This is a genomic window from Tepidimonas sediminis (genome assembly GCF_007556605.1).
GTDB classification, from domain to species: domain Bacteria; phylum Pseudomonadota; class Gammaproteobacteria; order Burkholderiales; family Burkholderiaceae_C; genus Tepidimonas; species Tepidimonas sediminis.
In genome coordinates, this window is the sequence record NZ_VJND01000011.1 from 1 (window position 1) to 88,899 (window position 88,899).

Genomic DNA, 88,899 nt, shown 5'->3' on the forward strand with positions numbered 1-88,899 from the left:
ATCCTTGACCAGGCCGATGATGATGTCGTCGCTGACCAGCCCGCCGGCGTCCATCACCTGCTTGGCGGCCAGCCCCAGCGGGGTGCCGGCCTTGACGGCGGCACGCAGCATGTCGCCGGTGGAGATCTGCGGAATGCCGTACTTCTGGCAGATGAACGTGGCCTGCGTGCCTTTGCCTGCGCCCGGAGCGCCCAGCAGGATCAGTCTCATGGGTTTCCTTCGTTGCTCGTCACGTGGTCATGGGCCGGCGACCGTGCGGTGCCCCGTCTCCTCGGGAGGGCGCTGGCCGCGCGCGCCCAAAAGAATAGCATGCACAGCCCGACACAGGCTTACAGCGCCACCGTACCCCGGGGAGGATGTCAGGCGCCCAGCAGCGCGCGCACGCGCTCCAGGTCTTCGGGTGTGTCGACTCCGGGGCCGGGGGGCTGGTCGGTGACGTGCACCGCGATGCGCTGGCCATGCCAGAGCACGCGCAGCTGCTCCAGGGCCTCGCAGCGCTCCAGCGGCGCCGGCTCCAGGGCCGGGAAACGCCGCAGGAAAGCGGCGCGGTAAGCATACAGCCCGATGTGGCGCAGCGGCGCCGCCCCGGACGGCCGCGCGGCCAGATCCTGCCCGGCGTCGTGCCGCGGGGCATCGCGCCACCACGGGATCGGCGCGCGGCTGAACAGCAGCGCGGTGCCGCGGGCATCCAGCACCACCTTGACGACGTTCGGGTTGAACAGCTCGGCGGCCTCGGTGATCGGGTGCGCGGCGGTGGCGGCGGCACAGTCGGTGCGCCGGTGCAGCAGCGCCGCCACCGCGCGCACGAGCTCGGGGTCGATCAGCGGCTCGTCGCCCTGCACGTTGACGACGATGGCCTGATCCGGCAGGCCGAGCCGCTCGACCGCCTCGGCCAGGCGATCGCTGCCGCTCGGATGGTCGGCGCGCGTCAGCAGGGCCGGCACGCCGGCGCGCGCGCACACGGCGGCGATCTCGGCGTCGTCGGTGGCCACCGTGCAGCTGGCCGCGCCGCTGGCGCGCGCGCGCTCGGCCACGCGCACCACCATCGGCAGCCCGCCGAGATCCAGCAGCGGCTTGTCCGGCAGGCGCGTGGAGGCCCGCCGCGCCGGGATCAGCACGTGAAAGGGCGGTGCGTCGGTCATCGCGCCTCCGGCGCGGTGGCGGGCCGCGGTGGCGCCAGCCGGTCCAGCTCCTCGTCGTCGAGCGGGCGCGCCTCGTTTTCCAGCAGCACCGGGATGCCGTCGCGCACCGGATAGGCCAGCCGCGCCCCGCGTGAGACCAGCTCGCCGGTTTCGCGCGCCAGCACCAGCGGGCCCTTGGTCACCGGGCAGACCAGCAGCTCCAGCAGCTTCGCGTCCATGGCGCGCATCATAGCGCGGTGCCGCGCTCGGGCGCCCGCGCGTCCAGCCAGGCATCCAGCGCCGCCGTGAAGGCGGGCGGCAGCGCCAGCGTCAGCGGCACCGCCCACACGCGCACGCCCTCCGGCAGCGGTGTGCCGCGCAGCTTGACCGCGTCCTTTTCGGTGCAGAGCCAGTCACGCGGGCCGCCAGCCCGGGCGGCGGCCTGCAGGACCTGCCGCAGCTCGGCGGCCGGGGCGTGGTCGCGCAGCGGGCGTGCGGCCGCCAGCGGCACGCCGGCGGCGCGCAGCGCATCGAAGAACGCCTGCGGCCGCGCGATGCCGGCCAGCGCCCCCGGCGCCGGATACCGCCCGCTGGCCCACTCGGTCAGGGGCCGGCGCTCGCGGCCGTCGTCGGCCCAGTCGGCCAGCTGGCGCCGGGCGCTGAACTCGGGATACGGGTGGGCCGCCGGCGGCCGGCCCGGCGGCTCGGTGCGCAGCACCCACACCGTCGGCGCCGGCGTACGCCGCAGCGGCCAAGGCTCGCGCAGCGGCCCGGCCGGCAGCAGCCAGCCGTTGCCGACGTCGCGCGCGTCGAACAGCACCAGCGCCAGGTCCGCTGCGAGCGCCCAGTGCTGCAGGCCATCGTCGCTGACGACGATGTCCACCCGCGGATGGCGCTGCAGCAGGGCGCGCACGGCGCAGGGGCGATTCGGCGCCACCGCCACGGGCGCGCCGGTGGCCTGGGCCACCAGCACCGGCTCGTCGCCGCAGCGCGCCGGATCCGGGTCGTCGGCCACCAGGTGTGGCGCCGCCGCGTCGCCGCCATGGCCGCGCGCCACCACGCCCGGCGTGCGGCCGCGCGCGCGCAGGTGGTGCACCAGCGCGATGGTGGTCGGGGTCTTGCCCGCGCCGCCGGCGACGACGTTGCCGACCACCACCACCGGCACCGGTGCCCGCCATGGCCGCCACAGCCCTGCCGCCCACAGCATGCGGCGCAGCCCCAGCGCCGCGCCCATCAGCGCGTGCGCCGGCCACAGCGTGCGCGCGGCCGCGCCGCGCCGCGCCCACACACGCTGCCAGTCGAGGTCCGGCATCACGGCGTGCCGCCGCTGCGCTGCGTGGCGAAGGTGATCTGCACCAGGCCGGCCTGGCGCGCCGCGTCCAGCACGTCGATGACCGACTGGTGCGTGGCGGCGGCGTCGGCCTGGATCACGAGCAGCGCATCGGGGCGGCCCTGCGCGGCCGCGCGCAGGGCCTGCGCCAGTGCCGCCACCCCGCGCTGCTCCAGCACCTGCGTCTCCACGGCCACCCGTCCGTCGGCCGCCACCGCGACGACGATCTCCGCCGGCCGCCGCGGCGGTGCCTCGGCCTCGGCGTGCGGCAGCGCCACCTGCAGCGCCGTGGCCTGGCTGAACGTCGTCGTCAGCATCAGGAAGATCAGGATCACCAGCAGCACGTCGATGAACGGGATCAGGTTGATCTCCGGTTCGTCGCGCTGGCCGTGGCGGAAGTCCATCGTCGCCTTCTTTCGCCGGGCCGTCAGCCGCGCAGCCGCAGCAGATGGTGCGCGAAGCGCTCCGCCGCCACTTCCATCTCCAGCAGCAGCGCATCGGCGCGGGCGCGGTAAACGCGCCAGAAGATCAGCGCCGGCACCGCGATGATGAGGCCGAACGCGGTGTTGTAGAGCGCCACCGAAATGCCGTGCGCCAGCTGCGCCGGGTTGCCGCCGCCGGGCAGCAGTCCGCCCGGGCCGGCCTGGGAGCCGAAGATCTCGATCATGCCGATGACCGTACCCAGCAGCCCCAGCAGGGGCGCGGCCGAGGCCACCGTGGCCAGTGCGCCAAGGTAGCGCTGCAGCCGCGCCGCGGCCAGCCGCCCGGCCGATTCCAGCGCCGCGCGCAGCTCGGCCTCGGTGGCGCGCGGGTTGGCCTGCAGCGTGGCCAGGCCCGCCGCCAGCACCGCACCCAGCAGCGAATGCTCGGCCAGCTGCTGCAGCACCGCCGGGGCGGGCACGCCGTGGCGCGACGCCTCGATGGCCTCGTCCACCAGCCCGTCCGGGGCGACGCGACCGCGCCGCAGGCTCCAGGCGCGCTCCAGGATCAGTGCCAGTCCGACCACGGAGCAGGCGATCAGGGTCCAGATCGGCCAGCCGGCGGCCTGTATGATCGACAGCAACCCAACCTCCACGGTGATGTCTCGTGGCGCGCATTATGGCCCAGCGGCCCGGTGCCACACGCGGCGTCGCCATCCCGCCAAGTGCCGTCGTTCATGACGCCGTCGCCGTCGTCCGCCGCCGTCAGCCCCGCCGAGCCCGCCGCATGGCGCGTGGGGGCGCTGGTGGCCGCCGTGGCCGATGCGTTGCGGGCACGCTTCAACCCGGTGCGCGTCGTCGGCGAGGTGGCCGGCTGCAGCCGCGCCGCCAGCGGCCACGTCTACTTCGCGCTCAAGGACGAGGACGGTCAGCTGCGCTGCGCGATGTTCCGCCGCGCCGTCGAGGCCGCTGGCGGCGCCCTGCTGCGCGACGGCGCGCGCGTGGAGCTGGAGGGGCGGTTGGACGTGTACGCGCCGCGCGGCGACCTGCAGCTGATCGTGGAGCGCGTGCGGCCGGCCGGGCAGGGCACCCTGTACGAGCAGTTCCTGCGCCTGAAGGAGGCGCTGGCGGCCGAAGGGCTGTTCGACGCCGCGCGCAAGCGGCCGCTGCCGCCCTTTCCGGCCAGCCTGGGCGTGGTCACCTCACCCGATGCGGCGGCGCTGCGCGACGTGGCCACGACGCTGAGGCGCCGCGTGCCACACCTGCCGGTGCGCCTGTATCCGTCGGCGGTGCAGGGCAGCGACGCGCCGGCCCAGCTGTGCGCGGCGCTGCGCCGGGCCTACCGCGACTTCGAGACGACCGGGGCGCCGCAGGTGCTGCTGCTGGTGCGCGGCGGCGGTTCGCTGGAGGACCTGTGGGCCTTCAACGACGCCACGCTGGTGCGGACCATCGCGCAGGCGCCGATGCCGGTGATCTGCGGGGTCGGACACGAGACCGACTTCACGCTGGCGGATTTCGTCGCCGACCTGCGCGCCCCCACGCCGACGGCCGCCGCCGAGCTGTGCGCGCCGGCGCGCGTCGACCTGCTGGCCGAGCTGGCGCTGTGCCAGCGCCGCCTGCGCGAGGCGGCCTGGCGCCGGCTGGACGAGCGCGCGCAGCGGCTGGACCGGATGGTCCAGCGGCTGGGCCGGCCGTCGCAGCGCGTGGCCCGGCAGCAGCAGGTCCTGCAGGCGCTGCAGCATCGCCTGCGCCATGCGCTGGCGCTGGCGCTGCAGCATCAGCGCCAGCGCACCGAGGCGTGCGCCCAGCGCGCCGGGCCGCTGCTGCTGGCGGCGCTGCGGCAGCGGCGGCTGGCGCTGCTGGGCCTGGCCGGACGGCTGCCGCGCGCCGTGGCGCTGGCGCTGCAGCGCGAGCAGGCGCGCCTGCAGCGGGCGCAGGCCCAGGTGGCGCTGCTGGATCCGCAGCGCGTGCTGGAGCGCGGCTACGCGCTCGTCACCGATGCCGCCGGCCACGTGGTGACCGAGGCCGCGGCGCTGCGCCCCGGGCAGGCGCTGCACGTGCGCGTGGCGCGCGGCGCGTTCGAGGCCGCGGTCACGCGTCCGGGGTCGCCCGGCGCCGGGCGACGCTGAGCCGCGTCAACCCCGCCGCCGCAAGGGAGGCGGGGCTTGCCTACAATGCGGCGCGTCGTCCTTGACATCATCCGTCACGACCCCCTGAACGAGGAACCCACCATGGAACACGTCCTGCCTCCGCTGCCCTTCGCGATCGACGCCCTGGAGCCGTACTACTCCAGGGAGACGCTCGAGTACCACCACGGCAAGCACCACCAGGCTTACGTGACCAACCTCAACAATCTGCAAAAGGGCACCGAGTACGAGTCGATGGCGCTGGAGGACATCGTCCGCAAGGCGCCCAACCCCGGCCCGATCTACAACAACGCCGCGCAGGTCTGGAATCACACCTTCTTCTGGAACTGCATGAAGCCGGGCGGCGGCGGTGAACCGACCGGCGCGCTGGCCGAGGCCATCAAGGCCAAGTGGGGCAGCTACGCCGCCTTCCGCGAGGCCTTCGTCAAGAGCGCGGTCGGCAACTTCGGCTCCGGCTGGACCTGGCTGGTCAAGAAGCCCGACGGCAGCGTCGACATCGTCAATACCGGCGCCGCCGGCACGCCGCTGACCACCGCCGACAAGGCGCTGCTGACGGTGGACGTGTGGGAGCACGCCTACTACATCGACTACCGCAACCTGCGCCAGAAGTTCGTCGAGACCTTCCTCGACAAGCTGGTCAACTGGGAATTCGCGCAGGCCAACTACGTCGCCTGACGGCGCGACACCCCGGCCCCGCGCGCACGCGGGGCGGGTCTCCGGGAGGTGGGCGCCTTGGCCGCCCGCCCCTTCGTCGGCGCCCGGGCGGCCGCCGGGCGTCAGCGCCCGCCGAACGGGCCGCCCGCCAGCCGGAAGCCCGGCCCGATGCCGCGCCGCGCGAACCAGCCGCGCGTCATCTCCAGCACGTAGCGCACCGGCTCGGCCGAGCAGTGACCGGTCTCGTCCAGCGGCCGCATGTCGGCCAGGTTGACGATGCGGCCGTCCTCGGCGATGAAGGCCGCCGTCAGCGGCACGAAAGTGTTGCGCATCCAGAAGCACTGCACCGCCGGCGCCTCGAACACGAACAGCATCCCCTCGTTGGGCGCCAGCTCGCGGCGCCACATCAGGCCCAGCGCGCGCTGCGCGTGGGTGGCGGCCACCTGGGCGTCGATCAGGTGCAGACCGGCGCGCAGCGTCACGCGCGGCAGGTCGAGCTGCGGCCGTCCCGGCGGCTCGGCGGCGGGCTGGGCGCGGCCGGCGCCGGCCAGCGCCAGCAGGGCCGCCAGCGCGGCCAGCCTGCGCCGGCGCGCCGCGCGCGCGGGGGAGGGATCGGTGCGATGCGCCATGGCTCGTGTCAGGTTCGTAACGGTTTTGTCGCTAGAATTTTGCCCGTCGGCCGCCTCCGCCACGAGCGCGGGGCCGTGCCGCTCACCACCCACGGAGACGTCCCCCATGTACCAGCACATCCGCGTGCCCGCCGACGGCGCCAAGATCACCGTCAACCCCGACATGTCGCTCAACGTGCCGGACAACCCGATCATCCCCTACATCGAGGGGGATGGCACGGGCGTGGACATCACGCCGGTGATGATCCGGGTGGTCGATGCCGCGGTGGCCAAGGCCTACGGCGGCAAGCGCAAGATTCACTGGATGGAAGTGTACGCGGGCGAGAAGTCCACCCGCGTCTACGGCCCCGACGTCTGGCTGCCGGACGAGACGCTGCACGCGCTCAAGGAGTACGTGGTCTCGATCAAGGGCCCGCTGACGACGCCGGTCGGCGGCGGCATCCGCTCGCTCAACGTCGCGCTGCGCCAGGAGCTCGACCTCTACGTCTGCCTGCGCCCGGTGCGCTACTTCAAGGGCGTGCCCAGCCCGCTGAAGGAGCCGGAGAAGACCGACATGGTCATCTTCCGCGAGAACTCCGAGGACATCTACGCCGGCATCGAATACCCGGCGCAGAGCGAAAAGGCCAGGAAACTCATCAAGTTCCTGCAGGAGGAGCTGGGCGTCACCAAGATCCGCTTCCCCGAGACCTCCGGCATCGGCATCAAGCCGGTGTCGCAGGAGGGCACCGAGCGGCTGGTGCGCAAGGCCATCCAGTACGCGATCGACAACGACAGGCCCAGCGTCACCCTCGTGCACAAGGGCAACATCATGAAGTACACCGAGGGGGCGTTCCGCGACTGGGGCTACGCGCTGGCCAAGCGCGAGTTCGGCGCGGTGGAGATCGACGGCGGGCCGTGGTGCAAGTTCACCAATCCGAAGACGGGCCGTGACATCGTCATCAAGGACTCGATCGCCGACGCCTTCCTGCAGCAGATCCTGCTGCGTCCGGCCGAGTACTCGGTCATCGCCACGCTCAACCTCAACGGCGACTACATCTCGGATGCGCTGGCGGCGCAGGTCGGCGGCATCGGCATCGCCCCGGGGGCCAACCTGTCCGACAGCGTGGCCTGCTTCGAGGCCACGCACGGCACGGCGCCGAAGTACGCCGGCAAGGATTACGTCAACCCGGGCTCGGAGATCCTGTCGGCGGAGATGATGCTGCGCCACATGGGCTGGCGCGAGGCCGCCGACCTCATCATCAGCAGCATGGAAAAGGCCATCCAGAGCAAGCACGTGACCTACGACTTCGCGCGCCTGATGGAGGGCGCCACGCAGGTGTCGTGCTCGGGCTTCGGCCAGGTGATGATCGACCACATGTGAGCGCCGTGCGGCGGGGCGCCGGCAGCGCCGGCCCCCGCGACGCCGCGTTGGTGCGGGCCGCCTCGCCAGCCGGGGCGGCCCGCGCCTTTTGCGCCGCCGCCACGGCCGACCCCGTCTGCTGAAGGGCGCGGCGATTTGTTGCAGAATGCGCGCATGGCCACGACTCCGAAGCAACCCGATCTCACCCCGCAGCTGCCGGGTGGCGATGCGGCGGTGGTGGTGGAACGGCGCCGCCAGCGCGTGCCGCCGCCGCGGCTGTACCAGGTGGTGCTGCTCAACGACGACTTCACCCCGATGGAGTTCGTCGTGCGCGTGCTGCAGGAGTTCTTCCACAAGGACCGCGAGACCGCCACGCAGATCATGCTGCGCGTGCACGTGCACGGGCGCGGGGTCTGCGGGGTCTACACCCGCGACGTGGCCACCACCAAGGTCGAGCAGGTGACGCAGGCGGCGCGCGCCGCCGGCCATCCGCTGCAGTGCATCGCGGAGCCGGTTGAATCATGAGCGCGCGGCCCCATGTTGTAAGCTCGAATCGCGGCGGCATCGCCCCGGCAGGCAGCGGCCGCGCCAGCATCGTCAGTGAAGGAAGTGCCCCATGATCGCCCAGGAACTTGAAGTCAGCCTCCACATGGCCTTCGTCGAGGCGCGGCAGCAGCGGCACGAGTTCATCACCGTCGAACACCTGCTGCTGGCGCTGCTGGACAACCCCAGCGCCGCCGAGGTGCTGCGCGCCTGCAACGCCAACATCGAGGAGCTGCGCAAGCAGCTGACCACCTTCATCAAGGACAACACGCCCACCGTGGCCGGCACCGACGAGGTCGACACGCAGCCGACGCTGGGCTTCCAGCGCGTCATCCAGCGCGCCATCATGCACGTGCAGTCCACCGGCAACGGCAAGAAGGAGGTCACCGGCGCCAACGTGCTGGTGGCCATCTTCGGCGAGAAGGACTCGCACGCGGTCTATTACCTGCACCAGCAGGGCATCACCCGGCTGGACGTGGTCAACTACATCGCGCACGGCATCCGCAAGGGCGACCAGCCCGAGCCGGCCAAGGCCAGCGACGGCGCGGCCGAGCAGGAGGAGGGCGGTGCGGGCGAGGCGCGCGGCAACGAGAAGGCCTCGGTGCTGGAACAGTTCACGCAGAACCTCAACCAGGCCGCGCGCGAGGGCCGCATCGACCCGCTGATCGGCCGCGAGGCCGAGGTCGAGCGCGTCATCCAGGTGCTGTGCCGCCGGCGCAAGAACAACCCGCTGCTGGTCGGCGAGGCCGGCGTCGGCAAGACCGCCATCGCCGAAGGGCTGGCCTGGCGCATCGTGCAGAAGGAGGTGCCCGAGGTGCTGGCGGAGGCCACCGTCTACGCGCTGGACATGGGCGCGCTGCTGGCCGGCACCAAGTACCGCGGCGACTTCGAGCAGCGCCTGAAGGGCGTGCTCAAGGCCCTGAAGGACAAGCCCAACGCGATCCTCTTCATCGATGAGATCCACACGCTGATCGGGGCGGGGGCGGCCTCGGGTGGCACGCTGGATGCGTCCAACCTGCTCAAGCCCGCGCTGTCCAGCGGCCAGCTCAAGTGCATTGGCGCCACCACGTTCACCGAGTACCGCGGCATCTTCGAGAAGGACGCGGCGCTGTCGCGGCGCTTCCAGAAGATCGACGTCGTCGAGCCCACCGTGGAGCAGACGGTGGAGATCCTCAAGGGCCTGAAGTCGCGCTTCGAGGCGCACCACGGCGTCAAGTACGCCACCGCCGCGCTGCAGGCCGCCGCCGAGCTGTCGGCCAAGTACATCAACGACCGCCACCTGCCCGACAAGGCCATCGACGTCATCGACGAGGCCGGCGCGGCGCAGCGCGTGGCGCCGCCGTCCAAGCGCAAGAAGACCATCGGCAAGGCCGAGATCGAGGAGATCGTGGCCAAGATCGCGCGCATTCCGCCGGCCAGCGTCTCCAGCGACGACCGCAGCAAGCTGCAGAACCTGGAGCGCGACCTCAAGGCCGTCGTGTTCGGTCAGGACAAGGCGCTGGAGGTGCTGGCCTCGGCGGTCAAGATGGCGCGCTCGGGCCTGGGCAAGCCGGACAAGCCGATCGGCGCGTTCCTCTTCAGCGGCCCCACCGGCGTGGGCAAGACCGAGGCGGCGCGCCAGCTCGCCTACATCCTCGGCATCGAGCTGGTGCGCTTCGACATGTCGGAGTACATGGAGCGCCACGCGGTCAGCCGCCTGATCGGCGCGCCGCCGGGCTACGTCGGCTTCGACCAGGGCGGTCTGCTGACGGAAGCCATCACCAAGAAGCCGCACTGCGTGCTGCTGCTCGACGAGATCGAGAAGGCGCACCCGGACATCTTCAACGTGCTGCTGCAGGTGATGGACCACGGCACGCTGACCGACAACAACGGGCGCAAGGCCGACTTCCGCAACGTCATCATCATCATGACGACCAACGCCGGCGCCGAGACGATGCAGAAGTCCACCATCGGCTTCACGACGCAGCGCCAGGCCGGCGACGAGATGGCCGACATCAAGCGCCTGTTCACGCCGGAGTTCCGCAACCGGCTCGATGCCATCGTCAGCTTCAAGCCGCTGGATGAGCAGGTCATCCTGCGCGTGGTCGACAAGTTCCTGCTGCAGCTGGAGCAGCAGCTGGCCGAGAAGAAGGTCGAGGTCACCTTCACCGACGCGCTGCGCCGTTACCTGGCCAAGAAGGGCTTCGATCCGCTGATGGGGGCGCGGCCGATGCAGCGCCTGATCCAGGACACGATCCGGCGCGCGCTCGCCGACGAGCTGCTGTTCGGCCGGCTGGTCGACGGCGGGCGCCTGACGGTGGACGTCGATACGCCGGAGGGCGGCGGCGAGCCGCAGGTCAAGCTCGACATCCAGCCGCTGCCGAAGAAGGACCGCAGGGCCGAACCGGCCGAGCCGGAGGAGGCTACCGCCGACTGAAGCGCGCCGCCGGCTGCGCCCCGGTGGCGCAAGGGTGCGGAGCCGGTGGCGAGTCAGGACGCGGCGGCGCGCGCGCCCTCACGCCGCAGCAGGGCGCGCTTGCGCTCCAGGCCCCAGCGGTAGCCCGTGAGGGCGCCATCCGCGCCGACCACGCGGTGGCACGGCACCAGCACGGCGATCGGGTTGGCCGCGCAGGCGGCCGCCACCGCGCGCGCGGCGCGCGGCTGCCCGAGCCGGGTCGCCAGCGCGCCGTACGTCGCGGTGGCACCGGGCGGGATCGCGCGCAGCTCTGCCCACACGCGCTGCTGAAACGGCGTGCCGCGTGGCGCCAGCGGAGGGGTGGGCGCGGCGTCCGGCGCACCGTCCAGCGCCGCCCGCACCGCCTCGATCCACGCGGCCGGCACGGCGCCCGGTCGAGGCGGCCCGGGATGGTGGCGCGCCCAAGCGGCGCGCATTGCCACGGCGTCGTCGCCGAGCGCCAGCCAGCGCACGCCGTCCGGCCCGGCGGCCAGCAGCGCCAGCCCGAGCGCGCACGGCAGCAGCAGCGGTTCCCAGGCGGGCTGCGGGGTGTCCATGACGGGCACTGTAGCACCGCGGTGCGCCCGGGCGGGTACGATGGGCGCCGATGAGCGCCGCTTCGACCTTCTTCTGGCACGACTACGAGACCTTCGGCCGCGACCCGCGGCAGCACTGGCCGGCGCAGTTCGCCGGCGTGCGCACCGACGCGGAGCTCAACGAGATCGAGCCGCCGCTGGTCCTGTACTGTCGGCCCAGCCCCGATGCCCTGCCGGATCCGCTCAGCTGCGTGCTGACCGGCATCACGCCGCAGCAGTGCCTGCGCGACGGCGTGCCGGAGCGCACCTTCGCCGAGCGCATCGAGGCCGAGCTGGCGCGGCCGGGCACGATCGGGCTCGGCTACAACTCGATCCGCTTCGACGATGAGTTCACGCGCCACCTGCTGTGGCGCAACCTGCTGGATCCGTACGCGCGCGAGTGGCGCCACGGCTGCGGCCGCTGGGATCTGCTGGACGTGGTGCGCGCCGCCTGGGCGCTGCGGCCCGACGGCCTCGAGTGGCCGCAGGTCGACGGTCGGGTCAGCCTGAAGCTGGAGCACTTGAGCGCCGCCAACGGGCTGACGCACGAGCACGCGCACGACGCGCTGTCGGACGTGCGCGCCACGATCGCGCTGGCGCGGCTGCTGCGCGCGCGCCAGCCGCGGCTGTACGCGTTCGCCTTCGCGCTGCGCGAGCGTGACCGCGTGCTGCGCGAGATGGGGCTGCCCTCGGCGCCGCGGCCGTTCGTGCACGTGTCGCCGCAGTTCGGCGCCGAGCGCGGCTTCCTGGCGGCGATGTGGCCGCTGGCGCCGCATCCGCGCAACCGCCACGAGGTGATCGCCTGGGACCTGGCGCATGACCCGCGCGAGCTGGCGGATCTGCGCCCCGAGCAGGTGCGTGCGCGCCTGTTCCTGCGCCGCGAGCATGAGCGCGACGACTGGCGGCGTCTGCCGATCAAGACCGTGCACGTCAACCGCGCCCCGATCGTGATCGGTGGCCTGGCGGTGCTGCGGCAGGGGGCGGCGCAGCGCTTCGGCCTGGACCTCGGCGCGGTGGAGCGCCACGCGGCCCATGCGGCGGGACTGCCGGATCTGAGCGCCCTGTGGGCCGAGGCGTACGCGCCGCCCGAGCGCGACGGGGCGCCCGACGTCGACGCCGCGCTGTACGCCGGCGGTTTCGTGGGGGACGAGGACCGCCGCCGCCTGCAGCGCCTGCGCCTGCTCGACCCGGCCGATCCGGCCTGGCGGCACGCCGGGTTCGAGGACCCGCGCCTGGCGGAGCTGGTGTTTCGCTTCCGCGCCCGCAACCATCCGGAGACGCTGGACGAGGCCGAACGCGCGCGCTGGCGTGCGCACTGCCGCGCACGTCTGCACGGGGGCGCGGGCGGCCGCCCGACGGTGGCGCAGTTCCTGGCCGAGCTGGACGGGCTGGCCGAGCAGGCGCAGGCGCTGCGCGGGGCGCGGGGGCTGGCGATCCTGCAGGCGCTGCGCGACTACGTGGCGACGCTCGAGCCGGCTGGCTGATCCGCCTGCAGCCAGCGGCGGTGCTCGCCGCGCGCCACCCCCTGCAGATAGGCCGGCACCTGGCGCGCCGGCATCGGCGCGGCAAAGCCGTAACCCTGCACCGCGTCGCAGCCCATCGCGCGCAGCGCGTGCAGCTGCGTCGGCCGCTCCACCCCCTCGGCCACCGCGGTGCGGCCGAGCCGGTGGGCCAGCTCGACGGCGGCCAGCACGATGGCGGCGTCGTCGGCGTCGCGGTCGAGGTCGCGCACGAAGCCGCGGTCGATCTTGAGGCGGTCGATCGGAAAGTGCTTCAGGTACGCGAGGCTGGAGTAGCCGGTGCCGAAGTCGTCGATCGCGATGGTGGCGCCGGCATCGCGCAGGCGCTGCAGCTCGGCTTGGGCGCGCTGCGGGTCGCGCATCATCGCCCCTTCGGTGATCTCGAACTCCAGACCGCGCAGCGGCTGCGGCTCGCCGGCCAGCGCGGGCACGGCGGCGGTGCACGCCTGCAGCACCCGATCGGCCACGCCGTCACGGTCGAACTGGCGCGCCGAGAGGTTGACGCTGATGACCAGTTCGGGGTGCTGGGCGCGCCAGGCGTGCGCGTGGCGCGCCGCGCAGCCGCACACCCAGCGGCCCAGCGCCTCGGCCAGGTCCGCCGAGGCCTCCGCCAGCGGGAGGAAGGCCGCCGGCGGCAGCAGCCCGCCGTCCGGTTGCGGCCAGCGCACCAGCGCCTCCAGGCCCAGCAGCGGCAAGCCGTCACGCAGGCCATGGATCGGCTGGAAGTGCAGCGCCAGCGCGTCGTCGCGGATCGCCTCGCGCAGGCGCGTCTCGCGCTCGATGCGCTGCAGCACCGCCTCGTTCATCGACGGCGTGAAGTAGCGCCACGCCGCGCCACCCTCGGCCTTGGCGCTGTACATCGCCAGGTCGGCGCAGCGCAGCAGCTCGGCCGGCTCGGTGGCGTCTCGCGGCGCCAGCGCGATGCCGATGGAGGGGGTCAGGTAGACGCGCTGCCGCTGGCCGGCGGCCGGCTCGACCTCGAACGGCGCCGCCAGCGCTTCCAGCAGCGACAGCGCCACGCGGGCGGCCTGGGTGTCGTCGCTCACGTCGGGCAGCGCGACGACGAACTCGTCGCCGCCCAGCCGGCCGACCACGTCGCCGGCACGCAGCCGCTGGCGCAACCGCGTGGCGGTCTGGCGCAGCACCGCGTCGCCGGCCTCGTGGCCGAGCGAGTCGTTGATGGCCTTGAAGCGGTCCAGGTCGATGAACAGCAGCGCCAGCGTCCCGCCGTGGCGCGCCCGCACCGCCAGCGCCTGCTGCAGCGCCTGCAGGAAGCCGGCGCGGTTGGCCAGCTCGGTCAGGCTGTCGGTGCGCGCCAGCCGTTCGATGGCCGCTTGCGCCTGGCGCCGCTCGGTCACGTCGGTGTAGAGCGTCACGAAGCCGCCGGTGCGCAGCGGCTCGCCATGGATTTCCAGCACGCGGCCGTTGGGCCTCGTGCGTTCGAAGCGGTGCGGCTCGAAGCGCAGCGCGCACTCGGTCAGCGTGCGCACCAGGGCCTCGGGATCCTCGGTGGGACCGTACTCGCCGCGCGCGACGTTGTAGCGGAAGATGTCGGTCAAGGTCACCCCATGGCTTCCCATCAGCGCCTCGGGCAGATCGAGCAGCTCCAGCAGCCGCTGGTTCCAGACCTGCACCCGCAGCTCGCGGTCCACCATCGAGACGCCCACCGGGATGTTGTCCACCAGGGTGCGCAGGATGTCCAGCGCCTGCTCCAGCCGCTCGCGCTCGCGCCGCTGCTCGGTGATGTCGGTGTAGGTCGTCACGAAGCCGATCAGCTCGCCGTCGCGGCGGATCGGCTCGCCGATCACCAGGTGCGTGCGGCCATTCGGGCGCGTGCGCTCCAGCCGGTGCGGCTCGAAGCGCAGCGCCAGTGCGCGCCGCTGCGCCACCGCCTCCTCGACGTCCACCGGGCCGTACTCGCCGCGGCTGGCCGGCACGCGGATCAGCTCGTCGAAATCCACGCCCTCGTGCAGCAGCTCGGCCGGCAGCTCCAGCACGCGGCCGAACTCGGCGTTCCAGACGCGCAGCTTGAGCTGGCGGTCGAAGACGCTGAGGCCCATCGGCAGGTGCTGCACGATCGCCTCGAGGTAGGCGCTGCGCTCGCGCAGCGCCTCCTGCAGCTGCACGCGCTCGGTGATGTCGATGTTGACGCCATAGGCGATGCGGTGGCCGCTGACGCCGTCACGCTCCACCACGATGCGCAGCAGGTGGTGCGTGATGCGCCCGTCCGGATGCGCCAGGCGGTAATGCGTGTCGCCGTGGCCGCGCGCGTAGGCCGCCTCCAGTTCCTCGTTGACGCGCTGGCGGTCCTGCGGCACCAGCAGCCGCAGCGCCGTGGCGCGGTCGGCGGGCTCGCCGGGGGCGATGCCGTGCATGCGCCGGAACATGTCCGACCACCACAGCTGCCCGCTGTCGAGATCGCGCGTCCAGTGTGCGATGCCGAGCCGGTCGAACAGCGCCGACACCCGCTGGCGCTCGTCCTCGACGCGCCGCCCCTTGGCGCGGCCGCGCCGCAGGGCATGCCACCAGCCGGCCATCGCCCCGATGGCCAGGGCCCAGCCGAGCGCGGCCAGGGCGGTCAGCATGCCAGCGGCTCCGTCGTCACGATGCGACCAGTATAGGGCCGGGCCGCACCGGGTGGCCGGCCGGGCGGCTTCGGACTTACCCGCAGCGGCGCCGGTTTCAGCGTCGCCGCCCGCCGCCGGCCAGTCCGCCCAGCAGGCCGCGCACCAGCTGGCGCCCGAGCTGGGCGCCGACCTGGCGCACGGCGGTCTTGACCACCGCCTGCACCAGGCCGTCGGTGTGGCCGCCGCGCGGGCCGCTGCGGCCGAACAGCACCTCGCCGACGAGCCCGCCGAGGCCGCCGCCACCGCCGGGCGCGGACGGCGCCGCCGCCGGCGCGGCGGCGTGCGCGGCGCGCAGCCGCTCGTAGGCGCTTTCGCGGTCCACCGCCTGCTCGTACACCCCGGCCACCAGCGAGGTGCGCAGCAGCCGCTGGCGCTCTTCGGGCGTGACGGGACCGAGCCGGCTGGCCGGCGGCAGCACCCAGGCGCGCTCGGTCTCGCTCGGCCGGCCCTTGGCGTCGAGCAGGCTGACCAGCGCCTCGCCGACGCCGAGCTCGGTGATCGCGCGCTCCAGATCCAGCCCGGCCTTGGGCCGCATCGTCTGCGCGGTGGCCTTGACCGCCTTCTGGTCGCGCGGGGTGAAGGCGCGCAGCGCGTGCTGCACGCGGTTGCCCAGCTGCGCCAGGATGCTGTCGGGGACGTCCAGCGGGTTTTGCGTGACGAAATAGACGCCCACGCCCTTGGAGCGGATCAGCCGCACCACGAGCTCGATGCGCTCCAGCAGCACCTTCGGCGCGTCCTCGAACAGCAGGTGCGCCTCGTCGAAGAAAAAGACGAGCTTGGGCCTGTCGAGGTCGCCCGCTTCCGGCAGCACCTCGAACAGCTCCGACAGCAGCCACAGCAGGAAGGTGCCGTAGAGCCGCGGGGCGTTGAGCAGCTTGTCGGCGGCCAGGATGTTGACCACGCCCTGGCCATCCACCGTCTGCATGAGGTCGGCGATGTCGAGCTGCGGTTCGCCGAAGAAGCGGTCGGCCCCCTGCTGCTCCAGTGCCAGCAGCGCGCGCTGGATGGCGCCGATGCTGGCGGCGCTGACGTTGCCGTACTCGGTGGTGAACTGCCGCGCGTGTTCGCCGACGTGCTGCAGCATCGCGCGCAGGTCCTTCAGGTCCAGCAGCAGCAGGCCCTGGTCGTCGGCGATCTTGAACACGAGGTTGAGCACGCCGGCCTGGGTGTCGTTGAGGCCGAGCATGCGCGCCAGCAGCAGCGGGCCCATGTCGCTGATGGTGGCGCGCACCGGGTGACCCTGCTCGCCGAAGACGTCCCACAGCGTGACCGGACAGGCCGCGGGCTGCGGCGCCGGCAGGCCGCGCTCGGCCAGCACCTGCGCCAGCTTGCCCTCGATGCGGCCGGGCTGGCTGATGCCGGTGAGATCGCCCTTGACGTCGGCCATGAACACCGGCACGCCGTGGCGCGAGAAGCCCTCGGCCAGCGTCTGCAGGGTGACGGTCTTGCCGGTGCCGGTGGCGCCGGTGATGAGGCCGTGGCGGTTGGCCTTGTCCAGCAGCAGGTGGCATTCGGTGGCGCCGTGGCGCGCGACGAGGATCGAGGGGCTCATCGGAGTGCGGAGGGTGGGCAGGGGACGGCAGGCAGGCGGCCGGGCCGCGCGGGCCGGCTCGTAGAATAGCGGATCGCCCCGCATGGCGGGGCCCCGACGGCACGAGCCACCCAGTTTACGACGAGGTTCGCATGGCAGGACATTCCAAGTGGGCCAACATCCAGCACCGCAAGGCGCGCCAGGACGAAAAGCGCCAGCGCATCTGGACGCGCGTGGTGCGCGAGATCATGATCGCGGCGCGCCAGGGCGGTGGTGATCCGGCCGCCAATCCGCGCCTGCGGCTGGCCATCGAGAAGGCCAAGGCCGCCAACATGCCGGCCGACACCATCAAGCGCAACATCGACAAGGCCACCGGCAACCTCGAGGGCGTCAACTACGAGGAAGTGCGCTACGAGGGCTATGGCATCGGCGGCGCGGCCGTCATCGTCGACTGCATGACCGACAACCGCGTGCGCACCGTGGCCGAGGTGCGCCACGTCTTCAGCAAGCACGGCGGCAACCTCGGCACCGAGGGGTCGGTGGCGTTCCAGTTCCAGCACTGCGGGCAGATCGTCTTCGAGCCCGGCACCAGCGAGGACAAGGTGATGGAAGTCGCGCTGGAGGCCGGCGCCGACGACGTGCTGACGCAGGAGGACGGCTCCATCGAGGTGCTGACCGCGCCGGCGCAGTTCGAGGCGGTGCGCGATGCGCTGCAGGCCGCGGGCCTGAAGCCCGCGATGGCCGAGGTGACCTGGCGCCCCACCAACACCGTGCAGCTGAGCGGCGAGGACGCGCAGCGGATGCAAAGGCTGCTGGACGCGCTGGAGGACCTGGACGACGTGCAGGACGTCTTCCACAACGCGGAGCTGGACGCATGAGCGCCGCGGGCCTGCGCGTGCTGGTGGTGGGCGGTGGCGGGCGCGAGCACGCGCTGGCGTGGAAGCTGGCGCAGTCGCCGCGCGCGGCGCGGGTGTTCGTGGCGCCGGGCAACGGCGGCACGGCGCTCGATGCGCGCCTGACCAACGTGCCGATCACCGGCGTGGCCGAGCTGTGCGACTGGGCGAAGCGGGAAGGGATCGACCTGACCGTCGTCGGCCCCGAGGCGCCGCTGGCGGCCGGGATCGTCGATGCCTTCCGTGCCGCCGGACTGCGCATCGTCGGCCCGACGCAGGCCGCCGCGCGGCTGGAGAGCTCCAAGGCGTTCGCCAAGGCGTTCATGCAGCGCCACGGCATCCCCACCGCCACGCACGAGACGTTCGCCGACGCGGCGGCGGCGCACGCCTACGTCGATCGGGTGGGCGCCCCGATCGTCGTCAAGGCCGACGGGCTGGCCGCCGGCAAGGGCGTGGTGGTGGCCATGACCGCCGCCGAGGCGCACGAGGCGATCGACTTCATGCTGCTGGACAACCGGCTCGGCGTGCAGCACAACGCCGAGGGCGCGCGCGTCGTCATCGAATCCTACCTGGAGGGCGAGGAGGCCAGCTTCATCGTGCTGGTGGACGGCACCCACGTGCTGCCGCTGGCCTCCAGCCAGGACCACAAGCGGCTGCTGGACGGCGACACCGGCCCCAACACCGGCGGCATGGGGGCCTACTCGCCGGCGCCGGTGGTGACGCCGGCGGTGCACGAGCGGGTGATGCGCGAGATCATCGAGCCGACCGTGCGCGCGATGGCCGAGGAGGGTACGCCGTACACCGGCTTCCTTTACGCCGGGCTGATGATCGGGCCCGATGGTGCGCCGCGCACGCTGGAGTTCAACTGCCGGCTGGGCGATCCGGAGACGCAGCCGATCCTGATGCGCCTGCGCAGCGACCTGGTGGAGGTGCTGCTGGCGGCCTCCGAAGGTCGGCTCGACACCGTGACGCTGGAGTGGGACGCGCGCGTGGCGCTGGGCGTGGTGGTGGCCGCCGAGGGCTACCCGCTGCAGCCACGCAAGGGCGATGCGATCGAGGCGCTGCCGCCGGATGCCGACGACGCCGTGGTGTTCCATGCCGGCACCACTCAGGCGGCGGACGGCCGGCTGGTCACCAGCGGCGGGCGCGTCCTCTGTTGCACGGCGCTCGGGTCCGACGTGGCCGCGGCGCGCGCGCGCGCCTACGCGCTGGTGCAGGGCGTGCGCTTCGCCGGCATGCAGTTCCGCCGTGACATCGGCCACCGGGCGCTGGCGCGCCCGCCGGCCATCTGAAGGGGCAGGAGGGATCGTCATGGTCAGCGACCCGGTCAGTCTGGTGCGCGAGTACCTGCTTGGTCTGCAGGCGCGCATCACCAGCGCGATCGCCGAGATCGACGGCAAGTCGTTCCTTTCCGACGCCTGGGAGAAGGAGCCCGGCAGCCCGCTGCGGGGCAGCGGGGTGACGCAGATCCTGGAGGACGGTGAGGTGTTCGAGCGCGCCGGCTGCGGCTTTTCGCACGTCAGCGGCCCGAAGCTTCCGGCTTCCGCCACCCAGCACCGGCCCGAGCTGGCCGGGGCGCCGTTCGAGGCGCTCGGGGTGTCGCTGGTGTTCCACCCGCGCAACCCCTACGTGCCGACCGTGCACATGAACGTGCGCATGATCACCGCGCGCCCGCACGGCGGCGAGCCGGTGAGCTGGTTCGGCGGCGGCATGGACCTGACGCCCTATTACGGCTTCGAGGAGGATGCGGTGCACTTCCACCGCACCTGCGCGCAGGCGCTGGCGCCGTTCGGCGCCGACAAGTACCCGCGCTTCAAGGCCTGGTGCGACGACTACTTCTGCCTGCGCCACCGCGGCGAGCAGCGCGGCATCGGCGGCATCTTCTACGATGACCTCACCGAGCTCGGCTTCGAGGGCGGTTTTGCGCTGACGCGCGCGGTGGGCGATGCCTTCCTGCACGCCTACGTGCCGATCGTGCGGCGGCGCATGGAGACCCCCTACGGCGAGCGCGAGCGCCAGCACCAGCTGCTGCGGCGCGGCCGCTACGTCGAGTTCAACCTGGTGTGGGACCGCGGCACGCACTTCGGTCTGCAGTCCGGCGGGCGCACCGAGTCGATCCTGCTGTCGATGCCGCCGCTGGTGCGCTGGGCCTACGACGAGCGGCCGGTGCCCGGCACGCCCGAGCACCGGCTGCTGACCGAGTTCCTGGTGCGCCGGGACTGGCTGTGAACGCGGCGGCGCCGCGGCGCGTCGGCGTCTTCGGGGGCGCCTTCGATCCGCCGCACCGCGTGCACCGGGCGCTGGCCGAGACCGCGCTGCGCCAGCTGAGGCTGGACGCGCTGCACGTCATCCCCACCGGCCAGGCGTGGCACAAGGCGCGCACGCTCAGCCCGGCAGCGCACCGTCTGGCGATGTGCCGGCTGGCGTTCGCGGACCTGCCCGGCGTCGTGGTGGACGAGCGCGAGCTGCGGCGACCCGGGCCGTCTTACACCGTGGACACGCTGGCCGAGCTGCGCGCGCTGCAGCCCGGCGCCGAGCTGCTGCTGCTCCTCGGGGCCGACCAGTGGAACGCGCTGCCGACCTGGCACCGCTGGCGTGACGTGCTGGCGCTGGCCACGCCGGTGGTGGCGGCAAGGCCGGGGGCGATGCTGGACGCCGGGCCGCACGGTGCGCCGCCGCGCACGCTGCCTTGGCCGCCGTGCGAGGTCAGCTCCACCGCCGTGCGTGCCGCCGCAGCCGCCGGTGCCGACGAGGCCGCGCTGGCCCGGCTGGTGCCCGCAGCCGTGGCGCGCTATATTGTCGACCATGGGCTGTACCGCGCGCCGGACGGCCCGCCAACCGCCGATCTCCATGTCTGACACGACCGCCCAACGCCGCATCCAGAAGCTCCAGCGCGCCATCGTCGACGGGCTGGAGGACGTCAAGGCCCAGGACATCCGCGTCTTCAACACCCAGGCGCTGACGCCGCTGTTCGAGCGCGTCGTCATCGCCAGCGGCACCTCCAACCGCCAGACCCGCGCGCTGGCCGCCAGCGTCTGCGACAAGGTCGTCGAGGCGGGGTTCCCGAAACCGCGCCTGGAGGGCGAGGACAACGGCGAGTGGATCATCGTCGACTGCGGCGAAGCGGTGGTGCACGTGATGCAGCCGGCGATCCGCCAGTACTACCGGCTGGAGGAGATCTGGGGCGGCAAGCCGGTGCGGCTGCGCCGTGCCACGCCGCCGGCGGCCGCCGCGTCCGTGGCCGCGCCGGCCGAGTCGCGCACGCGCCGGCGCCGCGCCGCCCGCGCATGAAGTGCCACGTGGTGGCGGTCGGGCAGCGCCTGCCGGCGTGGGCCGAGGAGGCGTGTGCCGACTACCTGAAGCGCTTTCCGCCCGAGGCGCGGGTGGTGGTGCACGCCGTCAAGGCTGAGCCGCGCAGCGAAGGCCGCCCGGTGGCGGCCGTCATGGCGGCCGAAGCCGCGCGGCTGCGCGCGGCCTGCCCGAAGGGCGCGCACCTCGTGGTGCTGGACGAACGCGGGCAGCGCTGCACCACCGAGGAGCTGGCGCAGCGCTGGGCGCGCTGGCAGCAGCGGGGCGACGACGTCGCGCTGCTGATCGGCGGCCCGGACGGCCTGGATCCGGCGCTGCGGGAGCAGGCGCACGAGCGGCTGCGCTTGTCGGATCTGACGCTGCCGCATGCGCTGGTGCGCGTGCTGCTGCTGGAACAACTCTACCGCGCGTGGTCGATCCACGCCGGCCATCCCTATCACCGCGCATGAACGTCCCCTTCGTCGACCTGCCCGCTGACGGCCAGCCGTGGGTGTACCTGGCCTCGCAGAGCCCGCGCCGCCAGGCGCTGCTGCGCGAGTGGGGGGTGCTGCCGGTGCCGTTGCTGCCCGATGCGGATGAGGACGCCGAGGCGCTGGAGGCCCCCCGCCCCGGCGAGCCGCCCGCCGCCTACGTGCGCCGCGTCACGCGCGCCAAGCTGAGCGCGGCGCTGGCGCGCCTGCGGCGGCGCGGCTGGCCCGCCGGCGTGGTGCTGGCCGCCGATACCACGGTGGCGCTGGACGGCGCGATCCTGGGCAAGCCGGCCGATGCGGCCGCGGCGCGCGCGATGCTGGCGCGCCTGTCGGGCCGCACGCACGAGGTGCTGACCGCGGTGGCGGTGGCCGCCGGCGGTCGGCGCTGGCTGCGCGTCAGCCGCTCGCGCGTGGTGTGGCGGGCGCTGGCGCCGGCCGAGATCGACGCCTATGTGGCCAGCGGCGAGCCGTTCGGCAAGGCCGGCGCCTACGCGATCCAGGGGCGCGCGGCGCTGTGGGTGCGCCGCATCGCCGGCAGCCACAGCGGCATCGTCGGCCTGCCGGCCTTCGAGACCGGCGAGCTGCTGGCGCGCGCGGGGCTGGCGCTGCTGCGCTAAGCTAGGGGCCACCATGGCCCAGCACGACATCCTCATCAACTGGTCACCGCAGGAAACGCGCGTGGCCGTCATCGAGCAGGGCGCGGTGCAGGAGGTGCACATCGAGCGCGCGCTGGAGCGCGGGCTGGTGGGCAACATCTACGCCGGGCGCGTGCAGCGCGTGCTGCCGGGCATGCAGTCGGCCTTCGTCGACATCGGGCTGGAGCGCACCGCCTTCCTGCACGTGGCCGACCTGATGCCGCAGATCCAGCAGCGCTTCGGGGCCGGCCGCGGCGAAGGCGGCGAGCCGCGCGGCGCGCCGCCCCCGATCGAGCGCCAGGTCTTCGAGGGCCAGACGCTGCTGGTGCAGGTGCTCAAGGACCCCATCGGTTCCAAGGGCGCGCGCCTGACCACCCAGGTCAGCATCGCCGGGCGGCTGCTGGTGTTTCTGCCGTACGATGAACACGTCGGCGTCTCGCAGAAGATCCCCAACCCGCAGCGCGAGGTGCTGCGCCAGCGCCTGCAGGCGCTGGTGGGGGAGGGCGGGGGCGGCTTCATCCTGCGCACCAACGCCGAGGATGCCAGCGACGAGGAGCTGGCCGACGACATCGCCTACCTGCGCAAGACATGGGCCCGCATCCGCGAGCGCGCCAACACCGCAGCGCCGCCGGCGCTGCTTTACGAGGAGCTCACGCTCGTGCAGCGCGTGCTGCGCGACCTGGCCACGCCGGCCACGCGCAGCATCCAGGTGGATGCGCGCGAGCAGTTCGCCGCGCTGCAGGCGTTCGCCGCCGAATTCACGCCGCAGGTGGCCGATCGGCTGCAGCTCTACCGCGGCGAGCGGCCGATCTTCGAGCCGTACCAGGTCGACGAGGAGATCCAGAAGGCGCTGGGGCGGCGGGTGGACCTGAAGTCCGGCGGCTACCTGGTGATCGACCAGACCGAGGCGCTGACCACGATCGACGTCAACACCGGCGCGTTCGTCGGCGCGCGCAACTTCGACGACACGGTCTTCCGCACCAACCTGGAAGCGGCGCAGGCGATCGCGCGCCAGCTGCGGCTGCGCAACCTGGGCGGCATCGTCATCATCGACTTCATCGACATGGCGCGCGAGGAACACCGCGAGGCGGTGCTGTCCGAGCTGCGCAAGCAGCTGGCGCGCGACCGCGTCAAGACGATGGTGGGGGGCTTCTCGGCGCTGGGGCTGGTGGAGATGACGCGCAAGCGCACGCGCGAGTCGCTGGCGCAGATGCTGACCGAGCCCTGCCCGGCGTGCGACGGGCGCGGGCGCGTGCGCACCGCGCGCACGGTCTGCTACGACATCCTGCGCGAGATCCTGCGCGAGGCGCGTGCCTTCAACCCGCGCGAGTTCCGCATCATCGCCTCGCCAGCGGTGATCGAGCGCTTCCTCGACGAGGAAAGCCAGCACCTGGCGGGCCTGAGCGACTTCATCGGCAAGCCGATCTCGCTGCAGAGCGAAAGCGCGATGACGCAGGAGCAGTACGACATCGTGCTGCTGTGAGGGGCGACCGTGCGTGGCGCGGTGATCAGCCCGCCGCGCCGTCGTCCAGCCCGCGCGCGTGCAGCCGCGCGTACAGACCGCCGGCGGCCAGCAGCTCGGCGTGGCGCCCCTGCTCGACGATGCGGCCGCCTTCCAGCACGACGATGCGGTCGGCGTGCTCGACGGTGGAGAGCCGATGCGCGATCACCAGCGTCGTGCGCCCGGCCATCAGACGCGCCAGCGCCTCCTGCACCAGTCGCTCCGACGTGTTGTCCAGCGCCGAGGTGGCCTCGTCCAGGATCAGCACCGGCGCGTCCTTGTAGATCGCGCGCGCGATCGCCAGCCGCTGGCGCTGCCCGCCGGAGAGTTGCGCGGCGTTGTGGCCGACCACGGTGTCCAAGCCCTGCGGCAGCGCCGGCCACCAGTCGCCGAGGTTGGCCGCCTGCAGCGCCGCGCGCACGCGCGCCTCGTCCGGCTGCGGATCGCCCAGCGCGACGTTGGCGCGCACCGTGTCGTTGAGCAGCACCACGTCCTGGCTGACCATCGCGAACTGGCGCCGCAGCGCCACCAGGTCCCACTCGCGCACGTCGCGCCCGTCGAGCAGCACGCGACCGCGCTGCGGTTCGACGAAGCGCGGCAGCAGGTTGACGAGCGTGGTCTTGCCGGCCCCGGACGGGCCCACCAGCGCCACCACCTCGCCGGCGGCCACCTCCAGGGTCACGGCGCGCAGCGCGTGGCCGCTGCCCTGGGCGTAGCTGACCCAGACATCGTCCAGCACGAGCGCGCCGCGCGCGCGCGGCACCGCGTGCGTGCCCCCGCCTTGCAGCGGCGTGGCGTCGATCAGCGCCAGCCCGCGCTCCAGCGCCGCCAGCCCGCGCGTGATCGGCGTGGCCACGTCGGCCAGCTGGCGCAGCGGCGTCACCAGCATCAGCATCGCCGTGACGAAGCCGACGAAGCTGCCGACCGATACCCCGCCCTGCGCCTGCCACAGCGCGATCACGATCACCGCCGACAAGGCGGCGGCGGCCAGCAGCTGCGTCAGCGGCGTCATCAGCGCGGCGGCCACCGTGCTGCGCAGCGCCAGCCCGCGCAGCGTGGCGTTGAGCCGGTCGAAGCGCGCCTGCTGCTGCGCCTGCGCCTCGTGCAGGCGGATCAGGCGGTGTGCCAGCACGTTTTCCTCCACGACGTAGGCCAGTTCGTCGGTGGCGCCCTGGCTGCGCCGCGTCACGCCGTAGAGCCGGCGCGACAGCGTGCGCATGCCCCAGGCCAGCGGCGGAAACATCGCCAGCACCACCAGCGTCAGCGCCCAGTTCAGCCACAGCAGGTAGGCCAGCAGCGCCGCGATCGTCAGCACCGTGCGCACCAGCGTCAGCAGCGCCCCCACCAGCTGCGTCGCACCGGTGTTGGCCTCGTAGACCACGGTGTTGGACAGCTGGCTGGCGCTTTGCTCGGCGAACAGCCGCAGCTCGGCGCGGCCCAGCCGCTCGAACATCGCGCGCCGCAGCGCCACCATGCCGCCGTTGGCGGTGTAGGCCAGGCCGTAGTGGGCCGCAAACGTGGCCAGCCCGCGCAGCGCGAACAACCCCACCAGCGCCACCGGCACCGCCCACAGCGGCACGCGCCCGGCGACGAACCCCTCATCCAGCAGCAGCTTCAGCAGCGCCGGGATGGCCGGCTCGGTGGCGGCGGCCAGCAGCGCCCCCAGCAGGGCCAGCGCCAGCCCCGCCCGCGCGGGACGGAAGTACGGCCACAGACGGCGCAGGCGCTGCGGCAGCGTGGCGCCTGCCGGCTGGGGGGAGGTGGAGCGTTCGGGGGACAAGGCGGATGGGAGGAAGCAGGCGGGAACTCGCCGGTGGCGTCCAGATCACCTACCGGGCGATCCGTTATTATCGGCGCGCCCGCCTGCACGGCCGGCCGTTTTCCCGGCCGGGCGGCCGGTCGGCGCGGCCCGACGACGTTTCCCGTCCCCCAGGCCGGCCGGCGCAGCCGGCGGGGCTCCTGCGCTCGAAGTCCGGATGAACCGCCACCTCCCTGCCCCTGTCACCCTGTCGTTGCCGCGCGCCGCGCGCCGGCGTTTCCTCGGTCAGGCGGCCGCCCTCGCGCTGGGCGGCGCGGGGATACCCGCGGCGCGGGCGCAGTTCCGCGTCGAGGTCACCGGCGTCGGCATGCAGCAGATTCCGTTCGCGATCGCGCCGTTTCGCGTGCCGCCCGGGCTGCCGCAGGACGTGGCCGCCATCGTCGCGGCCGACCTCGTGCGCAGCGGCATGCTGCGTCAGCTGCCGGCCAACGTGCCGGGGCTGGATGAGACGGCGCGGCCGGAGCTGGCGCCTTGGAAGGCGCAGGGCGTCGACGCCCTGCTGACCGGCAGCGTGCGACCGCTGGCCGACGGCCGCTTCGATGTGCGTTTCCGCCTCTGGGACGCGGTGCGCGGCACCGACCTCGGCGGGCTGAGCTACCCGGTCGGCGCCGGCCAGCTGCGTCTGGCGGCGCACCGCATCGCCGACTACGTCTACGAGAAGCTCACCGGCGAGAAGGGGGTTTTTTCCACCCGCATCGCCTACGTCGGCGAGCAGGGCGGGCAGTTCCGTCTGTGGGTGGCCGACGCCGACGGCGAAAACGCCCAGGCGGCGCTGTCCAGCAGCGAGCCGATCATCTCGCCGGCCTGGTCGCCCAACGGGCAGCAGCTGGCCTACGTCTCCTTCGAGGCGCGCAAGCCCGTCATCTACGCGCACGACCTGGCCAGCGGGCGGCGGCGCCTGCTGGCGAGTTTTCGCGGCTCCAACAGCGCGCCGGCCTGGTCGCCCGACGGGCGGCGCCTGTACGCGACGCTGACGCTGGCCGGCAGCTCGCAGATCTACGCGCTCGACCTGGAGGGCGGGGCGCCGCAGCGCATCACGCAGACCGGCGGCATCGACACCGAGCCGGCCTTCGCCCCCGACGGCAAGTCGGTCTACTTCGTCAGCGACCGGGGCGGCGCGCCGCAGATCTACCGCATGACGCCCGACGGCCGCGAGGTCACGCGCGTGACCTTCGAGGGCGCGTACAACATCTCGCCCGCCGTCAGCCCGGACGGCCGTCATCTGGCCTACGTGACGCGCACCAACGGCGGCTTTCAGCTGCGCGTGCTGGACCTGACCACCGGCAGCATCAGCGCCCCGACCGACACCAGCGCCGACGAGAGCCCGAGCTTTGCGCCGAACGGCCGCCTGATCATCTACGCCACGCGCGTGCAGGGGCGCGAGGTGCTGATGACGACGACGCTGGATGGGCGCGTCAAGGCGCGCCTCAACGCGCAGGGCAACGTGCGCGAGCCCGACTGGGGGCCGCTGCAGGGCTGAGGCCGCGCCGACCCGGTACCGTTTTCCGACCACTTCCGCATCGATCCGCCGACCATGACCACCCTTCGCATCCCGTCTCCGTTCCGTCCGACCCCGCTGCGCCTGCTGGCGCTGGCCACCGCGGCCGCCGTGCTGGCGGGCTGCTCCAGCGTGCGGCTGGACGAAAGCGCCCCGGTGACCGACCGCAGCGCCGCCCCGGTGCAGCCCGTTGGGGGCGGGGCGGCTGGCGGTGGCGCCGGCGCGGCGGGCGCCGCGGTCGACGGCCGCACCGTGGTGCCGGTGCAGACCGTCCCGGCCGAGCAGGGGCAGCCGCCGGCCAACGTCGCGCGCGTCATCTACTTCGACTTCGACTCCTACGTCGTCAAGCCCGAATTCATGGCCACGCTGGAGGCGCACGCGCGCTTCCTCAACGCCGACCGCAGCCGCCGCGTGGTGCTGGAGGGTCATACCGACGAGCGCGGCGGGCGTGAGTACAACCTGGCGCTCGGGCAGAAGCGCGCCGACGCCGTGCGACGCGCCCTGGCGCTGCTGGGCGTGCAGGACGCGCAGATGGAGTCCGTCAGCTACGGCAAGGAAAAGCCTGCGGTCCAGGGCAGCGGTGAGGAGGTCTGGAGCCGCAACCGCCGCGTCGAGCTGGTCTACCGTTGAGGCGCGCGAGGGGATCCGCCATGGCCTGCGTCCTTGCACCGCGGTCGCGCGCAGCGTGGCTGGGCCGCTCGATGGCGGCGGCCGCGCTGGCGTGGCTGTTCGCCACCCCCTCTTGGGCGCTGTTCGCCGACGACGACGCCCGCCGCGCCATCCTCGAGCTGCGCGGCCGCGTGGAGGCCCAGCGCCAGCAGCTGGAGGCGCAACGCCAGCTGATCGAGGAGCTGCAGCGCGCGTTGCAGGCTGCGCAGCAGGATCTGGAGCCGGCGCGCCGCGGCCTGCTGGAGCAGACCAACCAGCTGGAGACGCTGCGCCGCGAGCTGGCGCAGCTGCGCGGACAGCAGGAGCAGCTGGCGTTCCAGCTCGCCGAGCTGCAGCGCCAGCAGCGCGACGCGCTGGCGGCGCTGGACGAACGGCTGCGCGCGCAGGAGCCGGTCAAGGTCGCGCTGGAGGGTCAGGAGTTCACCGTCCGGCCCGAGGAGAAGGCCGCCTTCGAGGCGGCGATGGCGGCGCTGCGCGCCTCGGACTTCCGGCGTGCCGCGCAGCTGCACGCCGAGTTCCTGCAGCGCTTCCCGGCCAGCGGCTACGCGCCGCTGGCGCTGTACTGGCGCGGCAACGCGCTTTACGCGGCGCGCGACTACAAGCCGGCCATCGAGGCCTACCAGCAGCTGCTGCAGGCGCATCCGGGCCATCCGCGTGCGCCGGAGGCGATGCTGGCCATCGCCAGCTGCCAGGTCGAGCTCAAGGACCTCAAGGCCGCGCGCGCCACCTGGCAGGCGCTCATCAGGCAGTACCCCGACAGCGAAGCCGCCGCGGCTGCGCGCGAACGGCTCAGCCGCCTGCGCTGACCCCGGCGCACCCCTACAATCGCGTCCTCGATCATGGACGCCAACGCATTCCAATCCTTGCACACCACGGTGCTGTGGGCGGTGTTCGCCGTCGCGGCGATCTTCGGCGCGCTGGCCCAGCGCACTCACTTCTGCACCATGGGGGCGCTGAGCGACCTCGTCAACATGGGGGACTCGACGCGCCTGCGCATGTGGGTGATGGCCATCGGCGTGGCGATGGTGGGCTTCCACGTGCTGGCCGGGCTCGGCGTCATCGACGCCAGCAAGACCATCTACTTCGGCGGCCGCATCATCTGGGCCTCGGCCCTGGTGGGCGGGGCGCTGTTCGGCTTCGGCATGGTGCTTGGCTCCGGCTGCGGCAGCAAGACGCTGGTGCGGCTGGGCGGTGGCAGTCTCAAGGCGCTGGTGGTGTTCTTCGTGATGGGGTTTGCCGCCTACGCCACGCTGCGCGGCATCACCGCGGTGTTGCGTGACCGCACGGTCGACAGGGTGGCCTTCGAGATGCGCCCGGGCAGCACGCTGCCGGCCTGGCTGGCGCAGCAGCTGGGCTGGCCGGCGGAGACGGCGCTGCTGGTCGTGGGCTGCGGCGTGGGGCTGGCGCTGATGGCTTGGGCCGCCGCCTCCGCCGATTTCCGCCGCAGCGCCGACGCCTGGCTCGGCGGCGTCGGCGTGGGCCTGACGGTGGTGGCGATGTGGGCGGTGTCGGGCTGGCTCGGCTTCGTGCCGGAGCACCCGGAGACGCTGGAGCCGGTGTTCGTCGCCACCCAGAGCGGCCGCATGGAGGCACTGACCTTCACCGCCCCGCTGGCCTACACGATCGACTGGCTGATCTACTTCAGCGACGCCAACAAGGTGCTGACGCTCGGCGTGGTCAGCGTGCTCGGGGTGGTGGCCGGCTCGGCGGCCTGGGCGCTGGCCACGCGTTCCTTCCGCTGGGAGGGGTTCGCCGGCACGCGCGATACCGCGCTGCACATCGTCGGGGCGCTGTGCATGGGGGTGGGCGGCGTCACCGCGATGGGCTGCACGATCGGGCAGGGCCTGTCAGGGGTCTCGACGCTGAGCCTGACCAGCGTGCTGGCGCTGCTCGGCATCGTGGCCGGGGCGCTGGCGGGGTTCCGGTTCCAGATCTGGCTGCTGGAGCGTGACTGAGGCCGCCGGCGCTCCCGCGCTCGACGCCGCGCGCCGCTTTGGCGGCGTGCGGCGCCTGTACGGCGAGCGCGGTGCGCGGGCGATCGCCGATGCCCACGCGGTCGTCATCGGGGTCGGCGGCGTCGGCTCCTGGGCCGCCGAGGCGCTGGCGCGCAGCGGCATCGGGGCGCTGACGCTGATCGACCTCGACCACGTCGCCGAATCCAACGTCAACCGCCAGCTGCACGCGCTGGATGCGACGCTGGGCATGGCCAAGGTGCTGGCCATGCGCGAGCGGGTGCTGGCGTTCCATCCCGGCTGCCGGGTGGAGCCGGTGGAGGACTTCGTCGGACCGGACAACTGGCCGCAGCTGCTGCAGGCGGCGTGCGCGCGCCAGGGGTCGCAGCGGGCGCTCGTGGTGCTCGATTGCTGCGACCAGATGGCGGCCAAGGTGACGCTGGCCGCCTGGGCGCGCGCCAGCCGCGTGCCGTTCATCACCGTCGGCGCTGCCGGCGGCAAGCGCCACGCCGAGCGCGTCGAGATCGACGACGTCGCGCACGCCACGCACGATCCGCTGCTGGCGCAGCTGCGCCAGCGGCTGCGCCGTCACCATGGCGCCCCGCGGCAGGGCCCGATCGGCGTGCCGGCGGTGTTCAGCCGCGAGCCGGTGACCGTCCCGGCCGTGGCGGCCGCGTGCGACGCCGCGGTCGACGGCAGCCTGAACTGCCACGGCTACGGCTCCAGCGTGGCCGTCACGGCCACCTTCGGCCTGTGTGCGGCCGGCTGGGCGCTCGAGCGGTTGGCCAGCCTCGCGGACGGCATTTCGCCTGCGCTATAATGACAGCTTTCCTTTCGCGCCGCGAGAGCGGCAGCGGTTGGGTCGTTAGCTCAGCCGGTAGAGCAGCGGACTTTTAATCCGTTGGTCGCAGGTTCGAATCCTGCACGACCCACCAAAAAATTCAACGGGTCACGCCGTCTTCATCCTCGTAGACCGGCTGCCGGCGTGACCTGATCGTGACGAACGACCCGCACCCGGCGGGTTTTTTTGTGCCCGCGCCGGGCTCGGGCGGCGCAACCGACGGGACCGATCGAGATGGCATGGGAAGCGCTGGCGGTGTCCACCGGGGTGGTGGCGCTGGCCGAGATGGGCGACAAGACGCAGCTGCTGGCGCTGCTGCTGGCGGCGCGCTTTCGCCGGCCGCTGCCGATCGTGGCCGGCATCGTGGTGGCCACGGTGCTCAACCATGCGCTGGCGGGGGCGGTCGGGGCGTGGCTGGCGGCCCACGTCAGCCCGGCCTGGCTGCGCTGGGGGCTTGGGCTGTCGTTCCTGGCGATGGCGGCCTGGATGCTGATCCCGGACAAGGTCGACGAGGACGACGTGCGCATCGCGCCGCGCTGGGGGGTGTTCGGTGCCACGGCGCTGGCGTTCTTCCTGGCGGAGATGGCCGACAAGACGCAGATCGCCACCGTGGCGCTGACGGTGCACTACGCCGCGCCGCTGGCGGTGGTGGCCGGCACGACGCTGGGCATGCTGCTTGCCGACGTGCCGGCGGTGTTCGTCGGCGACCGGCTGGCGCGGCGCGTGCCGATGCGGCTGGTGCACGGCGTGGCCGCGGCGATCTTCGCGCTGCTGGGACTGGCGACGCTGCTCGGCGCGGGGGTGTCGCTCGGTTTTTGACACCCGGCGGACGCTGCGCCACAATCGATGCATTCGTGCATGCTTATGTGCAATTGAGAAGGCGCCGGCGTTGCGCCGCCGGTGCCGGGATCCCGAGGAGAATGCCGATGTCCCCGACCACCCTGACGCGCCGCCGCTGGCTGCGCCTGAGCGCCGGCGGCGTGGCCGGCGTGGCGGCGCTGGCCGCCGTGCCCGAGGTGCGCGTGTTCGCCCAGCAGCTGCAGGATTTCATCGAGGGCCCGCCGGTGCCCGACATCGAGCCGCAGCGCATCACGCCGCACGTCTGGATGATCTACGCCAAGGACGGCTTTCCGACGCCGGAGAACCGCGGCGTGATGGCCAACGTGGTGTTCGTCGTCACCCGTGTCGGCGTCGTCATTCTGGACTCGGGCTGCTCGCTGCAGCACGGCCAGATGGCCATCCGCATGATCCGCAAGGTCACCGACAAGCCGGTGGTGGCGATCTTCAACAGTCACTACCACGGCGACCACTGGCTGGGCAACCACGCCTTCGTCGAGGCGTTCGGCGCCAGCCTGCCGATCCACGCGCTGCCGCATACCATCGAGATGATCCGCGGCACCGAGGGCAACCTGTGGCGCAGCCTGATGGAGCGCTGGACCAACCAGGCCACGATGGGCACCAGGGTGGTGCCGCCCAACACGCCGACCGAGCATGGGCGCACCTACCGCTTCGGCGACGTGACGCTGCGCATGCATCACTACGGACGCGCGCACACGCCGTCCGACCTGTGCATCGAGGTGGTGGAGGATCGCTTCACCTACGTCGGCGACATTGCGATGGAGAATCGCATCGCCAACATCGACGACGGCTCCTACCCGGGCACCTTCAAGTACTACGAGGCGCTGCAGAAGGCCACCGGCAGCGGGCAGCTGTTCTGGCCCGGTCACGGCCGCGGCAGCACGACGCTGCTGGAGGACTACGGCACGTTTCTCAAGGGCATCTGGGAGCCCTGCGTGCAGGCGGTCAAGGACGGCGTGCCGCTGGAGAAGGCCAAGGAGCTGGTGCTGAAGGATCCACGGGTGGCGCGGCGGGCCAGGGACATGGCCGGTTTCGACAGCAACATCGGCAAGTACACGAGCCTGGCGTACCTGGAGGCCGAGAAGGAGCTGTTCTGACGGCGGCGGCGCGCCGCGGCAGGGGCGGTTAGCATAGCCGCCCATGGATGGCGTGATGCCGACGTTCGCCCAGGCGTGGGCGCTCGTGCACGGTGGCGATGCGCTGCTGTGGTCGACCGTGACGCGGTCGATCGCGGTCAGCGGTTCGGCCACCGCGCTGGCGTGCCTGCTCGGTCTGCCGCTGGGCGCCTGGCTCGGGGTGGTGCGCTTTGCGGGGCGGGGGGCGCTGGTCACGTTGCTGGATGGCCTGCTGGCCGTGCCTTCGGTGGTGGTCGGCCTGCTGGTCTACCTGCTGCTGTCGCGCTCGGGGCCGCTCGGTTTTCTCGGCTGGCTGTTCTCGTTTCCGGCGATGGTGCTGGCGCAGACGCTGCTGGTGCTGCCGGTGGTGGTCAACCTCGCGCGCCGCGCCGTGGAGCAGGCCGAGCGCGACCACGGCGAGCAGCTGCAGGTGCTGGGAGCAGGGGCGGGCTGGCGCGCCCTGTTGCTGGCCTGGGACGAGCGCCATGTGCTGCTGTCGGCGGCGCTGCTGGCCTTCAGCCGTGCCGTGGCCGAGGTGGGCGCAGTGATGGTCGTCGGCGGCAACATCGAGGGCTACACCCGCGTGATGACCACCGCGATCGCACTGGAGACCAGCAAGGGGGACCTGCCGCTGGCACTGGCGCTCGGTCTGGTGCTGCTGCTGGTGGTGGTGGGGCTGCACGCGCTGGCGGCGCTGGCGCTGCGCTGGGCGCGCGGCGGCGTGCGGCCGTGGCCGCAACGGGAGCCCGCATGACCGCCGCGCCAAGGCTGACCCTGCGCGGGGTGTCGGTGCGGCGCGGGGGGCGATGGGCGCTGCGCGGTCTGGATCTGGCCATTCAGCCCGGCGAGCGCGTGGCGCTGGTGGGCCCCAACGGCAGCGGCAAGTCGACCCTGCTGCGGCTGCTGGCCGGTGTGCTGCCGCCCGACGAAGGTGACCTCCTGCGCCCGCCCGGACAGCGCGTCGGCATGGTGTTCCAGCAACCTTATCTGCTGCGTACCAGCGCCTGGCTCAACGTGGCGTTGGCGGTGTGGCTGCAGGGGCGCCCGTGGTCGCAGGCGGTGCAGGCGGCCCACGAGGCGCTGGCGCAGGTCGGGCTGGCGCAACAGGCCGGCCAGCCTGCGCGCACGCTCTCCGGCGGGCAGCAACAGCGGCTGGCGCTGGCACGCGCCTGGGCCCTGCGGCCGGAACTTTGGCTGCTCGACGAGCCCACCGCGAGCCTGGATCCGCAGGCCAGCGCCGAGCTGGAGGCGCTGCTGCGACGGGCGCTGCAGGGCGGCCCGGACGGGCCGGCGCGCACGCTGGTGTTCAGCAGCCATCGCCTCGGGCAGGTGCGCCGTCTGGCCACGCGCGTGCTGTACCTCCAGGGCGGGCGGCTGCTGGCCGATCTGCCGGTGGCGGCGTTTTTCGATGTGGCCGAGCTGGCGCGGCGGGCGCCGGCGGCGCTGCGCTTCGTGCGTGAGGAGTTGCCGTGAGGCGGCGTGCCTGGCTGCGCGGCGCCGGCGCGGCGCTGCTGACGGCGGCGGCGCCGGCCGGGGCTGCCCCGCCGGTGATCGTGCTGGCCTCCACCACCTCGACCGAGCAGTCCGGGCTGTTCGCCCACCTGCTGCCCCGTTTCCGTCAGGCCACCGGCATCGAGGTGCGCGTGGTCGCGGTGGGCACGGGGCAGGCGCTGGACATCGCGCGCCGCGGCGATGCCGATGCGCTGCTGGTGCACGACCAGGCTGCCGAGGAGGCGTTCGTCGCCGAAGGTCATGGCCTGCGGCGCGTCGAGGTCATGGTCAATGACTTCGTCTTGGTGGGGCCCCGGGCGGATCCGGCTGGGGCGCGTGGCGGCGACATCGTCGCGGCGCTGCGGCGCATCGCGGCGGTGGCTGCGCCGTTCGTCTCGCGCGGCGACCGCAGCGGCACGCACCTGGCCGAGCGGCGTTTCTGGGCCCTGGCCGGGGGGGCGCCGAGCGGTCGCGCCTATCGTGAGTGCGGCTGCGGCATGGGGCAGGCGCTCAACGTGGCCGCGGCGCTGGGGGCCTACACCCTGGCCGATCGGGCCACGTGGGCGAGTTTTCGCAACCGCGCCGATCTGGCGGTGCTGGTGCAGGGCGATGCGCGGCTGCGCAACCCGTATGCGGCCATCGTCGTCAACCCGCGCCGCCACCCGCACGTGCGGGCCGAGGCGGCGCAGCGCTTCGTCGACTGGCTGGCTTCGGCGGAGGGGCAGGCGGCGATCGCGTCCTTCCGCCGCGACGGCCAGCCGGTGTTTCAGCCGGTGGCGGCCGGGCGCTGAGCGTGCGCCGTCAGCGCGGCTGCAGCTTGCGGTAGATGGTGGCGCGGCTGATGCCGAGCCGGCGCGCGGCCTCGGCGACGTTGCCGCCGGCCTCGGCCACGGCCTGGCGGATCAGGGCGGCTTCGCGGTGGCGCAGCGGCAGCGCGGCAGCGGCCGCGCCGGGCGGAGGCTCGGCGTCGGCCAGCCGGGCCAGCACCACCACGCGCAGCGCGCTCCAGGTCGGCACCTCCCAAGGAGCACGCTGCCGGCGCGCGGCGTCGAACAGCGCCGCCGCCGGCAGCGCCAGCGCCTCCTCCACGTGCGGCCACGGCGTGCGCAGATCCAGCATCTCGGCGGCGGTGCGGTTGGCCGCGACGATGACGCCCTCGCCATCGAGCACCAGCAGGCCATCGTCGTCGTCGCCGGGCAGGCGGCCGGGCCAGGTCAGCCGCAGGCTCAAGGCGTGCGGCACGGCGGCCACCAGGGCATGCTCGATGCGGCGCGCCGCCACCGCCACCAGGTGCTTGAGCGCGCGCCGCTCCGGCGCCAGCACGCCGGTCAGGTCCAGCATGCCGGCGCAGCGGCCGTCGGGTCCGAACAACGGAGCGCCGGCGCAGGAATAGACCGCGGTGTCGTCGAAGAAGTGCTCGCCGCGGTGCAGCCACACCGGCACGCGCTCGGCCAGCGCCGCGCCGATGGCGGTGGTCCCCACCGCCCGCTCCGACAGGTCCACACCGATGCGGGCGATGGCGTGCACGTGGCGGTTGGACGGATCGGCCGGACCGTGCACGTCCAGCACCACGCCGTCGGCGTCGGTCAGCAGCGCGAAGTAGCCGGTGTCGCGCATCGCGCGCGCCAGCGTCGCCTCGATGACCGGCGCGGCGGCACGGCGCAGCGCCGTGCCGGCTTCCAGCACGCGCCGCTGCGCGGCGGCGCTGACGGTGTCGAAGGCCAGCCGCTCGTGCGGCCGGCGCCCCTGCGCCAGACAGCGCCGCCACGAGGCCACGATCCAACTCTCCAGCGGTGCCGGCACCTCGCGCTGCTCCAGCAGCCAGTCGCGGCGCGCCTGCTCGATGGCGCGCAGCCGCTCGTCGACGGCGGTGGGGGTGGCCATCGGGTTGGTCTCCTCGCGGCATCCCGCTGGGTGGCGGGCTGTCTCATTTTGAGAATTTCGGCGTTGCGTGCGGGAAAACCCTTGTGCACGACGGCGCCGCGCGACCAAGAATAGCCGAAAACCCGACTGCGGGCAGGGGCGATGCCCGCGCACCCCCAGAGGAGACAAGGCATGCAGAAAGTGCTGCACCTCGACCCGGCCAAGTGCACCGGGTGCCTGTCGTGCGAGATGGCCTGCTCGTACGAGAACTACGGCGTCTTCGCCACCTCCAGGTCGCGCATCAAGGTGTTCGACTTCCACCACACCGGCCGCAAGGTGCCTTACACCTGCACCCAGTGTGACGAGGCGTGGTGCCTGCACGCCTGTCCGGTGGAGGCGATCACGGTCGACAAGGTCACCGGCGCCAAGGTCGTCAGCGAAGCCACCTGCGTCGGCTGCAAGGTCTGCACCATCGCCTGCCCGTTCGGCACCATCAATTACGTCGCCGAGACCGGCAAGGTGCAGAAGTGCGATCTGTGCGGCGGGCAGCCGGCGTGCGCCGAGGCCTGCCCGACCGGCGCCATCACCTACATCGATGCCAACTGGACGGGCCTGGCGCGCATGCAGCAGTGGGCCGACAAGCTCGGCAACCAGAGCGCTCCGGCGGCGGCCTGACCCCCCGCACCCGATTTCGAGGAGACGACCATGGCATGGGCTGGCAAGATTCTGCGCGTCAACCTCACCGCGGGCACCTGCACGCCGGAGCCGCTGAACATGGACTGGGCGCGCCAGTACCTGGGTTCGCGGGGGCTGGGCACCAAGTACCTGGTGGAGGAGATCGACCCCAAGGTCGATCCGCTGTCGCCGGACAACAAGATCATCTGGGCCACCGGGCCGCTGACCGGCACGATGGCCTCCACCGGCGGGCGCTACACCGTCATCACCAAGGGGCCGCTGACCGGGGCGATCGCCTGCTCCAACTCCGGCGGCTACTGGGGCGCGGAGCTGAAGATGGCCGGCTGGGACATGATCATCTTCGAGGGGCGCGCGCCCAAGCCGGTCTACCTCTACATCCAGGACGACGTCGCCGAGCTGCGCGACGCCTCGCACCTGTGGGGCAAGAGCGTCTGGGAGACCGAGGAGACGCTCAAGACCACGCTGCAGGATCCGCTGCTGCGCATCTCCAGCATCGGCCGCGCGGGCGAGAACCAGGTGCTGTTCGCCTGCGTCGTCAACGACCTGCACCGCGCTGCCGGGCGCTCCGGCGTCGGCGCGGTGGCCGGCAGCAAGAACCTGAAGGCCATCGCGGTGCGCGGCACCAAGGGCGTGGGCAACCTCCATGACCCCAAGGCGTTCATGGCGGCCACGCGCGCGGCCAAGAAAGTGCTGGCGGACAACGCCGTCACCGGCCAGGGCCTGCCGAAGTACGGCACGCAGGTGCTGATGAACGTCATCAACGAGATCGGCGCGCTGCCGACGCGCAACCACCGCGACGTGCAGTTCGAGGGGGCGGACGACATCTCCGCCGAGGCGATGCTGCGGCCGCGCCCCACCGACGGCAAGACGCACCTCGTCACCAATCAGGCGTGCTTCGGCTGCACGATCGCCTGCGGGCGCATCAGCAAGATCGACGAGACGCACTTCAGCGTGCAGAACAAGCCGCAGTACTGGGGCGCCAGCGGCGGGCTGGAATACGAGGCTGCCTGGGCCCTGGGAGCCGCCAACGGCGTGCGCGACCTGGAGGCGCTGCAGTACGCCAACCTGATCTGCAACGAGCATGGCATGGATCCGATCAGCTTCGGCGCCACCGTCGGCGCGGTGATGGAGCTGTACGAGCTGGGCGTGCTGACCAAGGAGCAGATCGGGCTGGAGGCGCCGTTCGGCTCGGCGCGCGCGCTGTGCGAGCTGGCCGAGATGACCGCCCACGGCGTCGGCTTCGGCAAGGAAATCGGCCTGGGCAGCAAGCGTCTGTGCGAAAAGTACGGCCACCCGGAGCTGTCGATGAGCGTCAAGGGGCAGGAATTCCCGGCCTACGACAGCCGCGGCATCCAGGGCATGGGCTTGGCCTACGCCACCAGCAACCGCGGCGCCTGCCACCTGCGCGGCTACACGGTGGCCTCCGAGGTGCTTGGCATCCCGGTCAAGACCGATCCCCACGTCACCGAGGGCAAGCCCGAGCTGGTCAAGGCGTTCCAAGACGCCACGGCGGCGTTCGACTCGGCCGGCATCTGCATCTTCACGAGCTTTGCCTGGACGCTCGCGGACGTCGCACCACAGGTGGCGGCGGCGTGTGGCGAAGCGTTCACCGTGCAGGAGCTGGAGCGCATCGGCGAGCGCATCTGGAACCTGGAGCGCGAGTTCAACCTGGCCGCCGGCTTCACCGCCAAGGACGACACGCTGCCGCCGCGCCTGCTGACCGAGCCGGCCAAGACCGGCCCGGCCAAGGGGCTGGTCAACAAGCTGCCGGAGATGCTGCCGAAGTACTACCAAGTGCGTGGCTGGGACGAGCAAGGTCGCCCGACGCCCGAGACCAAGGCCCGCCTCGGGCTGTGACCGGCCCGCGGGCGCCGGAGGGCCGATGCCGGCCGGCCGGCGCCGGCGCGGCTGCCATCCCGCCGACTGGAGCCCAGCCCATGACGCATCATGTGATCCTTGGCGCCGGCCCGGCCGGCGTCATCGCCGCGGAAACGATCCGCAAGCATGCGCCCGCCGACCGCATCACGCTGGTCGGCGACGAGCCCGAGCCGCCGTACTCGCGCATGGCGATCCCGTACCTGCTGATCGGCCAGATCGGCGAGCCGGGCACGTACCTGCGCAAGGCGCCCGGCCACTACGAGGCACTGCGCATCGAGCGCGTGCACGGCCGCGCCAGCGCCGTGGACGTGCAGGCGCGCACCGTGCGGTTGGCCGATGGCGCCACGCTGTCGTTCGACCAGCTGCTGATCGCCACCGGCTCGCAGCCCGTCAAGCCGCCGATCCATGGCATCAGCCTGCCCGGTGTTCACCATTGCTGGACGCTGGCCGATGCGCGTGCGATCCTGCAGCGCGCCACGCCCGGCGCGCGCGTGCTGCAGCTGGGCGCCGGCTTCATCGGCTGCATCATCATGGAGGCGCTCAAGCAGCGCGGCGTGCAGCTGACGGTGGTCGAGATGGGCGACCGCATGGTGCCGCGCATGATGGGGCCGGCCGCCGGCGGCATGATCCGCCGCTGGTGCGAACGGCAGGGCGTGCGGGTGCTGACCGGCACGCGCATCGAGGCCATCGAGCACGCGGCGCCGTTGCAGGCCCGGCTGTCCAACGGCGAGCGCGTGGCCGCCGATCTCGTCATCATCGCCGCCGGGGTGCGCCCGGCGATAGGGTTCCTGGAAGGCAGTGGCATCCGCTGCCTGCAGGGCGTGCTGACGGACGAGCGCATGCAGACCAGCGTGCCGGGCATCTACGCCGCCGGCGACTGTGCCGAGGCGTTCGACGAGATCACGGGCCGCACCCTCGTCAGTGCCATCCAGCCCAACGCCGCGGAGCAGGCGCGCGTGGCCGCCCTCAACATGGTGGGCCGACCGGCGCGCTTGCGCGGCGTCACGCAGATCAACGTGTTGGATACGCTCGGACTGATCTCCACCAGCTTCGGCCAGTGGCAGGGCGTGCCGGGCGGGGAGCGGGTCGAATGGGTCGACGAGCGGCAGAACCGCGTCATCAGCCTGGCCTTCGACGGCGACCGTCTGATCGGCAGCAACACGGTTGGCTGGACGGAGCACGTCGGCGCGCTGCGCGGGCTGGTGGAGGGCAGGGTGCGTCTGGGTCCGTGGAAGGAGACGCTGCGGCGTGATCCCACCCAGTTCATGGCCGCCTACCTGGCCAGCGCGCAGGGCCAGGCCGGCTGGTGCGGTGCCGCCGACGTCCGTCGTCGTTGATGCCGCGCCTGCCAGCCCGTCGGCCCGGCGCCGCGCATCTTCGGGCGCCGCGCACTACCATGCCACGATGAACATCACGCTCAAGCTGTTCGCGACGTTGTCGGATCACCTTCCGGCCGGCACACGCGGCAACGCGATCACGTTGCCGTTGGCCGACGGCGCCACGGTGCAGGAGGCCATCGACCGGCTCAACCTGCCGCCCAGGCTCGTGCATCTGGTGCTGGTCAACGGGGTATACGTGCCGCCAGAGCAGCGCGGTGAGCGCGTGCTGGCCGACGGCGACGTGCTGGCGATCTGGCCGCCGATCGCGGGGGGGTGACGCGTTGCCGGACGGTGCCGACGCGGGTGCGCAGCCCGAGGCGGTACCGCCTCGTTTCGAGCGCGAGCTCACCGCCAGCGCCGCGGAGTGGGAGCGCATGGTCGGGCTGGTTTGTCCGGATGCCCGTCTCGTATCCATGCAGGGCCGGGCGTGGATTCCCGTCGGCGCGGGCGGCTTGTCGCTGCGCTGGCGCGACCTGCCACCGGTTGCCCTGGGGGCGGTAAGGCTGCCGCGGCTGCGCGTGCGCTTCCGCTTCCGCGCGGTGCCGGCCGACCGGCGTACCTCCTTCATGCAGGACTTCGACCGCGGCACGCGGCGCGGTGGCGGCTAGGCTTGGCCATGCCGCACAATGCGGCCTTGCGTTTGCTTCAACCCTTTGCTCGCTCATCATGGCTCATCACGTCAACGTCACGCTCACCCGCCGCAGCGGCTACCAGTTCGAGATCGACTTCGGCGCCGACTGGCCGCACGTGTTCAGCGACGAGCCGGCCCCGCTCGGCCAGGGGCAGGGCCCCACGCCCAACCACCTGCTGCTGGCGGCGGTGGCCAACTGCCTGTCGGCCAGCCTGACGTTTGCGCTGACCAAGTTCAAGAACGACCCCGGCGCCCTGCGCGCGGTGGCGCGTTCCACCGTCGAGCGCAACGAGCAGGGCCGGCTGCGCATCCAGCGCATCGAGGTCGACATCCAGCTGGAGCGCCCCGGCGCCGACTACGAGCACCTGGACCGCATCCTGGCGCAGTTCGAGGAGTTCTGCACCGTCTCGATGAGCGTGCGCCAGGGGGTGCCGATCGACATCCGCGTTCTGGACGGCAGCGGGCAGCGGCTCAAGGGTTGAGCGGCCCGCCCAGCGCGGCGATCAGGTCGTCGAGCAGGCTGGACAGCTCACCGGTGGCGATCGCCGCATCGGCGTCGAAGCGATCCGCCTCGCCGTGGTCGCTGGCCTCGAAGACGCCGTCGTCGAAGGCGATGCGGCGCAGCTGCAGGGCCTCGGTCAACACGAACTGCACGCGCCCGTCCCAGTCCAGCGCCAGCCGGGTGGGCCGCTTGCCCTGCGCCAGGTGCGTGCGCATCGCTTCGGCGTCCAGCGTGTGGCGCGCGTAGCGCACCATCGGCGGGCTGTCGCCGTCGCCCTTGAGCTCCACCTCGCGCCCGGGGGCGAAGTGGAGCGGCCAGTCCTCGGTGCTGCTCCCGAGCCACGCCGCCATGGCGCTGGCCGGGGAAGTGGCCGTGGCCAGCGGCTCGGCGCGCCAGCCTGGCAGCGCCTCCACCAGCGCCGTGGTCACGGCGTCCACCCGCCGTGCCGTGGTCGTGTCCAGCAACAGACGGCCCGCGCGCACGTCCCACCAGACCCACACGTCCGCCGACTGGGCGAAGGCGCGTGGCAGCAGTTCCTGCTGGATGGCCTCCTTGAGCTCGCGCTGCTCGCGCCGCCCCGGCTGGCGCCCCTCGGTGGCCTCGATCCGGGCGCAACGCGCCTCGAGTTCGCGCCGCACTGCCGTGGCCGGCACGCGCTTGTGCTCCAGCCGCAGCCGCATCAGCCGGTGCCCGGCCACCGCCTCCACCAGCGGCGCGTGCGGATCGTCGCGCGGCGGCACCCAGCCCAGGCTTTCCGCCTGCGTCGGCCCGCACGGCACGAAGGGGCGCCGCCGCAGCGCCTCCTCGATCGCCTCCAGCTCCAGCGTCGGCGCCTCGGCCACGCGCAGCACGGTCAGGTTCTTGAACATCGGCCAGGCTTCTCCGCCGCCGTGCGCGGCGGCAGCCCCCGCAGGCGCGTCGCGCACGGCCAACAAAAAGGCCCCGCATGCGGGGCCGGTTCGATTCTGGAGCGGCTGATGGGAATCGAACCCACGTCTTGAGCTTGGGAAGCTCAGGTCCTACCATTGAACGACAGCCGCGCTGAAGCGTATTGTAGCGAATCGTCGTGCACCCACCTCGGCGGCTGCCTCGCACGCGAGCCGGCTTCGGGTCTTGGGGAAGCGGCCGCAAGGCTGATTCAACCTCGCGCCACCTCCCACCCCACGATCTGGCGCCTCGTGCGGCTGAACTCGACGCCCAGCTCGATCACCTCCGTGATGCCCGGCGCGCCGCGATATTTGGCCGCGTAGTCGCGAGCCTTGAGCTGCCGCATGGCCTCGCCGGTGGGCTCCTCGCCGTCGACCACCTTGAACTCGATCACCCAGGCGCGGCCGGCGTGGCGGATGACGAGGTCGCACTGGCCCGGGTTGGAGACCTCCTCCGGCACGATGTCCAGGCCGAGGCTGGCCAGATGGCTGTAGAAGACGCTGGCGTAGTAGCCCTCGTACCGGGCGATGGGGTTGGCGCGCACCCAGTCGTGCGGGATGCTGGCGTAGAGCCGCTCGAAGTGCGCGCGCAGGCCCTCGGCATCGCCTTCGGTGAGCAGGTCGTACAGCCGCATCGTCAGCTGGGACAGCGGCGTGCCGCCCGGCAGCCACCCCCCCAGCAGCAGCGCCTCGTTGAGGGCGCTGCGCACCTCCAGGTTGGGCACGCGCAGCGTGTAGACGGTGGCTGCGCCCTTGCGCTGCTGGCCGTCGATGGTGAGATAGCCGGTCTGCCACAGCAGCGCCTCGGGCTCGATGCGCTCCACGTCGAAGGCCGACAGCAGCTGCTCGCTGGCGTAGAGCCGCTCCAGCTGCGGGGTGAAGAACCCCTTGCCGCGCAGCCAGTGCACCAGAAACGTCGGCGTGCCGGTCTCGAACCAGTGCGCGCGGAACTGCCGCTCGGCCAGCAGCAGCAGCACGTCGAACGGGTTGTAGACGCTCACCGGCCCCCAGCGGTAGCCGTTGTACCAGCGGCGGATCTCCTCGCGGTCCAGCGGCTGGCCTTCCTCGGCAGCGGCCTGCAGTTCCGGCGCGAAGACGGTGTCGATGTCTTCATCCGTGTAGCCGCAGATCGTGCCGTACTCGGGCGACAGCGTGATGTCGCGCAGGTTGTTCAGGCCCGAAAAGATGGAGACCTTGCTGAACTTGGACACGCCGGTCAGCAGCACGAAGCGCAGGTCGGCGTCTCTGCCCTTGATGACGCTGTAGAGGTTGCGCAGGCCCTCGCGCATGGCGCGGGCGACCTCCGGCGTCTCGAGGTTGTCGAGGATGGGCTTGTCGTATTCATCGACCAGCACCACGGCCTGGCGGCCGTGGGCTTCGGCGCTGCGGGTGATGAGGTCGGCAAAGCTGCCGGGGATGTCCTCGGGGTCTTCCAACGCGACGCCCAGGCGCTGCGCCTGCTCGCGCAGCTGGCGGCGGATGTGGCGCTCGAGTTCCTCGCGCTTCTCCAGCCGGCCTTCGGCAAAGCTCAGGCGAATCACCGGGTGCGGCCTGGCCCAGTCCCAGTGGTCGGCCAGGAACAGCCGCTCGCGCGGGGCGCTGCCGTCGGATCCATCGTGCGCGTCGAACAGTTCGCGGCGGCACTCGAAGGCGCAGGCGATGGTGTCCAGCAGCAGGCTCTTGCCGAAGCGGCGCGGGCGCGAGAGGAAGTAGTGCTTGCCGCTGTCGACCAGGCGCGCGATCAGCGGCGTCTTGTCGACGTAGTAGTAGCCGCCCTCGCGGATGTCGCGCAGGGTCTGGATGCCGATGGGCAGCTTGCGGCGGGTGGGCGTGACCTGGTTCATGCCGCCAAGGGTAGCACGGTCACACCCACGGGATCGCCGTCGCCGCCAGGCGGGGAGGGTGGGCGCAGGCTCTTCCATTCACGTCGCGACCACCTGCCCGCGCGCCGGCGGTCACTTGAGCACGTCGCCGATGCAGACGTACTTGATCTCGACGTACTCGTCGATGCCGTGGTGCGACCCCTCGCGGCCAAGGCCCGACTGCTTGACGCCGCCGAACGGCACATGCTCGGTGGCCAGGATGCCGACGTTGACGCCGACCATGCCGTACTCCAGCGCCTCGGCGACACGGAAGATGCGTCCCACGTCGCGGCTGTAGAAGTAGCCCGCCAGGCCATATTCGGTGTCATTGGCCATGCGGATCACCTCTTCCTCGGTACGGAAGCGGAACACCGGCGCAAACGGGCCGAATGTCTCTTCCCGGGCGCACAGCATGTCGGGCGTGGCGTCGGCCACCACGGTGGGCGCATAGAACAGCCCGCCGAGGCGCCGTCCGCCGGTCAGCAGCCGCGCGCCCTTGGCCAGCGCGTCGTCCACGTGGCGCTGCACCTTCTCCACCGCAGCCTCCTCGATCAGAGGCCCCTGGTTGACGCCCTCCTCGAAGCCGTTGCCGACCCTGGCGGTGGCCACTTTGGCGGCGAACTTCTGCACGAACGCCTCGTACACCCCCTCCTGCACGTAGATGCGGTTGGAGCAGACGCAGGTCTGGCCGGCGTTGCGGTACTTGCTGGCAAACGCCCCTTCCACCGCGCTGTCGATGTCGGCGTCGTCGAAGACGATGAACGGCGCGTTGCCGCCCAGCTCCAGCGACAGCTTCTTGATCGTCGGGGCGCTTTGCGCCATCAGGATGCGGCCGACCTCGGTGGAGCCGGTGAAGCTCAGGTGCCGCACCACGGGGCTGGCGCACAGCACCTGGCCGATCTCGACGCTGCCGGGGCCGTCGCTGGTCAGCACGTTGAGCACGCCGGCCGGGATGCCGGCGCGCATGGCCAGCTCCGCGGCCGCCAGCGCCGTCAGCGGCGTCTGTTCGGCCGGCTTGATCACCACCGTGCAGCCGGCGGCCAGCGCCGGGGCCACCTTGCGCGTGATCATCGCCAGCGGAAAATTCCACGGCGTGATGGCCGCGCAGACGCCGATGGGCTGCTTCAGCACCAGCAGCCGGCGGTTCATGTCGAAGGGCGGCAGCGTCTCGCCGTTGACGCGCTTGGCCTCCTCGGCGAACCACTCGACGAAACTGGCGCCGTAGGCCACTTCACCCTTGGCCTCCGGCAGCGGCTTGCCCTGCTCGGCGGTCATCAGCCGCGCCAGATCGTCCTGGTGGGCCATGAGCAGTTCGTACCACCGGCGCAGGAGGTTGGCGCGTTCCTTGGCCGTGCGGTTGCGCCACGCCGGCCAGGCGGCGTTGGCCGCGGCGATGGCGGCTTCGGCCTCGGCCGGTCCGAGCCGGGCCACCTCCGCGAGCCTGGCCCCGGTGGCCGGGTCGTGCACGGCAAAGCGCGCCGGGCCGGCCACCCAGCGGCCATCGATCAGCGCGTCGGTCTTCAGCAGCGTCGGGTCACGCAGCAGGGCAAGCGGTGAGGTCGGCATGTCCATCGGGAAACTCCATCCATCCAGGCTCCTGTGATCGCCGTACTGTAGCCCGGCCGGCGTGCGCGTGGCGGTACAGCGCGCGACAGCCGGCACGCCGTTGTGCCGGGCTGCGGGCCGGTACAGCCTCACCATGGCCGGCCGATGACGGCTCACCGATACCGCACGCCCGGCAGCACGCACAGCATCTCGTACAGCAGGTTGGCGCCGAGCAGCGCAGTGTTGCCGCTCGGGTCGTAGGGAGGGGAGACCTCGACGAGGTCACAGCCCACCAGCCGCAGGCCACGGCAGCCGCGCACGATCTCCAGGGCCTGCGGGACGGTCAGCCCCCCGATTTCCGGGGTACCCGTTCCTCCGGCGTAGGCCGGGTCGATGCCGTCGATGTCGAAGCTGAGGTAGGTTGGGGTCTGCGGTCCGATCTGCTGACGAATCTGATCCATCAGCGGTGCCAGCGTTTGCCCCCAGACCTCGTGGGCAGGCACGAGGTGAAATCCTTGGCGGCGCGGCCAGTCGAAGTCGTCGATGGCGTACCCCGTCCCCCGCAGCCCTATCTGCCAGACCTTGTTTCTCTGCAGCAGCCCTTCCTCGACCGCCCGCCGGAACGGCGTGCCATGGGCCAACGGTTCGCCGAACATGGCGTCGTTGACGTCCGCGTGGGCATCGACGTGGATCAGCGCCACCGGGCCATGTCGAGCGGCCACCGCGCGCAGGATCGGCAGCACGAGGGTATGGTCCCCGCCCAGCGTCAGCGGAGTGCAGCCGGCGTCGATGATGGGGCGGTAGTGGCGCTCGATGATGTCGACCGATTTCGGCAGGTGGTAAGGATTGATCGGCACATCCCCAAGATCGGCTACCTGCAGCGTGTCGAACGGTGCGGCACCCGTGGCCATGTTGTAGGGCCGCAGCAGAGCCGACTCGGCGCGGATCTGGCGCGGACCGAAGCGGGCGCCCGGGCGATGGCTGGTGCCGATGTCCAGCGGCACGCCGATGAATGCGGCGTCGAGGCCGTGCGGGGTGTCGGCCGCCGGCAGGCGCATCATCGTCGCCGGTCCGCCGAAGCGCGGCATCTCGTTGCCGCCGAGCGGCTGGTTGCGCGGCGGGATGGGGTGGACCGGTTCGTTCATCGCCGGGTCCTTCCGCGCAGCCACTCCAGGGTCAGCATCAGTGCCGTGGTGAAAAGCGTCAGCAGCGTCGCCACCGCGGCGATCGTCGGGGAAATGTTTTCACGGATGCCGGTGAACATCTGTCGGGGCAGCGTCACCTGGTCGGGGCCGGCCAGGAAGAGTGTGACCACGACCTCGTCGAAGGAGGTGGCAAAGGCGAACAGCGCGCCGGACAGCACGCCGGGAGCGATCACCGGCAGTGTGACGCGGCGAAATGTCTCCAAGGGGCTGGCACCGAGACTGAGACTTGCGCGCACGAGGTTCTGGTTGAAGTTCTGCAGCGTGGCGGTGACGGTGGTGACGACGAACGGCGCGCCCAGCGCCGCGTGAGCCAGGATCAGGCCGAGGTAGGAGTCGTTGAGGCCGAGGCGGGCGAAATAGAGGTAGGTGCCGACCGCCACCACGATCACCGGCACCACCATCGGCAGCAGGATGAGGCTGTTGACCAGCTCCTTGCCCGGGAAGCGCGAGCGCGCCAGCCCCATGGCCGCCAGCGTGCCCAGCACGGTGGCGATCAGCGTCGCGGCGGGGGCGACGATGAAGCTGTTGCGGGCAGCGCGCGCCCACTCCGGTGCCGAGGCCATCTCACGGTACCAGCGCAGCGACCAGCCCTCGATTGGATACGCCAGAAACGTGCTGTCGCTGAACGACAGCGGCACGATCGCCAGGATCGGCAGCAGCAGGAACACCAGCACCAGAGCCGCCATCAGCCGCAGCGCCCACCAGCCCAGGATGTCCGGCCAGCGGTAGTGGGCGGGCAGGTCCGGTCGCAGTCGCAACCCTTTCATCCGGTCACCCCAGACTGAGACCGCCGCGCGCGACGCGACGGTAGAACCCGAACAGCACCAACGTGGCGCCGAGCAGCACCCCGCCGAGGGCGCACGCCATGCCCCAGTTGACCTCCACGTTGGTGTACTGGGCGATGTAGTAGCTCAGCATCTGGTCGCCGGCTCCGCCCAGCAGCGCGGGGGTCACGTAATAACCGATCGACGTGATGAACACCAGCAGACACCCTGCGGCCACGCCCGGGTAGGTCTGGGGCACGTAGACGCGGAAAAACGCCGCCAGGGGGTGGCTGCCCAGAGAGACGGCGGCGCGCAGGTAGTTCGCGGGCACGCTCCTCATCACGCTGTACAGCGGCAGGATCATGAACGGCAGCAGGATGTGCACCATGGCGATGATCACGCCGGTGCGGTTGAACAGCAGCGGCAGCGGCGCGTCGATGAGGCCCAGGGCCTGCAATCCGCGGTTGATCAGTCCGTTGCTCTGCAGCAGCACGATCCAGGCCGCGATGCGCACCAGTACCGAGGTCCAGAACGGCAGCAGCACCAGGATCAGCAGCAGGTTGGCACGCCGTTCGGGCAGCGTCGAGAGCCAGAACGCCAACGGGTAGGCCATCAGCAGCGCCACGACCGTCACGGTGGCGCTGATGGCGAAGGTGCGCAGCAGGATGTCCCCGAAAACCGCCTCTTCCGCGGGCAGCCGCTGCAGATTGCCCTCGACGTCGCGGCGCAAGTCGATCGCTGCCAGCAGGTAGTCTGGCGTCCAGCGCTGCGTATTCTTGGCAATGGCGCGCCAGTAATCCAGCTCGGCCCAGCGCACGTCGAGCTCCAGAAGCGCCGCGCGCGCCTTTTCGGGAGGCGGCGGGTCCGTGCGGATGGCGCGATAGGTGCCCATGATCAGCGAGCGCGCCCCGGGCGCCTCGCTGTTGAGCCGCCGCGCCAGCGCGCCGGCCTGGGCTGTCTCCTCGATCGCGTAAAGGTCGGCCACGATCGCCGCATAGGCGGCATCCGGCGGGGCGTGGTGTCCGTCCCAGAGCTGCAGGGCACGTGCGGTGGCGGGCAGGGCGTCGGCGACCTCGGGGTTCTCGACGCCGCGCAGCAGCATCGCGGCCAGCGGCACCAAAAAGAACACCAGCAGGAACAGAAGCAGCGGGGCGGTCAGGGCCGCCGCGCGCCACTGCTGGCGCCGCTGGGCGCGCCGCAGGCGCCGCACGAGCTCGCGCCCGCCAGCGGCCGAGACGGCAGGGGTTACTGCGCCGCCCATGCCGCGAAGCGCTTCTCCAGGGCCTCACCCTGGTCGGCCCAGAACTGGATGTTGAAGCGCAGCGCCTCGCGGCTGTTGGCCGGCGACGTGGGCAGCTGCTCCAGCACCTTCGCATCCAGACGGGCGATCGCCTTCGTGTTGGTGGGGCCGTAGGAGATCAGGCGGGCGTATTCGGCTTGTGCCTCGGGGGTGCTGGCCAGCGCGATGAACCGGTGGGCCAGATCCCGGTTCGGCGAACCCTTCGGGATGACCCAGTAGTCGAGGTCATAGATGCCGCCCGTCCAAGTGATCTTGAGGTTGCGACCTTCGCGCTGGGCCGCGTCGATGCGGCCGTTGTAGGCGGTGGTCATGACGACGTCGCCGGCGACGAGGAACTGGGGCGGCTGGGCGCCAGCCTCCCACCACTGGATGTGGGGCTTGAGCTCGGTCAGCTTGCGGAAGGCCCGGTCGGCGCCTTCCTTGGTGGCCAGTACCTTGTAGACATCGGCCGGCTTGACGCCGTCTGCCATCAGGGCGAACTCCAGGTTGTAGCGAGCCCCCTTGCGCATGCCGCGCTTGCCCGGATATTTCTTCACGTCCCAGAAATCGGCCCAGCTCTTCGGGGCGTCCTTCAGTCGGTCGCCGTTGTAGGCCAGCACCGTCGACCACACGAACGTACCGACTCCGCAGTCGTGCACGGCGTCGGGCATGAAGTCGGCCTTGTTGCCGATCTTGGACCAGTCCAGCTTCTCGAACAGCCCCTCGTCGCAGCCGCGGCTGACATCCGGGCTTTCGACCTCGACCACGTCCCACGTGACACGCCGGGCCTCGACCATGGCCTTGATGCGCGCCTGCTCGCCGTTGTACTCGACGGCAGTCACCCGCACGTTGGCCGCCTTCTCGAAGGGCTCGATGTAGGCCTTCTTCTGGGCGGCACCGTTGGCACCGCCAAAGTTGACGACCGTCAGCGTGGCCTGTTGCGCGTAGGCCGTCCAGGCGGTCAGCGCGATGGCAGCGGCGATGGCGGCGGGGATGGCAGCACGTTTCATCGGGGATCTCCTCTGGTGGTGGAAGACGTCATCGGTAGGCGCGCAGGTGTTGCGCGGGCAGGTGCAGCCGTATCGGCTGCCCGGGCTGGACGGGAGCGGCAACCAGCGGCCGCTTGACCGTGATTTCATGTTGCGCATGGCGGCACCGCAGCCTGACGTGGTCGCCGAAATAGATCACGTCCTCGACCGTGGCCATCAGGACGTTGTCGCTGGCGGTCTCGTCGTCGGCCAGCACGCCGATGCGCTCCGGGCGAATGCAGCAGGTCACCGGGGTGCCGGGGCCGGCGGCGTTGACGTTGAGCGCGGTCAGGCGGACGCCGCCGCCGACATCGACAATCACACCTCCCTCCCGCGCGGCAGCCACCGTGCCGGGCAGGTTGGTGCTGTCGCCGACGAAGGTGGCGACGAAGCGGTTGACGGGGGTCTCGTAGAGGCGTTCGACCGGGTCGATCTGCTGGATGATGCCGTCGTTGAACACGGCCACCCGATCGGACATCGTCAGGGCCTCGGACTGGTCGTGTGTCACGTAGACGAACGTCAGGCCGAGGCGGCGGTGCAGGGCCTTGAGTTCCAGCTGCATATGTTCACGCAGCTGCTTGTCCAGCGCCCCGAGCGGTTCGTCCATCAGCACCAGCTGCGGGTCGAACACCAGCGCCCGCGCCAGCGCGACGCGTTGGCGCTGCCCCCCTGACAGCTGCGCCGGGTACCGGTCGGCCAAGGCCACCATCTGCACCATGTCCAGCGCGCGCCGGATCCGTCGCTCCCGTTCGGCGCGGTCGAGGCGACGCACCGTCAGCGGATAAGCGATGTTTTCCGCCACCGTCATGTGCGGAAACAGCGCATAGTCCTGAAACACCATGCCGAAGTGGCGCTTGTGTGGCGGGGTGTGGGTGATGTCGCGCTCGCGCAGCAGGATGCGGCCTGCCGTCGGCGTCTCGAAGCCCGCCAGCATCATCAGCGTGGTGGTCTTGCCCGATCCGGATGGTCCGAGCAGCGAGATGAACTCCCCAGTCTCGATCGTCAGGTGCAGGTCGCGCACGACGAGATGTTTGCCGTCGTAGGTCTTCTGGACGGCGTCGAAGGTGACGAGGGGGTTGGCGGCCATAGGGCTGGGCAGGACGATGAACGGCACTCTAGCCTACGGCGGTGCATTCGGCCGGTACAGTTGGCACCGCCCCGCGTGGGCGCTGTACCGCCGCGCAGGCCGGTACATGGATTCCCGGGGGGCTGCGACGGTGCATCCGGCACCTCCATGGGGACGTGCGATGCGCCAACATGGGGATATCCTGCTGCACGGATGGCTTCATTCCCACGCCGCCGGCGCCGTGCCCAACCCCGGCGGCGGCAGCTCCGCCATGGGCCGCGCGCCGTCGAAGCGCACCGGATGCGCCACCATCGGCGGGCGGTCCTGTCGGGCCGGCAGCACGAGGCCGCGCGCCAAGGTGTGCGGATGCGCCATCACTTGGGCGAGGTCGTGGATGGGGGCGCACGGCACGCCGGCGGCTTCCAGCGCCTGCGCCCAGTCGCCGGTGGGGCGCGTGCGCAGCCAGTCGGCGATGCGCGGCACCAGTTCGCCGCGGTGCTGCACGCGCGCGGGGTTGGTGGCGTAGCGCGGGTCGCGCGCCACTTCCGGGTGACCTGCCACCTCGCAGAAGCGGGCGAACTGCGCGTCGTTGCCGACCGCCAGCACCAGGTGCCCGTCGGCGGTGGCAAACGCCTGGTATGGCACGATGTTGGGGTGGGCGTTGCCCAGGCGCCGGGGCGTGGCGCCGCCGATCAGCTGGTTGGCCGCCTGGTTGGCCAGCATCGCCACCGCGACGTCGAACAGCGCCACGTCCAGCACGCGGCCGCGGCCGGTGCGGGCGCGTTCGTGCAGGGCGGCCAGGATCGCCGTGGCGGCGTAGAGGCCGGTCATCAGATCGATCACCGCCACGCCGACCTTCAGCGGCTCGCCGTCGGGCTCGCCGGTGATGCTCATCAGGCCGGCCTCGGCCTGGATGGCGAAGTCGTAGCCGGGCTTGGACGCCAGCGGCCCGCTCTGGCCGTAGCCGGTGATGGAGCAGTAGATCAGGCGCGGGTTCAGGCGCGTGAGGCTTGCGGCATCCAGTCCAACCTTGGCCAGCTGGCCGACCTTGTAGTTTTCCAGCAGCACGTCGGCCTGGGCGGCCAGCTGCCGCACCTGCGCGATGCCGTCGGGGTGGGTGAGATCCAGCGCCACCGAGCGCTTGCCGCGGTTGGCGCAGATGAAGTAGGCGGACTGGCGCGCTGCGCCCTCGCCCCACCACGGCGGGCCCCAGGCGCGGGTGTCGTCGCCGCCGCCGGGTCGCTCGACCTTGAGCACGTCGGCGCCGTAGTCGGCCAGGATCTGGCTGGCCCACGGGCCGGCCAGCACGCGCGACAGGTCCAGCACCCGCACGCCCTCGAGCGGCCGGGGCGGGGCCGGGGCGGCGGAGGGGGGTGGGGTGGAGGCATCCATCGGCGGCCCCCTTTTCAGTTGGCGAACGCCGCGATGCCGGTGATGGCACGGCCCAGGATCAGCGCGTGGATGTCGTGCGTGCCTTCGTAGGTGTTGACGACCTCCAGGTTGACCAGGTGGCGCGCCACGCCGTATTCGTCGCTGATGCCGTTGCCGCCCATCATGTCGCGCGCCATGCGGGCGATCTCCAGCGCCTTGCCGCAGCTGTTGCGCTTGCACACGCTGGTGAGCTCCACCGGCGCGCGCCCCTCGTCCTTGAGCCGCCCCAGCCGCAGGCACGCCTGCAGGCCGATGCCGATCTCGGTCAGCATGTCGGCGAGCTTCTTCTGGATCAGCTGGTTGGCCGCCAGCGGCCGGCCGAACTGGCGCCGATCCAGCACATACTGGCGCGCGCGCAGGTAGCAGTCTTCCGCCGCGCCGAGCGCCCCCCAGGCGATGCCGTAGCGCGCGCTGTTGAGGCAGGTGAAGGGGCCCTTGAGACCGCGGATCTCGGGGAAGGCGTTCTCCTCAGGGCAGAAGACGTCGTCCATGACGATCTCGCCGGTGATGGAGGTGCGCAAGCCCACCTTGCCGTGGATGGCCGGGGCCGACAGGCCTGCCCAGCCCTTTTCCAGCACGAAGCCGCGGATCTGACCCTCGTCGTCCTTGGCCCAGACGACGAACACGTCGGCGATCGGCGCGTTGGTGATCCACATCTTGGCGCCGCTCAGGCGCCAGCCCCCCGGCACCTTGCGCGCGCGCGTGGTCATGCTGCCCGGGTCGGAGCCGTGGTTGGGCTCCGTGAGGCCGAAGCACCCCACCCACTCGCCGCGGGCGAGCTTGGGCAGGTATTTCTGCCGCTGCGCCTCGGTGCCGAATTCGAAGATCGGCACCATCACCAGCGAGCTCTGCACGCTCATCATGCTGCGGTAGCCGCTGTCGACGCGCTCGACCTCGCGCGCGATCAGGCCGTAGCTGACGTAGTTCAGGCCGGCGCCACCGTACTGCTCGGGGATGGTGGGGCCGAGCAGCCCCAGCTCGCCCATCTCGTGGAAGATCGCGCGGTCGGTCTGCTCATGCCGGAAGGCCTGCTGCACGCGCGGCAGCAGCTTGTCCTGACAGTAGGCGCGCGCGGCGTCGCGCACGGCGCGCTCCTCCGGCAGCAGCTGGTCGTCGAGGAAGAACGGGTCGGCCCAGTCGAAGGCGGTCTTGGTCGGTTTCATGGTACGGGTGTGGGGAATCGGGCAGGTGGGGTGGCGCCCTTGGCACGCTGGCTTCAGGTATGCCGCGACGGAATCGTAGGGCGATGAGTGCTCCACGGCAAACGATTTTTTCTGGTGCTGATATGAGTTTTTCGTATATCTTATGCGCGGCAGTCATAAAATATAACTGTCAGTCATATTTTTCGCTTGATCCATGCGCCGCCGCCTTCCCACCCTGCAGGCCCTGCAATGCTTCGAGGCCGCCGCACGCCACCAGAGCTTTTCGCGCGCGGCGCAGGAGCTGGCGCTGACGCAGGGGGCGGTGTCACGCCAGGTGGCGGGGCTGGAGGGCATGCTCGGCGTCAAGCTGTTTCGCCGCACGCAGCACGGCATGGCCCTGACCCCGGCGGGGGCGGATTACGCGCGGCAGGTCCGCCTGCGACTGGAGGCGCTGGAGCGCGACACGGTCGACCTGATGGCCCGCCGCGGTCAGGGTGACAGCGTCACGCTGGCCACCGTGCCGACGTTTGCCACGCGCTGGCTGATTCCGCGCCTGCCGCGGCTGGCGGCGCGCCACCCGCAGCTGCTGGTGCACCTGGAGACGCGCACGCGCCCGTTCCTGTTCCTCGACAGCGGACTGGAGGCGGCGCTGTGGGCCGGCACGCCCGCGCAGCTGCGCCAATGGGCCGGCACGCGTGCCACGCGCCTGCTGGACGAGGAGGTGCTGCCGGTGTGCAGCCCGCGGCTGCTGCCCCACGGGCAGCCGGTGCCGCCGCAGGAACTGGTCGGCCTGCCGTTGCTGCAGCAGTCCACCCGGCCCGACGCCTGGCGGCGCTGGTTCGAGGCGCAGGGTGTGGAGGCGCCGCACGCGATGGCCGGGCCGCGCTACGAGCTGTTCTCCATGCAGGCCGCAGCGGCCATCGCCGGGCTGGGCGTGGCGCTGATGCCGACCCTGCTGGTGCAGCAGGAGCTGGCCCGCGGCGAGCTGGTGGTGGCGTGCGCCGCGCCGCTGCGCGGCGAGCGCGCCTACTACCTGGTGCAACCCGACGGGCCCGAGCGCGAGGCGCTGGCGCGCCTGCGCGCGTGGCTGGTGGAGGAGTGCGCCGCCGCGGCCCGCTCGCCGCCGGGGTGAGTCATCATCCTTGCAAATCTGGAGTTGTGCTCCATAATTGCAAGGATGATCGAGCGACGGCTGTTGCGTGAAGTGTTGTTGGCGCTGGATGAGGCCCCGGCGGTGGCCTTGCTGGGGCCACGGCAGGCGGGCAAAACCACCTTGGCGCTGGAAGTGGCGGCGCGCCGACCGGCGGTGTATCTCGATTTGGAGTCGGAGGTCGATCGGGCCAAGCTGAGCGATCCGGCGCTCTACCTGTCGGCTCACGAGGACAAGTTGGTCATTCTGGATGAGGTGCAACGTACTCCCGAGCTGTTTCGCACGCTGCGCGGTCTGATCGATCAGGGGCGACGCCGGGGCCAAGGGACGGGACGCTTTCTGGTGTTGGGCTCGGCCTCGATCGAGCTGCTTCGGCAATCCAGCGAGTCGCTGGCCGGGCGGATCCGCTACCTGGAACTCGGGCCGCTGGACGCAGGGGAGGTGGGATCAGGGCGGTTGCAAGCCCTTTGGCTGCGTGGGGGCTTTCCCTTGAGCCTGTTGGCTGCCTCCGATGCGGCCAGCCTGCGCTGGCGGCTTGACTTTATTCGCACCTACCTGGAGCGCGACATCCCGCAGCTGGGCCCGCGCATTCCGGCGGAGACCCTGCGCCGTTTCTGGACCATGCTGGCCCACCAGCAAGGGGCTTTGCTCAACGCGGCCGCGTTGGCGCGCGCCTTGGCGGTCGATGGCAAGACCGTGGCGCGCTACCTCGACCTGCTGGTGGATCTGCTGCTGGTGCGGCGGCTGCCGCCGTGGTCGCACAACGTGGGCAAGCGGCTGGTCAAGTCACCCAAGGTGTATGTGCGCGACAGCGGGTTGGTGCACGCGCTGCTGGGCATTGCCGACCACGAGGCGCTGCTGGCGCACCCCGTGGCCGGGGCGAGTTGGGAGGGCATGGTCATCGAGTCCCTGTTGGCGGCCGCCCCCGCGGGCACGCAGGCGTCGTTTTTCCGCACCGCGGCGGGGGCGGAAATCGACTTGCTGCTGGAGCTGCCAGGCCATGCAGCGCCATGGGCTGTTGAAATCAAGCGAAGTTCGGCGCCGAAACTGGAGCGAGGGTTTTATGCCGGACTGCAGGCCGTGCAACCCGAGCGGGCCTGGGTGGTGTATGCCGGAAGCGAGCGCTTCGCGCTGGCCCCGGGCGTGGAGGCGATGCCGCTGCCCGAAGCCGTGCGGCTGTTGGCTGACCGTGACCCGGGCGAATGACCCAGCCCTCGCGCCAGGACGTGTTGTTCAACCCTTCGCCGCCGCCAGCGCCGCCTCCATGATCGCCAGCCCTTCGTCGAGCAGCGCGTCGCTGGCCGTCAGTGGCACCAGGATGCGGATCACGTTGCCGTAAAGCCCGCAGGACAGCAGCACCAGCCCGCGCTGCAGCGCCTCGGCGCACAGGCGCCGCGTCAGCTCGGCGGCGGGGCGGGTGAGGTCGCCGCCCTCGAACAGCTCGATGGCCACCATGGCCCCCAGGCCCCGCACGTCGCGGATCTCGGCATGGCGCGCCATCATCGCGGTCAGCCCCGCGCGCAGCCGCTCGCCGATGGCGCGGCTGCGCTCCAGCAGCCGCTCCTCCTCGAACACATCCAGCACCGCCAGTGCCGCCGCGCACGCCAGCGGATGCCCGGCGTAGGTGCCGCCCAGCCCGCCCGGTGGCACCTTGTCCATCAGCTCGGCGCGGCCGATGACGGCGGAGATCGGAAAGCCGCCCGCCATGCTCTTGGCCATCGTGACCATGTCCGGCGCCACGCCCCACTGCTCGCAGGCCAGCCAGGTGCCGGTGCGGCCGGCGCCGGTCTGCACCTCGTCGGCGATGAAGACGATGCCGTGCTCGTCGCACAGCCGGCGCAGTGCGCGCGCGAACTCGAACGGCGCGACGTAGAAGCCCCCTTCGCCCTGCACCGGCTCCAGGATGATGGCGGCCACGCGCTGCGGCTCGATGTCGTACTTGAAGAGGTGCTGCAGGCTGCGCAGCGCGTCGTCCACCGTCACGCCGTGCAGCGCGTTGGGGTATTCGGCGTGATAGACCTCGGCCGGAAACGGCCCGAAGCCTGCCTTGTAGGGTGCGACCTTGCCGGTCAGCGCCATGCCCAGCAGCGTGCGGCCATGGAAGCCGCCGCCGAAGGCGATGACCGCCTGCCGGCCGGTGGCGGCGCGCGCGATCTTGACGGCGTTTTCCACCGCCTCGGCGCCGGTGGAGAGGAAGAACGCCTTCTTGGCGAAGTCGCCGGGCGTCCTGGCGATCAGGCGCTCGGCCAGCTCGACGTAGGGTTCGTAGGCCAGCACCTGAAAGCAGGTGTGGTGCAGCTTGTCCAGCTGCGCCTTGACGGCCTCGACGATGCGCGGGTGGCGGTGGCCGGTGTTGAGCACCGCGATGCCGCCGGCGAAGTCGATGTAGCGGCGGCCCTCGACGTCCCAGACCTCGGCGCCTTCGGCGCGCTCGGCGAACACTTCATGCGTCTGGCCCAGCCCGGCGGGCAGCGCGGCGCGGCGGCGCGCCATCAGGGCGGCGTTGGTGCGGGAGGCGGCGGGCAGGTTCGGATCACGGTGCATGGTCGGTCTCTCCTGGGACGGGCACGGGGTGTGCGGGTCAGACCCCGATCATCGGCGCCGGGCACCCCCGCTACCATATACACCCGCACGGCCGCGCGCGGGCGCTGTACCGCCGGCCGGACCGGTACAGAGCCGATGTTTGCCCTCGACCCCCAAAGTCCGACGCCGCTGGTGCAGCAGATCGTGGACGGCTTTCGCGAGCTGATCCGCGCCGGCGTGCTGCGTCCGGGCGCGAAGGCGCCGTCGATCCGGCAGTTCGCGCATGCGCACGGCGTCAGCGTCTACACCGTGGTGGACGCATACGACCGGCTGGTGGCGCTGGGCTACTTCGTCTCGCGGCCGCACTCGGGGTTTTTCGTGCGCAGCCGCGACGTGCGGACCGGGACCACCGCCGAGGCCGGGCCGCAGTACCACTTCGACTCGATGTGGTACCTGCGGCGGGTGTTCGAGAACCGCAACCTGCGCTTGAAGCCCGGCTGCGGCTGGCTGCCGCACGACTGGCTGTTCGGTGACGGTGTGCGGCGCAGCCTGCGCGCGCTGGCGGCGCAGGAGGTCGATCTGGGTGGCTACGGTGAGCCCAAGGGCTACACGCCGCTGCGCCAGCTGGTGCGCGACCTGCTGGCCGAGCAGGAGATCGCGCTGACCGGCGACCAGGTGCTGCTGACGCACGGCTCCAGCCAGGCGATGGATCTGGTCGCGCGCCGTCTGGTGCGCCCGGGCGACGCGGTGCTGGTCGACGAGCCGGGATACCCGAACCTGCTGTTCTCGCTGCGTTTCCTTGGCGCGCGCTTGATCGGTGTGCCGCGCACCCCCTGGGGCTGGGATCTGGCGACGCTGGAGGCGCGCATCGCCGAGCACGCCCCGAAGGTGCTGTTCACCCAGCCGCGGCTGCACAGCCCCACCGGCTCGGTGGCCAACCTGGCGCAGCTGCACCGGCTGCTGCAGCTGGCCGAGCGGCACGGCCTGCGCATCGTCGAAAACGACCTCTACGCCGACCTCGACCCGGAGCCGCGGCCGTCGCTGGCCAGCCTCGATCAGCTGCAGCGCGTGATCTACATCGGCAGCTTCTCCAAGACCGTCTCGCCCAACCTGCGCGTGGGCTTCGTCGCCGCGCATCCGGAGGTGCTGGAGGATCTGGCGCAGCTGAAGATGATCTCCGGCCTGACGTCGTCCGAATTCGCCGAGCGGCTGACCTACGGGGCGCTGACCGACGGTCGTTGGCGCAAGCACCTGCGCGGCCTGCGCCAGCGCCTGGCCGCGGCGCAGCAGGCCACCGCCGAGCGGCTGCAGCGGCTGGGCTTCGAACTGTTCGCCCAGCCCGGCGCCGGCATGTTCCTGTGGGCGCGCCACCCGGCCATCGACAACGCGTCCACCCTGGCCTACCAGGCCGCCGAGCACGACATCCTGCTCGGCCCCGGGCACCTGTTCGGCCTGGACCTTGCGCCCAGCCCCTGGCTGCGCTTCAACGTCGCGTTCTGCGACGACGAGGCGCTGTGGGGTTTCCTGGCCAAGGCCACGGGCGCCCAGGCCACGGGCGCCTGCCACTGAGGCGGCGCGCTCATACCTCCCACACCGCCCCGTGCTCCGGCACGAGGGCGGTACGGCGCAGCTCGCGTTCGATACGGCAGCGCAGCGTGTCGGCGGCATCGGGCTCCCCGTGCACGACGAAAGTGCGCCGCGGCTGCCCCGGGATCGCGCGCAGCCACGCCAGCAGCCCCTCGCCGTCGGCGTGGGCGGAGGCCGACAGCAGCTGCGCGACTTCGGCGCGCACCGGCCAGTCCTCGCCGTGGATGCGCAGGCTGGCGGCCCCGCGCTGCAGCGTGTCGCCACGCGTGCCGGGCGCCTGGTAGCCGGTCAGGATGACCATGTGCCGGTGGTCGCCGAGGTAGAGCTTGAGGTGATGCAGCACCCGGCCCCCGGTGGCCATGCCGCTGCCGGCCAGGATCACCTTGGGGCCGTGATGGCGTGCGATGGCCTTCGATTCGTCCGGCGTCATCGCTGCCTTGACCGTGCGCGTCATCTGCTGCACCTCGTGGTGGCTGAGGCGGTGCTCGCCGAGGTGGCGCTCCAGCAGCGCGGTGGCGTGGATCGCCATCGGGCTGTCGAGATAGACCGGCAGCGCCGTCGGCAGGCGATGCTGGCGCTTGAGTTGGGCGATGGCGTGCAGGATGGCCTGCGCCCGCCCGACCGCGAACACCGGCACCACGGCGGTGCCACCGCGCGCCGCCACGCGCGCCAGCAGCGGCGCCAGCTCCTCGATCAGGTCGGTGTCGGGGTGCTGTCGGTTGCCGTAGGTGGATTCGACCACCACCGCGTCGGCCTGCGGCGGCGGATCGGGCGGCAGCATCATCAGGTCGTCGGCGCGGCCGAGGTCACCGGAAAACAGGATGCGCCGACCGCCCACCTCCACCAGCACCTGCGCCGCCCCCAGAATGTGGCCGGCGCCGAAGAACTGCACGCGCCAGCCGCGCAGCGGCTCGAACGGCTGGTAGACCGGCTGCGGCCGCAGCAGGCGCAGCGCGTGCTCGGCATCGGCCACCGTGTACAGCGGCAGCGCCGGGCTGTGCTTGGAGTAGCCGTGCCGGTTGGCGTAGGCGGCGTCCTCCTCCTGCAGGTGGGCGCTGTCGGGCAGCAGGATCTCGCACAGGTCGCGCGTGGCGTGCGTGCACCAGACCTTGCCGCGGAAGCCCTCGCGCACCAGCAGCGGCAGGTGGCCGCTGTGGTCCAGGTGCGCGTGCGTCAGCACCACCGCACCGATCTGCCCCGGCACCACCGGCAGCGGCGCGCGGTTGCGCAGCCGCAGCGCCTTGTAGCCCTGGAACAGGCCGCAATCGACCAGCAGCTGCTGGCCATCATGGCGCAGGAGGTACTTGGAGCCGGTGACGGTGCCGGCTCCACCGAGGAACTGGATCGTGACGGTCATGGGGTCATCCTACCCCAGACCGCCGGGGCCGGGAGCGGAAGCCTGGCGATGCGTGGCCGCGCGCGTCGTCAACGTCGCCGGCGCAGCCTCACGAGAAAAAATCGCGCGCCTTCTCGAACCAGCTCTTCTCGTGCGGGCTGTGCTTGGTGCCGCCCTTGCGGAACGACTCGTCCAGTTCGCGCAGCAGGCGGCGCTGGTGCTCGGTCAGCTTGACCGGGGTTTCCACGACGATGTGCGCGTACAGGTCGCCGGGGTAGCTGGAGCGCACGCCCTTGATGCCGCGGCCGCGCAGGCGGAACGTCTTGCCGGTCTGCGTGCCCTCGGGGATGTCGATGACGGCCTTCTGGCCGTCCAGCGTCGGGATCTCCACCTCGCCGCCGAGGGCCGCGGTGGTGATGCTGACCGGCACCTGCACGTGCAGGTCGTCGCCGTCGCGCTCGAAGATTTCGTGGCGGCGGATGCGGATCTCGATGTAGAGGTCGCCGGGCGGGCCGCCGTTGCGGCCGGGCTCGCCGTTGCCGCTGGAGCGGATGCGCATGCCGTCGTCGATGCCGGCCGGGATCTTGATCTCCAGCGTCTTGTGGCGCTTGACGCGGCCCTCGCCGTGGCAGGTGGGGCAGGGCTCGGGGATGATCTTGCCGCTGCCGTGGCAGTGCGGGCAGGTCTGCTGCACGCTGAAGAAACCTTGGCGCATCTGCACCACGCCGTTGCCGTGGCAGGTGGGGCAGGTCTTGGCGCTGGTGCCGGGCTTGGCGCCGCTGCCGCGGCAGGTGTCGCACTCGTCCCAGCTGGGCACGCGGATCTGCGTCTCCTTGCCACGCGCGGCTTCCTCCAGCGTGATCTCCATCGCGTAGGAGAGGTCGGCGCCGCGGTACATCTGCCGCCCGCGCGCGCCGCGCGGCGCGCCGAAGATGTCGCCGAAGATGTCCCCGAACGCCTCGGAGAAGCCGGCGAAGCCGTCGCCGCCGCCGGCACGCATGGTCGGATCGACGCCAGCGTGGCCGTAGCGGTCATAGGCCGCGCGCTTCTCGGGGTCGGACAGGATCTCGTAGGCTTCCTTGACCTCCTTGAACTTCTCCTCCGCCGCCTTGGCGGCGTCCCCCTGGTTGCGGTCGGGGTGGTATTTCATCGCCAGCTTGCGGTAGGCCTTCTTGATGTCGTCCTCGCTGGCGCTGCGGGGCACCCCCAGGGTCTCGTAGTAGTCGCGTTTGGCCATGGCGATCCGTTGCGTGTCGTGCTGAACGAAAGCCGCGCCGGGCCCGCGGACGGCCCGGCGCGGCGTGGGGCGGCTCGGGCCGCCGTCGCGTCAGTCGCGCTTGACTTCCTTGACCTCGGCGTCGACGACGTCGTCGTCACCGGCCTTGGCGCTGCCGCCCGCGCTGGCACCACCGGCGGCGCCGGCGGCCGCCTGCGCGCCCTGCATGTCGGCGTACATCTTCTCACCCAGCTTCTGGCTGGCGCTCATCAGGGCCTCGGTCTTGGCCTCGATGGCGGCCTTGTCGTCGCCCTTGGTGGCGTCCTCCAGCTCCTTGATCGCCGCCTCGATGCGCTCGCGTTCGGCCGCCTCCAGCTTGTCGCCGTATTCCTTGAGGCTCTTGCGCACCGAGCTGACCAGCGCGTCGGCCTGGTTGCGCGCCTGCACCAGCTCCACCTTCTTCTTGTCCTCGGCGGCGTTGAGCTCGGCGTCGCGCACCATGCGCTGGATCTCCTCCTCGGTCAGACCCGAGTTGGCCTTGATGGTGATCTTGTTTTCCTTGCCGGTGCCCTTGTCGCGCGCCGACACGTGCAGGATGCCGTTGGCGTCGATGTCGAACGTGACCTCGATCTGCGGCACGCCGCGCGGCGCCGGCGGGATGCCCTCCAGGTTGAACTCGCCCAGCAGCTTGTTGTGCGCGGCGATGTCGCGCTCGCCCTGGTAGACCTTGATCGTCACCGCCGGCTGGTTGTCCTCGGCGGTGGAGAAGATCTGCGAGTACTTGGTCGGGATCGTGGTGTTCTTCTTGATCATCTTGGTCATGACCCCGCCCATCGTCTCGATGCCGAGCGACAGCGGCGTCACGTCCAGCAGCAGCACGTCGGTGCGCTCACCCGACAGCACCGAGCCCTGGATGGCCGCGCCGATGGCCACCGCCTCGTCGGGGTTGACGTCCTTGCGCGGCTCCTTGCCGAAGAACTCCTTGACCTTCTCCTGCACCTTGGGCATGCGCGTCATGCCGCCGACCAGGATCACGTCGTCGATGTCGCTGACCTTGACGCCGGCGTCCTTGATCGCCACGCGGCACGGCTCGATCGTGCGCTCGATCAGGTCCTCCACCAGGCTTTCCAGCTTGGCGCGCGTCAGCTTGATGTTGAGGTGCTTCGGCCCGCTGGCATCGGCCGTGATGTAGGGCAGGTTGATCTCGGTCTGCTGGCTGGAGGACAGCTCGATCTTGGCCTTCTCGGCGGCTTCCTTCAGGCGCTGCAGCGCCAGCACGTCCTTGGACAGGTCGACGCCCTGTTCCTTCTTGAACTCGGTGATGACGTAGTCGATGATGCGCTGGTCGAAGTCCTCGCCGCCCAGGAAGGTGTCGCCGTTGGTCGACAGCACCTCGAACTGCTTCTCGCCGTCGACGTCGGCGATCTCGATGATGGAGATGTCGAACGTGCCGCCACCCAGGTCGTAGACGGCGATCTTGCGGTCACCCTTGCCGGCCTTGTCCAGGCCGAAGGCCAGCGCCGCGGCGGTCGGTTCGTTGATGATGCGCTTGACCTCCAGCCCGGCGATGCGGCCGGCGTCCTTGGTGGCCTGACGCTGCGCGTCGTTGAAGTAGGCCGGCACGGTGATGACGGCCTCGGTCACCGGCTCGCCGAGGTAGTCCTCGGCGGTCTTCTTCATCTTGCGCAGCACCTCGGCGCTGACCTGCGGCGGCGCGAGCTTCTGGCCGCGCACCTCGACCCAGGCGTCGCCGTTGTCGGCCTTGACGATCTTGTACGGCATCAGGCCGATGTCCTTCTGGACTTCCTTTTCCTCGAACTTGCGGCCGATCAGGCGCTTGACCGCAAACAGCGTGTTCTTCGGGTTGGTGACGGCCTGGCGCTTGGCCGGGGCGCCGACCAGGATCTCGCCGTCCTCCATGTAGGCGACGATGGAGGGCGTGGTGCGCGCGCCTTCGGAGTTCTCGATGACCTTGGGGTTGCCGCCTTCCATGATGGCGACGCACGAGTTGGTGGTACCCAGGTCGATGCCGATGATCTTGCCCATGATGCTGATGCTCCTTGCTTGACGGTGTCGGGACCGTGCGGATGTCGAACTGCTGGCCTAGATGCGGCTGGGGCCGGTGCCTTTCAAGGGGGTCACTGCCCCGCCGGTGCCGCCACCGTCACCAGGGCGGGGCGCAGCACGCGTTCGTGGATCAGATAGCCCTTTTGCAGCGTGGCCACCACGGTGTTGGCGGGCTGCTCGGCCGGCACCATGCTGATGGCCTGGTGCTGGTGCGGGTCGAAGCGCTCGCCGGCCGCCGGCGCGATCGGCGTGACCTTGTGGCGCTGCAGGGCGCTCACCAGCTGGCGCAACGTGGCCTGCATGCCCTCGCGCAGCTGCTCCGGCGTGGCCTCCTGGACATTCAAGCCCGCCTCCAGGCTGTCGACCACCGGCAGCAGGCTTTCGGCAAACGCCTCCACCGCGAACTTGCGCGCCTTGGCCATTTCCTCCTCGGCGCGGCGGCGCGTGTTGTCGGCGTCGGCCAGCGCGCGCAGCAGCTGGTCGTTGAGCTCGGCCACGCGCTGCTGCAGCGCCTGCAGCTCCGCGGACGGGTCGGGGACCGGCTGGGCGGCTGCGGCGGCCTGCTGGGCCGCGGTGTCGTGCGCTTGGTCTTGGGTGGTCATGGTCGTGGCGTGGAACCGGTCGGAGGTTGGATGTGGAAAGTGAACGAACCGCCTCGGCAGATGGGGTTGCCGCTGACGGCTTTCAAGGGGCGCGCTGGCACGGCACATGGGGGTGACGCGTCATGCCAGAATGGTGGCTCGATCACGAGGAGACCCTGGTCATGAAGCTGTTCCGATACGGCCCTCCCGGCGATGAACGCCCGGGTCTGCTGGATGCGCACGGCGTGCGCCGCGATCTCTCCGGCGTGGTCGGGGATCTGGCGCCGCACACGCTGAGCCCGGACGCGCTGGCGCGCCTGCGGCGGCTCGATCCGGCGCGCCTGCCGGAGGCGGATCCGGACGCGCGGCTGGGGCCGCCGGTGGGGCAGATCGGCAACGTCATCGCCATCGGTCTCAATTATGCCGACCACGCCGCCGAGGCCGGTCTGCCGCTGCCGCGCCAGCCGATCGTCTTCAGCAAGCACACGGCGGCGGTCAGCGGGCCCGACGACGACGTCTGGCTGCCCCCCGGTGCCGGCAAGCTCGACTGGGAGGTGGAGCTGGCGGTGGTGATCGGGCGTGCCGCCTGGCACGTGACCGAGGCCGATGCGCTGGCGCACGTGGCGGGCTACTGCCTGGCCAACGATGTGTCGGAGCGCGCGCACCAGCTGGAGATGGACGGACAGTGGATCAAGGGCAAGAGCTACCCGACCCACTGTCCGCTGGGCCCCTGGCTCGTCACCGCCGACGAAGTGCCCGATCCTCAGGCGCTGGAATTGTGGCTGGACGTCAACGGCCAGCCGTGCCAGCGCGGCAGCACGCGCACGATGGTGTTCGGCGTGGCCGCGCTGATCGCCTACCTCAGCCGCTTCATGCGCCTGCTGCCCGGCGACGTGATCCTGACCGGCACGCCCCCGGGGGTGGGCATGGGGCACAAGCCGCCGCGCTTCCTGCGGGCCGGCGACGTGATGGAGCTCGGCTGCGACGTGCTGGGGCGGCAGCGTCAGCGCGTGGTGCCGGCGCCGTTGCCCTGATAGATGCGGCGCAGCAGCGCGATCAGCGTGGCGCGCTCGGCGGCGTTCAGATGGGTCGCCTCGTCGGTCTCGACGGCGGCCACCGCCTGCTGGGCCTGCCGCTGCACCTGTTCGCCCTGCGCGGTGACGTAGAGCCCCTGCGCGCGCCGGTCGCCGGGGTGGGCGCGCTTTTCCACCAGGCCGCGCTGCTCCAGCCGGCGCAGCAGGCCCACCAGGTTGGGCGGCAGGATGTCCAGCGCCGCGCACACCTGACGCGAGGTGATGCCGGGGTTGTGCGCGATCACCGTCAGCACCGAGAACTCCACCACGCGCAGGTCGTGCGGCTGCAGGGTCGGCAGCACCCGGGCGATGATGGCCAGCGCGGCGCGGCGCGCGTTGTAGCCGATCAGCGATTCGAGGAACGAGGTGTCCGGCGGCGCGGCGCCGGAAGCAGCACGGGGCGGGCAGCGGGCGTTCACGCCCCGCATTGTGCGCGAAGGCGGCGCAAGGGCGCCGTGGCGCGGTGGCCCGCCGCGGTGGTGGCGCAATGGCTCCCTTGCCGGCACCGCACAGGCTAGCATCGGCGCATCATGTCCGCCGCCGTCCCCGTTTCGCCCCCCGACGTGCTGGTGTTGCAGCACACGCTGGAGGATCCGCCCGGCTACCTGGCCACCTGGCTGGACGCCGTGGGCGCCCGCTGGGACGTGTTCTGCGCCGAGGCCGGACAGGCCTATCCGGACTCGGTGGCCGGCTACCGGGCGCTGGCGGTGCTGGGCGGCGAGTGGAGCGCCAACGACGAGCGCGCCAGCCTGCGCCACGCCGAGGCGCTGATCCGCGAGGCCGACGCGGTGGGCATTCCGGTGCTCGGACACTGCCTGGGCGCGCAGCTGATGGCGCGCGCGCTGGGGGGCCGGGTCGAGCGCCTGCCGCGGCCGGAGATCGGCTGGCTGCCGATCCGCCACGACGGCAGCGCCGCGGCGCGGGAATGGCTGGGCGAAGAGCCCGCCCCCGTGGTCTACCAGTGGCACTACGACGGCGTGGTGGCGCTGCCGCCGGGCTCGGCGGTGCTGGCGGCGTCGGACGCCTGCGCGGTGCAGGCGTTTGCGCTCGGGCCGCATCTGGGCATGCAGTTCCACATCGAGATCACGCCGCTGAAGATCGAGAGCTGGCTCGCCAGCCCCGGCGAGGTGTACCCGGGCGCGATCGGCGCGCACCCGCAGACGGTGCAGGCGCCGGCGGCGATGCGCGCCGCTACCGCCGCCCACCAGGCGGCGAGCTACCGCCTGGCCGACCGCATCTACGGCGCCTGGCGGCGGCGGTGGCGTGCGGCCTAGCCGAGCGCGCGCTCGACCATCTCGCAGCGCCAGGCCTGTTCGGGCCAGACCCAGCGGTCGAACGCCGCGCCGACCTCGCCGTCCCATGCGGCGTCGTGCCGGCCAAGCCGGGCGCGCGCCCAGCCCATCAGCGTCAGCGCCGCCGCGCGCAGGAAGTCCCCCGCCACCGGCAGCAGCGCCAGCCGCTGCGCCTCGTCGGCCGCCGCCAGCCGCTCGAGCAGCGCGTGCAGCCGCTGTGCGCCGACGTGCCAGGCGGCACCGGCCGGCCCGTCGGCCTGCAGCTCGCGCAGCAGCGCCGAGAGCGCCGCACCGCCATCCGGCAGCGTCTTGCGCAGCAGCAGATCCTGCGCCTGGATCTCGTTGGTGCCCTCGTAGATCATCGTCACGCGCGCGTCGCGCACGATCTGCTCGATGCCCCACTCGCGCACGTAGCCGTGGCCGCCGAAGACCTGCAGGCAGTCGCTGGCGCCATGGAAGGCCTGCTCGGTCCACGCGGCCTTCAGCACCGGGGTGAGCAGCGCGCACCAGCGCTGCGCGGCCTGGCGGCGCGCGCCGTCCGGGTGGTGGCGGGCCACGTCCAGCGCCAGCGCCGTGCGGTAGGCCAGCAGCCGGCCGGTGTCGATCCAGGCGCGCTGCGTGTCCAGCAGCCGCCGCACCGCCGGATGGTCGATGATCGGGTCGGCCGGCTGCGCCGGGTCGCGCCGCTGCGGCGCGCGCATCTGGCGCCGCTCGTGCGCGTAGGCGTGCGCCTTCTGCCAGGCGGCGTCCAGCAAGCCGATGCCCTGCAGCGCCACGTGCAGCCGCGCCGCGTTCATCATCACGAACATCGCCGCCAGCCCCTGGTGCGGCGCGCCGACCAGCCAGCCCTCGGCGCCATCGAAGCGCAGCACGCAGGTGGGGCTGGCGTGCAGGCCCATCTTGGCCTCGATGCGCTCGCAGACGATGGCGTTGCGCCGGCCGTCCGGCAGCCACTTCGGCGCCAGCAGCAGGCTCAGGCCCTTCGGCCCGGGCGGGGCCTCGGGCAGCCGCGCCAGCACCAGGTGCACGATGTTGTCGGTCAGGTCGTGCTCGCCGCCGGAGATGAAGATCTTCGTGCCCTCGATCCGGTAGCCGTCGCCGCCGGCCGGCGTGGCGCGCGTGCGCACCAGGCCCAGGTCGCTGCCGGCGTGCGGTTCGGTCAGCGCCATGGTGGCCAGCCACTCGCCGCTGACCAGCCTGGGCAGGTAGCGCGCCTGCAGCCCGGGGCTGGCGTGGTGGCGCAGGCACTCCACCGCGCCGTGCAGCAGGCCCGGCGCCATGGTCCAGCCGTGGTTGGCGGCGCTCAGCCACTCGTACAGCACGAACTCCAGCGCCACCGGCAGGCCCTGGCCGCCCAGCGCCGGCGGGGCCGACAGCGCCGGCCAGCCGGCGCGCCAGAACGCCTGGTAGGCGTCGCGAAAGCCCGGCGGCATCGTCACCGCGCCGTCGTGCCAACGGGCACCGATCTCGTCGCCGACGCGGTTCAGCGGCGCCACGACCTCGTGCACGAAGGTGGCGGCTTCCTCCAGCACCTGGCGCGCGAGGTCGGCGTCGGCGTGTTCGGCCAGGGCCGGCAGCTCGCGCCAGGTGGCCGGGGCATCCAGCACGTCCAGCAGCCAGCGCGCGGACAGCGCCGCGTCGGGGCGATAGGGCTGCGTCATCGCCTCAACCTCCGCACAGGGCGCGGATGTCCGCGGGGATCGGGATCGCCTTGATGCGGTCCGGGTCGTCGGGGTGGCGGATGCAGAAGGCGCGCGTCTCGCGTCCCTCGCACAGCACGTCGTCGCCGCGGCGTACCACGTGATGCTGGATGAAGACCTTCTCGCGCCATTCCTCCACCCGCGTGTGCACCTGCAGGCGCTCGCCGTAGGTGGCGGGCTTGAGGAAGCGGGTGTGGATCTCCAGCAGCGGCGTGCCGATGATGCCGCGCGTCTTGACCAGCTCGCGCCAGGGCGGCACGCCGCACTGCACGAAGAAGTGCAGCGACGCCGCGTCCATCCACTTGCTGAAGTTGGGGAAGAAGACGATGCCGGCCGGGTCGCAGTCGCCGAACATCACCTCCACTTCGTAGATCGTGGTCTTGCTCATGGGGCTTCCGTTGGGGATCAGCGCGGGGGCAGCCGCAGCGCACCGTCCAGGCGGATCACCTCGCCGTTGAGGTGGCCGTTGGTGACGATGTGGCAGGCCAGGTCGGCAAACTCCTGTGGCCGGCCCAGCCGGGACGGGAACGGAATGCTGGCCGCCAGCGACTGCTGCACCGCCTCGGGCAGGGTGCGCATCAGCGGCGTGTCGAACAGCCCGGGCGCGATGGTGCAGACGCGGATGCCGTGTTGCGCCAGGTCGCGCGCCATCGGCAGCGTCATGCCCACCACGCCGCCCTTGGAGGCGCTGTAGGCCTGCTGGCCGACCTGCCCGTCGAAGGCCGCCACCGAGGCGGTGAACACCATCACGCCGCGCCCGCCATCCTCCAGCGGGGGCAGGGCGGCGCAGGCGGCGGCGAACAGGCGCGCGGCGTTGTAGGTGCCGATCAGGTTGACGCGCACCACGCGCTCGAAGTCCTCCAGCGGCGCGGGCTGGCCGTCCTTGCCGACGATGCGCCGCGCGGTGCCGATGCCGGCCACGTGCATCAGGATGCGCGCCGGGCCGAGCGCGGCGGCGGCCTGGGCGAAGGCGTCGCGCAGGCCGTCGGCGCTGGCCACGTCGGCAGCCAGCGCCAGCGCCGTGCCGGCGCCATGAGCGGCGTTCAAGTCGGCGGCGACGCGCGCGGCGGCCTCGCCGTTGAGGTCGATGACGGCCACGCGCGCGCCACGCGCGGCCAGCTCGCGCGCCGTGGCCTCGCCGAGGCCGGAGCCGGCGCCGGTGACGAGAGCGGTCTGTCCGTTCAGTTGCATCGCTGTCTCCTGGGGGCCGCGGGCAGGGCGGCCCGGCGTTGGGGGGTGGGTGTTGGATCAGGCGGCGGTCGCAGCGTCGGGGTTTTCCAGCAGCAGCGCGATGCCCTGGCCGCCGCCGATGCACGCCGAGGCCACGCCCCAGCGTCCGCCACAGGCGCGCAGCGCGCGCGCGCAGGTCAGCGTCAGCCGCACGCCGGTGGCCGCCAGCGGATGCCCCAACGCGATGGCGCCGCCGTGCACGTTCAGGCGCGCCTCGTCCAGCCCCAGTTCGCGCACCACCGCCAGCACCTGCGCGCCCTGCGCCTCGTTGATCTCGAAGCGGTCGATGGCTTCCAGCGCCAGCCCTGCGCGCTGCAGCAGCAGGCGGATGGCCGGCGCCGGGCCGATGCCCATGATCTCCGGCGGCACGCCCACCACCGCGGCGGCCGCCACGCGCGCCAGCGGCGAGCGGCCGGTGCGCGCGCGCCAGTCGCGCGCGAACGCGCCGCCCGCCACGACCGCGGCCGCGGCCCCATCCACCAGCGCCGAGCTGTTGCCGGCCGTCTGCACGCCCCCGGCGTGCACCGGGCGCAGGCGCGCCAGCGCCTCCGGCGGCGAGGGGCGCGGGTGGGTGTCGGCCTCCACGCGCTCCACCTTCGGCGGCAGGCGCAGCGCCCGCGGCGCATAGCCCTCGCGCTCGAAGGTGGTGGGGGTGACGGGCTCGATCTCGCCGGCCAGAAAGCCGCTCGCCTGCGCCGCCAGCGCCCGCTCGAACGAGCGCGCCGCCCAGGCGTCCACCTCGGCGCGGGTGAGACAATAGCGGCGCGCCAGGTTCTCGGCGGTGCCGATCATGTCGACGCCGGCGGCCGGATCCTTCAGCGCCTCCCACATGAAGTCCTCGAACCGGACCGGCGCCCCGAGCCTGAAGCCGGTGCGGTGCTCGAAGGCGGCGATGGGGTTGCGTGTCATGCTCTCGGTGCCCGCCACCAGCGCCACGTCGACGCCGTCGCGCAGGTGCAGCCCGGCCTGGCGGAACAGCTCGAAGCCGGTGCCGCAGATGCGCTGCACCATCAGCGCCGGCACGTCGATCGGCACGCCGGCGTACAGGCCGATGTGGCGCGGCAGCATGTACTGGAAGCTGTCGCCGGGGGCCATGTTGCCGGCCAGCACGGCGCCGACGGCCTCCGGCGCGACGCCGGCGCGGCGCAGCGCCGCGCGCGCGGCGTGGATGCCCAGGTCGGTGGGCGACAGGCTGCCGAAGGCACCGCAGTAGTCCACCATCGGCGTGCGCGCGCCGTCCAGGATCCAGCAGTCGTCGAACCGGTTGAACAGGCCGCGCGGCTGGCGCAGGGGGTCGGTCATGGCAAGGTCCTCGTGGATGGGATGTCGGTCGGGGGCTGGACCGTGGGCTTGACGATGTGGTGCAGCGCGTCCTCGTAGAGCTTGTCCACCGTGTCGGCCCGGTGCGCGAGCACCGCGCGCTGGTTGATCGAGCCCTTGTCGGTGATCTCGCCACGGTCGAGGCTGGGCGGGTCGGCCAGCAGCACCAGCCGGGCGATGCGGTTGGCGCTGCCGGTGGCCTGGCGCGCCAGCTCGTCGACCACGCGCTGGAAGTGCGCCAGCACCGCCGGATGCTCGACCACCTCGTGCAGCGAGGCGTCGGGCGGCAGCGGGCACAGTTCGCGCACGCGCGGCGTCGGGAAGACCAGGGCGCCGACCTCATGGCGGTTCAGGCCCGTGATCACCGCGTCCTGCACGTAGGGCGCGCCGGCCGCGATCAGGCGTGCGCGCAGCGGCCCGACGCTGACGAAGGTGCCGGTGGCGAGCTTGAAATCCTCCGCGATGCGGCCGTCGAAGCGCAGGCCGCGGTGCACGTCGGTCTCGTCGATCCAGCGCACCGCGTCGCCCGAACGGAAGAACCCTTCCTCGTCGAAGGCGGCGGCGGTCTCCTCGGGGTTGCGCCAGTAGCCGGGCGTGACGTTGGGGCCGCGGTAGCGCACCTCGGTCTTGCCCTCGACGTCGACCAGCTTGACCTCCAGCCCCGGGGTGGGCAGGCCGAGGTCGCCGGCGCGCACGTCCGGGCTGGTGACGAACAGCGCAAACGGTGCGGTCTCGGTCATGCCCAGGCCCGAAGTCATCGGGATGCGCACGCCGAGCTCGCGCACCTCGCTGGCGTAGAGGCTGTCCCACACCGGCTGGGCCAGCGACGCGCCGGCATAGAAGAACATGCGCACGCGCGACAGCAGCGTGCGCCGCAGCGCCGCGTCGGTCTGCATCGCCTGCGCGATCGCCTCGAAGCCCACCGGCACGTTGAAATAGACGGTCGGCGCGATCTCGCGCAGGTTGCGCAGCGTCTCGCCGATCAGCGCCGGGGTGGGCTTGCCGTCGTCGAGGTAGAGCGTGCCGCCGTGGTAGAGCACCATGCCGACGTTGTGGTTGCCGCCGAAGGTGTGATTCCACGGCAGCCAGTCGACCAGCACCAGCTCCTCCTCGGCCAGCACCGGCATCGACTGCGTCATCTGCTGCTGGTTGGCGCACCACATGCGGTGCGTGTTGATGACGGCCTTCGGCGCCTTGGTCGAGCCGCTGGTGAAGAGAAACTTCACGATGGTGTCCGGCCCGGTGGCCTCGATGGCGGCCTCCACCGCCGCGGTCGGCTCGGTGGCCGCCAGCGCCGCGTACGGCGTCACCGCGCGGTCGGGCAGGGCGCCCTCGGCCAAGACCACTTCCACCTGGGGCGGCACCACCGCCCCGATGGCGCGCGCGTAGCGCGCATCCTGCGCGAACACCAGGCCCGGCGTCAGCGTCGCCCACACGTGGCGCAGCTTGGCGTAATCGCTGCTCAGCAGCGAGTAGGCGGGCGAGACCGGCGCCCACGGCACGCCGGCCACCATGCAGCCCAGCGCCAGCAGCGCATGCTCCAGGCTGTTCTCACTCAGGATCAGCACCGGGCGTTCGGCCGACAGATCGCGCTGCAGCAGCGCCTGCGCCAGCGCGCGCGCCGTGGCCCAGGCCTGGGCCCAGGTGACGTGTTCCCAGTCGGTGAGCGTCACCGTACCGTCGGCCGTGACGTGGCGGCGCCGGCGCGCGAACAGCGTGCGCTGCGCACGCTCCTGCGCCCAGTGGCGCAGCCGGTCGGTCATGCGCGCCGGGTAGGGTTGCAGCGCCTGTTCGGCGCGCAGGTAGTGCACCCCGGCGGGGCCGTCGCGCACGTGCACGCGCGTCACGCCGAAGCGCAGCGGCCGAAACGGCGCCTGCGCCACCTCGGGGGGAAGGTGCGGTTCGTGGTTCATGTCTCCTCGGTCCTCGTGGTTCTTGGCGTGTGAGGGGCGGGCGCCGACCGCCTGGGTCAGCCGCCCGGGCGCACCTTGGCGGCGCGCCCCTCCAGGAAATCACGCAGGCGCGCCTTGGCCTCGGGGGCGGCCTGGGCGATCGCGGAGATCAGCGCCTCGGTGAACAGCCCGTGGTCGCTGGCCTGCTCGGCGATGCGCGGCAGCGCGTGCATCAGCGCGTAGTTGGTCATCGGCGCGTTGGCGGCGATGCGCCGCGCCAGCTCCAGCGCCTTGGCCAGTGCCTGGCCGGCCGGCACGCGGTACTGCACCAGCCCGGCGCGCTCGGCCTCGTCGGCGCCGAGCACGCGGCCGGTCAGCATCATGTCCATCATGCGCGCCACGCCGATCAGGCGCGGGATGCGCACCGCGCCGCTGCCGCCGACGAAGATGCCGCGCGTGCCTTCCGGCAGCGCGAAGTAGGCGCTGTCGTCGGCCACGCGCACGTGGCAGGCGCTGGCCAGTTCCAGCCCGCCGCCCACCACCGCGCCGTGCAGGGCCGCCACCACCGGCACGCGCCCGCGCTCGATGGCGTCGAAGGCCGCATGCCACAGCCGCGAGTGGTGCAGGCCCTCCACGGCGTCGCGCTCGCGCAGTTCCGCCAGATCCAGCCCGGCGCAGAAATGCTCGCCCTCGCCGCAGATCACCGCCGCGCGCGCCTCGGCAGGCAGCTGCTCGAAGGTCTGCCGCAGGGCCAGGATCAGGCCGTCGGAGAGCGCGTTGCGCTTGGCCGGCCGGCGCAGCCGCACGATGGCGACGGGGCCGTCCAGGGTGCAGTCCAGGGCGTCGAGGGAGGGTGTGGCGTTCATGATGGTTACAAACAATAACGATGTAGGGCAGCTTAGCGCGGTCCGCCGGTGGCGGCCATGCGGGTTTTCCCGCAGGTGCGCGGTGCGGCATACTGCGCGCATGTCCCTCGACGCCCCCGGCACCGAACCGCTGCTGAGCCTCGACGGCGAGGTGGCCACCGTCACGCTGAACCGCCCGCGCCACCGCAACCGGCTGGAGGCCGCCGACCTGCAGGCGCTGGTGCGTCACGTGCGCGCGGTGGACGCCGACCCGGCGGTGCGCGTGCTGGTGGTGACGGCGCGCGTGCAGGGGCCCGCGCCGGTGTTCAGCGCCGGCTTCGATCTGGCCGGCTTCGAGCGTCACCCCGGCGGGCCGGGCGGGGCCGTGGACGCCTTCGCCCAAGCGGTGGAGGCGCTGGCGGCGGCGCGGCCGCTGACGCTGGCGGCGCTTGCCGGCAGCGTCTATGGCGGGGCGGTGGACCTGGCGCTGGCGTGCGACTTCCGCCTCGGCGTGGAGGGGATGGAGGCACGCGTGCCGGCCGCCGCGATCGGTCTGCACTACTACACCGCCGGGCTGCGCCGCGCGGTGGCGACGCTGGGCCTGCCGGCGGCGCGGCGACTGTTCCTCGCCGCCGAGCCGCTCGATGCGGCGGCGCTGCAGGCGTGCGGCTTTCTCGATGCGTGCGTGGCCCCCGTGGCGCTGGAGGAAGAGGTGCGGCGGCGCTGCGCGGCGCTGGCGGCGCTGGCACCGCGGGCCGTGCAGGGGATGAAGCGCACGCTGCGCGAGCTGGCCGAGGGCGCGGGTGAGCCCGCGGCGTGGCGCCAGCGCGAGCTGGCCACGCACGCCAGCGCCGACTTCGCCGAGGGCATCGCGGCGGTGCGGGCGCGCCGGGCGCCGGTGTTCCGCGGGGCCTGAAGCGACGGCTCAGCCGCCCGTGCCCAGCCGCTGCGTCAGTCGCCGTCCGGCGGCGAGGAGGGCCTGCGCCTGGACGCCTTCGGCACGCAGATCCAGCAGCGCGCTGGGCGCGATGGCGGCCAGCGCCAGCACGACGCGGCCGAAGCCGTCGAACACCGGCACCGCCAGCGCGCTGATGCCCGGCAGCAGCTCATCGCGCACGCGGCTCAAGCCCTCGCGGCGGATCGCCGCCAGCTCCTCGGCGAAGGCGGGGTCACGCAGCGCCTCGGCCTCGCCCTCGCGCGCCAGCGCCGCGGCCACTGCCTGCGGCTCACCGAAGGCGGCGAAGATCTTGCCGGTGCCGGTGTGGCGCAGCGAGGCCGGCGTGCCGTGGCGCATCGCCACGTGCACCGGCGTGGGGGCCAGCTCCACGTGCACGATGATCGGCCCCACCGGCCCCCACACGGCGGCCGAGACCGTGCAGCCGAGCGTGCGCGCCAGCGCCGGCAGCTCGGCCACCGCCAGCCGCACGGGGTCGACCTGCTGCAGCCCGATCAGGCCGAGCTGCAGCGCCAGCGGCCCCAGCCCATAGTGGCCGCTGACGGGATCCTGCTCCACGAGTCCGAGCTTGCCGAAGCTGACCAGGTAGGGGTGGGCCTTGGCGGCGCCCATGCCGGCGGCGCGCGCCAAGTCCTTCAGCGGCAGCGCGCGGCCGGCGCGGGCCAGCGCCTTGAGCAGCTGGCCGCCGACCTCGATGCTCTGGATGCCGCGGGGGCGGCGCAGCGGGCCGTCGTCGCCGGCGGTGCCGTCCGTCGCGTGGTGTTCCGGGGGCGGGGTGTCCATGCGCATCATTGTCGCCGCGCGGTTCCGCTGCCTCCGCGCAGGCGATCTCAGGGTTTTCACTTATGCGAATACGTTTGACATCGTACAACCTGATCGCCTACCATTGCGCCACATATGACAAATGCGTTTGGCATGGTTGAATGTCCATGTCGCGCTCGCCCGACGGAAACCCGACCATGAGCACCAAAGCCTTCGCCAGCCAGGCCGACCTGCAGGACAAGCAGGTCAGCTTCACGAAGCTGTCCGACCACGCCTATGCCTACACCGCCGAGGGCGACCCCAACACCGGCGTCATCATCGGCGACGACGCCGTGATGGTGATCGACACCCAGGCCACGCCCGTGATGGCGCAGGATGTCATCCGCCGCATCCGCGAGGTCACCGACAAGCCGATCCAGTACGTGGTGCTGAGCCACTACCACGCGGTGCGCGTGCTGGGCGCCAGCGCCTATGGCGCGCAGCACATCATCGCCAGCCAGGACACCTACGACCTGATCGTCGAGCGCGGCGAGCAGGACAAGGCCAGCGAGATCGGCCGCTTCCCGCGCCTGTTCCGTGCCGTGGAGTCGATTCCGCCGGGGCTGACCTGGCCCACCATCACCTTCACCGGCAAGATGACGATCTGGCTCGGCAAGCTGGAGGTGCAGCTGCTGCAGCTGGGCCGTGGCCACACCAAGGGCGACACGGTGGCCTGGCTGCCGCAGGAGAGGATTCTCTTCAGCGGCGACCTGGTCGAGTTCGACGCCACGCCCTACGCGGGCGACGCCTACTTCCGCGACTGGCCGCAGACGCTGGACAACCTGGCGGCGCTCAAGCCCGAAAAGCTCGTGCCGGGCCGCGGCGCGGCGCTGACCACGTCGGAGCAGGTGCAGCAGGGGCTGGCCGGCACCAAGGCCTTCATCGAGGACATGCGTGCCGCGGTGGAGGAGGGCGTGCGCGCCGGCAAGGACCTGCGCGCGGTCTACAAGGAGGTCTACGCGCGGCTGCAGCCCAAGTATGGCCGCTGGGTGATCTTCGACCACTGCATGCCCTTTGACGTGACGCGCTGCTACGACGAGCTGACCGCCTACCCCGATCCGCGCATCTGGACCGCCGAACGCGACCGCCAGATGTGGGAGGCGCTGGAAGGCTGAGCGCCGCCGGCTGCGCCTTGCACCCCCCGCAGAGGAGACCCGCCATGAAGATCGAGCGCATCCACCACGTCGCCTACCGCTGCCGCGATGCCAAGGAGACGGTGGAGTGGTACGTCAAGCACCTGAACATGAAGTTTGTGCTGGCCATCGCCGAGGATCAGGTGCCCTCCACCAAGGCCCCCGACCCGTACATGCACGTCTTCCTCGACGCCGGGCAGGGCAACGTGCTGGCGTTCTTCGAGCTGCCGAAGTCGCCGCCGATGGGCAAGGATCCCAACACGCCGGACTGGGTGCAGCACATCGCCTTCAAGGTTGACAGCGTGCGCACGCTGGAAGAGACCAAGGCGCGGCTGGAGGCCGCCGGCATCCCGGTGGTCGGCATCACCGACCACACGATCTTCAAGAGCATCTACTTCTTCGACCCCAACGGCCACCGCATCGAGCTCGCCGCCGACGTCGGCACGCCCGAGATGTACGAGAAGCTCGACGCCGTCAAGTGGGACATGCTGGAGGAGTGGGCGCGCACCCGCCGCGCGCCCAAGCACGCCGCCTGGATGCACGAGAAGGAGTTCGGCGCCGCTGAATGAGGGCCGGGCCGGCCCGATGGCAGAGCCGGGGCGCCCGGCCCGCGGGCCGCGGCACCCGGCCCGCGCGGGCCTTCGCGCCGGAGGACGCAAGCGATGTTGCACACCTACACGTACCCGCAATACCCCTACCGCATCAGCCCTGAGCAGGCCGAGGGGCGGCGCGTGCGCCACCCGGTGGTGGTCGTCGGCGCCGGCCCCGTCGGCATGACGCAGGCCCTCGACCTGGCCTTCCGCGGCGTGCCCACCGTGATCCTGGACGACAACAACACCGTCAGCGTCGGCTCGCGCGCGGTGTGTTACGCCAAGCGCCCGCTGGAGATCTGGGACCGCTTGGGCGTGGGCGAGGATCTGGTCGCGCAGGGGGTGCAGTGGAAGGTCGGCAAGGTGTTCTTTCGCGACGAGCTGGTCTACCAGTTCGACCTGCTGCCGGAGGATCACCACAAGATGCCGGCGATGATCAACCTGCAGCAGTACTACCTGGAGGAGCGGCTGGTGCGCGCCTGTGACGAGTCGCCCCTGGTGGATCTGCGCTGGAAGCACAAGGTGCTGGCGGTGGAGCCGCAGCCCGACCACGTGGTGCTGACGGTGGAGACGCCCGACGGCATCTTCAAGATGGAGGCCGCGTGGCTGATCGCCTGCGACGGCGCGCACAGCGACATCCGGCGCATGATCGGGGCGGAGTTCACCGGCCAGTTCTTCCAGGACCGCTTCCTGATCGCCGACGTGGCGATGAAGGCGGACTTCCCGACCGAGCGCTGGTTCTGGTTCGACCCGCCGTTCCACCGCGGCCAGAGCGTGCTGCTGCACAAACAGTGCGACAACGTCTGGCGCATCGACTTCCAGCTCGGCTGGGATGCCGACCCCAACGAGGAGAAAAAGCCCGAGCGCGTCATCCCGCGCATCCAGGCGATGCTGGGGCCGGAGGTGCCATTCGAGCTGGAGTGGGTGTCGGTGTACCAGTTCGCGTGCCGGCGCATCGACCGCTTCCGCCACGGGCGGGTGATCTTCGCCGGGGACGCGGCGCACCAGGTCTCGCCGTTTGGCGCCCGCGGCGCCAACAGCGGGGTGCAGGACGCCGACAACCTGGGCTGGAAGCTGGCGGCGGTGCTGGCCGGCCACGCGGGCGAGGCGCTGCTGGACAGCTACCACTGGGAGCGCGCGCTGGCCGCGGACGACAACATCCTCAACTCCACGCGCTCCACCGACTTCATCACGCCCAAGAGCCGCACCTCGCTGCGGCTGCGCAACGCGGTGCTGGAGCTGGCGCGCACCGAGCCGTTCGCGCGCCCGCTGGTCAACAGCGGCCGGCTGTCCACCCCGACGCCGTACGTCGGCTCGCCGCTGAACACGCCGGATGCGGACACCTTTGCCGGGCGCATGGCGCCGGGCATGTTCTGCGCGGATGCGCCGGTGGAGGTCGACGGCCGCCCGGGCTGGCTGCTGGAGCGGCTCGGCCGCGGCTTTGCGCTGCTGAGCTTCGGCGCCGGCGCGCAGCCGGTGCGCGTCGGCGGCGTGCAGGCGCAGGTGCTGGAGGTCGGGCGCGACCTGCACGATCGCCTGGGCGTGCTGACCGAACGCTACGATGGTCAGCCCGGCACCGTGTACCTGATCCGTCCGGACCAGTACGTGGCGGCGCGCTGGCGCCGCTTCGACGCGCAGGCCGTGCAGGCGGCGCTGGCACGCGCGCTGGCCCTGCACTGAACCGACCGGAGGCACGCCAACATGCCGCTGATCCGCACCCCCAACATCCCCGACCACGACGGCTTCTACGAGGAGCTCATCGATGCCCAGCGCGACCTCTCCGACGAGCAGGCGGAGATGTTCGTCGCCAAGCTGGCGCTGATCCTGGCCAACCATGTCGGCGACCGCGCCACCTTGAGCGAGGCGATCCGCCTGGCGCGCGACAACACGCTGGCGGTGCGCCCTTGAACGATCGGTCCAGGCCCGCTCCCCATGATGGCGACGCTCAACGAAACCCATGACCCGGCGCTGCGCAGCTGGGTCGAGTCGGCCCATCGGGCCGGCACCGACTTTCCGATCCAGAACCTGCCGTTCGGCGTGTTTCGCCGCGCCGGCTCGCAGGAGCCGTGGCGCGGGGGCGTGGCCATCGGCGACCAGATCGTCGACCTGGCGGCGCTGCACCGCGCGCACCCGTTCGACGGCGCGGCGGCCGAGGCGCTGGCGGCGGCCGCCGGGCCGACGCTCAACGCGCTGATGGCGCTGGGGCCGGCGCACTGGGGCGCGCTGCGGCTGGCGCTGTCGCGCGCGCTCAGGCAGGGCAGCGCGCTCGAGGCCGCCGTGGCGGCGTGTCTGGTGCCGCAGGCCACGGCGGAGCTGACGCTTCCGGCGCGCATCGGCGACTACACCGATTTCTACACCTCGATCCACCACGCCACCAACATCGGCCGCCTGTTCCGGCCCGACAACCCGCTGCTGCCGAACTACAAGTGGGTGCCGATCGGCTACCACGGCCGCAGCTCCAGCGTGGCCGTCTCGCCGCAGGCGTTTCGCCGCCCGTGCGGGCAGATCAAGGCGCCGGAGGCGGCCGCGCCGGTGCTGGCGCCGAGCCGCCGGCTCGACATCGAGCTGGAGCTGGGCCTGTTCGTCGGCCCCGGCAACGCGCTGGGCGAGCCGATCCCGATCGCGCAGGCCGAGGCGCACCTGTTCGGCGTCGTGTTGCTCAACGACTGGTCGGCGCGCGACATCCAGGCGTGGGAGTATCAGCCGCTCGGGCCGTTCCTGGCCAAGAATTTCGCCACCACGATCTCGCCCTGGGTGGTGACGTGGGAGGCGCTGGCGCCGTTTCGCGCGCCGCTGGAGCGGCCGGCCGGCGATCCGTCCCCCTTGTCCTACCTCGACAGCGAAGCCAACCGCCGCGCCGGGGCGCTGGCCATCGAGCTGGAGGTGGCGCTGCGCAGCGCGCACATGCGCGCGCAGGGGCTGCCGGCACATCCGATCGCGCGCACCAATTACCGCTACGCGTACTGGACGCCCGCGCAGCTGGTGGCGCACCACACCGTCAACGGCTGCAGCCTGCAGCCCGGCGACCTGCTCGGCACCGGCACGCTGTCCGGGCCGGCTCGGGAGCAGGCCGCCGCGCTGATCGAGCTGACCGAGGGCGGCAAGCGGCCGCTGGAGCTGCCTTCCGGCGAGCGGCGCACGTTCCTGGAGGATGGCGACGAGGTGACGCTGACCGGCTGGTGCGAGGCGCCGGGGGCGGTGCGCATCGGCTTTGGCACCTGCACGGGACTCGTGCTGCCGGCGCCGACGGTCTGAGCCAGGCTCCGGTCATGCCGTTCAGGCATAGCAGCTTGAGCGGCGGCCCGGTTCGGTTCGGATGGTGCGGCGCCTACAGTGTCCCCGCGGGGGCGCGGCAGGATGTCGCGCACCGCTGTTAGGGGTAATCCCCAATGGGGGGTGCGTTCCGGCACCCCTCGGTTGCCCCGATAATCATCAGTGTGCTCATTGTTTGAGCCGGTTCGGGCTTGCCACGCCGGGTCCGGCTTTTCTCACACCCGAAGGAGACGTCGACATGGACAAGCGTACGACCTTGAAGGCCCTGGCGGCGGCTGCGGCCGCCACGCTGCTGGGCAGCCCGGCCTGGGCGCAGCAGGTCACGCTGCGCGTGCACCATTTCCTGCCGGCGCAGGCCACGATCCCGCGCCTGGCCATCGAGCCGTGGGCGCGCAAGGTCGAGGCCGAGTCCGGTGGCCGCATCAAGGTGCAGATCTTCCCGGCGATGCAGCTGGGCGGCTCGCCGGCGCAGCTGTTCGACCAGGCCCGTGACGGCGTGGCCGACGTGACCTGGACCGTGCTCGGCTACACGCCGGGACGCTTCCAGCGCATGGAGGTGTTCGAGATTCCGTTCATCGCGCCGTCGCACGACCGCTCGGCCGAGGTGATGTCCAAGGCGGCGTGGGACTTCGCGCAGAAGTTCGCCGCCGAGGAATTCAAGGACGTCAAGCTGCTGGCGGTGCACACCCACGGGCCCGGGCTGATCCACACCAAGCAGCCGGTGACGGGGCTGGAGAGCCTGCGCGGCATGAAGATCCGCGGTGGCACGCGCATCGTCAACAACATGCTGGTCAAGCTCGGCGCCACGCCGGTGGGCATGCCGGTGCCGCAGGTGACCGAGGCGCTGTCCAAGGGCGTGCTGGACGGCACCACCATCCCGTGGGAGGTCGGCCCGTCGCTGCGCATCCACGAGATCATCAAGAACCACACCACCTTCGCCGGTGAGCGCGCGCTCTACACGATGGGGTTCGCGTTCTCGATGAACAAGGCCAAGTACGAGTCGCTGCCGCCGGACCTCAAGAGGGTCATCGACAACAACAGCGGCGCGGCGCTGTCGGCGGCGTTCGGCAAGGCGATGGACGAGGGCGACAAGACGGGTCGCGACATCGCCGTGAAGGCGGGCAACCGCATCAACCACCTGGAGCTGGCCGAAACCCAGCGCTGGCTGCGCACCGCCAGCAGCGTGGAGGACGACTGGATCAAGGAGATGCGCGGCAAGGGCATCGACGGCGAGGCGCTGCTGAAGGAGGCGCGCGCGCTGATCAGGCAGCACGACGTGCGCCAGTGAGCTGAGCGCGCGCGCGGGCGCGCAGCCGGACCGGATCCGTCGCTGCGCGCCCGTTTTTGCGCCGGGACGTCGCGCGGGTGGCAACGGGATCAACGAGACGGAAGGCTTCAGAGGGCATGACGACATGGGTGTTCCGGCTGTCGCAGGCGGCAGCCATGGTGGGAGGGCTGGTGCTGGTGGCCCTGACGCTGATGAGCGTGGCCAGCATCGCCGGCCGGGCCTTGATCGGCTTCGGGCTCGGGCCCGTGCCGGGCGACTTCGAACTGGTGGAGGTGGGCATCGGCGTGGCCGTGTTCCTCTTCCTGCCGTGGACGCACCTGCGCGGCGGCCACGCCACCGTGGACCTGCTGTACCAGCACCTGCCGGCGGCGCTGCGCCGCGTCATCCGCGTCGTCTGCGACGTGCTGATGCTGGCCCTGTGGCTGGTGCTGACGTGGAAGCTGTGGGACGGCATGCTGGAGAAGCGCGCGTACCTGGAGACCTCCTTCATCCTGCAGATGCCCGTCTGGTGGGGCTACGCGGCGGGTCTGGCCGGGGCGGTGATCGGCTGCCTGGCCTATCTGACGCAGGCGCTGATCGACCTCGGGCTGGCCGAGTACCCGGCCGGCTGGCCGCGGCCGGAGGCGGGGGGGCACTGAGATGAGCAACATCGAACTGGCCGCCTGGTCGTTCCCGGTCCTGCTGGGGCTGATCTTCGTCCGCGTGCCGATCGGGCTGGCGATGGCCCTGTGCGGACTGGGTGGCGCCTACCTGATCTACGGCACGCCGCTGCCGCTGCTCAACCAGCTCAAGCACGCCACCTACACGACCTTCGCCAACTACAACCTGTCGGTGGTGCCGCTGTTCCTGCTGATGGGGCAGTTTGCCGCGCTGGGTGGGCTGTCGCGCTCGCTGTTCAAGGCCGCCGAGACCTGGATCGGCCACTGGCGCGGCGGGGTGGCGATGGCGGCGGTGGGCGCCTGCGCGGGCTTTGGTGCCATCTGCGGCTCCTCGCTGGCCACCGCCGCCACGATGGGGCAGGTGGCGCTGCCGGAATTGCGCCGCGCCGGCTACGCCGGCGGCCTGGCCACCGCCTGCCTGGCGGCCGGAGGCACGCTGGGCATCCTGATTCCCCCGTCGGTGGTGCTGGTGATCTACGCCATCCTGACCGAGCAGAACATCGCCAAGCTGTTCCTGGCCGCCTTCATTCCCGGGATCCTGGCGGCGGTCGGCTACGTGATCGTGATCTCGATCGTCGTGCGCCTCAGGCCCGAGAGCGCCGGGCGCATGGAGCCGGCGCCGTGGGGGCAGCGCTGGAAGGCGCTGGCCAGCACCTGGCCGGTGATCGTGATCTTCCTGGCGGTGGTGGGCGGCATCTACAGCGGCGTCTTCACGCCGACCGAAGGGGCCGCGGTGGGCGCATTCGGCACGGGGCTGGCGGCGTGGCTGGGCGGCGGGCTCAACCTCAAGACGCTGCGCGAGGCCGTCTTCGGCACCGCGGTGGCCACCGGCATGATTTTCATGATCGTGCTGGGGGCGGGTCTGTACAACACGTTCCTGGCGCTGTCGCAGCTGCCCCAGGAGCTGGCGCAGTGGGTCATCGGGCTGGGGTTGAGCCCATGGCTGGTGCTGGCCATCATCCTGGTGATCTACCTGCTGCTGGGCTGCGTGATGGACTCGCTGTCGATGATCCTGCTGACCATCCCGATCTTCTTCCCGATGATCATGGGGCTGGATTTCGGCCTGTCGCCCGAGGAAACGGCGATCTGGTTCGGCATCCTGGTGCTGATCGTCGTCGAGGTCGGCCTGATCACGCCGCCGGTGGGCATGAACCTGTTCGTCATCAACAACCTGGCGCGCGGCGTGCCGATCGTGCAGACCTACCGCGGGGTGCTGCCGTTCGTGCTCAGCGACCTGGCGCGCACGGCGATCCTGGCGGCGTTTCCGGCCATCACGCTGCTGGCGCTGCGGCTGACCTCCTGATGCCGGCGCAAGCGAGGAGGGGCGGACCATGAAGGCAACGGCTGCGAGGTGCGGGGCGGACGACGGGGCGCCCGGCAGCGTGCAGCGCGTCGGACTGCTCGGGCTCGGCGAGGTTGGCACGATCTTCGCGCGCGCCCTGGCCCGGCACGGGCTGGCCTGGCTCGGCGGCTGGGACGTCAAGCTCGCCCCTGGCCATCCGGAACAGGCCGAGGTGCGCGCGCGGGCCCGCGAGGCCGGCGCCGAGGCGTGCGCCGACGTGGCGGCCCTGTGCGCCCATGCCGACCTGATCATCTGCGCCGTCACGGCCGCCAACGCGGTGCCGGCGGCGCGGCAGGCTGCCGCCCACCTGCGCCCCGGCACCTGGTGGCTGGACCTCAACTCCGCGTCGCCGGCGGCCAAGCAGGAGGCCGCCGCCATCATCGAGGCCGCCGGCGGCCGCTACGTCGAGGCGGCGGTGATGACCTCGGTGCCGCCGTACGGCATCCGCGTGCCGATGCTGGTGGGCGGGCCGCACGCCGGCGCGTTGCTGCCGGCGCTGCGCGCCTGGGGCATGCAGGTGGAGCTGGCCAGCGTCCGGCTCGGCGTGGCCAGCGCCACCAAGATGTGCCGCAGCATCATGATCAAGGGGCTGGAGGCGCTGGTCATCGAGAGCTACACCGCGGCGCGCCACTACGGCGTGGAGGACGCGATGCTGGCCACGCTGCGGGAAACCTTCCCCGGCGTCGACTGGGAGGGGCAGGGCGGCTACTTCTTCCAGCGCGTGGCGCAGCACGGGCGGCGGCGTGCCGAGGAGATGCGCGAGGTGGCGCGCACGGTGCGCGAGGCGGGCCTGGCGCCGCTGCTGGCCGAGGCGATCGCGCGCAAGGACGACGAAGTGGCCGACGCGCGCGCGGCCGGGGTCTTCAGCGCGGTGGAGCCGCGGGCGCCATGGCGGGCGTGGGCGGACGCGCTGCTGGCGGCGCGCCGAAGCGCTGACGGCACAGCTGGCGGATGACGTCGGCGGCGGCCTGCTGCGTCAGCGTCGCCGGGCGGCGGTCGCAGGTGGCCAGCGCCACGTGGGCATGCAGCGCCGGCTCCACGATCGGCCGTGCCGCCAGCGTCGCGGCGTGAGGGCTGGCGGCCACCGCATGCGGCGACAGGATCGCCGCGCCCACGCCGTCGGCCACCAGTTCCAGGATCGCCGCCACGCCGTCGATCTCCAGCTCGATGCGCGGCTTGCAGCCCAGCGCCGCCATCGCCGCGTCCACCTGCACGCGCAGCGCGTTGGGCCGGCTCGGGATGACCAGCGGCAGCGCCGCCACCTCACGCAGCGTCAGCGGCAGCGGCGGATCTTCCGCCAGCCCCGGCGTGCGCCGCTGCACCAGCACCAGCGCCTCGTCGAACAGCGGCTCGAACGTGACGTCGGCCAGCGCCGGCGGGTTGTAGGCCAGCACCAGGTCCAGGTGGCCCTGCACCAGCGCCTCCAGCATCGCCACCGTCAGCCCTTCGCCGATCGACAGCGTCGCCTCGGGCAGTGCGCGGCGGAAGGCGCGTGTCAGCGGCACCGCCAGCGTGCGCGCCAGGCTGGGCGGCAGCCCGATCGCGACGCGTCCGGCCAGTGCCCCGCGCACCCGGCCCAGCTCCTCGCGTGCACGCGCCACCTGATGCAGGATGCCGCGTGCGTGCGCCAGCAGCACCTTGCCGGCCTCGGTCGGCACCGCGCCGCGGCCGTTGCGCAGCAGCAGGTGCTGGCGCAGCTCCACCTCCAGCGCGCGGATCTGGCGGCTCAGCGCCGGCTGCACCACGCCCAGGGCGTGGGAGGCGCGCGTGAAGCTGCCCAGCTCCGCCACGCGCACGAAGTACTCCAGCTGCTTGAGGTCCATGGCGACGAGTCTAACGCCATGCCATGCCAAAGTGCCATAGCAGCTAGCCACGTCATGCGCGAACGTGACGGCTGGGGCGCGGCACAATGCCGACGATCCGCCAACCGTCCACGCTGCCATGACCTCCGCCATGCCCTGCAACCCGAGCGCTCCGCTGCGCGGCCTCTCATCGATGGCGACGCGGCGCGTGCTCGCCGAGCTGGTGCGGGCATGGCACGACGCGGGAGGGGCGCCGGTGGCGATCGAGTCGGTCGGCGGCGTCGAGGCCGAGCGGCGGGTCGCCGCCGGCGAGCCGTGCGACGTCGTCATCCTGGCGGCCGATGCGATCGAGCGGCTGCTGCAGGGTGGGCACGTGCTGGCCGGCTCACGCGTCGATCTGGTGCGCTCGCCGGTGGCGGTGGCGGTGCCGGCCGGCGCGCCGCGGCCGGCGCTCGGCAGCGCCGCGGCGGTGCGCGCCGCGGTGCTGGCGGCGCGGCGCCTGGGCGTCTCCACCGGTCCGAGCGGGCGTGCGCTGCAGGCGTTGTTCGAGCAGTGGGGGCTGGGGGCGCACGTGCGCGAGCGGCTCGTGGTCCCGCCGCCCGGCGTGCCGGTGGCGCGCCTGCTGGCCGCCGGCGAGATCGACCTGGGCTTTCAGCAGCTCAGTGAGCTGATCCACGAGCCGGGCGTGCAGGTGGTGGGCACGCTGCCGCCCGAGATCGCCATCGTCACCACCTTCAGCAGCGCCATCGGCGCCGGCAGCGCCCGCGCTGCGGCGGCGCGCGCGCTGCTGGCCTTCATGGCCGCGCCAGCCGCCGACGAGGCCAAGCGGCGCGAGGGCATGGAGCCGGCACGGCTCGCCCCGCGCCCGTCCGATGCCGCGCCGCCGGCCTGAGCCGCTTGTTCCATCCGTCACGAGGGCATCCCCAATGCGTCCACCCCTGGTCATCGACGTCCACGGCCACTACACCACCGCGCCCAAGGCGCTGGAAACGTGGCGCAACCGCCAGATCGCCGCGCTGGGCGATCCGGCCCGTGCGCCCCGCCCGAGCGAGCTGCGCATCGGCGACGACGAGATCCGCGAGTCGATCGAGACCAACCAGCTCGCCAGGATGCGCGAGCGCGGCGGCGACCTCACCGTCTTCAGTCCCCGCGCCAGCTTCATGGCGCACCACATCGGCGACTTCAACACCTCGGCCACCTGGGCGGCGATCTGCAACGAGCTGGTCTACCGCGTCACCCAGCTGTTCCCCGAGCACTTCGTCGGCGCGGCGATGCTGCCGCAGTCGCCAGGCGTCGATCCGCGCACCTGCATCCCGGAGCTGCGCAAGTGCGTCGAGCAGTATGGCTTCGTCGGCGTGAACCTCAACCCCGACCCCTCCGGCGGCCACTGGCGCGAGCCGCCGCTGACCGACCGCTGGTGGTACCCGATCTACGAGGTGATGGTCGAGTACGACATCCCGGCGATGATCCACGTCAGCACCTCGTGCAACGCGTGCTTCCACACCACCGGGGCGCACTACATCAACGCCGACACGACGGCGTTCATGCAGCTGATCCAGGGTGACCTGTTCAAGGACTTCCCGACGCTGCGCTTCATCATCCCGCACGGCGGCGGTGCGGCGCCTTATCACTGGGGCCGCTACCGGGGGCTGGCGCAGGAGCTGAAAAAACCCCCGCTGCAGCAGCACCTGCTCGGCAACGTGTTCTTCGACACCTGCGTCTACCACCAGCCGGGCATCGACCTGCTGACGCGCGTGGTGCCGGTGGACAACATCCTGTTCGCCAGCGAGATGATCGGCGCCGTGCGCGGCATCGACCCCGAGACCGGCCACCACTACGACGACACCAGGCGCTACGTGCTGGCCACGCCACACCTGGACGAGGCCGCGCGGCGCAAGGTGTTCGAGACCAACGCCCGCCGCGTCTTTCCGCGGCTGGACGCCAGGCTCAAGGCGCGCGGCCTCTGAGGCGGCGCGCGCCAACCGATCCCGCAGGAGTCCCCACCATGCACTACGAACTCGGCGTCGTCTACCGCAACGTCGTGCGCGCCGACCGCGAGGTCGCCGACGCGCTGGCCGCCTTCGGCAGCGCCACCGTGCACGAGGCCATGGGCCGCGTCGGCCTCATGAAGCCCTACATGCGCCCGATCTGGGCCGGCGCGCAGGTCGGCGGCACGGCGGTCACGGTGCTGCTGCACCCCGGCGACAACTGGATGATGCACGTGGTGGCCGAACAGATCCAGCCCGGCGACGTGGTCGTCGCGGCGCTCACCGCCGAGTGCTGCGACGGCTACTTCGGCGACCTGTTGGCCACCAGCTTTCAGGCGCGCGGGGCGCGCGCGCTGGTGATCGATGCCGGCGTGCGCGACGTGCGCACGCTCACCGAGATGCGCTTTCCGGTCTGGAGCAAGTGCATCAGCGCCAAGGGCACGATCAAGGCGACGCTGGGTTCGGTCAACATCCCGGTGGTGTGCGCCGGCGCGCTGGTGCACCCGGGCGACGTCATCGTCGCCGACGACGATGGGGTGGTCGTGGTGCCGCGCGACAAGGCCGCCGCGACGCTGGAGGCGGCACGCCGGCGCGAGGCCGCCGAGGCCGACAAGCGCGCCAGGCTCGCCGCGGGCGTGCTGGGGCTGGACATGTACGACATGCGCCCGGCGCTGGCCAAGGCCGGCCTGCGCTACATCGACTGAACGGGAGGGCCTCGTGAACCGACCCACCACCGGCGGCTTCGCCAAGACCCCCGGCTGGCTCGACTGGTACGACGGCCCGAGCCGGCCGCGCCTGCGGCTGCCGGATGGCGCGGTGGACGCGCACTGCCACGTCTTCGGTCCCGGCGAGCGCTTTCCATACGCGCCCGAACGCAAGTACACCCCCTGCGACGCGGGCAAGGACGACCTGTTTGCGCTGCGCGACCACCTGGGCTTTGCGCGCAACGTCATCGTGCAGGCCACCTGCCACGGCGCCGACAACCGCGCGCTGGTGGATGCGTGCCTGGCCAGCGGCGGACGCGCGCGCGGCGTGGCCACGGTGCGGCGCGACGTCGCCGACGCCGAGCTGGAGCGGCTGCACGCGGCCGGCATCCGCGGCGTGCGCTTCAACTTCGTCAAGCGGCTGGTGGACTTCACGCCGAAGGACGAGCTGCTCGCGATCGCGCAGCGCATCGCGCCGCTGGGCTGGCACGTCGTCGTCTACTTCGAGGCGCCGGACCTGCCCGAGCTGTGGGACTTCTTCACCGCGCTGCCCACCACCGTGGTGGTGGACCACATGGGCCGCCCGGACGTGACGCAGCCGGTGGACGGGCCGCAGTTCGGGCTGTTCGTGCGCCTGCTGCGCGAGCACCCCAACGTCTGGACCAAGGTCAGCTGCCCGGAGCGGCTGTCCGTCTCGGGGCCGCCGGCGCTGCCGGGCCGTTGCGGGCCGGACCGGCCGCCGTACGCCGACGTCATCCCGTTCGCGCGCCGGCTCGTGGAGGCTTTCCCCGACCGCGTGCTGTGGGGCACCGACTGGCCGCACCCCAACCTGAAGGACCACATGCCCGACGACGGGCTGCTGGTGGACTGGCTGGCGCACATCGTCCCGGACGAGGCGCACCTGCGCCGGCTGCTGGTGGACAACCCGATGCGCCTGTACTGGCCCGACGAGTGGAAAGGAGCCTGACGCGATGGCCCTGCACAAACCCTACGCCGACATCCCCGGCACCGTCATCTTCGACGCCGACCAGAGCCGCAAGGGCTACTGGCTCAACCAGTTCTGCATGAGCCTGATGAAGCCGCAGAACCGCGCGCGCTACCTGGCCGACCGGCGCGCCTACCTCGACGAGTGGCCGATGACCGAGGAGCAGAAGCAGGCCGTGCTGGACGGCGACCTCAACCGCTGCATCCAGCTCGGCGGCAACATCTACTTCCTCGCCAAGCTCGGCGCCACCCACGGCAAGAGCTTCCAGCAGATGGCCGGCTCGATGACCGGCATGACCGAGGAGGAGTACCGCGCGATGATGCTGGCCGGCGGACGGCGCATCGACGGCAACCGCTACCTCGGCGAGGACGGCGACGCCCAGCCGCACCGCCAGCCGCAGGGCCACGGCAGCGGCCGCCTTGGCGACCCGGCGACCGATCAGGGTGTTCA

General features: G+C 72.0%; 85 protein-coding genes, 2 tRNA genes and 1 pseudogene. 51 read left to right on the forward strand and 37 right to left on the reverse strand.

Going from position 1 to position 88,899, the window contains the following annotated elements; translation table 11 throughout:
• The 6 genes from Tsedi_RS09000 to Tsedi_RS09025 all read right to left on the reverse strand — a co-directional run.
• The coding region (locus Tsedi_RS09000; protein WP_143895812.1) for a nucleoside monophosphate kinase at window positions 1-210 on the reverse strand (210 nt) is incomplete at its 3' end.
• A 149-nt stretch (window positions 211-359) separates the two neighbouring features.
• The gene (gene kdsB, locus Tsedi_RS09005) at window positions 360-1,142 is read right to left on the reverse strand and encodes a 3-deoxy-manno-octulosonate cytidylyltransferase (protein WP_143895814.1); all 783 of its coding nucleotides are present in this window, start codon (window positions 1,140-1,142) and stop codon (window positions 360-362) included.
• Window positions 1,139-1,360 carry a Trm112 family protein gene (locus tag Tsedi_RS09010; protein ID WP_143895816.1) on the reverse strand — a complete coding sequence of 74 codons (222 nt, stop codon included), beginning with the start codon at window positions 1,358-1,360 and terminating at the stop codon, window positions 1,139-1,141. The genes kdsB and Tsedi_RS09010 overlap by 4 nt, the downstream gene beginning before the upstream one ends.
• Before the next feature lie 8 nt (window positions 1,361-1,368).
• A complete protein-coding gene (gene lpxK / locus Tsedi_RS09015; protein WP_143895967.1) occupies window positions 1,369-2,433 on the reverse strand; it encodes a tetraacyldisaccharide 4'-kinase in 1,065 nt (354 codons plus the stop codon).
• Window positions 2,433-2,855 carry an ExbD/TolR family protein gene (locus tag Tsedi_RS09020; RefSeq protein ID WP_143895818.1) on the reverse strand — a complete coding sequence of 141 codons (423 nt, stop codon included), beginning with the start codon at window positions 2,853-2,855 and terminating at the stop codon, window positions 2,433-2,435. Before Tsedi_RS09020 ends, lpxK begins: the two co-directional genes overlap by 1 nt.
• A 23-nt stretch (window positions 2,856-2,878) precedes the next feature.
• Window positions 2,879-3,514: a MotA/TolQ/ExbB proton channel family protein gene (locus Tsedi_RS09025; protein ID WP_143895820.1), complete on the reverse strand. Its 636-nt coding sequence runs from the start codon at window positions 3,512-3,514 to the stop codon at window positions 2,879-2,881.
• A 93-nt stretch (window positions 3,515-3,607) separates the two neighbouring features.
• Here Tsedi_RS09025 and xseA point away from each other — a divergent pair, with 93 nt between their 5' ends.
• Window positions 3,608-4,999 (forward strand): exodeoxyribonuclease VII large subunit, encoded by a 1,392-nt coding sequence (xseA, locus tag Tsedi_RS09030; RefSeq protein ID WP_143895822.1) that lies wholly within the window; start codon window positions 3,608-3,610, stop codon window positions 4,997-4,999.
• 102 nt (window positions 5,000-5,101) lie between these two features.
• Window positions 5,102-5,692 (forward strand): superoxide dismutase, encoded by a 591-nt coding sequence (locus Tsedi_RS09035; RefSeq protein ID WP_143895824.1) that lies wholly within the window; start codon window positions 5,102-5,104, stop codon window positions 5,690-5,692.
• Between the two features lie 101 nt (window positions 5,693-5,793).
• Here the strand turns inward: Tsedi_RS09035 and Tsedi_RS09040 are convergent, their stop codons facing one another.
• Window positions 5,794-6,300, reverse strand: coding sequence for a DUF192 domain-containing protein (locus Tsedi_RS09040; protein ID WP_143895826.1), 507 nt, complete (start codon window positions 6,298-6,300; stop codon window positions 5,794-5,796).
• Window positions 6,301-6,406: 106 nt separating this feature from the next.
• Here Tsedi_RS09040 and icd point away from each other — a divergent pair, with 106 nt between their 5' ends.
• From icd to clpA, 3 genes are all read left to right on the forward strand, one after another.
• Window positions 6,407-7,660 carry an NADP-dependent isocitrate dehydrogenase gene (icd, locus tag Tsedi_RS09045; protein ID WP_143895828.1) on the forward strand — a complete coding sequence of 418 codons (1,254 nt, stop codon included), beginning with the start codon at window positions 6,407-6,409 and terminating at the stop codon, window positions 7,658-7,660.
• 153 nt (window positions 7,661-7,813) lie between these two features.
• A complete protein-coding gene (gene clpS / locus Tsedi_RS09050) occupies window positions 7,814-8,164 on the forward strand; it encodes an ATP-dependent Clp protease adapter ClpS (protein ID WP_143895830.1) in 351 nt (116 codons plus the stop codon).
• A 91-nt stretch (window positions 8,165-8,255) separates the two neighbouring features.
• On the forward strand, window positions 8,256-10,598 hold the full coding sequence (gene clpA, locus Tsedi_RS09055) for an ATP-dependent Clp protease ATP-binding subunit ClpA (RefSeq protein ID WP_143895832.1): 2,343 nt from the start codon (window positions 8,256-8,258) through the stop codon (window positions 10,596-10,598).
• Window positions 10,599-10,651: 53 nt separating this feature from the next.
• Here the strand turns inward: clpA and Tsedi_RS12450 are convergent, their stop codons facing one another.
• Complete coding sequence (locus tag Tsedi_RS12450) at window positions 10,652-11,173, reverse strand: methylated-DNA--[protein]-cysteine S-methyltransferase (RefSeq protein WP_143895834.1); 522 nt, start codon at window positions 11,171-11,173, stop codon at window positions 10,652-10,654.
• Between the two features lie 50 nt (window positions 11,174-11,223).
• Here Tsedi_RS12450 and sbcB point away from each other — a divergent pair, with 50 nt between their 5' ends.
• The gene (gene sbcB, locus Tsedi_RS09065; protein ID WP_143895836.1) at window positions 11,224-12,675 is read left to right on the forward strand and encodes an exodeoxyribonuclease I; all 1,452 of its coding nucleotides are present in this window, start codon (window positions 11,224-11,226) and stop codon (window positions 12,673-12,675) included.
• On the opposite strand, the gene Tsedi_RS09070 is transcribed toward sbcB, so the two are convergent.
• Together Tsedi_RS09070 and Tsedi_RS09075 are read right to left on the reverse strand one after the other, a co-directional pair.
• Window positions 12,645-15,296 (reverse strand): sensor domain-containing protein, encoded by a 2,652-nt coding sequence (locus Tsedi_RS09070; protein ID WP_143895838.1) that lies wholly within the window; start codon window positions 15,294-15,296, stop codon window positions 12,645-12,647. The two genes, sbcB and Tsedi_RS09070, sit on opposite strands and share 31 nt — an antisense overlap.
• Before the next feature lie 97 nt (window positions 15,297-15,393).
• Window positions 15,394-16,890 (reverse strand): helicase HerA-like domain-containing protein, encoded by a 1,497-nt coding sequence (locus Tsedi_RS09075; protein ID WP_143895840.1) that lies wholly within the window; start codon window positions 16,888-16,890, stop codon window positions 15,394-15,396.
• A gap of 131 nt (window positions 16,891-17,021) precedes the next feature.
• Here Tsedi_RS09075 and Tsedi_RS09080 point away from each other — a divergent pair, with 131 nt between their 5' ends.
• The 8 genes and pseudogenes from Tsedi_RS09080 to rng all read left to right on the forward strand — a co-directional run bounded on the left by Tsedi_RS09080 (window position 17,022) and on the right by rng (window position 23,659).
• Complete coding sequence (locus Tsedi_RS09080) at window positions 17,022-17,747, forward strand: YebC/PmpR family DNA-binding transcriptional regulator (protein ID WP_143895842.1); 726 nt, start codon at window positions 17,022-17,024, stop codon at window positions 17,745-17,747.
• An 11-nt stretch (window positions 17,748-17,758) separates the two neighbouring features.
• Window positions 17,759-19,054 carry a phosphoribosylamine--glycine ligase gene (purD, locus tag Tsedi_RS09085; RefSeq protein WP_143895969.1) on the forward strand — a complete coding sequence of 432 codons (1,296 nt, stop codon included), beginning with the start codon at window positions 17,759-17,761 and terminating at the stop codon, window positions 19,052-19,054.
• Window positions 19,055-19,073: 19 nt separating this feature from the next.
• On the forward strand, window positions 19,074-19,991 hold the full coding sequence (hemF, locus tag Tsedi_RS09090; RefSeq protein ID WP_143895844.1) for an oxygen-dependent coproporphyrinogen oxidase: 918 nt from the start codon (window positions 19,074-19,076) through the stop codon (window positions 19,989-19,991).
• Window positions 19,988-20,620 carry a nicotinate (nicotinamide) nucleotide adenylyltransferase gene (gene nadD / locus Tsedi_RS09095; protein WP_185970625.1) on the forward strand — a complete coding sequence of 211 codons (633 nt, stop codon included), beginning with the start codon at window positions 19,988-19,990 and terminating at the stop codon, window positions 20,618-20,620. The genes hemF and nadD overlap by 4 nt, the downstream gene beginning before the upstream one ends.
• A pseudogene (rsfS, locus tag Tsedi_RS09100) lies at window positions 20,613-20,975 on the forward strand (ribosome silencing factor); the annotation flags it as partial. The gene nadD and the pseudogene rsfS, both read left to right, overlap by 8 nt.
• 74 nt (window positions 20,976-21,049) lie before the next feature.
• Window positions 21,050-21,520 (forward strand): 23S rRNA (pseudouridine(1915)-N(3))-methyltransferase RlmH, encoded by a 471-nt coding sequence (rlmH, locus tag Tsedi_RS09105; protein WP_143895846.1) that lies wholly within the window; start codon window positions 21,050-21,052, stop codon window positions 21,518-21,520.
• The gene (locus tag Tsedi_RS09110) at window positions 21,517-22,158 is read left to right on the forward strand and encodes a Maf family protein (RefSeq protein WP_143895848.1); all 642 of its coding nucleotides are present in this window, start codon (window positions 21,517-21,519) and stop codon (window positions 22,156-22,158) included. Before rlmH ends, Tsedi_RS09110 begins: the two co-directional genes overlap by 4 nt.
• Window positions 22,159-22,171: 13 nt before the next feature.
• Entirely contained in the window at window positions 22,172-23,659 is a 1,488-nt protein-coding gene (gene rng, locus Tsedi_RS09115) for a ribonuclease G (protein WP_143895850.1), read from the forward strand.
• A 25-nt stretch (window positions 23,660-23,684) separates the two neighbouring features.
• On the opposite strand, the gene msbA is transcribed toward rng, so the two are convergent.
• A complete protein-coding gene (msbA, locus tag Tsedi_RS09120; RefSeq protein ID WP_143895852.1) occupies window positions 23,685-25,457 on the reverse strand; it encodes a lipid A export permease/ATP-binding protein MsbA in 1,773 nt (590 codons plus the stop codon).
• Between the two features lie 196 nt (window positions 25,458-25,653).
• Between msbA and tolB the strand changes: the two genes are divergently transcribed.
• The 11 genes from tolB to Tsedi_RS09175 all read left to right on the forward strand — a co-directional run bounded on the left by tolB (window position 25,654) and on the right by Tsedi_RS09175 (window position 34,711).
• Complete coding sequence (gene tolB / locus Tsedi_RS09125) at window positions 25,654-26,976, forward strand: Tol-Pal system beta propeller repeat protein TolB (RefSeq protein WP_143895854.1); 1,323 nt, start codon at window positions 25,654-25,656, stop codon at window positions 26,974-26,976.
• A 54-nt stretch (window positions 26,977-27,030) separates the two neighbouring features.
• Window positions 27,031-27,624 (forward strand): peptidoglycan-associated lipoprotein Pal, encoded by a 594-nt coding sequence (pal, locus tag Tsedi_RS09130; RefSeq protein WP_143895856.1) that lies wholly within the window; start codon window positions 27,031-27,033, stop codon window positions 27,622-27,624.
• A 20-nt stretch (window positions 27,625-27,644) separates the two neighbouring features.
• Window positions 27,645-28,469, forward strand: a complete 825-nt coding sequence (gene ybgF, locus Tsedi_RS09135) for a tol-pal system protein YbgF (RefSeq protein WP_143895858.1) — start codon at window positions 27,645-27,647, stop codon at window positions 28,467-28,469.
• A gap of 33 nt (window positions 28,470-28,502) precedes the next feature.
• Window positions 28,503-29,618 carry a YeeE/YedE family protein gene (locus Tsedi_RS09140; RefSeq protein ID WP_143895860.1) on the forward strand — a complete coding sequence of 372 codons (1,116 nt, stop codon included), beginning with the start codon at window positions 28,503-28,505 and terminating at the stop codon, window positions 29,616-29,618.
• Window positions 29,611-30,435 (forward strand): tRNA threonylcarbamoyladenosine dehydratase, encoded by an 825-nt coding sequence (locus Tsedi_RS09145; RefSeq protein WP_143895862.1) that lies wholly within the window; start codon window positions 29,611-29,613, stop codon window positions 30,433-30,435. Before Tsedi_RS09140 ends, Tsedi_RS09145 begins: the two co-directional genes overlap by 8 nt.
• Window positions 30,436-30,474: 39 nt before the next feature.
• A tRNA-Lys gene (locus Tsedi_RS09150) sits at window positions 30,475-30,550 on the forward strand.
• 140 nt (window positions 30,551-30,690) lie between these two features.
• Window positions 30,691-31,275, forward strand: coding sequence for a TMEM165/GDT1 family protein (locus Tsedi_RS09155; protein WP_143895864.1), 585 nt, complete (start codon window positions 30,691-30,693; stop codon window positions 31,273-31,275).
• A 107-nt stretch (window positions 31,276-31,382) separates the two neighbouring features.
• Window positions 31,383-32,411, forward strand: coding sequence for an MBL fold metallo-hydrolase (locus tag Tsedi_RS09160; RefSeq protein WP_143895866.1), 1,029 nt, complete (start codon window positions 31,383-31,385; stop codon window positions 32,409-32,411).
• A 43-nt stretch (window positions 32,412-32,454) separates the two neighbouring features.
• Window positions 32,455-33,183 carry an ABC transporter permease gene (locus Tsedi_RS09165; RefSeq protein ID WP_246099245.1) on the forward strand — a complete coding sequence of 243 codons (729 nt, stop codon included), beginning with the start codon at window positions 32,455-32,457 and terminating at the stop codon, window positions 33,181-33,183.
• On the forward strand, window positions 33,180-33,902 hold the full coding sequence (locus Tsedi_RS09170) for an energy-coupling factor ABC transporter ATP-binding protein (RefSeq protein WP_143895868.1): 723 nt from the start codon (window positions 33,180-33,182) through the stop codon (window positions 33,900-33,902). Before Tsedi_RS09165 ends, Tsedi_RS09170 begins: the two co-directional genes overlap by 4 nt.
• A complete protein-coding gene (locus tag Tsedi_RS09175; RefSeq protein WP_143895870.1) occupies window positions 33,899-34,711 on the forward strand; it encodes an ABC transporter substrate-binding protein in 813 nt (270 codons plus the stop codon). Before Tsedi_RS09170 ends, Tsedi_RS09175 begins: the two co-directional genes overlap by 4 nt.
• Before the next feature lie 10 nt (window positions 34,712-34,721).
• Here Tsedi_RS09175 and Tsedi_RS09180 read toward each other — a convergent pair whose 3' ends face one another.
• Complete coding sequence (locus tag Tsedi_RS09180; RefSeq protein WP_143895872.1) at window positions 34,722-35,804, reverse strand: helix-turn-helix domain-containing protein; 1,083 nt, start codon at window positions 35,802-35,804, stop codon at window positions 34,722-34,724.
• 171 nt (window positions 35,805-35,975) lie between these two features.
• Here Tsedi_RS09180 and Tsedi_RS09185 point away from each other — a divergent pair, with 171 nt between their 5' ends.
• The 6 genes from Tsedi_RS09185 (at window position 35,976) to Tsedi_RS09210 (ending at window position 40,849) form a co-directional block, all read left to right on the forward strand.
• The gene (locus tag Tsedi_RS09185; RefSeq protein WP_143895874.1) at window positions 35,976-36,458 is read left to right on the forward strand and encodes a 4Fe-4S dicluster domain-containing protein; all 483 of its coding nucleotides are present in this window, start codon (window positions 35,976-35,978) and stop codon (window positions 36,456-36,458) included.
• Window positions 36,459-36,488: 30 nt separating this feature from the next.
• The gene (locus tag Tsedi_RS09190; protein ID WP_143895876.1) at window positions 36,489-38,336 is read left to right on the forward strand and encodes an aldehyde ferredoxin oxidoreductase family protein; all 1,848 of its coding nucleotides are present in this window, start codon (window positions 36,489-36,491) and stop codon (window positions 38,334-38,336) included.
• Between the two features lie 80 nt (window positions 38,337-38,416).
• Window positions 38,417-39,694, forward strand: coding sequence for an NAD(P)/FAD-dependent oxidoreductase (locus Tsedi_RS09195; RefSeq protein ID WP_143895878.1), 1,278 nt, complete (start codon window positions 38,417-38,419; stop codon window positions 39,692-39,694).
• Window positions 39,695-39,761: 67 nt separating this feature from the next.
• Window positions 39,762-40,013, forward strand: coding sequence for a MoaD/ThiS family protein (locus tag Tsedi_RS09200; protein WP_143895880.1), 252 nt, complete (start codon window positions 39,762-39,764; stop codon window positions 40,011-40,013).
• Between the two features lie 4 nt (window positions 40,014-40,017).
• Window positions 40,018-40,344 carry a hypothetical protein gene (locus Tsedi_RS09205; protein ID WP_143895882.1) on the forward strand — a complete coding sequence of 109 codons (327 nt, stop codon included), beginning with the start codon at window positions 40,018-40,020 and terminating at the stop codon, window positions 40,342-40,344.
• Window positions 40,345-40,402: 58 nt separating this feature from the next.
• On the forward strand, window positions 40,403-40,849 hold the full coding sequence (locus Tsedi_RS09210) for an OsmC family protein (RefSeq protein ID WP_143895884.1): 447 nt from the start codon (window positions 40,403-40,405) through the stop codon (window positions 40,847-40,849).
• On the opposite strand, the gene Tsedi_RS09215 is transcribed toward Tsedi_RS09210, so the two are convergent.
• The 11 genes from Tsedi_RS09215 to Tsedi_RS09265 all read right to left on the reverse strand — a co-directional run bounded on the left by Tsedi_RS09215 (window position 40,839) and on the right by Tsedi_RS09265 (window position 53,138).
• Window positions 40,839-41,738: a recombination-associated protein RdgC gene (locus Tsedi_RS09215; protein ID WP_143895885.1), complete on the reverse strand. Its 900-nt coding sequence runs from the start codon at window positions 41,736-41,738 to the stop codon at window positions 40,839-40,841. The two genes, Tsedi_RS09210 and Tsedi_RS09215, sit on opposite strands and share 11 nt — an antisense overlap.
• 97 nt (window positions 41,739-41,835) lie before the next feature.
• Window positions 41,836-41,909: transfer RNA gene (locus Tsedi_RS09220), tRNA-Gly, on the reverse strand.
• Between the two features lie 98 nt (window positions 41,910-42,007).
• Window positions 42,008-43,639: an ATP-binding protein gene (locus tag Tsedi_RS09225; protein ID WP_143895887.1), complete on the reverse strand. Its 1,632-nt coding sequence runs from the start codon at window positions 43,637-43,639 to the stop codon at window positions 42,008-42,010.
• Between the two features lie 111 nt (window positions 43,640-43,750).
• Window positions 43,751-45,229: an NAD-dependent succinate-semialdehyde dehydrogenase gene (locus Tsedi_RS09230; protein ID WP_143895889.1), complete on the reverse strand. Its 1,479-nt coding sequence runs from the start codon at window positions 45,227-45,229 to the stop codon at window positions 43,751-43,753.
• A gap of 146 nt (window positions 45,230-45,375) precedes the next feature.
• On the reverse strand, window positions 45,376-46,347 hold the full coding sequence (gene speB / locus Tsedi_RS09235; RefSeq protein ID WP_143895891.1) for an agmatinase: 972 nt from the start codon (window positions 46,345-46,347) through the stop codon (window positions 45,376-45,378).
• A complete protein-coding gene (locus tag Tsedi_RS09240; protein WP_143895893.1) occupies window positions 46,344-47,174 on the reverse strand; it encodes an ABC transporter permease in 831 nt (276 codons plus the stop codon). The genes speB and Tsedi_RS09240 overlap by 4 nt, the downstream gene beginning before the upstream one ends.
• Window positions 47,175-47,178: 4 nt before the next feature.
• Window positions 47,179-48,432, reverse strand: coding sequence for an ABC transporter permease (locus Tsedi_RS09245; RefSeq protein ID WP_143895895.1), 1,254 nt, complete (start codon window positions 48,430-48,432; stop codon window positions 47,179-47,181).
• The gene (locus tag Tsedi_RS09250; RefSeq protein ID WP_143890276.1) at window positions 48,417-49,460 is read right to left on the reverse strand and encodes an ABC transporter substrate-binding protein; all 1,044 of its coding nucleotides are present in this window, start codon (window positions 49,458-49,460) and stop codon (window positions 48,417-48,419) included. Before Tsedi_RS09250 ends, Tsedi_RS09245 begins: the two co-directional genes overlap by 16 nt.
• 28 nt (window positions 49,461-49,488) lie before the next feature.
• Entirely contained in the window at window positions 49,489-50,565 is a 1,077-nt protein-coding gene (locus Tsedi_RS09255) for an ABC transporter ATP-binding protein (protein WP_143895897.1), read from the reverse strand.
• A 198-nt stretch (window positions 50,566-50,763) separates the two neighbouring features.
• Window positions 50,764-51,936, reverse strand: a complete 1,173-nt coding sequence (locus Tsedi_RS09260) for a CaiB/BaiF CoA transferase family protein (protein WP_143895899.1) — start codon at window positions 51,934-51,936, stop codon at window positions 50,764-50,766.
• 14 nt (window positions 51,937-51,950) lie between these two features.
• Window positions 51,951-53,138 (reverse strand): acyl-CoA dehydrogenase, encoded by a 1,188-nt coding sequence (locus tag Tsedi_RS09265; protein ID WP_143895901.1) that lies wholly within the window; start codon window positions 53,136-53,138, stop codon window positions 51,951-51,953.
• 193 nt (window positions 53,139-53,331) lie between these two features.
• Between Tsedi_RS09265 and Tsedi_RS09270 the strand changes: the two genes are divergently transcribed.
• Both Tsedi_RS09270 and Tsedi_RS09275 read left to right on the forward strand, forming a co-directional pair.
• Complete coding sequence (locus Tsedi_RS09270; RefSeq protein ID WP_143895903.1) at window positions 53,332-54,249, forward strand: LysR substrate-binding domain-containing protein; 918 nt, start codon at window positions 53,332-53,334, stop codon at window positions 54,247-54,249.
• A 45-nt stretch (window positions 54,250-54,294) separates the two neighbouring features.
• Window positions 54,295-55,473, forward strand: a complete 1,179-nt coding sequence (locus tag Tsedi_RS09275; RefSeq protein ID WP_143895905.1) for an ATP-binding protein — start codon at window positions 54,295-54,297, stop codon at window positions 55,471-55,473.
• 27 nt (window positions 55,474-55,500) lie between these two features.
• Here the strand turns inward: Tsedi_RS09275 and gabT are convergent, their stop codons facing one another.
• Window positions 55,501-56,811 (reverse strand): 4-aminobutyrate--2-oxoglutarate transaminase, encoded by a 1,311-nt coding sequence (gene gabT / locus Tsedi_RS09280; RefSeq protein ID WP_143895907.1) that lies wholly within the window; start codon window positions 56,809-56,811, stop codon window positions 55,501-55,503.
• A 135-nt stretch (window positions 56,812-56,946) separates the two neighbouring features.
• Between gabT and Tsedi_RS09285 the strand changes: the two genes are divergently transcribed.
• Window positions 56,947-58,359: an aminotransferase-like domain-containing protein gene (locus tag Tsedi_RS09285; protein ID WP_143895910.1), complete on the forward strand. Its 1,413-nt coding sequence runs from the start codon at window positions 56,947-56,949 to the stop codon at window positions 58,357-58,359.
• Window positions 58,360-58,369: 10 nt separating this feature from the next.
• Here Tsedi_RS09285 and Tsedi_RS09290 read toward each other — a convergent pair whose 3' ends face one another.
• The 4 genes from Tsedi_RS09290 to grpE form a co-directional block, all read right to left on the reverse strand.
• Entirely contained in the window at window positions 58,370-59,734 is a 1,365-nt protein-coding gene (locus tag Tsedi_RS09290) for an MBL fold metallo-hydrolase RNA specificity domain-containing protein (RefSeq protein WP_143895912.1), read from the reverse strand.
• 88 nt (window positions 59,735-59,822) lie between these two features.
• A complete protein-coding gene (gene dnaJ / locus Tsedi_RS09295; protein ID WP_143895914.1) occupies window positions 59,823-60,950 on the reverse strand; it encodes a molecular chaperone DnaJ in 1,128 nt (375 codons plus the stop codon).
• Between the two features lie 90 nt (window positions 60,951-61,040).
• On the reverse strand, window positions 61,041-62,975 hold the full coding sequence (gene dnaK / locus Tsedi_RS09300; RefSeq protein ID WP_143895916.1) for a molecular chaperone DnaK: 1,935 nt from the start codon (window positions 62,973-62,975) through the stop codon (window positions 61,041-61,043).
• A 92-nt stretch (window positions 62,976-63,067) separates the two neighbouring features.
• Window positions 63,068-63,598, reverse strand: a complete 531-nt coding sequence (gene grpE, locus Tsedi_RS09305) for a nucleotide exchange factor GrpE (RefSeq protein WP_143895918.1) — start codon at window positions 63,596-63,598, stop codon at window positions 63,068-63,070.
• Between the two features lie 161 nt (window positions 63,599-63,759).
• Here grpE and Tsedi_RS09310 point away from each other — a divergent pair, with 161 nt between their 5' ends.
• Complete coding sequence (locus Tsedi_RS09310; protein WP_143895920.1) at window positions 63,760-64,611, forward strand: fumarylacetoacetate hydrolase family protein; 852 nt, start codon at window positions 63,760-63,762, stop codon at window positions 64,609-64,611.
• Here Tsedi_RS09310 and Tsedi_RS09315 read toward each other — a convergent pair.
• Window positions 64,581-65,078 (reverse strand): MarR family winged helix-turn-helix transcriptional regulator, encoded by a 498-nt coding sequence (locus tag Tsedi_RS09315; protein ID WP_143895922.1) that lies wholly within the window; start codon window positions 65,076-65,078, stop codon window positions 64,581-64,583. The genes Tsedi_RS09310 and Tsedi_RS09315 overlap by 31 nt on opposite strands.
• 102 nt (window positions 65,079-65,180) lie before the next feature.
• Between Tsedi_RS09315 and Tsedi_RS09320 the strand changes: the two genes are divergently transcribed.
• Complete coding sequence (locus tag Tsedi_RS09320; RefSeq protein ID WP_143895924.1) at window positions 65,181-65,924, forward strand: type 1 glutamine amidotransferase; 744 nt, start codon at window positions 65,181-65,183, stop codon at window positions 65,922-65,924.
• Here the strand turns inward: Tsedi_RS09320 and Tsedi_RS09325 are convergent.
• Genes Tsedi_RS09325 through Tsedi_RS09350 form a run of 6 tightly spaced genes read right to left on the reverse strand, consistent with a single transcriptional unit; the run spans window position 65,921 to window position 72,950 of the window.
• On the reverse strand, window positions 65,921-67,603 hold the full coding sequence (locus Tsedi_RS09325; RefSeq protein ID WP_143895926.1) for an acyl-CoA dehydrogenase family protein: 1,683 nt from the start codon (window positions 67,601-67,603) through the stop codon (window positions 65,921-65,923). The genes Tsedi_RS09320 and Tsedi_RS09325 overlap by 4 nt on opposite strands.
• Window positions 67,604-67,607: 4 nt before the next feature.
• Entirely contained in the window at window positions 67,608-68,030 is a 423-nt protein-coding gene (locus Tsedi_RS09330) for an acyl-CoA thioesterase (protein WP_143895928.1), read from the reverse strand.
• Window positions 68,031-68,047: 17 nt separating this feature from the next.
• On the reverse strand, window positions 68,048-68,833 hold the full coding sequence (locus Tsedi_RS09335) for an SDR family NAD(P)-dependent oxidoreductase (RefSeq protein ID WP_143895930.1): 786 nt from the start codon (window positions 68,831-68,833) through the stop codon (window positions 68,048-68,050).
• Window positions 68,834-68,890: 57 nt separating this feature from the next.
• Window positions 68,891-70,174 (reverse strand): thiolase family protein, encoded by a 1,284-nt coding sequence (locus Tsedi_RS09340; RefSeq protein ID WP_143895932.1) that lies wholly within the window; start codon window positions 70,172-70,174, stop codon window positions 68,891-68,893.
• Window positions 70,171-72,105, reverse strand: coding sequence for a feruloyl-CoA synthase (locus tag Tsedi_RS09345; protein WP_143895934.1), 1,935 nt, complete (start codon window positions 72,103-72,105; stop codon window positions 70,171-70,173). The genes Tsedi_RS09340 and Tsedi_RS09345 overlap by 4 nt, the downstream gene beginning before the upstream one ends.
• Window positions 72,106-72,161: 56 nt before the next feature.
• On the reverse strand, window positions 72,162-72,950 hold the full coding sequence (locus Tsedi_RS09350) for a crotonase/enoyl-CoA hydratase family protein (protein ID WP_143895936.1): 789 nt from the start codon (window positions 72,948-72,950) through the stop codon (window positions 72,162-72,164).
• Between the two features lie 100 nt (window positions 72,951-73,050).
• On the opposite strand from Tsedi_RS09350, the gene Tsedi_RS09355 reads away from it, so the two are divergent.
• Window positions 73,051-73,845 (forward strand): enoyl-CoA hydratase/isomerase family protein, encoded by a 795-nt coding sequence (locus tag Tsedi_RS09355; protein ID WP_143895939.1) that lies wholly within the window; start codon window positions 73,051-73,053, stop codon window positions 73,843-73,845.
• 9 nt (window positions 73,846-73,854) lie between these two features.
• Here Tsedi_RS09355 and Tsedi_RS09360 read toward each other — a convergent pair whose 3' ends face one another.
• Entirely contained in the window at window positions 73,855-74,667 is an 813-nt protein-coding gene (locus tag Tsedi_RS09360; protein ID WP_246099247.1) for an IclR family transcriptional regulator, read from the reverse strand.
• Window positions 74,668-74,843: 176 nt separating this feature from the next.
• Here Tsedi_RS09360 and Tsedi_RS09365 point away from each other — a divergent pair, with 176 nt between their 5' ends.
• The 9 genes from Tsedi_RS09365 to Tsedi_RS09405 all read left to right on the forward strand — a co-directional run bounded on the left by Tsedi_RS09365 (window position 74,844) and on the right by Tsedi_RS09405 (window position 83,925).
• A complete protein-coding gene (locus Tsedi_RS09365; protein ID WP_143895943.1) occupies window positions 74,844-75,800 on the forward strand; it encodes an MBL fold metallo-hydrolase in 957 nt (318 codons plus the stop codon).
• Window positions 75,801-75,844: 44 nt separating this feature from the next.
• Window positions 75,845-76,387 carry a VOC family protein gene (locus Tsedi_RS09370; protein WP_143895945.1) on the forward strand — a complete coding sequence of 181 codons (543 nt, stop codon included), beginning with the start codon at window positions 75,845-75,847 and terminating at the stop codon, window positions 76,385-76,387.
• Between the two features lie 93 nt (window positions 76,388-76,480).
• Window positions 76,481-78,088 (forward strand): FAD-dependent oxidoreductase, encoded by a 1,608-nt coding sequence (locus Tsedi_RS09375; RefSeq protein ID WP_143895947.1) that lies wholly within the window; start codon window positions 76,481-76,483, stop codon window positions 78,086-78,088.
• A gap of 21 nt (window positions 78,089-78,109) precedes the next feature.
• Window positions 78,110-78,316, forward strand: a complete 207-nt coding sequence (locus Tsedi_RS09380) for a DUF2783 domain-containing protein (protein ID WP_143895949.1) — start codon at window positions 78,110-78,112, stop codon at window positions 78,314-78,316.
• Window positions 78,317-78,343: 27 nt separating this feature from the next.
• Complete coding sequence (gene fahA, locus Tsedi_RS09385) at window positions 78,344-79,663, forward strand: fumarylacetoacetase (protein ID WP_143895975.1); 1,320 nt, start codon at window positions 78,344-78,346, stop codon at window positions 79,661-79,663.
• Between the two features lie 256 nt (window positions 79,664-79,919).
• On the forward strand, window positions 79,920-80,969 hold the full coding sequence (locus tag Tsedi_RS09390) for a TRAP transporter substrate-binding protein (protein ID WP_143895951.1): 1,050 nt from the start codon (window positions 79,920-79,922) through the stop codon (window positions 80,967-80,969).
• 116 nt (window positions 80,970-81,085) lie between these two features.
• Complete coding sequence (locus Tsedi_RS09395; protein ID WP_143895953.1) at window positions 81,086-81,607, forward strand: TRAP transporter small permease; 522 nt, start codon at window positions 81,086-81,088, stop codon at window positions 81,605-81,607.
• Window position 81,608: 1 nt separating this feature from the next.
• Entirely contained in the window at window positions 81,609-82,931 is a 1,323-nt protein-coding gene (locus Tsedi_RS09400) for a TRAP transporter large permease (RefSeq protein ID WP_143895955.1), read from the forward strand.
• 28 nt (window positions 82,932-82,959) lie between these two features.
• Window positions 82,960-83,925: an NAD(P)-dependent oxidoreductase gene (locus Tsedi_RS09405; protein ID WP_143895957.1), complete on the forward strand. Its 966-nt coding sequence runs from the start codon at window positions 82,960-82,962 to the stop codon at window positions 83,923-83,925.
• On the opposite strand, the gene Tsedi_RS09410 is transcribed toward Tsedi_RS09405, so the two are convergent.
• Complete coding sequence (locus Tsedi_RS09410; protein WP_143895959.1) at window positions 83,834-84,793, reverse strand: LysR substrate-binding domain-containing protein; 960 nt, start codon at window positions 84,791-84,793, stop codon at window positions 83,834-83,836. The genes Tsedi_RS09405 and Tsedi_RS09410 overlap by 92 nt on opposite strands.
• Before the next feature lie 118 nt (window positions 84,794-84,911).
• Here Tsedi_RS09410 and Tsedi_RS09415 point away from each other — a divergent pair, with 118 nt between their 5' ends.
• The 5 genes from Tsedi_RS09415 to ligA form a co-directional block, all read left to right on the forward strand.
• Window positions 84,912-85,664 (forward strand): substrate-binding domain-containing protein, encoded by a 753-nt coding sequence (locus tag Tsedi_RS09415; RefSeq protein ID WP_246099248.1) that lies wholly within the window; start codon window positions 84,912-84,914, stop codon window positions 85,662-85,664.
• A 46-nt stretch (window positions 85,665-85,710) separates the two neighbouring features.
• Window positions 85,711-86,739, forward strand: coding sequence for an amidohydrolase family protein (locus Tsedi_RS09420; protein WP_143895980.1), 1,029 nt, complete (start codon window positions 85,711-85,713; stop codon window positions 86,737-86,739).
• A gap of 38 nt (window positions 86,740-86,777) precedes the next feature.
• Window positions 86,778-87,464 (forward strand): 4-carboxy-4-hydroxy-2-oxoadipate aldolase/oxaloacetate decarboxylase, encoded by a 687-nt coding sequence (gene ligK, locus Tsedi_RS09425; protein ID WP_143895961.1) that lies wholly within the window; start codon window positions 86,778-86,780, stop codon window positions 87,462-87,464.
• Between the two features lie 13 nt (window positions 87,465-87,477).
• Entirely contained in the window at window positions 87,478-88,431 is a 954-nt protein-coding gene (locus Tsedi_RS09430) for an amidohydrolase family protein (RefSeq protein WP_143895963.1), read from the forward strand.
• 4 nt (window positions 88,432-88,435) lie between these two features.
• Window positions 88,436-88,899 (forward strand): protocatechuate 4,5-dioxygenase subunit alpha (gene ligA / locus Tsedi_RS09435; RefSeq protein WP_143895965.1); only part of this gene is annotated, 464 nt, incomplete at its 3' end.

Bases quoted from the DNA above. Each gene is read 5' to 3' on its own strand.
- Tsedi_RS09375 (WP_143895947.1), top strand. From the start codon at position 76,481: ATGTTGCACACCTACACGTACCCGCAATACCCCTACCGCATCAGCCCT.
- Tsedi_RS09350 (WP_143895936.1), bottom strand. From the start codon at position 72,950: ATGAACGCCACACCCTCCCTCGACGCCCTGGACTGCACCCTGGACGGC.
- Tsedi_RS09195 (WP_143895878.1), top strand. From the start codon at position 38,417: ATGACGCATCATGTGATCCTTGGCGCCGGCCCGGCCGGCGTCATCGCC.
- gabT (WP_143895907.1), bottom strand. From the start codon at position 56,811: ATGCACCGTGATCCGAACCTGCCCGCCGCCTCCCGCACCAACGCCGCC.
- ybgF (WP_143895858.1), top strand. From the start codon at position 27,645: ATGGCCTGCGTCCTTGCACCGCGGTCGCGCGCAGCGTGGCTGGGCCGC.
- clpA (WP_143895832.1), top strand. From the start codon at position 8,256: ATGATCGCCCAGGAACTTGAAGTCAGCCTCCACATGGCCTTCGTCGAG.
- Tsedi_RS09320 (WP_143895924.1), top strand. From the start codon at position 65,181: ATGTCCGCCGCCGTCCCCGTTTCGCCCCCCGACGTGCTGGTGTTGCAG.
- Tsedi_RS09040 (WP_143895826.1), bottom strand. From the start codon at position 6,300: ATGGCGCATCGCACCGATCCCTCCCCCGCGCGCGCGGCGCGCCGGCGC.
- Tsedi_RS09225 (WP_143895887.1), bottom strand. From the start codon at position 43,639: ATGAACCAGGTCACGCCCACCCGCCGCAAGCTGCCCATCGGCATCCAG.
- Tsedi_RS09255 (WP_143895897.1), bottom strand. From the start codon at position 50,565: ATGGCCGCCAACCCCCTCGTCACCTTCGACGCCGTCCAGAAGACCTAC.
- clpS (WP_143895830.1), top strand. From the start codon at position 7,814: ATGGCCACGACTCCGAAGCAACCCGATCTCACCCCGCAGCTGCCGGGT.
- Tsedi_RS09265 (WP_143895901.1), bottom strand. From the start codon at position 53,138: ATGAAACCGACCAAGACCGCCTTCGACTGGGCCGACCCGTTCTTCCTC.
- dnaJ (WP_143895914.1), bottom strand. From the start codon at position 60,950: ATGGCCAAACGCGACTACTACGAGACCCTGGGGGTGCCCCGCAGCGCC.
- Tsedi_RS09170 (WP_143895868.1), top strand. From the start codon at position 33,180: ATGACCGCCGCGCCAAGGCTGACCCTGCGCGGGGTGTCGGTGCGGCGC.
- Tsedi_RS09110 (WP_143895848.1), top strand. From the start codon at position 21,517: ATGAACGTCCCCTTCGTCGACCTGCCCGCTGACGGCCAGCCGTGGGTG.
- kdsB (WP_143895814.1), bottom strand. From the start codon at position 1,142: ATGACCGACGCACCGCCCTTTCACGTGCTGATCCCGGCGCGGCGGGCC.
- hemF (WP_143895844.1), top strand. From the start codon at position 19,074: ATGGTCAGCGACCCGGTCAGTCTGGTGCGCGAGTACCTGCTTGGTCTG.
- Tsedi_RS09360 (WP_246099247.1), bottom strand. From the start codon at position 74,667: ATGGACACCCCGCCCCCGGAACACCACGCGACGGACGGCACCGCCGGC.
- Tsedi_RS09275 (WP_143895905.1), top strand. From the start codon at position 54,295: ATGATCGAGCGACGGCTGTTGCGTGAAGTGTTGTTGGCGCTGGATGAG.
- rlmH (WP_143895846.1), top strand. From the start codon at position 21,050: ATGAAGTGCCACGTGGTGGCGGTCGGGCAGCGCCTGCCGGCGTGGGCC.
- Tsedi_RS09335 (WP_143895930.1), bottom strand. From the start codon at position 68,833: ATGCAACTGAACGGACAGACCGCTCTCGTCACCGGCGCCGGCTCCGGC.
- rng (WP_143895850.1), top strand. From the start codon at position 22,172: ATGGCCCAGCACGACATCCTCATCAACTGGTCACCGCAGGAAACGCGC.
- lpxK (WP_143895967.1), bottom strand. From the start codon at position 2,433: ATGCCGGACCTCGACTGGCAGCGTGTGTGGGCGCGGCGCGGCGCGGCC.
- Tsedi_RS09365 (WP_143895943.1), top strand. From the start codon at position 74,844: ATGAGCACCAAAGCCTTCGCCAGCCAGGCCGACCTGCAGGACAAGCAG.
- Tsedi_RS09285 (WP_143895910.1), top strand. From the start codon at position 56,947: ATGTTTGCCCTCGACCCCCAAAGTCCGACGCCGCTGGTGCAGCAGATC.
- Tsedi_RS09200 (WP_143895880.1), top strand. From the start codon at position 39,762: ATGAACATCACGCTCAAGCTGTTCGCGACGTTGTCGGATCACCTTCCG.
- Tsedi_RS09080 (WP_143895842.1), top strand. From the start codon at position 17,022: ATGGCAGGACATTCCAAGTGGGCCAACATCCAGCACCGCAAGGCGCGC.
- speB (WP_143895891.1), bottom strand. From the start codon at position 46,347: ATGAACGAACCGGTCCACCCCATCCCGCCGCGCAACCAGCCGCTCGGC.
- dnaK (WP_143895916.1), bottom strand. From the start codon at position 62,975: ATGGGCAAGATCATCGGCATCGACCTGGGTACCACCAACTCGTGCGTC.
- Tsedi_RS09230 (WP_143895889.1), bottom strand. From the start codon at position 45,229: ATGGACATGCCGACCTCACCGCTTGCCCTGCTGCGTGACCCGACGCTG.
- Tsedi_RS09315 (WP_143895922.1), bottom strand. From the start codon at position 65,078: ATGCGGGGCGTGAACGCCCGCTGCCCGCCCCGTGCTGCTTCCGGCGCC.
- Tsedi_RS09020 (WP_143895818.1), bottom strand. From the start codon at position 2,855: ATGGACTTCCGCCACGGCCAGCGCGACGAACCGGAGATCAACCTGATC.
- pal (WP_143895856.1), top strand. From the start codon at position 27,031: ATGACCACCCTTCGCATCCCGTCTCCGTTCCGTCCGACCCCGCTGCGC.
- Tsedi_RS09325 (WP_143895926.1), bottom strand. From the start codon at position 67,603: ATGACGCAGCCCTATCGCCCCGACGCGGCGCTGTCCGCGCGCTGGCTG.
- Tsedi_RS09395 (WP_143895953.1), top strand. From the start codon at position 81,086: ATGACGACATGGGTGTTCCGGCTGTCGCAGGCGGCAGCCATGGTGGGA.
- Tsedi_RS09405 (WP_143895957.1), top strand. From the start codon at position 82,960: ATGAAGGCAACGGCTGCGAGGTGCGGGGCGGACGACGGGGCGCCCGGC.
- grpE (WP_143895918.1), bottom strand. From the start codon at position 63,598: ATGACCACCCAAGACCAAGCGCACGACACCGCGGCCCAGCAGGCCGCC.
- Tsedi_RS09370 (WP_143895945.1), top strand. From the start codon at position 75,845: ATGAAGATCGAGCGCATCCACCACGTCGCCTACCGCTGCCGCGATGCC.
- Tsedi_RS09185 (WP_143895874.1), top strand. From the start codon at position 35,976: ATGCAGAAAGTGCTGCACCTCGACCCGGCCAAGTGCACCGGGTGCCTG.
- Tsedi_RS09270 (WP_143895903.1), top strand. From the start codon at position 53,332: ATGCGCCGCCGCCTTCCCACCCTGCAGGCCCTGCAATGCTTCGAGGCC.
- Tsedi_RS09400 (WP_143895955.1), top strand. From the start codon at position 81,609: ATGAGCAACATCGAACTGGCCGCCTGGTCGTTCCCGGTCCTGCTGGGG.
- Tsedi_RS09415 (WP_246099248.1), top strand. From the start codon at position 84,912: ATGACCTCCGCCATGCCCTGCAACCCGAGCGCTCCGCTGCGCGGCCTC.
- Tsedi_RS09140 (WP_143895860.1), top strand. From the start codon at position 28,503: ATGGACGCCAACGCATTCCAATCCTTGCACACCACGGTGCTGTGGGCG.
- Tsedi_RS09155 (WP_143895864.1), top strand. From the start codon at position 30,691: ATGGCATGGGAAGCGCTGGCGGTGTCCACCGGGGTGGTGGCGCTGGCC.
- Tsedi_RS09240 (WP_143895893.1), bottom strand. From the start codon at position 47,174: ATGAAAGGGTTGCGACTGCGACCGGACCTGCCCGCCCACTACCGCTGG.
- Tsedi_RS09250 (WP_143890276.1), bottom strand. From the start codon at position 49,460: ATGAAACGTGCTGCCATCCCCGCCGCCATCGCCGCTGCCATCGCGCTG.
- tolB (WP_143895854.1), top strand. From the start codon at position 25,654: ATGAACCGCCACCTCCCTGCCCCTGTCACCCTGTCGTTGCCGCGCGCC.
- Tsedi_RS09215 (WP_143895885.1), bottom strand. From the start codon at position 41,738: ATGTTCAAGAACCTGACCGTGCTGCGCGTGGCCGAGGCGCCGACGCTG.
- Tsedi_RS09160 (WP_143895866.1), top strand. From the start codon at position 31,383: ATGTCCCCGACCACCCTGACGCGCCGCCGCTGGCTGCGCCTGAGCGCC.
- Tsedi_RS09345 (WP_143895934.1), bottom strand. From the start codon at position 72,105: ATGAACCACGAACCGCACCTTCCCCCCGAGGTGGCGCAGGCGCCGTTT.
- Tsedi_RS09180 (WP_143895872.1), bottom strand. From the start codon at position 35,804: ATGGCCACCCCCACCGCCGTCGACGAGCGGCTGCGCGCCATCGAGCAG.
- icd (WP_143895828.1), top strand. From the start codon at position 6,407: ATGTACCAGCACATCCGCGTGCCCGCCGACGGCGCCAAGATCACCGTC.
- Tsedi_RS09190 (WP_143895876.1), top strand. From the start codon at position 36,489: ATGGCATGGGCTGGCAAGATTCTGCGCGTCAACCTCACCGCGGGCACC.
- Tsedi_RS09165 (WP_246099245.1), top strand. From the start codon at position 32,455: ATGGATGGCGTGATGCCGACGTTCGCCCAGGCGTGGGCGCTCGTGCAC.
- Tsedi_RS09310 (WP_143895920.1), top strand. From the start codon at position 63,760: ATGAAGCTGTTCCGATACGGCCCTCCCGGCGATGAACGCCCGGGTCTG.
- Tsedi_RS09010 (WP_143895816.1), bottom strand. From the start codon at position 1,360: ATGGACGCGAAGCTGCTGGAGCTGCTGGTCTGCCCGGTGACCAAGGGC.
- Tsedi_RS09075 (WP_143895840.1), bottom strand. From the start codon at position 16,890: ATGAGCCCCTCGATCCTCGTCGCGCGCCACGGCGCCACCGAATGCCAC.
- Tsedi_RS09355 (WP_143895939.1), top strand. From the start codon at position 73,051: ATGTCCCTCGACGCCCCCGGCACCGAACCGCTGCTGAGCCTCGACGGC.
- Tsedi_RS09380 (WP_143895949.1), top strand. From the start codon at position 78,110: ATGCCGCTGATCCGCACCCCCAACATCCCCGACCACGACGGCTTCTAC.
- Tsedi_RS09210 (WP_143895884.1), top strand. From the start codon at position 40,403: ATGGCTCATCACGTCAACGTCACGCTCACCCGCCGCAGCGGCTACCAG.
- Tsedi_RS09340 (WP_143895932.1), bottom strand. From the start codon at position 70,174: ATGACCGACCCCCTGCGCCAGCCGCGCGGCCTGTTCAACCGGTTCGAC.
- fahA (WP_143895975.1), top strand. From the start codon at position 78,344: ATGGCGACGCTCAACGAAACCCATGACCCGGCGCTGCGCAGCTGGGTC.
- Tsedi_RS09070 (WP_143895838.1), bottom strand. From the start codon at position 15,296: ATGCTGACCGCCCTGGCCGCGCTCGGCTGGGCCCTGGCCATCGGGGCG.
- Tsedi_RS09035 (WP_143895824.1), top strand. From the start codon at position 5,102: ATGGAACACGTCCTGCCTCCGCTGCCCTTCGCGATCGACGCCCTGGAG.
- Tsedi_RS09260 (WP_143895899.1), bottom strand. From the start codon at position 51,936: ATGGATGCCTCCACCCCACCCCCCTCCGCCGCCCCGGCCCCGCCCCGG.
- ligK (WP_143895961.1), top strand. From the start codon at position 86,778: ATGCACTACGAACTCGGCGTCGTCTACCGCAACGTCGTGCGCGCCGAC.
- Tsedi_RS09410 (WP_143895959.1), bottom strand. From the start codon at position 84,793: ATGGACCTCAAGCAGCTGGAGTACTTCGTGCGCGTGGCGGAGCTGGGC.
- Tsedi_RS09245 (WP_143895895.1), bottom strand. From the start codon at position 48,432: ATGGGCGGCGCAGTAACCCCTGCCGTCTCGGCCGCTGGCGGGCGCGAG.
- Tsedi_RS09390 (WP_143895951.1), top strand. From the start codon at position 79,920: ATGGACAAGCGTACGACCTTGAAGGCCCTGGCGGCGGCTGCGGCCGCC.
- Tsedi_RS09290 (WP_143895912.1), bottom strand. From the start codon at position 59,734: ATGACCGTCACGATCCAGTTCCTCGGTGGAGCCGGCACCGTCACCGGC.
- sbcB (WP_143895836.1), top strand. From the start codon at position 11,224: ATGAGCGCCGCTTCGACCTTCTTCTGGCACGACTACGAGACCTTCGGC.
- Tsedi_RS09330 (WP_143895928.1), bottom strand. From the start codon at position 68,030: ATGAGCAAGACCACGATCTACGAAGTGGAGGTGATGTTCGGCGACTGC.
- xseA (WP_143895822.1), top strand. From the start codon at position 3,608: ATGACGCCGTCGCCGTCGTCCGCCGCCGTCAGCCCCGCCGAGCCCGCC.
- Tsedi_RS12450 (WP_143895834.1), bottom strand. From the start codon at position 11,173: ATGGACACCCCGCAGCCCGCCTGGGAACCGCTGCTGCTGCCGTGCGCG.